Origin of the sequence: Acrocarpospora corrugata (genome assembly GCF_009687845.1) — a bacterium.
GTDB lineage: Bacteria > Actinomycetota > Actinomycetes > Streptosporangiales > Streptosporangiaceae > Acrocarpospora > Acrocarpospora corrugata.
Genome location: NZ_BLAD01000043.1, coordinates 89,047 through 204,389 on the forward strand (window position 1 = coordinate 89,047; position 115,343 = coordinate 204,389).

Consider the following 115,343-nt stretch of genomic DNA (forward strand, 5'->3'; position numbering starts at 1 on the left):
GCGGTGGCCGTCCCGGTGGCGCCGGTGGCGGCGGCGGTCGTCCCGGTGGCGGCGGCGGTTTCGCCGGTCGTCCCGGCGGCGGCGGCGGTGGCGGCGCTGGTCGTCCCGGTGGCGCCGGTGGCGGCCCCGGTGGCGGTGGCGGCGGTTTCGCCGGTCGTCCCGGTGGCGGCGGCCGTGGCCGCGGTGGCGGCACGGCGGGCGCGTTCGGCCGTCCGGGTGGACGTCCGACCCGTGGCCGCAAGTCCAAGCGCCAGCGGCGCCAGGAGTTCGACAACATGTCGGCTCCGGCGATCGGCGGCGTGCAGGCTCCCCGTGGCGGCGGTCAGACGATCCGCCTCCCGCGTGGCGCCTCGCTGTCGGACTTCGCCGACCGGATCGGCGCCAACCCGGCCGCGCTGGTGCAGATCATGCTGCACCTCGGCGAGATGGTGACCGCGACCCAGTCGGTCAACGAGGAGACGCTGCAGCTGCTCGGCGCTGAGCTGGACTACGTGGTCCAGGTCGTCAGCCCCGAGGAGGAGGACCGCGAGCTGCTGGAGTCCTTCAAGATCGAGTTCGGTGAGGACGAGGGCGACGACGCCGACTTGGTGCCGAGGCCGCCGGTGGTGACCGTCATGGGTCACGTCGACCACGGTAAGACCAAGACGCTGGACGCCATCCGCAACACCAACGTGGTGGCCCGCGAGGCCGGTGGCATCACCCAGCACATCGGCGCCTACCAGGTCGCCACCACGCACGAGGGCGAAGAGCGGAAGATCACCTTCATCGACACCCCGGGTCACGAGGCGTTCACCGCCATGCGTGCCCGTGGCGCTCAGGCCACCGACATCGCCGTTCTGGTGGTCGCGGCCGACGACGGTGTGAAGCCGCAGACCATCGAGGCGCTCAACCACGCCCAGGCGGCCAACGTGCCGATCGTGGTCGCGGTCAACAAGGTCGACAAGGAGGGCGCGGACCCCACCAAGGTGCGGGCCCAGCTCACCGAGTACGGCCTGGTCGCCGAGGAGTTCGGTGGCTCCACGATGTTCGTCGACATCTCGGCCAAGCAGGGTCTCGGCATCGACAGCCTCCTTGAGGCGATCCTGCTGACCGCCGACGCCGAGCTCGACCTGCGCGCGAACCCCGACATGGACGCGCAGGGCCTGGCCATCGAAGCCCACCTGGACAAGGGCCGCGGCCCCGTGGCGACCGTGCTGGTTCAGCGCGGCACGCTCCGGGTCGGCGACTCGATCGTCTGTGGCGAGGCCTACGGCCGAGTCCGGGCGATGCTGGACGACAACGGCGACACGGTCGAAGAGGCCGACCCGTCGCGTCCGGTGCGGGTGCTCGGTCTCACGGCCGTGCCCCGGGCGGGTGACAACTTCCTGGTCGTCACCGACGACCGGATGGCCCGCCAGATCGCCCAGGAGCGGGCGGCTCGGCAGCGGATCGCGGAGATGGCCAAGGCCGGTCGCCGCCGTACGCTGGAAGAGCTGTTCAGCGACTACGAGAAGGGCAAGATCGACGAGCTCAAGCTCATCATCAAGGGTGACGTGTCCGGTTCGGTGGAAGCACTGGAAGACGCGCTGCTCAAGATCGATGTGGGCGAGGAGGTCAACCTCCGGGTGCTGCACCGCGCGGTCGGCGCGATCACGGAGTACGACGTCAACCTGGCGATCGCGGACGACAACGCCGTGATCATCGGCTTCAACGTGCGGCCCGAGGTCAGGGCCCGCGATCTGGCCGAGCGCGAGGGCGTCGACATCCGTTACTACTCGGTCATCTACCAGGCGATCGAGGAGATCGAGGCGGCCCTCAAGGGCATGCTCAAGCCGGAGTTCGAGGAGGTCAGGACCGGCACCGCCGAGGTCCGCGAGGTCTTCAAGGTTCCGAAGATCGGCAACGTGGCGGGCTCCCTGGTCCGTTCCGGCACGATCATCCGCAACAGCAAGGCCAGGATCATCCGCGACGGCGTGGTCGTCGCGGACAACCTCACGGTCTCCTCGCTGCGCCGTTTCAAGGACGACGCGACCGAGGTCCGCGAGGGCTACGAGTGCGGTATCGGTGTCGGCTACAACGACATCAAGATCGACGACGTCATCGAGACGTTCGAGATGCAGGAGAAGCCTCGCTCCTGAGGTTCTGCCAAACCGGTTCCCGGGCCCTCAGGGCCCGGGAACCGGCCCGTCTTCACGACCCCCCGCGTCAGGGTTGATTGACGCGCACAAATACATGTATGTCGGTGCTCTGACGTTGGACATCCTGCTCGGCGAGGTGCACTCGCTGAAGGAGAAGCGCTCGGTGATCCGCCCCCTCGTGGCCGAGGTGAAACGCCGCTTCCCTGCGGTCGCCGTGGCCGAGACCGGCCACCAGGACCTGCATCGGCGGGCCGAGATCGGCATCGCCGTGGTCTCCGGTTCCGCCGTCAACTGCGGTGAGGTGCTGGAGGCCTGCGAGCGGGTGGTCGCCTTCCATCCGGAGATCGAGCTGCTCTCGGCTCGGCATCGGCTTTTCAACGATGAGGAATAGGCGACGGCATCCCAGCGTCAGCCGTACATTGAAGGAAAGGGGAGCGCGATCATGGACGCCGCGCGAGCCAGGAAGCTCGCGGACCGGATTCAGCAGATCGTCGCCGAGATGCTGGAGCGCCGGATCAAGGATCCTCGGCTCGGTTTCGTGACCATCACCGACACCCGGGTCACCAACGATCTGAGCGACGCCACCGTGTTCTACACGGTGTTCGGGTCCGACGCCGAGCGCAAGGACACCGCCGCCGCGCTGGAGAGCGCCAAGGGCATCATCCGCTCCGAGGTGGGCCGGCAGACCGGGCTGCGGCACACGCCGACGCTGGGCTTCACCCACGACCCGCTGCCGGACAGCGCCCGGCACCTCGACGAGCTGCTCGCCGAGGCCAAGGCGCGGGACGAGGAGATCGCCAAGCGGGCCGAAGGGGCCGAGTACGCGGGCGAAGCCGATCCGTACAAGCGGGAGGAGGACGCCGAGTTCGATGACGAGCTCGACGTCGAAGAGGACGTGCCGGGGCACGCGGGACGCGCCGCCACGTGACGTCGGATCTGAGTGAGGCGCGACCCGGGCTGACGCGGGAGCGGGACTGGGAGCGGACCGTCGCGCTGGTCCGCGGGCACGACTCCATCGCGCTGGCCTGTCACGTCACCCCCGACGGCGACGCGCTGGGTTCGATGCTGGCCTTCGGGCAGGCGCTGCGGCAGCGCGGCAAGCGGGTGGTGGCCTCGTTCGGGGACCACGCCTTCGCGGTGCCCAGGCTGCTGCGCTTCCTGCCGGGCCAGGACCTGCTGGTGCCGCCGGGCGAGTTCCCGGCGGCGCCGGAGCTGATGATCACGTTCGACGCGTCCACCCGGGACCGGCTCGGCCTGCTCATCCCGGCCTCCCGCGCGGCAGGGGAGCTCGTGGTGGTGGACCACCACGCCTCCAACACCGGTTTCGGCACGCTGCACCTGGTGGATCCGGTGGCCGCGGCCACCGCCGTGCTGGTCGAGGAGCTGATCGACCGGCTCGGGCTGACCGTGGACAAGGCCATCGCCACCTGTCTGTACGCGGCGCTGGTGACCGACACGGGCTCGTTCAGGTACGCCTCCACCACCCCCGCCGTGCACGCCATGGCCGGCCGGCTGCTGGCCGCCGGGCTGAACCCCGACGAGATCGCCCGCGAACTGTGGGACCGCTCGCCCTTCGGCTACCTGCGGGTCCTCGGCGCGGCGCTGAGCAGGGCCGTCCAGGAGCCGGGTGCGGCCGGCGGCGCCGGTCTGGTGTGGACCACCGTGACCCGGCAGGACCGCGCGCTCAACGCCCTGCCGTACGACGAGGTGGAGGGCGTGATCGACGTGATCCGCAAGGTCGACGGCGTCGACGTGGCCGTGGTCCTCAAGGAGGACGACACCGGCGCTTGGAACGTTTCGACCCGCTCGAAGGGCGCGGTCGACGTCGGCCGGGCCTGTACGGCACTCGGCGGCGGCGGCCACCCCAGCGCGGCCGGCTTCTCCACCACGCAACCCCCGGACCAGACCATGGCCCGGCTACGGGAGATGCTCTCTTGAACAGCAAAAGAACCCCGCCGCCGAGCGGGCTGGTCATCGTGGACAAGCCCGCCGACTGGACCTCGCACGACGTGGTCGCCAAGATGCGCGGCATCGCGGGCACCCGCAAGGTCGGCCACGCCGGGACGCTGGACCCGATGGCCACCGGCGTGCTGGTGGTCGGCGTGGAGAAGGCGACCCGGCTGCTCGGGCACCTGGCGCTGACCGAGAAGGTGTATGAGGCGACGATCCGGCTCGGGGTCGGCACCAACACCGACGACGCGGAGGGCGAGGTCACCTCGACCGCGCCGGCCGGGCACGTCGAGGACGCCGCCGTGGTCAAGGGCGTGGCCGCGCTGACCGGCCCGATCATGCAGGTGCCGCCGCAGGTCAGCGCCATCAAGGTGAACGGCGAGCGGGCGTACAAGCTGGCCCGCGCCGGCGAAGAGGTGGAGCTCCAGGCTCGGCCGCTGACCGTGTACGCCTTCGACGTGACCGCGATCAGGAACGACGGCCAGGTCGTCGACGTGGACGCCACCATCACCTGCTCCTCCGGCACCTACATCCGGGCGCTCGCCCGCGACCTGGGCGCCGCGCTCGGGGTCGGCGGCCATCTGACGTATCTGCGGCGCACGAGAGTCGGCCCGTACACCGACGGCAAGACGCTCGACGAGCTTCAGAAAGAATGCGTGATCATGCCCATCGAGGCCGCCGTCGCGGCGGCCTTCCCGCGCCGGGACGTGACCGAGCAGGAGGCCAGACTCGTCGCGCACGGCGGGCGGCTGCCCGCGATCGGCCTCGGGGCCGGGCCGATCGGCGTCTTCGGGCCCGACGGCACGCTGCTCTCGCTGGTCGAGGAGCGGCAGGGGGCGGCCAAGCCCCTCGCCGTCTTCGTAGGGTGAGGCGTGTGGCACGCTTGTCTTCTCATCGATGATTGGGGTCGACGTGCGGGGCTGGCACGGACTGGACGACGTGCCCGAGGACTGGGGCAGATCGGTCGTCACCATTGGCGTCTTCGACGGCGTGCACCGGGGCCATCAGCAGATGGTGGCCCAGGCGGTCGCGCTGGCGCGCACCCTCGGCGTGGCCGCGGTGGCGGTGACCTTCGACCCGCATCCGGACGAGGTGATCCGCCCCGGCAGCCACCCGCCGCAGCTCACCCAGCAGCGCCGCCGCACCGAACTCCTCGGCGAACTCGGCGTGGACGCGGTCTGCGTGCTGCCGTTCACGCTGGCCTTCTCCCGGATGAGCCCGGACGAGTTCGTGCAGAACGCCCTGGTGGACCGGCTGCACGCGGCCGGGGTCGTGGTGGGGGAGAACTTCCGGTTCGGCCACAAGGCCGCCGGCGATCTGGAGACGCTCCGCACCCTGGGCGAGAAGTACGACTTCGTGGCCGAGGGCGTGCCGCTGGTCAGCGACAGCGTGGCGATCTCGTCCACCCTGGTCAGGGAGCGGCTGGCGGCCGGCGACGTGGCCGCGGCGGCCGAGGCGCTGGGGCGTCCGCACCGGCTGGAGGGCGTGGTGGTCCGCGGGCACCAGCGCGGGCGGGCGCTCGGGTTCCCCACCGCGAACGTGGAGTCGCCGCAGTACACGGCGGTGCCGGCCGACGGGGTTTACGCGGGGTGGCTGCTGGTGACGCAGTCGCCGTCGCCGTACGAGGGGCAGCGGTGGCCGGCCGCGATCTCGATCGGCACCAATCCCACCTTCTCGGGGGCGGAGCGCACCGTCGAGGCGTACGCGCTGGATCGCGACGATCTCGACCTGTACGGCGCGCACGTGGCCGTGGATTTCGGCCTCCGGCTCCGCGACACCCTAAAATTCTCCTCAATTGAGGAGCTAATCCACCAAATGCATGCCGATGTGGACCAGGCACGTCAGTTTACTGACGCGGAAAGCTCCGCGATGTAGCCGAACGGGCGTAATGTCGCCGTGGACTATCTCTCTGGTGTTGCCTGACTTCCCAGAGTGCCGGAAACCCACCCCCGGGACCGGCGTGCACGGTACGACATCCGACTTCGGTCCCGCTCGCATTCCCGCGGGCGGGACCCCGGCATTCACTGGCGGCAGCACATGGCTGACGATCTTCTTGAGTATTACCGGCACCTGCTCGACAAACACTGGATCCTGCGCGAGAACGCCTGCGTCTGCTGGATCGAAAATGCCACGAGACCCGAAGCGGCCCGACATTTCGGCATCGATCTGGTCGGGCCTTCCCCGCAGACGCTCCTGGAGGCGGCCGAGGAGGCGGACGGCGCCGGGGAGCACGCGCCCGGCATCATCGTCCTGGACGACCTGCCGGACGGATGGGCGCTCGGCGTGGAACCGCGCGGCGCGCAGGGCTTCCGTCCCGAGGTGATGCGCGGCCTGTCCGCGCGGGGGACGGCGTTCGCGGTGCGGTTCGGCGGGCGTCCCGAGTTCGCGCTGTACCGCAGGGGGGCCAGGATCGCCCAGGTCCAGCACCTGACCGGCCGCTGGGGGGCCGCTCCGCACGAGCTGGACGAGCTGATGAAGGGCCTGCCCTGCGCCGAGGGCTCGCCTGAGGACTCCTGGCAGGAGGCGGCGCTGGCGCTCGGGGAGCGGGTCACCGGGGTCCGTCTCGACGTGGACCGCCTGGGCGGCGCGCTGGATCGCTATACGATCCTGCGCCGCAAGCCGGTGGACCCGGTGCCGCTGGCGCTGCGCGAGCATCCGGTCGCCAGGGAGCCCGAGTTCGCCGCCATCCTGGCCGATCCGGCCGGGCGGCGCCGGGCCATCGCCGTCCTGGCGGCCCGGCAGGCCGTCACCGACACCGGCCTCAGCGGCCCCGAGGTGACGGCCGCGCTGCGCAGCCTCGGCTCGATGGGGGTGGCCAGGCCCAGGACCGTCAACGGTGCCGGCCGGCTGGACGCGGCGGCGCTGCGGGCGGGGCTGCGCACCCTGACGCCGGGGCTGGACGGGGATCGGGCGCTCGCGGTGAAGGTGCTGATCGCGGCCCTGGACCCGGACGACGGGGTGGCGGCGGGCGAGGCCACCCGGCTGGGCTGGCGGATCCACTCCGGCGGGCACGACGCCGAAGTCCGCTGGACCATCCTCCGCACCTGCGCCAGGACCCCCTGATCCCGGTCGGGGTGCTGAGCTGCGGTGGTAACCTTGAGCGTCGGCTGAGTATTCGTCGGCCTCGTCACGGCGACTGTAGGCACGCACGGTCGTTCGCGGGCTTGGAAATATGTTTCGCGTGCCTCCCGAAGAAGGAGTTTGAGTGTCGCTCGACACCGCCACCACGAAGGCCATCATCACCGAATACGGCACGGTTGAAGGGGACACCGGTTCCCCCGAGGTCCAGATCGCGCTGCTGAGCCGGCGCATCAGCGACCTGACCGAGCACCTCAAGACGCACAAGCACGACCACCACAGCCGCCGCGGCCTGCTCCTGCTGGTCGGCCGCCGCCGCCGCCTGCTCAAGTACCTGCAGGCCAAGGACATCACGCGGTACCGTACGCTGATCGAGCGGCTGGGCCTGCGCCGATAGCCTCGAAAGGAGCGGCGATCGCATCGCCGCTCCTTTCGCATAAGCCCGCCAGCAGGAAAACTAAATAGCCGAAAGGGAGAGGGAGCCGGAAGGCCGACTCGACCCCGAGAACCAGTGCCCCGCGTCCGCAAGACAAGCACACACGCGCGATCCCGCGGCGTGAGAGGGCCGGTCCTCGGTAGTGGCCCCCGGTCATGGTAACCGGGCGCTTCGATCGAAGACCGGCACTGCACCAACGGGGAGCCGGCGGATAACACACGGACGTGGGGTGACCGACTCAAAAGGAGGTCCCCCGTGGAGGGTGTCCACAGCACGGAAGCCGTTATCGACAACGGCTCCTTCGGCACGCGCACGATCCGGTTCGAGACCGGGCGGCTCGCGCGCCAGGCGGCGGGTTCCGCCGTCGTCTATCTGGATGACGAGACCATGGTCCTTTCCGCGACCACGGCGTCCAAGAATCCCAAAGAGAACCTCGACTTCTTCCCGCTGACGGTGGACGTCGAGGAGCGCATGTACGCGGCGGGCCGCATTCCCGGCTCGTTCTTCCGCCGTGAGGGCCGGCCGTCCGAGGACGCGATCCTCACCTGCCGCCTGATCGACCGGCCGCTCCGCCCGTCCTTCGTGAAGGGCCTGCGCAACGAGATCCAGGTCGTGGCGACGATCATGTCGCTCAACCCCGACCACCTGTACGACGTGGTCGCGATCAACGCCGCCAGCCTGTCCACCCAGCTCGCCGGGCTGCCGTTCTCCGGCCCCATCGGCGGCGTCCGGGTGGCGCTGATCAGCGGCCAGTGGGTGGGCTTCCCGACTCACACCGAGCTGGAGGGCGCGACCTTCGACATGGTCGTGGCCGGCCGGACGCTCCCGGACGGCGACGTCGCGATCATGATGGTCGAGGCCGAGTCCACCAGGGACACGCTGAAGCTGGTCGCCGAGGGCGCGGTCGCGCCCACCGAGGAGACCATCGCCCAGGGCCTGGAGGCGGCCAAGCCGTTCATCAAGGTGCTGTGCGAGGCGCAGGCCAAGATCGCGCAGGTCGCGGCCAAGGCGACCGCCGAGTACCCGATCTTCCTGGACTACCAGGACGACGCGTTCCAGGCGGTCGAGAACGCGGTGCGCAGCGAGCTCGCCGCCGCTCTCACCATCGCCGCCAAGCAGGACCGCGACAGCGAGATCGACCGGGTCAAGGCGCTGGCCGCGGAGAAGCTGCTGGCCGACTTCGAAGGCCGGGAGAAGGAGATCTCCGCCGCCTTCCGCAGCCTCACCAAGAAGCTGATGCGGGAGCGCGTGATCAGCGAGGGCATCCGGATCGACGGGCGTGGCCCGAAGGACATCCGGCAGCTCAACGCCGAGGTCCACGTGGTGCCGCGGGTGCACGGCTCGGCCCTGTTCGAGCGCGGCGAGACCCAGATCCTGGGCATCACCACGCTGAACATGCTCCGGATGGAGCAGATGATCGACACGCTCAATCCCGAGCGGACCAAGCGGTACATGCACAACTACAACTTCCCGCCCTACTCGACCGGGGAGACCGGCCGGGTGGGCTCGCCCAAGCGGCGTGAGATCGGGCACGGCGCGCTCGCCGAGCGGGCGCTCGTCCCGGTGCTGCCGACCAGGGAAGAATTCCCGTACGCGATCCGCCAGGTGTCCGAGGCGCTCGGCTCCAACGGCTCCACCTCGATGGGCTCGGTCTGCGCGTCCACGATGGCGCTGCTGGACGCGGGCGTGCCGCTGAAGGAGATGGTCGCGGGCATCGCGATGGGTCTCATCGGCGAGGGCGACCAGTTCATCACGCTGACCGACATCCTGGGCGCCGAAGACGCCATGGGCGACATGGACTTCAAGGTCGCCGGCACCAAGGACGTCATCACCGCGCTCCAGCTGGACACCAAGCTCGACGGCATCCCGGCCTCGGTGCTGGCCGGCGCGCTCAAGCAGGCCCGCGGGGCCCGGCTGGCCATCCTGGACGTCATGCAGGAGGCCATCGACTCCCCGGCCGAGATGAACCCGACCGCGCCGCGGATCATCACGATCAAGGTTCCGGTCGACAAGATCGGCGAAGTCATCGGCCCCAAGGGCAAGATGATCAACCAGATCCAGGACGACACCGGCGCCGAGATCACCATCGAGGACGACGGCACCATCTACATCGGCGCCACCGACGGCCCGGCCGCAGAAGCGGCGCGCAGCGCGATCAACGCGATCGCCAACCCGCACATGCCGGAGGTCGGCGAGCGCTACCTGGGCACGGTCGTCAAGATCGCCGCCTTCGGCGCGTTCGTCTCGCTGATGCCCGGCAAGGACGGCCTGCTGCACGTCTCCCAGATCCGCAAGCTGCACGGCGGCAAGCGGATCGAGAACGTCGAGGACGTGATGGGCGTCGGCGAGAAGATCCAGGTGGAGATCGCCGAGATCGACGCGCGCGGCAAGCTCTCCCTGGTTCCGGTCGAGGTGGTCGAGAAGGAGGCTCTGGAGAAGGCGGCCAGGGCCGAATCCGGCGAGCCGGAGCCGGAGCCCGAGCCCCGCGAGGACCGGCCGCGTGACGACCGTCCGCGCGACGACCGGCCGCGCCGCAGCCGCACCCGTGGCGGGCGGGACGAGCGCAACTCGTGAGCGTACTGACCGCCACCAGCACGTTGTTCCCCGGGAAGGACGGTGCGGGCGTCATCCGCCGCACCGTCCTGCCCGGCGGGCTCCGGGTGGTGACCGAGACCATGCCGACCGTGCGCAGCGTCGCGGTCGGCGCGTGGGTGGGCATCGGCTCCAGGGACGAGGCCCCCGAGCACATGGGGGCCACCCACTTCCTGGAGCACCTGCTCTTCAAGGGCACTCCGACCCGGGACGCGATGGAGATCTCCGCGTCCGTCGAGGGCATCGGCGGCGAGATCAACGCCTTCACCGCCAAGGAGTACACCTGCTACTACGCCAGGGTCCTGGACGAGGACCTGCCGCTGGCCATCGACGTGCTGGCCGACGTGGTCACCTCGTCGCTGATCAGTGAGGCGGACGTGGCGTCGGAGCGGGGCGTGATCCTGGAGGAGATCGCCATGCACGACGACGATCCCTCCGATGTGGTGCACGAGGCGTTCGCCGAGCAGCTGTACGGCGACACGCCCATCGGCCGCCCGATCCTCGGCAACGAGGACTCCATCAACGCGCTCAGCCGGGACCGGATCCACGAGTACTACCAGCGCTACTACCTGCCCTCGCACACGGTCATCTCGGTGGCCGGGAACGTGTCGCACGAGCGGGTGGTCGAACTGGTGGCCGCCGCCTACGATCGCGCCGGCGCGCTCGGCGGCCCGGGTGAGCCCATCGCGCCCCGCCTGGGCGGGCCTGGGGTGGCCGACCGGTCCGGCGTCCGGGTGGTTGACCGGGCGACCGAGCAGGCCAACCTGGTGCTCGGGACCACCGGCGTGAGCCGTACCGACGAGCGGCGGTTCGCGCTCGGGGTGCTCAACGCGGCGCTCGGCGGCGGGATGTCGTCGCGGCTGTTCCAGGAGATCAGGGAGAAGCGCGGGCTGGCCTACTCGGCCTACAGCTACACCTCGCAGTACGCGGACACCGGGCAGTTCGGCATCTACGTCGGCTGCCTGCCCTCCAAGATCGACGATGTGCTGAAGATCTGCCGGGACGAGGTCGCGCGGCTCGTCGCCGACGGGCTCACCGACGAGGAGATCGCGCGGGGCAAGGGCCAGATGCGCGGTGGCCTGGTGCTGGGCCTGGAGGACACCGGGTCCCGGATGTCCAGGATCGGGAAGAGCGAGCTCGTCTACGACCAGCTGATGTCGGTCGACGAGGTGCTGACCCGGATCGAGGAGGTCACCCCCGAGGACATCGCCTCGGTGGCGAGCACGATTCTGAGCCGTCCCATGACGCTGGCCGTGATCGGTCCGTACGGCGACAAGGACTTCGGTTACGCGATCGCCTGAGGCCGGGGCCCGCGGTGACGCGGGCCTCGGTCCCGATAACCTTGGCCAATGATTCGTGTTGGGGTTCTGGGTGCCCGCGGGCGGGTTGGCGTAGAAGTGTGCAAGGCCGTGCACGCGGCGGCGGACCTGGAGCTGGTGGGGGCCGTCGACAAGGACGATCCGTTGGACCTGCTGGCCGAGGCCGAGGTGGTGGTGGACTTCACCCATCCTGACGTGGTGATGGGCAACCTGGAGTGGTGCGTCTCGCGCGGGATCCACCCGGTCGTCGGGACCACGGGGTTCGACGCAGAACGGCTGGACCGGGTCAGGGAGCTGCTGGCCGCGCACCCGGGGACCAACGCGCTGATCGCCCCCAATTTCGGCATCGCGGCCGTGCTGATGATGCATTTCGCCCAGCAGGCGGCGAAGTACTTCGAGTCCGTCGAGATCGTGGAGCTGCACCACCCCGGCAAGGCCGACGCGCCGTCGGGGACGGCCAGGCGGACGGCCGAGCTGGTGGCGGAGGCGCGCCGCAAGGGCGGCGTGGCGCCCTCACCGGACGCGACCACGCAGGAGATCGCCGGCGCCAGGGGCGCGGACATCGACGGGGTGCGGGTGCACGCCGTCCGGCTGGCGGCGCTGATCGCCCACCAGGAGGTCATCCTGGGCGGCGAGGGCGAGGTCCTCACGATCCGCCACGACACCATGAACCGTTCGTCGTTCACGCCCGGGGTCCTGCTGGGGGTGCGGCGGGTCCGTGACCTGCCCGGCTTGACGGTGGGCCTGGACGCGCTGCTCGACCTTTAGGAGGGCAGCGCCAGGCCGAGGGTGAACAGGGCGCCGAACACCAGCTGGAGGCGCCCTGTCTGCTGGAGCGTGGCGATCAGCCCGCGGCCGGTGGCGCCCCGGCGGACGGCCCGGATCGGCGCGATGGCGAGGAAGCCGGACAGCAGGGTCAGTGCTGTGAAGGGCGCGGCAGGGATCATCCCCGCGACCACGGCGTAGGGGAGCAGCAGGTAGGCGATGTAGAGCGCGCGGGTGCGCCGGTCGCCCAGGACCACGGCCAGCGTGCGTTTGCCCGCGGGGGTGTCGGTGGCGATGTCGCGCAGGTTGTTGACCACCAGCAGGGCGCAGGCCAGCAACCCCACCGGCACCGACGCGACCAGCGCCAGCCACGGCAGGTGCTCCACCTGGACGTAGGTCGTGCCGGTGACCGCGATCACGCCGAAGAACAGGAAGACCGACAGCTCACCGAGGGCGTAGTACCCGTACGGCCGGGAACCCCCCGTGTAGTACCAGGCGGCCAGGATGCAGACCGCGCCGACGGGGATCAGCCACCAGGCCCCGGTGGCGATCACCAGCACGAGCCCGGCCACGGCGGCCACGAAGAAGCAGGCCAGCGCCGCCCTGAGGACCTGCGAGGCGGTCGCCGCCCCGGATCCGACCAGGCGCATCGGGCCGACCCGGTCGGCGTCGGTGCCCTTCACGCCGTCGCTGTAGTCGTTGGCGTAGTTGACGCCGACCTGGAGGGCCAGCGCCACGAGCAGCGCCAGCAGCGCCCGCCACCAGACCCACCCACCGGCCTGGACCGCCACGCCGGTGCCGACGACGACGGGGACGACGGCCGCGGGGAGGGTGCGCGGGCGCGCGCCGGCCAGCCACTGAACGGGGGATGCCACGATAGGAAGCCTCAGCTGATGTCGGTGCCGAGCCGGATCATCCGGATCGGGCGGCCCATGTCGAGCACCCGCTCGGCCATGTCCTCACCCCAGCCGGCCGACTCCAGGAACCCGAGCATCGGATGGTTGTCGGCGAAGACCCAGGTCACGACCGCGCCGTAACCGTCCTCGCGGAGATGGTCGACGGTCGCGTTGAGCAGTCTGCTGCCGTGTCCGCGCCTGATGTGGTTGGGGTCGACGAGTAAGGTGAGCAACTCGGCCGTGGTCGCCGGATGCAGGTCGGGATCTTCGGCCGGCCCGTGCGAGGCCAGCCCGACCACCCGGTCGGAGGCCCGCTCGTGGGATGGCGGAGCCAGGATCCCGCCAGGGCCGAGAGCGCTCCAGTGGTCGGTGTCCATCACCACGCGTTCCACCGCGACCAGCACCCGGTGGCGGGGGCTCGGCGGGGAGAGGATGGCCTCGTCCCACTGGCGCCGCCACATCTTCTCGGCCGCGGCCCCGGTCATCTGCTCCAGCGGGCCAGGCGGCAGGAACTCCCGGTAGCCCTGCTTCCACGCCCGAATCTGGGTGCTCGTCACCGCGTCGACGTCTTCGAGACGGGCAGGTCTAACACCCATTGGGCCGGCTCCTTTCTGTGCCTGTAACACCGTACTGGTCAGGAGGGGCTCGCCGAACCTTCTGCCTGGCGTCGAGCCCGATATGTCCTAGTTTTCGTTCGATTTCCACACACGCGCATTGAGCACCAGGAGCGGGAACGGTTCTTGGACGAGTCAAGGAACGCCCACTGGCAGGTGCCCTCGACGCACACCTTAAGGCGTGGCCAGCTTCCGTCGGCGTGACTGGCCGAGATCAGTGCCGCGATCCGGGCCAGACCGCCCGGCGCGCCGCTCAGGCTCGGCGCCAGGCCGGGCACGCCCTGGACCAGGGTCACATGCAGCGGAAGCGCCGCGAGAGCCGCCGTCAGTCCGGCCGGGGTGGTGGAGAGGTCGCCGTCGTGATGGTGCCGCAGCGTGACTCTCAGCCCTTCCCGCAGGCGTACGGCGACCGCCAGGTCGCGGTCCACGGCCCGGTCCTCCTGGCCGACGAGGCCGCGCTCCCGCAGCCACCCGGTCAGCTCGGCCGGGGAGGCCAGCTCGTCCATCCCTCCCTCGACGTCGTAGGTGTTCACGAAGTCGCGGAGCAGCTCAGCCGGAGCGGACATACCTACGATCACCTCGAAAACCACTGTACGAGAGTCGGGGGTTGCGGAATAATCGACACCGTCATAACGCTTTCACTGGTGTTGAAGCTTCCCGAGGAGGAGCCGTGCACGTCAGTTACCTGGCCTACCTGGCCATCGAGCAGAAGAAGCGGCGCGCCCGGATGGCCCGGCGGCTGAACGAGGACGTTCCCGCGCGCCGGAACCGGATCGCCTGAGCCGTCAGAACGCGGCGGCCAGCCGAATGACGGCCTCGGTGAGCTCGGCGTGGTCCGCGGGGGCCATGTGGGTGAGCCGGATCCGGGGGCCGGGCGGTTCTGCGGGGTAGTAGATCCCGCCGGGACTGACCAGCACCCCGGCCCGGTGGGCGCGCTCCACCAGGGCCGCTTCGTCCGTCTCGTCCGGCAGGCGTACCCACAGGTGCAGGCCGCCGGGCGGGACCAGATGGACTTCGGCGGCGGGCAGGTGGCGGGCCAGCGCCGCGAGCAGCTGCCGCTGCCGTTCGCCGATCTCCCGGTGCACCGCCGTGAGGTGGCGGCGCCAGGCCGGTGAGGTGACGAACTCCAGCGCCGTCTCCTGGAGCGGCCTGGCCACGAAGAACGACTCCACCACCTGGCTGGCCCGCAGGCGCCGCGCGGCCGGTCCGCGCGCGATCAGCCCCGCCACCCGCAGGCTGGGCGCGGAGATCTTGCTCAGCGAGAGCACGTGCACGACCGTGCCGTGCTCGTCCAGGCTCACCAGCGACGGCGGCTGCGGACTGGTCGCCAGATAGCGCGAGAAGTCGTCCTCGACGATGAACGCGCCGGCCGCCCGCGCCACGTCCAGCACCTGCGCCCGCCGCTCCCGGGTCAGCGTCGCCCCGGTCGGGTTGTGCAGGGTGGGCTGGCAGTAGAACACCCGCGCTCCCGTCACCGCGAACGCCTCGGCCAGCAGTTCCGGCCGCACCCCGTCCCGATCGACCGGCACGGCCACCGCGCGCAAGCCGGCCATCTTCGCCGTGGCCAGCGCCCCCGGGTAGGTCGGCGTCTCCACCAGAATCGGTTCCCCCGGCCCCGCCAGCGACCGGAACGCGTGACTGAGCGCGGCCTGGCCGCCGCTGACCACCAGCACGTCGTTCCTGGAGACCCCCGCCTCCCCGGCGAACCACCGCCGCAGCTCCGGCAGCCCGTTCAGCGGCGGCAGCGCCCACGCCTCCGGCCGGCGCACCGCCCGCGTCGCGGCGGCGGACAGCTCCCGCACCGGCCGCAGCGCCGCGTTCAGGTAGCCGCCGGTCAGCGGGATCACCCCGTCGCCCGGTTCCGCCAGCAGCCCGGCCACCCCGGTGTCGTCCACCACCCGGTCGCCCAGCGCCACCGTCTGCCAGGAGGAGTCGGTCGCCTCGGCCGCCCGCCGCCCCGGCGCCGCGAACGCGCCGCTGCCCGGCCGGGTGATCACCCGGCCTTCGGCGGTCAGCCGCGCGATGGCCCGCGACACGGTCACCGGGCTGACCCCGAGCTCCCGCACCAGCTCCCGGCTGGACCGCAGCTTCGCCCCCGGCCCCAGCCGGTCGGCCTCCGCCCGCAGGACGTCGGCGACTTTGGCGATACTGCTATCCTCATTCATGAGAGTAGAGAATAGCGCTATCGTCAGTGGTGCGGTAGCGTTCCCGGTGTCAGAACGAACCAGGGCCTGGCGGGGGACGATGCTCGCGGCTTTGGGCGTGCTCGCGTTCTCCATGACGTTTCCGGCGACCGTGTTCGCGATGCGCGGGTTCGATCCGTACTTGGTGGCCATCGGGCGCTCGGTGATCGCCGCGGCGGCGGCGACGGTCTGCCTGCTGGTGGCCGGGGTCCCGCTGCTGCCGCCCCGACGGCTACTCCGTTCGTACGCCGTGACGTCGGCGGCCGTGGTCTTCGGATTCCCCGTCTTCAGTGGGCTCGCCTTGTACGGCGGTGCGAGCACCGCGCACTCCGCGGTCGTGATCGGGCTGCTCCCGGCCGCCACGGCGGTGTTCGCGGTGCTGCGCGCGGGGGAGCGGCCGAGACCGATGTTCTGGGTGGCCTGCGCGCTGGGCGGCGCGTCGATCACCGTGTTCACCCTCAGCCAGGGCGGCGGTCACGTCACCGCCGCCGACCTGCTGCTGGTGCTCGCCCTGCTGTCGGCCGGTATCGGCTACACCGAGGGGGCCCGATTGTCCCGGGAAACCCCCGGCTGGCGCGTCATCTCCTACGCGCTGGTGGTGGCCACACCGATCTCGGTGCCGGTGACGCTCGTGCTGCTGTTCACCACCGACCTGCGCCCGTCCGCCGAATCCCTGGCCGGGTTCGCCTGGGTGGGCGTGATCTCGATGTTCCTCGGCTTCGTGCCCTGGTACGCGGGCCTCGCCATGGGCGGGATCGCCAGAGCGGGCCAGACCCAGCTCATGCAGCCCCTGCTCACGCTCCTGTGGGCCTGGCTGCTGCTGTCGGAGTACTTCGGCCCGGCGACGGTGCTGGCCTCGCTGGCCGTCCTGCTGTGCGTGGCCGCCACCCAGCGCGCCCGGGTCACTCCGCCGGCCGGGTCTCCGCCGGCCAGTTCTCCGGCGGTGACGCGAAGGTCCCGCGATACGCCACGGTGAACACCCAGCCCTCGGTCCGTAGCAGCGAGATGGCCTGGCGGATGGTGGCTTTGGCCACGCCGTGCGCCAGCATCAGGGTGCGTTCGCTGGGGATCGGGCGGTTGGCCGCGATCTCGCCGGCCCTGATGGCGGACGCGACCTCGTCGGCGATCTGCCGGTAGAGCGGCGCCAGGTAAGGGGGGCGGGGGGTGCCGGGGGAGCCGACGAACGAGCCCTCGCCGGGCACGGTGTGGATGAGCCGGCGGTCGCGGAGTTCGCGGTGCACCCGGCGGGCCGTCATCTGCGCGACGCCGAAGTCGCGCTTCAGTTCGGTCTCGCTGGGCACCGGTTCGCCGGGGGTGAGTTCCCCGCTGACGATGCGTTCCCCCACGATGTCGGCTATCTGCCGGTAAAGCGGTATGTGGCCGTCCCTATCGAGCATGCTCGTATTATAGACGTATCCATACGAGCGCCGGGGTTATTTCGGCCACTTCTCCGGCTCATTGGGGTACGTCCCGCGATGCGGCACCGTGAAGACCCAGCCCTCCTGGCGTAGCCGCTGGACGGCCTGGCGGGCGGTGACCTTGGAGACACCGTACTGGTCGATCAGGCCTTGTTCGCTGGGGATCGGCCGATTCGGCGGGAGTTCGCCGCGCCGGATGCGCTCCGCCACCTCGGTCGCGATCTCCTGGTAGCGGGGGATCTTGCGCTGGTTGCGCGGTGGGCCGGGTTCGCCGACGAAGGTGCCCTCACCCTGGACGGTGTAGGCCAGGCCCAGATCCCGGAGCTCCCTGGCCACCCGCCGGGCGGTCGTCCTGGCGATCCGGTACTCCTCGACGAGCTGCGCCTCGCTGGGCAGCGGGCTGCCGGGGGGCAGGTCGCCGCTGCGGATGCGCTCGGCGATGACATCCGCGATCTGCTTGTAAAAGGGCGTCGGTCCCTCACGGTTGAGCACTCACGGATCGTACCTAAAACCGGACATGCTTCTACAAACCAGACACATGATCATCTGTATGCAGACAGGTTTAATACGTGTAGAGACATTGCGATGTCATAGAGTGAGTCGCTAACTTGATCCGCAGACGCGTTTGGGCCGCTCTCACCCGTCTGACTTGGGGCCTTGCGCGTCGATGCGCCGCCAGGCGGTGTCGGTGACGACGAGGTGATCGAGCAGGCGGAGGCCGACGGTCTCGGCGGCGTGATGGAGGTGGGCGGTGACGGCGAGGTCGGACGGGCTCGGGTCCAGCGAGCCGCTCGGATGGTTGTGGGCGAGGCCGAAGGCGGCGCCGCCCGAGGTGAGAACGGTGGTGATGATGTCGCGGACCGGGGCCGGCGTGTGGTCGCTGCCGCCTTCGCTCAGCACGGCACGGCGCAGGATGTTCCCCCGCCCGTCGCAGACGACCACGACCAGGCGCTCCCTGGCGTGGCCGTGGAGCAGGGGCCGGACGGCGCCGGCGAGGTCGGCCGAGGAGGTGATCCGGATCCGCTCCGGCGGGGTCTGGGCGCGCCTGACCAGATGGAAGGCGGCCGAGATACGGGCCGCCTTGGCCGGGCCGACCCCCGGCACCGCGAGCAGCCGGTGGGCCTCGGCGCGGCTCAGCTCGCTCAGATCGCCGCAGTGCTCGATCACCCGGGAGGCCAGCTCGACCGCGCTCACCCCGCGGCTCCCCGACCCGAGCAGCAGCGCGAGCAGCTCCCGGTCCGCGAGCGCCACCGCCCCCGACGCCAGCAGCCGCTCTCTGGGCTGGTCGGCTACCGGCATGTCCTTGACGCGCATCTCCACCCCCGGTTCAGTGACCCACCCCGGTTGTACCAGCTCCCACCGACGTTCCCCCCGCCCCGGCGCCGCGCCGCCGCCCTCGGCTCCGCAGCGGGGTCAGGATCGCCGGTTCCGGCCGCCCGCGCCGACCTCGGGCCGGTGGCGGCACGCGATCCCCCGGCTGCTCCGCGGCCGGCGCAGCCTGCGCCCCGCGCCGGCCCGGCTGCGGGTGGTCACCAGGACCCGCGCCCCCAGGGCCAGGGATCGTTCGGTCCGCAGGTCCCGCCGCGCGCACGCCCGCGGCGGCGGCCCCCGGCCGAGCCCGGGGGAACCACGAGCCCACCCAGGCCCGCACGGCTCAGGAGGGCACCGGCAGGTTGTAGACCAGCCGGAACTGGTCGCACGGGATCACGATGTCGCTGGTCTCCACCGGCCGGTCGCCGGACCAGTGGGTGCGCTCGATGTGCAGCACGTGCACGCCGGCGGGCAGGTCAAGCACGTCGCTCTCGGCGGGCTGCGGGACCCGGCTGGAGACGTGCTCGATCACTTCGGTGATCTTCATGCCGAGCGCGGACAGGCGCCCGGTCACATTCCCCACGTCCTCGCCGCCCTCGGTCAGCCCGGCCGGCTCGTACGACGTGGCCAGCTGCACCGGTTTCCCGTCGCCGCGATAGACGAACCGCGTCCTGGTGATCGGCGCGGCCACGTCGAGGCGCAGCCGGGCCGCGATGTCGGGGGTCGCCTCGGCCGGTTCCGTCTGCCAATCCCAGGTGGCCCGCCGCCCCTGCGCCTGCATGTCGGCGGAGAACGGGGCCTGGCCCCGGTGCAGGGGGAGCAGGGTCGGCCGCTGCCGGACCCGATGGCCGGAGCCGACCCGGCCGATGATCAGCCCTTCCTGGGCCAGCACCCGGAGCGCGTGCCTGGCGGCGGTCTCGCCGACGCCGTACTTCCGGGTGATCTGGTGCCGGGACGGGATCGGGGCTCCCGGCGGCAGCGAGCCTTCGGTGATCTGTCGGCGGAGGTCCTCAACGACGCGCAGGTAAACTGGATCGGAGTTGGCCATCCATCCATCCCTCGGATTGTGAAGCGTTTTCCAATCTTGGCGTATCCGATGGACAACCCAGAGTAATGGACCAGATCTGTGATTCCAACTTTAAGCACTACTGACAATCGATCTCAGGAGGTCGAACCGTGGCTCTATGGGCGGATCACTGGACTCTCGAACTGCCTGGCACGCCGCCGATGGCGGCTGTCGCCCGAATCTTCGTCCGGCAGTTCTTCGCAGGTCACAGCCGGGTCGACGACGCCGAGCTGGTGGTTTCCGAGCTTTTCACGAATGCGGTGCGTTACAGCCGCTCGAAAGATGAGGGAAATGTCATTGTTCGCGCCGTACGGCAGGAATGTTCTATCCGGCTGGAAGTCACCGACCAGGGATCCGAGTTGGTGCCCCAGGTAAAGCACGCCGCCGCCGACGAGGACTGCGGGCGGGGTCTGTTCATCGTCAGGGCCCTCGCCGGCACCTGGGGCCATGAAGGGGTGACCGGCGAGTTCGCCACCGCGTGGGCCGTGCTCGACCCCTTCGACGGCCTGCTGGGCGACGCGGACGGCGACCGGCCGCAGGTCCCTCCCGACCTCGGGGACCGGCCCGATCCATGTCCGCCCCCCTGGCAGGAACAGCGCGAAGGATCCACGACCCCCGATGGAACGCGAGCCGCATGACAATCCCCCGGAAGACCCAGGCAACGGGTTCGAGGTGCACGGCCCGCACGTGGCGCCGGCCCAGCCGAACTGCGAGCCGCTGCTCTGGCTGGTCCCGGTGCCCAGGGCCGACAGGACCCGGGTCAGGCAGCACACCTGCGAGTGCCGCGCGACGATCTACGAGCTCTGCCAGGCGGGCGGTCTGCGCTTCGTCCGGCGCACCGTCCGGGGGCCCGACGGGACCCGGGTGCACGAGACCGAGCGGCTGCTCAGCGCGCGCGCCGACCGGCTGTGGCTGAGGCTGCTGCTGGGACAGGCCCGCTGACCTGCGGCTTACTCCCGTCCCAGAAGACCGAAAAATTCTCTCCAGGAGTCTGTAACGCGCGTGTAAGAAACGCCGATTCTTCGGGTAGAGGCCGCTGATGTGTGTACCCCCGAGCACATATCGGCGGCCTCTTTCGTGTTCGCGGCACCCGTGACATGGGGATAGCGGGGTGGCGAGGTCCATCGTTTCGGCGGATCCGGGTACCGTTCGGTCTATGGCCCCGCCAACTGGAACCTCCGACGCCCCCTTCGGCCGCATGCTCACCGCCATGGTGACCCCGTTCAACGCGGACGGCGCAGTCGATTACCCGGGTGTCCAGCGGCTCGCCTCCTACCTCGTGGACGAGCAGCGCAACGACGGCTTGGTCGTGAGTGGCACCACGGGGGAATCCCCGACCACCACGGACGCGGAGAAAGAGCGCATCCTGCGGGCGGTTCTGGAGGCGGTGGGGGACCGGGCGATGGTCATCGCCGGGGTCGGCACCAACGACACCCTGCACACGGTCGAACTGGCGCGCCAGGCCCAGCGGGCGGGGGCGCACGGCCTGCTGGTGGTCACGCCGTACTACAGCAAGCCGCCGCAGGAGGGTCTCTACCAGCATTTCGCCACGGTCGCCGACGCGACCGCGCTGCCGGTGATGCTGTATGACATTCCCGGCAGGTCCGGCGTGCCCATCGCGCTGGAGACGCTGCTCCGGCTGGCGCATCATCCGGCCATCCGCGCGGTCAAGGACGCCAAGGCCGACCTGTTCACCAGTTCCCAGGTCCTGGCCTACACCGAGCTGGCCTTCTACTCGGGCGACGACACGCTCAACCTGCCGTGGCTGTCGGTCGGCGCGGCCGGATTCGTCAGCGTGATCGGCCATGTGGCCGGCGCGGACCTGGCGGCGATGATCGGGCACTACCGGGCCGGGGAGGTCGCGGCCGCGCTGGAGATCCACCAGCGCCTGCTCCCCGTGGTATCCGGGATCATGAATCGCGCCGGAGGCGCGATCATGGTCAAGGCCGCGTTGAAACTTATCGGCCAGGACGCCGGCGTGGTCCGGCTCCCGCTGGTCGAGGCAACAACCGAACAAATCGCGCTGCTCCGCGCGGATCTCGTCGCGGGCGGCCTCAAAATCACAGGAGACTGAGTGCGTTCCGGAGAACATAGCGTGGTCCGTAAGGAGGGCCGCGGATGAGCCATCCTCACCCCGAACTCGGCCCCCCTCCGCCGCTGCCCGAGCACGGCCTGCGCATCGTCGCGCTCGGCGGGCTCGGGGAGATCGGGCGCAACATGGCGGTTTTCGAGTTCGACGGGCGGCTGCTGATCGTCGACTGCGGGGTGCTGTTCCCCGAGCCCGACCAGCCGGGTGTCGACCTGATCCTGCCGGACTTCGAGTACATCCGCGGGCGCCTGGACGACATCGAGGCGGTCGTGCTGACCCACGCGCACGAGGACCACATCGGCGCGGTGCCGTACCTGCTCAGGGAGCGGCGCGACATTCCGCTGGTCGGCGCGAAGCTGACGCTGGCGCTGATCGAGGCCAAGCTCACCGAGCACCGCATCCAGCCGGTCAAGAAGGAGGTGGTGGAGGGGCAGCGGCACCGGTTCGGCCCGTTCGAGTGCGAGTTCTTCGCGGTCAACCACTCCATCCCCGACGCGCTGGCGGTGGCCGTGCGGACCACGGCCGGGATCGTGCTGCACACCGGCGACTTCAAGATGGACCAGCTGCCGATGGACGGCCGGCTGACCGACCTGGGCGGCTTCGCCAGGCTCGGCGCCGAGGGCGTGGACCTGCTGATGTCGGACTCCACCAACTCGGAGGTGCCCGGCTTCGTCACCAGTGAGCGGGACATCGCGCCGATCATCGACGACGTGATCAGGACCGCCGAGAAACGCATCATCGTGGCCTGCTTCGCCTCGCACATCCACCGGGTGCAGCAGGCGATCGACTCGGCCGACAAGTACGGCCGCAAGGTCGCCCTGATCGGCCGCTCGATGGTCCGCAACATGGGCGTGGCCCGCGACCTGGGCTACCTGAAGGTGCCGCCGGGCCTGCTGGTGGACTCCAGGGAGATCGAGGAGTGGCCGCCGGAGGACGTGGTGCTGATCTGCACCGGTTCCCAGGGCGAGCCGATGGCCGCGCTGTCCCGGATGGCCAACCGGGACCACCCGATCCGGGTGGCCGAGGGCGACACCGTGCTGCTGGCCTCCTCGCTGGTGCCCGGGAACGAGACCGCGGTCAACAAGGTCATCAACGGGCTGACCCGGTGGGGGGCCCGCGTCGTGCACAAGGGCAACGCGCTGGTGCACGTGTCCGGCCACGCGGCGGCCGGTGAGCTGCTGTACGTGCTGAACGCCACCAAGCCGTCCAACTTCATGCCGGTGCACGGCGAGTGGCGGCACCTGCGGGCGCACGCCAAGCTGGCCCGGCTGACCGGCGTCCCGGACGAGAACATCGTGATCGCCGAGGACGGCGTGGTGGTCGACCTGCTCGACGGCCAGGCCAGGGTGGTCGGCGCGGTCCCGGCCGGTTACGTGTTCGTGGACGGCACCTCGGTCGGCGACATCACCGAGGTGGCGCTGAAGGACCGCCGCATACTGGGCGACGAGGGCTTCATCTCGGTCGTGGTCGTGGTGGACACCACCACCGGCAAGCTGAGCGGCGGCCCGGAGATCACGGCGCGCGGCTCCGGCATAGACCCGGACTCGCTGGACGCGGTCATCCCGGCGATCGAGCGCGCGCTGCAGGACGCGGCGGCCGACGGGGTGGCGGATGTGCAGCAGATCCGCCGGGTGCTGCGCCGGACGGTCGGCCGGTGGGTGAGCGACACCTACCGCCGCCGCCCGATGATCATTCCGGTGGTCGTGGAGATCTAGCGGACCGACGAACGGCGCGTGACCTCGACGGTCACGCGCCGTTGGCGTGTTCAGGGGACAGGGACGGTCTCCTGGGCCCGGCCCTCGTCGTCCAGGACGATCTCGGGGATCACCTTGGGCACGCCGCGCAGCGCGTACAGGACGGCGAAGGCGAGCACGGCGAGCAGGGCGGCGCCGGTGAGCATGCTCACGTGCATGGCGTCGACGTAGGTCCGCCTGGCCGCGTCCACCAGGGCGGGGCCGACCTCGTCGGAGAGCACGGTGGCGGCGTGCACGGCCCCGCCGAGCGATTCCCTGGCCGCGTCCGCGACCGTGGCGGGCAGGCCGGCCGGGAGGGTCAGGTTCTGGCTGTACAGGCCGCCGATCACGCTGCCCAGTACGGCGATGCCGAGCGAGCCGCCGATCTCGGTGGCGGTCTCGGCCAGGGCCGAGGCCGCGCCGGCCCGCTCCCTGGGCACCGAGGCGAGGATGGTGTCGTTGGTGACGGCGAAGGTGAAGCCCATGCCGACGCCGGAGATCATCATCGCGGGCAGGATGAACAGGTAGGAGGTGTCCAGGCCGATCCGGCTGTACAGGAACATGCCCACGGCGGTGAGCAGCAGGCCGAGGGTGACGACCCTGGCCCGGCCGATCGCGCCCACCAGGAGTCCGGCCAGCCCGCCGCCGATCGCGGCGGCCACCCCGCCGGGGGTGCCCGCGAGCCCGGACAGCAGCGGGGACCAGCCGAGGACCAGCTGGAAGTACTGCGCGAAGGCCACCGACATGGCCAGGGTGGCGAAGATGATGACCACGTTCGCGCCGATCGCGCCGGTGAAGGCGCGGTGCCGGAACAGCCGGACGTCGATCAGCGGTTCGGCCAGCCGGGTCTGCCGCCGGACGAACAGCACCAGGGCCGCCAGGCCGATCGCGGCGGAGATCCACACCGAACGCTGGCCGAGGCCGTGGTGGGCGGCTTCCTTGATCGCGTAGACCAGGCCGATCACGCCGGCGAACGAGAGCGGCACGCTGACCAGGTCGATCGGGCGGGACTTCGGGTTGCTCGACTCCGGCAGCAGCAGCCAGCCGCCGACCAGCAGGGCGATCGTGATCGGCACGTTCACCAGGAAGACCGAGCCCCACCAGAAATTGTTCAGCAGCAGGCCGCCGACGACCGGCCCGATGGCGAAGCCGAGCGCCGAGATGCTGCTCCAGATGCCGACGGCGGCGGTGCGTTCCTTCTGGTCGGTGAACACGTTCCTGATGATCGACAAGGTGGACGGCATGATGGTGGCCCCGGCCACGCCCAGCAGGGCGCGGGCCGCGATCAGCAGTTCCGGCGTCGGCGCGTACGCGGTGAGCGCCGAGGCGGCACCGAACGCGGCGGTGCCGATCAAGAGCAGCCGGCGGCGGCCGATCCGGTCGCCCAGGTTGCCCATGGTGATCAGCAGACCGGCCAGCGCGAAGCCGTAGATGTCCAGGATCCACAGCAGCTGGGTGGCCGACGGGCCCATGTCCTCCACCAGCTTGGGTATGGCCAGGTGCAGCACGGTGAGGTCGAGCGCGAGCAGCAGCATGGCCAGACAGGAGATGACCAGAGTGCCCCACTTGCGGGCATTGGTTACCGAAGAAGTCATGGCAGCAGCGTGAGGGAGGCCGCTGACCAGCTGCCCACCGGCCGCTGACGGCCGCTGACGAGCCCGCGCTGGTGCGCCCGCTCGAAGTCGGCCGGGCCCAGCGCGGCCCGGCACCGCTCCGCCACCCAGGTCCGCTCCGGGTCATCCGGGTCGTGGCCGTTGCGCAGGGCCATGCCGACGCCGAGCAGGGTGGCGGCGCGCTCCTGGTCGCCGCGCAGGAGCTCGACCCCGGCCAGCCCCTCGGCCACCCGGGCGGCGATGAGCAGGTTGCGGTGCGCGAAACCGGAGACGAGGGCGGCCCGGTGCCAGCTCTCGGCCTGGTCGGGGTCGCCTTCGGCGACGCAGGTCCAGCCCAGCGAGATGTGCGCGAGCAGGCGGATCTCGTCGGCGCTGAACCAGTCGCCGGAGTCGGCCAGCGCGGTCTCGCAGAGCCGCCGGGCGGCGGGCAGGTCGCCCTGGCGGCGGGCCAGCTCGCCCAGGCCGACGCGGGCCCTGGCCAGCATCTCCGGAGCCCCGGCCCGGCGGGCGAGTTCGGTGGCGCGCTCGTAGTCGGCGCGGGCGGCGGCCTGCTGGTCGGCCACGATGGCCCGGTGCCCGGCCCGGCGGCAGAGCAGCTCGGCCAGGTCGGCGGTGGCGTCCAGCCGCTCGACCAGCGCCATGGCCTGGTCGATGAAGGCGAGCGCGTGGGCCCGCTCGCCCCGCCACTCGGCCACATCGGACAGGCCGATCAGCGCCATCGCCATGCCCCAGCGCTCGCCCATCCCATGGAAGGCGTCGTAGGAGGGCCGCAGCGTGTGCTCGGCGTCCTCGGTCCTGCCTTCGAAGAGGGCGAGCAGGCCCCAGCCGAAGTCGGCGAGCGCCCGGGTCCACGGGTCCATCGCCATCTGCCGCTGCCGGGCCAGCAGGGACTCCGACATCTCGGCGGAGGGCGGCCCGACCACCATGGCCCAGAGCACGTTCAGGTACGGCTGGCCGGGCACCCAGTTGATCTGCCGCATGATGCGGTCGGCCCGCTCCAGATGCGGCCGCAGGTCCCAGGTTTGGCCGCCGCCGGCGGCGAGGGTGAGCACGCACAGCGCGTACTCCTCGCGTTCCGGTGGTTCTGGGCCGAGCCGGCTCAGGAGTTCGGCCGCGAACGCGGCGCTCTCGCTGCGCCGGCCGCGCAGCCACCAGTAGGAGGTGAGCCCGGAGAACAGCCGCAGGGCGCTGTCCTCGTCGGCGCGGTGCAGCGCGGAGGTCAGGTTGCCGTGCTCGGCGTCGAGCAGGCGGAGCCACTCCAGCTGGTCGGCGGTGCGCAGCAGCGGGTCCGCCGTCTCCGCCAGTTCCAGGAAATATCCGACATAGGCGGTGCGGAGGGGTTCGGCCTCGCCGGCTTCGGCCAGTTTCTCCGCGCAGAACGCCCGGATCGTGTCGAGCATGCGATACCGGTCGCCCGCCACCTCGACCAGGGACTTGTCCGCCAGGCCGGTCAGCAGGTCGACCACGTCGTCGGCGGGCAGGCCGCACACCCGCTCGGCCGCCGCCAGCGTGGCCCCGCCCGCGAACACGGTCAGCCGCCGGGCCAGCGTCCGCTCGGCCTCGTCGAGCAGGTCCCAGCTCCACTCGATCACCGCGCGCAGGGTGCGGTGCCGGGGTTCGGCCACCCGGCTGCCCCGGGAGAGCAGCCGGAAGGTGTCGGTGCGTTCCAGCCGGGCCGCGATCTCGGCCGCCGTCAGCGAGCGCAGCCGGGCGGCGGCCAGCTCGATCGCCAGCGGCAGCCCGTCCATGGCCCGGCAGATCCGCGACACCGGGCCCAGGTCGTCGGCCGTCAGGGTGAAGTCGGGGCGGACCGCGGCGGCGCGGTCGGCGAACAGCCGGATCGCCGGGTAGGCGAGCGCCTCCGGCAGGCTCGCGTCCACCGGCGGCAGCGCCAGCGGCGGGACCGGGCAGAGGCGTTCGCCGGTGATGCCCAGCGCCTCCCGGCTGGTGGCCAGCACCCGCAGCCGGGGGCACGCGCCGAGCAGCCGCCCGGCCAGCGCGGCGGCGGCGTCGACCACGTGCTCGCAGTTGTCCAGCACGAGCAGCAGCGCTCGGTCCGCCAGGGCGGCGGCCAGCCGTTCTGCCGGGTCGGCGGCGGGGCCGGCGGTGGCGCGCAGCAGTTTGGTCTCCCGCAGGCCGACCGCGGCCAGCACGGCGTGCGCCACCTCGGCACCGTCCACCAGCGGGGACAGCGCCACGAAGCACACCTCGGCGCCCCGGTCGGCACTCCCGTCCGCGCCTCGGTTGGTGCCCCGGTCGGCACTCCGGTCCGCGTCTCCGTTGGTGCCCCAGTTGGTGCCCCGGTCCGCGCCTCCGTTGGTGCCTCGCCTCGCCTGCTCGGCCGCCTCGATGGCCAGCCGGGTCTTGCCCGTGCCGCCCGGCCCGGTCAGGGTGACCAGCCGGGCCTCGGCGAGCAGCCCGCCGATCACGGCCAGCTCGTCGGCCCGGCCGATCAGCGGGGTCAGCTGGGCCGGCAGGTCCGGCCGGGCGGCGGGCGCGGCCTCGGCCCGCAGGATCGCCAGATGGATCTCGGCCAGCTCCGGCGCGGGATCAGCGCCGAGTTCCTCGGCCAGCAGCCGCCGGGCGTCCTCGTAGGTGGCCAGCGCCTCGGCTGGCCGGCCGGCGGCGACCAGGGCGCGCATGAACAGGCCGCGCAGCCGCTCCCGCAGTGGATGCGCGGCCACCAGGTCGCCGAGTTCGCCGGCGAGCGCGCCGGTTTCCCTGGTTTCGCCGGTTTCGTGGCCCGAACCGAGGACGGCCTCCGCGTGGTCTTCGCGCGCGGCCAGCCGGAGTTCCTCCAGCCGGACGGCGGATCCGAGCAGGTTCTCGCCGAGGTCGGCCAGCGCGGGGCCGCGCCACAGGTCCAGCCCTTCGCGCAGCAGTTCGGCGGCCCCTCGGTGGTTGCCTGCGGCCAGTGCGGTACGGCCCGCCGCCGCCAGCCGCTCGAACCGGTGCGCGTCCACGGCCTCCGGGTCGGCGTCCAGCTGGTATCCGGCCGGGCGGCGCTCGATGGGGGCGTCCAGCAGCTGGCGGAGCCGGGAGACCTGGGCCTGGAGGGCGTTGGCTGCGCCGGCCGGGGGGTCCGCGCCGTACAGGCCGTCGATCAGGTGGTCGGTGGTGACCACCCGGCCCGCGTCCAGGACCAGCATCCCGAGCAGCGCGCGCAGCCGGGGACCGCCGACGGCGACGGTCTCCCCGCTGTCCCGCCGGACCTCGGTCGGGCCCAGGATGCCGAAACGCATAGGTCAATTCTGGCGCACTATCGGTTATTGTCGGCTGGGTGTCCGCCATCGAGGTCGTGTATCGCAAGTACGGTGGCCTGCTGCACTGGAACCACCCGGCCCGCCGCCTCGGCGAGGACGAGCACGGGGTGTGGGTCGGCTGCCCCGCCGGCACGGTCGGCCGCCGGGGGGATGACCCGCCGGTGGTGTGGGCGCTGCCGTTCGTGCTGCTGTTCCCCGCGAGAACGTGGTGGACGGCGACGTTCAACCCGGCCGGCCACAAGATGTCGGTCTACTGCGACATCACCACCGTGCCGGAGTGGCGGGACGGCGGAGTCACCATGGTCGACCTGGACCTGGACGTGATCAAGCGGGCCGACGGCACGGTCTACCTGGACGATCAGGACGAGTTCGCCGACCACCAGGTCTGGCTCGGGTACCCGCCCGAAGTGATCGAGAACGCGGAGAGCGCCGCGACCTGGCTGCTGTCCGCCGTCGCGGCGGGAGACGGTCCTTTCGGGGGCGCGCACCACCGCTGGCTCGACCAGGTCAGCTGACCCCCGCCTGCGTAGTACGGGCCACCATCCCAATAAAGTGGCACATATTACTTAAAGGTGGTTGAAATGATCATTTCGTTGGATCCGCGTACTGGCCAGGCGGTTGGCGAGCCGATCCCGGAGAGCACCGGAGAGCAGGTCGCCGCCGTCGTCGAGGCGGCGGCCACGGCCGGTCTGGCCTGGCGGGCCACGCCCGCCGCCGACCGGGCCGCCGTGCTGGAGGCGGTCGCGGACGCGCTGCCGGCGAACGCGGAAGGACTGTGGCGCGCCGCCGACGCCGAGACGGCACTCGGCGAGGTACGGCTGCGCGGGGAGATCGCCCGCTCGGCCGGGCAGTTCCGCCTCTTCGCCGAGGTCCTGCGGGACGGCGGCTACCTGGACGCGATCATCGACCACGCCGATCCGGCGCTGACGCCGCCGCGTCCGGACCTGCGCCGGATGAACCGGCCGCTGCCCGGCGTGGTCGGGGTGTTCGCGGCGAGCAACTTCCCGTTCGCGTTCTCGGTCGCCGGTGGCGACGTCGCGTCGGCGCTGGCCGCCGGCTGCCCGGTCGTGGTGAAGGCGCATCCCGGGCATCCTGTCCTGTCCGGTCTGGTCGCCGCCGTCATCCGGGGCGCGCTGCCGGACGCCGGCCTGCTCGGGCTGGTGCAGGGGACGGAGGCCGGGCGGTACCTCGTCCAGCATCCGGCGGTGGCGGCGGTCGGGTTCACCGGCTCGATTCCCGGCGGGAAGGCGATCCAGGGGCTGATCAACGAGCGTCCCGACCCGATTCCGTTCTACGGGGAGCTGGGGAGCGTCAATCCCGTCGTGGTGCTGCCGTCCGCGCTGAACGGGGATGTGGCGGCGCTGGCGGCCGGGTTCGCGGGGTCGCTGACGCTCGGGGTCGGCCAGTTCTGCACCAATCCGGGGCTGCTCTTCGTGCCGGACGACGACACCCTGGTCAAGGCCATCGGGGACGCGGTCGCCGGGACGACCGGGGGCCCGATGCTCACGCCGAAGATCCGCGAAGGGTACGACGAAGGGGTCGCGCGGCTGGCGCGGTCGGCGCCGGAACTGGCCGCCGGGTCCGCCGGGGGCAACGTCGTTCCCCGGGTTTTCGCCGTCGACCTGGACGCCTTCGCGGACGGTCTGCCAGACCTGGCGGAGGAGTGCTTCGGCCCCGCCGCCCTGGTCGTGAAATATCGGGATATTTCGTCTGTCGGAGAGGTGCTGGAGCGGCTGCCGGGGTCGTTGACGGCCACCGTCCACGCCACCGACCCCGCCGAAGCCGAGCCGATCGCCGACGTGCTGACCCGCGTGGCCGGACGGGTGATCTGGAACGGCTGGCCCACCGGCGTCGCCGTCTGCTGGGCCATGCACCACGGCGGCCCCTGGCCCGCGTCGACCTCGGCCGCGCACACCTCGGTCGGCTCCACCGCGATCGCCCGCTGGCTGGCCCCGGTGGCGTACCAGAGCTGGCCGGAAGCGCTGCTCCCGGCGGAGCTGCGCGACGCCAACCCGCTCGCCGTGCCCCGGCGGGTGGACGGCAGCCTGAGCTAGGACACAGTTCCGCGCGCGGCCTTGGGAGCCAGGCCGCGCGCGGAAGACCAGTGCCGGGTTAGGAGATCTCACCCGCCCCGGCGTGCCGCGACACCGACCGCCGCACGTCCTCGGCCGGTTCGATCGCGGTGTGCAGGGTCGGCGTCCACCCCGCGTCCGGCAGGAAGTCCGGATCGTTCTTCGCGTTGTAGACCGCCACCAGGTCGATCGGCGTCACCTGGCCGCCGACCCTGAGCACGTCGCCGCGCGTGGTCAGCGCCGTGCCGCCCCAGTTGAACAGCAGCGCCGCCGGGTCGACCGCCCGCCCGAGCCGGAAGAAGTTGTTCTCCGCGAAGATCTGCGACTGGACGCCCACCCCGAGCGCGTAGACGAAGTCCTCCGCGTCCGGGATCTCGTAGTAGTTGTTGTAGACGTGCACCTGCCCGAACCGCACCCGCGGCAGCCGCTGCAGCGTGGTGTCGAAGGTGTTGTGGTGCACGGTGACCTTGAGCTTGCCCAGGTCCTGCGTCGGGGTGTTGGTGGACCCGATCAGCATGGTCTTGTCGTGGCCCCGGAACACGTTCCAGGACACGGTCACGAAGTTGGCGCCGTTGGTGATGTCGAGCTGCCCGTCGTGCACCTGGTAGGGCCGCCCGAAGTACACCGGCTGCGCCGAGTCCGGGTTGGTCCCGTCGGTGAAGGTGTTGTGGTCGGCCCACACGTGGGTGGACCCGGTCACCGAGATGTTGTCGTAGAGCGAGTTCCAGTTCCCGGTCGCGCCGTCGGTCGGGTCCCACTGCGGGAAGCAGTCGTGGGAGTCCTCGAAGGTGATGTTCCTGATGATGACGTTGTCGACCTTGTCCACGTGCAGGTTGAAGCCGCGCAGGGTGGAGCCGCCGAGCCCGACGATGGTGGTGTTCGCGCCGACCTTGCGCTTGATCTGCGCGCTCTGCCGGGCGGCGGAGGCGGCGCGGGCCTCCTCCATCGGGCCGGACGGGTCCGCGGTGCCCCAGGTGGCGGGGTCGTAGGCGGCCAGGTAGCCGGCCAGGGTGTAGCCGCCGGTCGCGTACGACGCGCAGGTCAGCTTGCGTCCTGCGTCGTCGGTGTTGCCGTCGATGACGCCCTTCACGTAGATGATCTTCGGTCCGGCCGCGGCCAGCGCGGCCACGAACTGGGCCCTGGTGGCGACCCGGTAGACGGCCGAGGCGGCCGAGCCGCCGGTCGTGCCGGCGCCCTCGGACCCCCAGCCGTCGCCGGCCGGGAGCGTCTGGCGGCCGAGTTCGCCCGCGGTCGCGGGCGCCGATAAGAGTGCGGAGACGGCCACCAGGGCCGCCGCCATCGCGGTTTTGCGCATGGTTCAGGGACTCCTCACGGAAAAGGGGGGTCCGCGCGGCTCCCGCCAGGTCAGGGGGCGGGAGACGCGCGGGGGTCGGCGGTGGTGCTCACCCGCCGTTGCGCTGCTTCCACCCGGCCTGGGCTTCGGTCAGCGCGGCGGCGATCTGGTCCAGCAGCTTGCTCGCGGGCGCCTCGCCGAGGAGCACCTGCTGGAAGACCGGCTCCGCGTCGGTCTTGGTGATCGCGTTGAACTCCGGCAGGTAGTACGGCATCTGCACGATCTTGGTCGCCGGGTCGTTGAGCACCTCGACGGCGGAGGCGATGTGCTGGCGCTCGCTGATCCACGCCTCACCGTTGACCTCGGTGTTGGCGGGCAGCACGCCGGTCTTGTCGGCCCAGTAGCTGTCCATCGCCTTGGAGGCGGCGAACTCGGCGAACTTGAACGCGAGGTCCTTGTTCTTGCCACTGGCGAAGACGCCGATCCCGGCGACCGGGTTGGACAGCACCACCCGGCCGGCTCCTTCGGCCGGGCGCGGCACCGGCAGGGCGGCCACCTTGTCCGCGCCGAGGGTGTTCACGTGGTCGTTGTAGGAGCCCAGGTTGTGCTGCATGATCCCGATGCTGCCGCCGTCGAACTGGGCGACCATCTTGGGGTAGTCGTTGGTCACGTCGGCCGTGGGGGTGTGCGCCTTGTAGAGCTTGACCAGGCGTTCCAGGGCGGCCACGTTCTTGGGGTCGTTCACGGTGGACTTGCCGGCGGCGTCGAAGATCTCGGTGATGCCGGACTGGCCGTACACGACTTCGAGCATCTGGGCGATCGAGCCGGCCGCGCCGCGGATGGTGAAGCCGTTGCGGTTGGCGTCCTTGTCGGTGAGCTTCTCCACCGTGGTGAAGAAGGCGTCCCAGGTCTGCGGGGGTTCGAGCCCGGCTTCCTTGAGCCAGTCGGTGCGGTACCAGAACACGCCCATATTTGTTGACATCGGCACCATGTAGGTCTTGCCGTCGGGCACGGTTCCCTTCACCGTGTTGACGACCTGCTCGTTGAGCTTGCCGTCCAGGCCGCCGGCCGCGATCCGGTCGTCGACCGGTTCGAGCGCCTTGCGTACCACCATGTTGCCGAGCATCGCGGTGGAGACGCCGCCCACGTCGGGCAGGCCGCCGCCGGCGATGGCGGTGTCGTACTTCTGCTGGGCCTGCGCGATCGGGATGCCGACGTACTGCACGTCGATGGCAGGGTTGGCCTTCTCGAACTCGGCGATGATGTGCTCCCACACCGGGGTGCGGGCCGGGCCGCCGTTGTCGTCCCAGAAGGTGATCTTCGTTTTGGCGTCGCCGGACGGAGCCGCCGCCTCGCCGCCGCACCCGGAGAGTGCGCTGATAACGACGATCGCGGAGATGAACAGGCGTTTAGCCATGATCCTCTGCCTCTCTTTTCGGTTGTCCCCCCGACATCTGCGTGCCGCGCGCGAACGCGTCGGCCTGGGTACGGCTCAGCCGTCCGTCCGCCACCACGGTGACGATCCGCCGGGTGAGCGCGTGCTCTACCACCAGGGGCCGATCCCAGGCCAGGGCCGGCCCCGCGCCCGGGTACTCCTCGACCCGCACGAACCAGGGATCGGCGTCCTGGACGAAGACCAGCGTCCAGTCGCCCTCCGGCGCGCTGCCGGACATGGCCAGCCAGGGCGCGCGGCTGCCGTGCGGCTCGCCGCCGTCCGGCGTGAACGCCTCGCGGCCGGTCGAGGAGCCGGGGGCGCGCCAGAAGAAGCCGCCGTATCCCGCCCCGGCCCGGCCTTTGGTGGCCGAGCTCCGCACCAGCAGCCGGGAGCCGGTCAGGTTGGTCAGCCTGAACCGGAAGTCCAGCGCCCAGGCCCCGGCCAGCGGGACCGCCGTCACGGTCCGCTCCTCGTCCAGGATCTCCACCCCGTCGGGACCGGCCCAGCGCAGCGTCTCGGTGAACCCGTGGTCGTCCCGGCGGGTGAAGGTCACGTGCCGCTGCACGCCGTGGTCGTCCAGCCAGGTCGGCCCGACGTCCCGCACGTAGGTCCTGCCGCCCCAGAAGTTCCGCCCGCCCACGTCGGCGACGGCGACGGACACTCCCAGGTGGTGCACGTGGTCGGCCGGGTTCAGCTCGGTCACCGTGACCCCGCCGAGCGTGCGCACCGGATGCAGGTAGGGCCGCGGCGACAGGGTGGTGGCCAGGTCCGGCCGCCAGCTGTACTCGGCGACCGGCAGGTCCCGCACCCGCAGCACCGCGCGCGGCGCGGCCCACGGCACGTCCAGCTCGGAGTAGAGCGCCAGATGCTCGGCGCTGCGCGCGGTCAGGTTGGCCGCGCCGGGCAGCACCCGCCGCACGGCCGTCCCGTGCTCGTCCCGGTCGATCTCCTGGTGCTCGTCCGGGATCGGCAGCGGATCGGGCGCCAGCCTGATCGACTCCAGCACCCGCATGAACGCGCCCGTCCCTGCCAGCGGCACCAGCAGCGGCTCACCGTCCCTGACGTGCGCGACCAGGTTCTCCAGCAGGTCGGTACGGGGATGCGCGACCGTGGTCACCTCCCGGCAGACCCGCTCCACCCGCACCCGGTCCAGCGTGTAGGTGAGCGTGATCCGCCCCTCGGCGCCGTGCACGATCACGTACGGCTCGTGCCGCCGCGACGCCGTCAGCGTCACCGCCACCGTGATCGGCGGCCCGTCCCCGAGCCGGATCCGCAGGCACGAGGTGTCGTCCGCCTCGATCTCGTTGGCGTGGTACAGCTCCACGTCCACCCCGGACACCTCGTCGGCGGTGCCGCGCCCGGCGACGGCCAGCGCGGTCGCCACGGCGTGCGCGAACGGGTTGGTCAGCGCCCCGTCCACCACCTCGACCCCGCCTGCCCGCCGCCGCCCGGCCCAGGCGGAGCGGGTGAAGTACGCGGTGTCGCGCTCCCACGCACCTGCCACCCCGATACCCTTCACCCGCCCCACGACCCCATCGGCGATCAGCTGCCGGATGGCCGGAATCGCCGCCGACCCCAGGCTCTGGAATCCGACCTGGCAGCCGAGCCCGGTCCGCGCCGCCACCGCCGAGATCCGCTGGAACCCGGCGAAGGTCGACGCGGGCGGCTTCTCCAGCAGCAGGTGCGAGCCCGCCTCCAGCGCCTGGACGGCCAGGTCGGCGTGGGTCTGGATGGGCGTCACCAGAATCGTGATCTTCGCCCCGGTGCGTTCGATCAGCCGCCCGAGGTCGCCGGACTGCTCGGGCCGGCCGAGGCCGTGCAGCCGCTCGGGTTCGACCGGCCGCACGTCGCAGACTCCGGCCAGCCGGACGATCCCGGCTTCGGTGAGCCTGCGCAGGTTGTCCAGATGCCACCAGCCGTGCCCGTACGCGCCGACCAGCACGACCGGCACCGGCGCGCGGGTCTGGCGGGACACGGGTGGCTTCTCACGTCGAGCCGTGCCGTTCATCTGCGGCCTCCCATCGGTTGGAAGCGGATCCCATGGCCCAGGTGGTCCCGTACTTTCAGCCCGCCGGGCCCGAGCTCGACGGGGGCGGCGGCCAGCAGCCCGAGCGCGGTGAAGGAGGCGTCCTCGACCTCCTCGACCAGGCACGGCAGCGGTAGCGCCAGCGCGAGCTGCCCCGACAGCTCGGGCAGCAGATGGGGGTAGGTCGGGACGCTGTAGGTCCTGGCGAGTTCGGCGATCCGGAGTAGCGGGGTGATGCCGCCGACCCTGACCACGTTGGGCTGCACGATGTCGCAGGCGCCCGCCGCGAGCAGGTCGCGGAACTCGTAGATCGTGTAGTTGCTCTCGCCGACCGCGATCGGGACGCCGGTGAGGGCCCGCAGCCGGGCCAGTCCTTCCAGGTCGTCGGCGGGCAGCGGCTCCTCGACCCAGTGCAGGCCGTAGGGTTCCAGCGCCGCGATGGCCCGGCGCGCCTGGGGGAGGTTCCAGCGCTGGTTGGCGTCGATCATCAGGAGGGTGCCGGGGCCGATCGCCTCGCGGACGGCGGCCACCCGTTCGACGTCGTCGTCGCGGCCGACCTTGACCTTCACGGCGGGGTAGCCGGACCAGCGCCTGGCCTGGGCCACGAGTTCTGGGAGGGTGTAGTGGCGGTTGACGCCGCTGCCGTACACGGGGACGGTGTCGCGCCGCCGCCCGAGCAGGTCGGCCAGGCCGAGCCCGGCCCGCAGCGCCCGCAGGTCCCACAGCGCGATGTCCACCGCGGCCAGCGCGATCGTGGTCAGCCCGCCGCCGCCGGCTTCGCGCAGCGCCGGCCACAGGTGGTCCCAGACGAGCTCGGGGTGCGCGGGCAGTCCGGCGGCCAGTTCGGCGATCTCCCCGTCCAGCAGCGCCCGGACGGCCGTGGCGCCGATCTTCGGGGTCCACGAGAAGCCGGTGCCCACGCTCCCGTCGGCCAGCGTGAGCTCGCAGGAGATCACGTGGTTGGCGGGGACGTCGGGGCCCCACGGGCGGGGTAACTCGGCCCGATGCAGCTGGGTGCGCAGTCCGGTGATGGTCATAACAGGCCGAGCCCGGTCTTGATGAGGCCGTCCAGTTCGTCCAGATGCTCGGGGGACAGGTCGGTCAGGGGCGGGCGGACCGGGCCGACGTCCAGGCCGCGGAGGCGGACCCCGGCCTTGACCAGGGAGACGGCGTAGCCGGGGACGCGGCTGCGCAGCCGTACCAGCGGGGCGTAGAACTCGGCGAGCAGGCGGTCGTGGCCCCGCAGGAAGGCCAGGGCGATCTCGGGGGCGAAGGCGAAGACGGCGGAGGAGTAGAGGGTGACGCCGATGGCCCGGTAGGCGGGGGTGGTGAGTTCGGCGGTCGGGAGGCCGTTGAAGAAGGTGAAGTCCGGCTGGCCGGCCAGGGCGAGCACGATCCGCTGGATCCGGTCGATGTCGCCGACACCGTCCTTGAGGCCGACCACGCCGGGGATCTCGGCCAGCTCCTGGACCTCCTCGGGTTCCAGGACGACCGAGTCGCGGGCGTACACGATGATCGGCAGGCCGATCGCGGCGACCGCGCGCACATACTCGCGGTAGCCGCCGCGCGGGCCCTTGGCCAGGTAGGGCGGCATCAGCAGCAGGCCGTCCGCGCCCGCGTCGCGGGCCGCGCGGGCCTGGCCGAGCGCGGCCCCGAGCGGGCCGCCGGCCCCGGCCACCACCGGCGCGCGACCGGCCACGGTCGCGATCGCCACCCGGACGGCCGAAGCGTGCTCGGCCTCCGACAGCGCCGAGAACTCACCGGTGCCGCAGGCCACGAACACCCCGCCGGGGCCGTGCGCCAGACCGGCCGCGATGTGCTGGGCCAGCACGTCCCCGGCCAGCCGGCCGGCGGAGTCGAACGGGGTCACGGGGAAGAACAGGACGCCGGTGAGGTTCACGAGAGGTCTCCCAGTTCGGTACGCCAGCTGCGCTTGGCCTGCCAGCCGAGCAGGCGCTCTGCCTTGGCCGAGGAGAACGCCGGCGCGGTGCCGGTCAGCCCGGCCGCGAACCCGGCCGTGGCCGGGATGACCTGGGGCAGCAGCTCGGCCAGCGGAGCCAGGGCCAGCGCGTCGGCGGCCCCGGCGAAGAACACCTCGCCGCTGGGCAGCTCGGGCAGCCGCTCGATCAGGGCCAGCAGCAGGTCGGAGGCGTCCCTGGCGTCCACGTAGTTGAACAGCGACACCCCGGCGATGTCCGGCCGCTCCAGCCGCTCCCTGATGGTGTGCCCGGACTGGGTGGGCATGCCCTCCCACTCCTCCGGCGCGACCACGAAGCACGGCCGGATCGCGGCCAGCCGCAGCTGCGGGTGGGACCGCGCGAAGGTGGCCATCACCTGCTCGGCGACCAGCTTGGAGACGCTGTAGGCGTTCCACGGCGCGGCCGGGTGCGCCTCGTCGATGGGCAGGTAGGCGGGCGTCCAGCCGCCGGGCGCGCCGTAGCCGATCACGGTCGGGCTGCTGGCCACCACGATCCTGGACACGCCGACGGCGGTCGCGGCCTCGCAGATGTTGAACGCCAGCTGGCTGTTGACCCGGAACGTCAGCCCGTCGGTACGGCTGAACGGCGTCGCCACCGCGGCCAGGTGCACGACCGCCTCCGGCCGGAACCGGTTCATCACGCCGAACGCCTCACCCAGGTCGGTCAGGTCGGCGGGCAGCGTGACCGCCGCCTCCGCCGGGGTGCCCGGCGCGCTGTCGATGCCGATCACTTCGTGCCCGGCCTGGGCCAGCGCGACGACCACGCTGCGGCCGAACCGCCCGGCGCTGCCGGTGACCAGGACCCGCATCAGCCCTTCACCGCCCCGGCCGACATGCCCTGCACCAGGTACCGCTGGATGACCGCGAACACCAGCACCACCGGCACCGCGGCGACCACGCCGCCGGCCGCCAGCGCGCCGAAGTCCACGCTGAACTCGCCGATGGTGAAGGCCAGCCCGACCGGCAGGGTGAACTTCTCCTGCTCGCTGACGAACATCAGCGCGAACAGGAAGTTGTTCCAGCTGTGAATGAACGCGAACGAGCCGACCGCGACCAGCGCGGGGCGCAGCATCGGCAGCACGATCGCGAAAAAGGCCCGCAACCGGCTGCAGCCGTCCACCCAGGCCGCCTGCTCCAGCTCGATCGGGATGTTGCGGATGAAGCCACTGATCAGGATGAGCGACAGCGGCAGCTGGAACACCGTCTCGGCGATCACCAGCGCCCACAGCGAGTTGACCAGGCCGAGGGTGCGGAAGATCTCGAACAGCGGGATCAGCATCATCGCGCCGGGGATGAACTGGGTGCACAGCATCGCGACCAGGAACAGCTGCCGGCCCTTGAAGGCGTAGCGGGCCAGCGCGTAGCCGCCGGACAGCGCGATCACCGTGGTCGAGATCAGCGAGGCGACGCCGACCAGCAGGCTGTTCTGGAAGAACATGCCGAAGCCCATGCCGGTCCACACGGTGGCGAAGTTGTCGAACGTGATCGGCCACGGCAGCAGCGAGTCCGAGCCGCGCGGCCGGAACGCGAAGACCAGCATCCAGTAGAAGGGGACCAGGGTGAACAGCAGGTAGAGGCCGAGCGGCAGGTAGATCTGCCAGCGGCTGACCCGGTGCGGGCCGCCGCGCCCTTTCTGCGGTGGGGTGCGCACCGGCAGCGGCAGCTGGGCGCGGGGGAGGGTGGTGGTCACGTGCGCGCTCCGAACTTGCTCAGCCTCAGATAGGCGATCGAGAAGAAGGTCAGGATCAGGAACGCGGCCGTCGTCAGCGCCGAGCCGTACCCGAAGTCGTGGGACTGCACGGCCTTGGCCGCCACGTACAGCGGCAGCGTGGTGGTCTGGTGGGCGGGGCCGCCGCCGGTGAGGGTGTAGAGCAGGTCGACGTTGTTGAACTCCCACACCGCTCGGAGCAGGGTGGACAGGATGATCGCGTCCTTGAGGTGCGGCAGGGTGATGTGCAGGAACCGGCGGATCCGGCTCGCGCCGTCGACGGCGGCGGCCTCGTACAGGTCGTTGTTGATGGTCTGCAGGTCGGCGAGGAGCAGGATGGCGAAGAACGGCACCCCGCGCCACAGCTCGGCCACCACGGCCGCGGTGAAGACCGTGTTCGGGTCGGCCAGCGGCGCGATGTCGTACGAGCCGACGCCCAGGTCCGCCAGGTAGCGGAAGACGCCCGTGGTCGGGTTGTAGAGCAGAATCCAGATGCCCGTGGTGAGCACCCCGGAGACCGCCCAGGGCGAGAAGACCAGCGCCCGGGAGACCGCGCGGCCGATGAACGTCTCGTTGACGATCAGGGCCAGCGCGAGGCCGAACAGCAGCTGCAAGGTGACCTCGACCAGCACCCACTTGCCGCTGAAGCCCAGGCTCTGCCAGAACAGCGGATCGTTCAGCAGAGTCTGGAAGTTGGCGAGTCCGGCGAAGCCGTCCTCCCACGGTTTGCTCACGTTGTATTGCTGCAGGCTGTAGTAGAGCACGCTGGCCATCGGGTACACGAGGAACCCGAGCATCGCCACGACAGCCGGCGCGATCAGAACGTAGGGGGTTCTTGACTTTCCTGGCCGCCGGGGGCGCCGGCGTCTTCCTTCCACGGCGACCGCCATGGCCGGTAACTCCTTCAGTTCGGAGGGGAAGTTCTGCAACCGGTTGCACGAAACATGGCATTCACCCCCAGGAAACGTCAAGAGGTAAGTTTGGATCGCTTGACACTTATGCAACCGATTGCAGTAATCTGCGCTCAAGGCGGTGGAAAGGGGTTCTGTGGCAGCGACGATCCGCGATGTGGCCCAAGCCTCCGGGGTGCACGTTTCAACCGTCTCCCGGACGTTCTCGGCGCCGCATCTGGTCAATCCCGAGACCCGGAACCGGGTCCTGGCCGTCGCGGAGGACCTCGGCTACCGCCCCAACCGGGCGGCCCGTGCCCTCACCACCGGGCGGACCCACAACCTCGGGCTGATCGTCGCCGACATCTCCAACCCGTTCTTCCCGCCGCTGATCAAGGCCGCCCAGGCGCACGCCCGGCTCCGCGACTACCACGTCTTCGTCGCCGACACCGACGAGGATCCGCAGGTCGAGGAGGAGCTGATCCAGACCCTGACCAAGCAGGTGGACGGGGTGCTGCTGTGCAGCCCGCGACTGTCCAACCGGGCCATCGAGAAACTCAGCGAGGACGTGCCGTTCGTCGTGGTCAACCGGCGGCTGAAGGGCATGTCCACGGTGCTGATGGACGTCGGGCTCGGGGCCCGGCTGGCGATCGAGCACCTGACGGCGCTCGGCCACCGCAGGATCGCGCTGCTGGCGGGCCCGGCCGGGTCCTGGACCAGCAGGGAGATGTCCGACGCGGCCCGCGCCGTGGCCGGCATCGACCTGGCCATCCTCGGGCCCAACTCACCGACCGAGCACGGCGGTCTGGCCGCCGCCGAGGCGGTGCTGGCGGCGGACGTGACCGCGGTGCTCGCCTACAACGACCTGATGGCGATCGGCCTGGTCGAGGGCCTGGACGAACGCGGGATCGAGGTGCCGGGGCGGATCAGCGTGGTCGGCGTCGACGACATCGTGTCCGGCCGGCTGACCCGGCCCAAACTCACCACGGTGGCCATGCCGACCGAGGCCGCCGGCCGGACCGCCGTGGACCTGCTGCTCCAGCTCGTCGGCGCGGGCCAGACGGCCACCCCCGCGCTCGCCACCCTGGCCACCCATCTGATCATCCGCGATTCGACGGGACCGGTGCCCCCATGAAGTCTGAACATTTCGGCGTCACGCCCGAGGGCGAGAGCGTCGAGCGGTACACGCTCATCGCCGGCGATCTCACCGCCCGGGTGCTCACCTACGGCTGCGTGATCCAGTCGCTGGAGGTGGCCGGGCGGGACGTCGTCCTCGGCTGCGAGACCCTGGCCGGCTACCGGACCAGGAGCCGGTATTTCGGGGCCGTCGTCGGCCGGTACGGCAATCGCGTCGCGAACGGGCGGTTCGAGCTGGACGGCAAGCCGTACGAGCTGGCCCAGAACAACGGGACCGCGCATCTGCACGGTGGCCTCAAGGGCTTCGACAAGCGGGTCTGGACAGCCGACCCGGACGGTGACTCGCACCTGCGGCTCAGTTACCTGAGCCCGGACGGCGAGGAGGGCTACCCCGGGACGCTGCGCGCCGCGGTCACCTACACGCTGTCCGGCGGCGGCCTGCGGATCTACTACTCGGCCTTCACCGACGCCCCTACCGTGCTCAACCTGACCAACCACTCCTATTTCAACCTGGCCGGCGCGGGCGACGTGCTCGGCCACGTCGTCACGATCGACGCCGACCACTACACCCCGGTGGACGAGCACAAGATCCCCACCGGCCTCGCCCCGGTCGAGGGCACGCCGTACGACTTCCGGGCCCCGCGCCGGGTGGGCGACCGGATCGACGGCGCCTACGACCACAACTACGTCCTCAACCCGGGCGACGGGGTGAAGATCCGGGTCGAGCACGACGACCTCACGCTGGAGGTCGCCACCACCCAGCCGGGCGTGCAGTTCTACGCCGGGGGCATGCTCAGCCCCGAGCTCACCCCGTACGGCCCGCACGCCGGGCTCTGCCTGGAGACCCAGCACTTCCCCGACTCGCCGAACCAGCCCGGCTTCCCGTCCACCGTGCTCCGTCCGGGCGAGGAGTTCACCGCGCGCACGGACTACCGCTTCCACAGCCGGTGAGCTTTCTTTTATGCTCTGATGTGTTCCATGTAGCAATCAAATGTTCTGCGTAATGGAATTCGGAGCCGCTATGGACATCAGGCACGCCACCGCGCCCGACCAGATCCCCGGCCTGGGCACCGACCGGCTGCGGGCCCGGTTCCTGGCCGAGGATCTGTTCGCCGCGGGCGAGGTACGGCTGCTCTACTCGCACGAGGACCGCCTCGTCCTCGGCGGGGCCGTGCCCGGCGCGGAGCCGCTGCCGCTGCCCTGCCCGGAACCGCTCGGCGCGGAGTACTTCCTGGAACGCAGGGAACTCGGCGTGGTCAACATCGGCGAGCCCGGCGTGGTGACCGTGGACGGCGTTACTTCGATCTCGACGGTCGGGCTCGCCCGCGCCGGCGCCGACCTGGTCCTGCACGGCCACCGCGACGACCTGGACGACGTCGAGGCCGACGTGGTGGCGCTCGGCCGCAAGGCCGACCGCTGGGTGCTCGACCTGGCCCGGCCCGCCGCCATCGCGCCCGCCGCCGCCGACTGCTCCGGTTCCGGCAGGTGGACGTGCTGGTCAACAACGCCGGCATCATCCGCAGGGCGCCGGCCGCCGGGCACAGTTACCGGGACTGGCGGGACGTGCTGGACGTCAACCTGGACGCGGTCTTCCTGCTCAGTCAGGCGTTCGGGGCGCCGATGGTGTCCAGGGGCGCCGGAAAGGTCATCATGCTGGCTTCGATGCTGTCCTTCCAGGGCGGGGTCACCGTGCCCGGCTACACCGCCGCCAAGCACGCCGTGGCCGGGCTGACCCGGGCGCTGGCCTGCGAGTGGGCCGGCACCGGCGTCCAGGTCAACGCGATCGCGCCCGGCTACGTGGCCACCGGCAACACGGCCGCGCTGCGGGCCGACACCGAGCGGGAGGCCGCGATCCGGGCCAGGATCCCGGCCGGGCGGTGGGGGAGCCCGGCCGATCTGGAAGGCGCGGCGGTCTTCCTGGCGGCGCGCGCGTCGGACTACGTCAACGGCCACGTGCTGGCCGTGGACGGCGGCTGGCTGGCCCGCTAGTAGGCTCGGGGCGTGGTCAGGGAAGGCAGTTCCATCGACAAGGCGCTCGCGGTTCTCGAGGCGATCGCCGAACATCACCGGATCACCGACATCGCGGCCGCGACCGGGGTGTCCAAGTCGACCGTGCACCGCATCCTGCAGTCGCTGGTGGAGTGGGGCTTCGCCCGTACCGACGGGAACGGCGGCTACGAGCCGGGCCCGCGCATCCTCACCCTCGCCGGGCGGGTGATGAGCCGCTTCGACCCTGCCAGGCAGGCCGCGGGGGCGCTGCGGGCGCTGCACGAGCGGACGGGCTTCACCACGCACTTCGCCATCCGCAGCGGCGACGAGGCGGTCTACGTGGAGAAGCTGGAGGGGCGGCGGCCCTACCAGATGCCGTCCCGGGTGGGCATGAGCCTGCGGCTCTACTGCACCGCGATCGGCAAGGCCGTGCTGGCCCAGCTGGACGACGACGAGGTCCGCGCCATCTGCGCCAGGACCGAGCTGGTCCGGCTCACGCCGAACACCATCACCGGCGAGGAGGACCTGCTCGCGCACCTGAGCCGGGTTCGGGCGCTCGGTTACGCGGTGGACGACGAGGAGAACGTGCCCGGCATCCGCTGCGTGGGCGCGGCCGTCTTCGACCACACCGGGCAGGTGCTCGGGGGCATCTCGATCTCCACGCTCGCCATGGATCTGGACCGCGAAGCCTTGAGCGAGCTGGCCCCGGAGATCGTCTCGGCCGCCCGCGAGGTCTCGCTCGCCCTGGGCGCGCCCACCACGCTCACCCTCCGCTGACGGGCTCCGCGAGCAGGCTCTCGATCTCCCGCGCGTCCGCCACCCGGCCGGTGCCGCCCTGGCCGGCGAGTGAGATCGACGCGGCCGCCGTACCGGCCCTGACCGCGTCCAGCAGCGGCGCGCCCCGGGCCAGCCAGGCGGCCAGCGCGCCGGTGAAGTTGTCGCCGGCTCCGGTCTGGTCGACGATCACGGGCGCGGGCACGGCGGGCACCACGTCCGCGAAGTCCCCGGTGTCGAGCAGCACTCCGTCCGCGCCCAGGGTCACCGCCACGGCGGGCGCGCCGAGCTGCCGCACCCGGCGGGCGGTCTCGGCCGGGTCGGCGGTGCCCAGCAGGGCCAGGCTGTCGCCGGGGGCGGAGATCTTCAGCAGCGCGGTGTGCGGGGCGACCGCCGCCAGGGTGGCCGTCGCGGCCTCGGGACCGGTCAGCCGGGAGCGGTAGTTGGGGTCGTACACGACCAGGCCGGTGGCCGCCCGCGCGGCCGTGCGCACCGCGCTGTCGCAGCTGTCGGAGAGCGCGGCGGTGATGCCGCTGAGCACCAGGACCCGGGCGGTGGCGACGGGGGAGCCGGTGAGGTCGGCGGCGGACAGGCGGGAGGCGGCGCTGCCGTGCCGCATGTAGGCGAAGGCGCGGGTGCCGCTGGGGTCGGCGCCGACCGCGTACGCGCCGGTGGAGCCGGGCCCCGAGGTCATCCAGCGGGTGTCCACCCCGCGCGACCCGGCGAACCGGATCAGCCGCGCGCCGAACTCGTCCTCGCCGAGCAGGGTGACCAGCGCGGTCCGCGCGCCGGCGGAGGCGGCCGCCACCGCCACGTTGAGCGCGTCGCCGGAGAACGACAGTCGGAAGGTCTCGGCCTCGGTCAGTGCCCGGTCCGCCGAGAACTCGACCAGCGGTTCGCCCATCACGACGACGTCCATGCTCACCTTGTTTCATGTAGCGGAATATGGTGTTATGTTACGCAACGTCTGAGGAGGATTCTATGCCGAACATCACCGTGGAGCTCCTGTCCGGCCGGACGATGGATCAGCGCAGGGACTTCGTGGCGGCCGTCACGGAAGCCGCCGTGGACATTCTCAAGGCCCGCCAGGAGGCGGTCCGCATCGTGTTCTGGGAGATCGAGAAATCCGACGTGGCCAACGGTGGCGCCTTGGAGTCCGACAAGTAGCTCCATCCCCTCTGCTCTAACACGAAAGACCCCTAAAACGCGAAAGACCCCGCCGTAGCGGGGTCTTTCTCATGCGCGGGATGGTTGCTCCGCGGCATCGGATTCGAGTGACTCGATTGATTCGTCCCGATCCCGGGTGTTCTCCGGCCGGAGCAGGCCCACCGCGACGTACAGCACCAGCGAGGTGACCAGCGGCACGCCCACCACCATCGCCTGGTCGGTGGACTCCAGGATCCACTTGATGTAGGCCCAGACGCTCAGCCCCGCCGCCCAGGACACGATCGCGGCCGTCGGCCCGCTGCGCCGGAACCAGGGCAGCATGCCCAGCATCAGCGGGATGGAGATCGGCCCCATCGTCGCCGCGACCAGATCGACGACGATCTTGAGCACCACCCCCTGCCCTTCGGTGGAGATCGCGATCAGCATGCTGATCAGCACGAACGAGAAGGTGGTGACCCGGGCGAAGGTCAGCTGCGCGCGGTCGGTCAGCTGCCGGACCCGGCGCACCAGCACCGGCGCGATGTCCCGGGTGATCACCGAGGAGATCACGTTGGCGTCCGAGGACACCATCGCCATCGTGTGCGAGAAAGAACCCCGCCAGCACCAGCCCGATCACGCCAGGCGGCAGCAGTGTCTGCGCCAGCTGCACGTAGGCCTCCTCCGGGTTGGCCAGGCCGGGCACGATCAGCGGCGCCGCGAACATCGGGATGAACAGGGTCAGCGGCCAGACCAGCCACAGCCCGCTGGACTGCAGCGCCGACCGCTTGGCCGCGCTCCCCGACGGCGCCGCCATGTACCGCTGCGCCAGGTTCCACATCCCGGCGTTGTACTCGAAGGTCTTGATGAACAGCGGCGCCAGGAAGAACGTCCCGGTGTACGGCCCCGCGAACGGATCCCCGTGCCCGGCCGGCAGCCGCTCCCACATCGTCCAGAGCGCCGACACCCCGCCCGGCTGCGCCAGCACCGCGACGAACATCGCGATCCCGGCCACGCCCTGGATGACGAACTGCCCGAAGTCGGTGAGCACGTCGGCCCAGAGCCCGCCCGCCGTGATTTACACCATGGTCACCACGCCGGTGATCAGGATGCCCCAGCCGATCGGGATCCCGGCGAAGCCGCGCAGCAGGATCGAGATGGCCACCCACTTGGCCGCGATGTCGACCACCTTCAGCAGCACGCCGCTGTAGGCGAGCACCTGCTGGGCCGGCGGATTGTAGCGCCGGGCCAGGTATTCCAGCGGCGAGGCGACCCCGTGCTTGGCGCGCAGCCGGTTCCACCTGGCCGCCCAGACGAAGGCGCCGATCCCGACGCCGATGCCGATGGTGAGCGCCCACCAGGCGTACATCGCCAGGCCGTAGGTGTACGCCACCGCCGCGAACGCGACGAACATGATCGCGCTGTAGCCGGACATGTGATGCGAGATTCCGGCCAGCCACCAGGGGATCTCCCCCCGCGCGGTGAAGAAGTCGATGACGGTGGCGACGCGGCCCTTGGACCACACGCCGATGCCGATCATCACGATGAAGTACGCGGCCAGGACGGACCATCGAGAGCGGACATGTCTCCTCCTTGCGCAAGGGAGATTCCACTACACAGAATGACGTGCCAATACATAGAACGCTCCCGGTTGAAACTTTCAGGGAGATCGCGATGTTCGCGCATTTCGGCGAGATCTCTTTGCCCGCACTGTTCCGCTACATGGAACGGCCTGCTTATGTTGTGACTGCCTACTAAAGGAGAAGGAGGTTCGTTCGCGTCCACTCAGACGCACGCCTGTCCCGGCCACCTGACCTGTCCGGGGCGTTGCTTTTGAAGATCAACTCTCCGAAAGGGAATCGATCGTGTTACGCAGAACTCTCTCCATCGCGCTCGGCGTGATGCTCGCGGCGGCGGTCGCCGTCGTCGCCCAGGGCACCGCCTCGGCCGCGCCAGCGCCAGGCACGTACACGCTGGTCAACGCCAACAGCGGCCAGTGCCTCGACGTGCCGGGCTCCAGCACCGCCGACGGCGTCCAGCTGGTCCAGTTCACCTGCAACAACGGCGCCAACCAGCGGTTCGGGCTGACCGCCCAGGGCAGCGGCCACCGGCTCACCGCCGCGATCAGCGGCCGGTGCCTCGGCGTCCTGGACGCCTCCGCCTCGGCGGGCAAGGCCGTGGTGCAGCAGTCCTGCACCGGCGCCACCTCGCAGACCTGGACGCTCACCCAGGTCGGCAGCACCTACCGGGTGATCAACGTCAACAGCGCCAAGTGCCTGAACGTCATCGACAGCTCCACCGCGACCAGCGCCAAGGTCCAGCAGAACTCCTGCGACTCGGTGACCAGCAAGCACTGGACCTTCAACCTGGTCGGTTCCACGCCGCCCAGCCAGACCCCGAGCAACCCGCCCACCAGCCCGAGCCCGACCCCGAGCAACCCGCCGACCCAGCCGCAGACCGGCCTGGTCGGCTGGGCCACCCAGGGCGGCGGCACCACCGGCGGCGGCACTTCGGCCGCCACCACGGTCAACAGCTCGGCGACCCTGACCAGCGCCGTCTCCGGCACCACCGCCCGGGTGGTACGGATCTCCGGGACGATCTCCTGCTCCGGCATGATCACCGTGGGCTCCAACAAGACGATCCTCGGCAACTCCGGCGCCACCATCGCCGGCTGCGGCCTGAACGTCTCCAACGCCTCCAACGTGATCATCCGTAACATCAACTTCCGGGACTGGAACGACGACGCGATCAACGTCCAGTACTCCACCCGGGTGTGGATCGACCACAACTCGCTCAGCAACGGCTACGACGGCGCCATCGACATCAAGCGGGCCAGCGACTACGTGACCGTGTCGTGGAACCGGATCTTCAACCACGACAAGTCCATGCTGCTCGGCCACGACGACGGCAACGGCGGCGAGGACATCGGCCACCTGCGCGTGACCTACCACCACAACTGGTTCGACGGCACCAACCAGCGCCACCCCCGGGTCCGCTTCGGCAACCCGGTGCACGTGTACAACAACTTCTACGGCAGCGTCGGCTCCTACGGCGTGGCCTCCACCGAGGGCGCCGGCGTCCTGGTCGAGGGCAACTACTTCGAGAACACCGACGACCCGTACCACCTGGGCGAGGGCGACTCCGGTCCCGGCACTCTGGTGGCGCGGAACAACCACTTCGTCGGATCAGGGACCGGGCAGGCCGGCGGCAGCGTCGCGTCCATCCCGTACCCCTACTCGCTCGACACCGCCAGCAACGTCAAGTCGATCGTGACCGGCGGCGCGGGCGCCGGGCGGATCACCGTCTGAGGCCCTGGGCACGGAGCGCCGGTCCCCTTCCGAGGGGGCCGGCGCTTCCGCTTCCTCCCGGTTGACGGCGAGCCTCCATGACGGACGAGGGTGCTGCGCTCTACGTTGGGCATCATGGCCACCCGTGCGTCCGGAAGTGGATCCGGAAAGCGCCCTGCTCCGCGCGCCGGCTCTCGCCCGGCTGCCGCGAAGCGGACGCCACCGCCCAAACGCCGCCCGCCGGCCCGTCCGGCTCGGCAGGCCAAGGCCGCGCCGCAGCCGAGACGGCCGGTCGGCACCGGACAGGATCCGGTCAGCTGGGTCTTCATGATGATCGGCAAGCTGGTCATCGGGCTCTGGCTGCTGGTCGCCAACGCCATGGGCGGTGCCGTGAGGGCACTGGGACAGGGGGCGAAGGAGTTGGACCCCGCACACCGGCGCGACGGCGCCGGGCTGGCCGTGCTGGCCGGATCGATCACCCTGGCCGCCATGACCTGGCGCGAGAACAAGGGTGACGTGGCCACCTTCGTCGACGTGATCGTGCACGGCGCGGTCGGGTCGCTGGCCTGGTCGGTGCCGGTGCTGCTGGCGCTGTTGGCCTGGCGGTTCCTGCGGCATCCCGACCAGAACGCCGAGACCGGGCGGATGATGATCGGGTGGGCCGCGCTGCTGGCGGGCGTGCTCGGGATCGTGCACGTGGCGCATGACACGCCGTACCCGTCCGGCGGGCCAGGCGACGGGATGGACAAGGTGTCCCAGGCGGGCGGCATGCTCGGGTTCGTGGTGTCCGCGCCGCCGGCCAGCATCCTGCCCTCGTTCGTGACGATTCCGCTGCTGCTGATGCTGTCCGGGTTCGGCGTGCTGGTGATCACGGCGACGCCGGTGCACCGGGTGCCGGAGCGGCTGGGGGAGATCCGGCACCTGCTCTTCCAGCGGCCCGAGGGCGGCACGCCGCCGGCCGGGCCGTCGCGCAAGCGCAAGCGGTCCAAGCCGGAGGCCGAGGTGGGCGACCGGGTCAAGCCGTACGACACCCCGGTGCTGAAGGAGAACTCGCCGGAGATCATGCCGGGGCTTGAGCCGGAGCCGGTGGTCCCGGCCGAGGAGAGCCCGGTGCTGACGCCGCCGGAGCCGACGCCCGCGCCGCGCAAGGTCGAGCAGCTGGTGCTGTCGCCGCAGGCGGGGCCGTACACGCTGCCGGACACGATGACGCTGCGCCCCGGCAGCGCGCCGAAGGCGGAGACCAAGGCCAACAAGATCGTGGTGAACGCGCTGACCAGCGTGCTGGAGCAGTTCGCCATCGACGCACAGGTGATCGGCTTCACCCGGGGGCCGACGGTCACCCGCTACGAGATCGAGCTGGGCCCTTCGGTGAAGGTGGAGAAGGTCACCGCCCTCGCGAAGAACATCGCCTATGCCGTTAAATCCGCTGACGTCCGGATTTTGTCGCCGATTCCCGGGAAATCCGCCATCGGGGTGGAGATTCCGAACACCGACAAGGACCTGGTGTCGCTGGGTGACGTGCTGCGCTCGCAGGTCGCCCAGGCCGACCAGCACCCGATGATCGTCGGGCTGGGCAAGGACGTCGAAGGCCGGACGATCGTCGCCAACCTCGCCAAGATGCCGCACATCCTGATCGCGGGCGCGACCGGCGCGGGCAAGTCCACCTGCATCAACGGCCTGATCACCTCGATCCTGATGCGCTCCACCCCGGACGAGGTCCGGATGGTCCTGGTCGACCCCAAACGGGTCGAACTCAACATGTACGAGGGCATCCCCCACCTGATCACCCCCATCATCACCAACCCCAAGAAGGCCGCGGAGGCCCTCGAATGGGTGGTGGGCGAGATGGACCGCCGCTACGACGACCTGGCCGCCAGCGGCTTCCGGCACGTGGACGACTTCAACAAGGCGGTCCGGGCGGGCAAGCTGGTGCCCCCGCCGGGGAGTGAGCGGGTCTACCAGCCGTACCCGTACCTGCTGGTGATCGTGGACGAGCTGGCCGACCTGATGATGGTCGCCCCCCGCGACGTGGAGGATTCCATCGTCCGGATCACCCAGTTGGCCCGCGCCGCCGGGATCCACCTGGTGATCGCCACCCAGCGCCCGTCGGTGGACGTGGTGACCGGCCTGATCAAGGCCAACGTGCCGTCCCGGCTGGCGTTCGCCACCTCCTCGCTGGCCGACTCCCGGGTCATCCTGGACCAGCCGGGCGCGGAGAAGCTGGTCGGCCAGGGCGACGCACTGTTCCTGCCGATGGGCGCGAGCAAGCCGATGCGGCTGCAGAACGCGTTCGTGTCGGAGAAGGAGATCGCCGAGATAGTCGCGCACTGCAAGACGCAGATGCAGGTCGAGTACCGGGAGGACGTGGCCGCCTCGGCGGTGGCCAAGCGGGAGATCGACGAGGAGATCGGCGACGACCTGGACCTGCTGGTGCAGGCCGCCGAGCTGATCGTGACCACCCAGTTCGGCTCCACCTCGATGCTCCAGCGCAAGCTCAGGGTCGGCTTCGCGAAGGCGGGCCGGCTGATGGACCTGCTGGAGAGCCGGAACGTGGTCGGGCCCAGTGAGGGCTCCAAGGCCCGCGAGGTCATGGTGCAACCCGACGGCCTGCCCGGCCTGCTGGCCGACCTACGCGGCGGGGGATCATCCGGGACGAATAGCGACGCCTAGCCCTTTCAGTGGACAAAGGGGACCCCGCCGTCCAGGCCCCCGGAGGTTACTGATTGAATGTGGACAACTACGCAGCGTCGGGTGCGGGGGAGGCGTTGACCTATGTCCATCGGAGCGGTACTGGCGGGGGCACGGCAGCAGGCGGGGCTGACGGTGGCCGAACTGAGCGAGCGGACCAAGATCCGCGAGCCGGTGATCACCGCCGTCGAACGGGATGACTTCTCGATCTGCGGCGGCGACTTCTACGCCCGCGGCCACCTGAGGTCGCTGGCCAGGGCGCTCGCCCTGGATCCTGACTCACTCGTCAACGAATACGAAGAGGCGTACGGCGGGGTGCGGGTGCCGATGCGGGCGGCCGCGATGTTCAAGGCCGACACTCCAATCAAGCTACACGAGCACCGCACGCCCAACTGGACCATGGCGATGGGGGTCGCGCTGGCCATCGTGATGGTGTTCGGGCTGGCCAGGATCATGGGCGGCCCGCCGGCGGCGGTGCAGACCTCGGCCAAGGCGGGGCCCGCGATCCCGAAGGCGCCGGCCCGGCCGGCCGCGGCGGTGCCGGTCACCCGGCCGGCCACGGCGGTCCGCGACCTGGTCACCGTCAAGATCTCGGCCAAGCGCTCGGCCTGGGTGAACGTGCGGGACGTGAAGAACAAGATTCTTTACCAGGGCACGATCGTGAAGGGCGACTCGGAGACCTTCAAGGCCCGTAAGAAGATCAAGCTGATTTTGGAGAACGCCGGGGCGGTGAGCCTCAACGTCAACGGCATCGACCTTGGAGCTCCAGGAAGATCGGGACAGACGGTGCGTCGCGCCTTCGGGCCGGGGGTCCCGCGTCCCCGGTAGGTTCCGACTCCCGATACCGTAGTTTCATCATGTCTTCTCGCCGAACCGTATCGATGGTCACCCTGGGTTGCGCCCGTAACGAGGTCGACTCGGAAGAGCTCGCCGCGCGCCTGGAATCCGCGGGCTGGCAGCTGGGGGACGACGACCCCGACGTCATCGTGGTGAACACCTGCGGCTTCATCGAGTCGGCGAAGAAGGACTCGATCGACACGCTGCTGGCGGCCGCGGACTCCGGTGCCAAGGTGGTCGCGGCCGGCTGCATGGCGGAGCGCTACGGTGCCGAACTGGCCGACGCGCTCCCCGAGGCGGCCGCCGTCATCTCCTTCGACGACTACACCGACATCGGGGGCCGGCTGGACGACGTGCTGGCCGGCCGCCCGCTGACGCCGCACTCGCCCCGCGACCGCCGCACCCTGCTGCCGATCAGCCCCGTCGAACGGGTGAACGGCAGCGTGCACGTGCCCGGCCATGGCGCCCCCGGCGCCCTACCGATCGGCCTGGCCCCTGCCAGTGGCCCCAGAACGCTGCGCAAGCGGCTCACCGGCGGCCCCGTGGCCTCACTCAAGCTCGCCTCCGGCTGCGACCGCCGCTGCACCTTCTGCGCCATCCCGGCCTTCCGCGGGGCGTATGTGTCGCGGCAGCCCGACGACCTGGTGGCCGAGACGCTCTGGCTGGCCGAGCAGGGCGTCCGCGAACTCGTCCTGGTCAGCGAGAACTCCACGTCGTACGGGAAGGATCTGGGCGACCTGCGGGCGCTGGAGAAACTGCTGCCCCGGCTGGCCGGGGTGGACGGCATCGACCGGGTCCGGGTCAGCTACCTGCAGCCCGCCGAGCTCCGGCCCGGCCTGCTGGACGTGATCGCCGCCACCGAGGGCGTCGCGCCCTACTTCGACCTGTCCTTCCAGCACGCCAGCGGCCCGGTGCTGCGCCGGATGCGCCGCTTCGGCGACCCGCGCCGGTTCCTGGACCTGCTGGCCCAGGTCCGCGAGCGAGCCCCCGAGGCGGGTGTGCGCTCCAACTTTATCGTCGGCTTCCCGGGCGAGACCGAGGAGCAGTTCGGCGAGCTGGTCGACTTCCTCACCGAGGCCCGGCTGGACGTCATCGGCGTCTTCGGCTACTCCGACGAGGACGGCACCGAGGCCGCCTCGTTCACCGACCAGCTCGACCCCGAGCTGGTCGAGCAGCGGGTGGCCGCGCTGACCGAGCTGGCCGAGGAGCTGACCAGCCAGCGCGCCGAGGAGCGGATCGGCACCGAACTCGAAGTGCTGATCGAGGAGGACCTGGGCGACGGCGGCTACGAGGGCCGCGCCGCCCACCAGGGCCCCGAGGTGGACGGGGCGGTCACCGTCCAGGGCATCGGCCTGCTGCCCGGCCAGATCGTCCGCGCCGTCGCGGTGGACTCGGAAGGGGTTGACCTGATCGCCCGTATCAAGGCTGGTTCGTGAGCGAGAGCAGCGAGCAGACCGCGCAGAAGTCCGACGCCGAGGCCCCCCTGGTCGCGGCGGAGCTTCCGGACGCGGTCGGCGGCCTTGAACCGGTCCGGATCGTCAGCACCTGGAACATCGCCAACGCGCTCACCGTGGCCCGGCTGGCGATCGTCCCGGTCTTCATCGTCTTCCTGTTCGTGGACGGCGAGGGCTGGCGGATCGCCGCCTTCGCGGTCTTCCTGGTGGCCTCGATCACCGACCAGCTGGACGGGTGGCTGGCCCGGCGCTACGGGCTGATCACCGACTTCGGCAAGATCGCCGACCCGATCGCGGACAAGGCTCTGATCGGCTCGGCGCTGGTCTGCCTGTCGCTGCTGGGCGAGATCGCCTGGTGGGTGACCGTGGTGATCATCGCCAGGGAGCTGGGGGTGACCCTGCTGCGGTTCGCGGTGATTCGGCACGGCGTGATCCCGGCCAGCTACGGCGGCAAGGTCAAGACCGTGCTGCAGATCCTGGCCATCGCGCTGTACATGTGGCCGGGTGTGCCGGATCTGGTTTGCTGGGCGGCCATGGCGCTGGCCCTGCTGGTAACTGTGGCCACCGGGCTGGACTACGTGTTCCGGGCGATCCGGCTGCGGCAGGTGGCGCGAAGGTCGCGGGCCGCGTGACGGCGTCGGAGGTTCTGCCGGCGCTGGTCCTTTCCGCGCTGGTCCGGCGCGAGGCCACGGTGGCCGTGGCGGAGTCGCTCACCGGTGGGCTCATCGGCGCCGCCCTGACCACGCCCAGCGGCGCCTCCGCGGCTTTCGCGGGGGGTGTCATCGCGTACGCGACCGAGCTCAAGGCCCGGCTGCTGGGCGTGCCCGCGGACCTGCTGGCCAGGGAGGGGGCCGTGCACCCCGAGGTGGCCGCCGCGATGGCGGTCGGCGTGCGGGCGCTGGCGCGGGCCGACTACGGCCTGGCGGTCACCGGCGTGGCCGGCCCCGACCCCCAGGACGGCCGCCCGGTCGGCACCGTGCACGTGGCCGTCGCGGGCCCCGGAGACCGGGTCTGGCACCGCGACCTGCTGCTCGACGGCTCCCGCGAGAACATCCGCACCGACACCTGTCAGGAGGCGTTAGATCTACTTCTAGGTGTGCTGCAGGTCAATTCGGGGGAACATTCCGGGTGATTACCACGTTACGTCCCCAGCGAACATGCTCACCTCGGTCTGCCGCGGTGTCGCTCGATACAGGTACGGTGGAGCTGTGAGTGAGGTTCGAGAGCCATCGGCGAGGAGTAAGACAAGGACGCGCCCGGCGAAGGGGCCGAGCGATCCCCTGATGACAGCGAGGAATATGTACGAAGGGCGTGGAAAGCGATACGAACCGACAACGCGGAATGTCGTCCCGACGACGCCCGCGCCGGGGAGGGAGCGACAGATGGTCCTGCTGCGTCAGCTGCTCGGTGACGTCCTGCGGCGGCTGAGAGTGCGCCAGAGCCGCACGCTGCGCGAGGTCTCCACGCTGGCCCGTGTCTCCCTCGGCTACCTGTCCGAGGTGGAACGCGGCCAGAAGGAGGCGTCCTCTGAACTGCTTGCCTCGATCTGCGGCGCGCTAGGCGTTCCGCTGTCGCAAGTGCTTCGTGAAGTGTCCGACCAGTTCGCGCTCGCCGAGCTGCAGCACGCCCCGGTTCTGGCAGATGCGCCGGAGCACGAGCGGCTGCCGATCTCGGAGACCGTGCCGTCCGGCCCTGAGTTCGGGGGATTCCCCGAGGTCAAGGACATGGTGGCGGCCTGACCAGCCCTAACTTGGCTGACAGGTCCGGCACCAGTACACCAGCCGTTCGGCTGGTGCTGAGCCGATCTCCCGACAACCAACTGGATTTCCGCAGACACGGCAGGGGCGGCGTGCCCTGCCATAGACGAACATCGCACGCCCCGGCCTAGGATCACCGGTCGTCACCGGTGATGGCCCTTCTTTGCACGATTCCATCAGGCGGTGCGCGAGCTCGACCAGCTCCGCCAGGTCCGCCATCGATCCCACCGAGCCCACTGGACGCCACGGCGACAGACGCGCGATGAACAGCGTCTCGGCCCGCCAGATCGTGCCGATCCCCGCCAGATTGCGCTGATCCAGCAGCGCCTCGCCGATGCTGCGCCCGGGCTCCCCGGCCAGGTTGGCGGCGGCCCGGCCCGCGTCCCAGTCCGATCCCAGCAGGTCGGGGCCGAGATGGCCGACGACCCGGTCTTCGCGCGCGGTCGGCAGCAGGTCGACCATGCCGAGTTTCACGCCGACGGCCTGCCATTCGGCGTTGGCCAGGATCAGCCGGATCACGTCGCCGCCGCGGACCGGCCGTCCGGCGGGGTGGATCTGCCAGCTGCCGTCCATCCGCAGGTGGGTGTGGACGGTGAGGTCGCCGTCGATCCGGGTGAGCAGGTGCTTGCCGCGCGACTCGGTGCCGAGCACCCGGCGTCCGCGCAGGTCGGCGGTGGCGTGCCGGGGCACCCTGAAGTCGGATCTGGTCAGCGCGCGGCCGTCCAGGGCCGCGCGCAGCCGCTTCGCCGTGCGGTAGACGGCGTCTCCCTCGGGCATCAGACCGGGGTGTGGGAGTCCCAGGCCGAGGGGTCGTTGGACAGGTCGGTGACCCGCTTGGGCAGCTCGCCGCTGGCGATCTGGTCCAGGGTGACCTCCTCCAGGATGGCCCGCTCACTGGCTCGCAACGCGATCCACACCTGCTGCAGCGACTGCGCCGCCCCGGTGTAGCCGACATGCTCGGGCCGTTCGCCGCGCACGTTGGCCAGCGGGCCGTCCACCGCGCGGATCACGTCGGCCAGTGAGATCTGGGCGGCCGGGCGGGCCAGCACGTAGCCGCCCTCAGGGCCGCGCTGCCCGCGCACCAGACCGGCCCTGCGCATCTGCAGCAGGATGTTCTCCAGGTACTTGGGCGGCATCTCCTGCCCCTTGGCGAGCTCGCCCACAGTGGTGGGGCCCTCCCCTGCCGCGGCTAGTTCGGCGGCGGCGCGGAGGGCGTAGTCGACACGGGCAGAAAGTCGCATGTTGTCGATTATCCCGCTCGGTTGGCAATGGTTGGACGGCAGGCCCGCAAATTGCGCGCCCGGCTCAGCTCAGCCGAAGCCGGACGACCACCGGCAGGTGGTCAGAGAACGGTACCCGGGGCACGGACGCCTCGACCACCTCCAGACCGGGCGTCAGCAGCACATGGTCGATCCGCTTGACCGGATTCTCGGCCGGGGAGGTGGGCGGATCGCCCCGCGCGATCAGCGGGTCGGTGAGCCCGGCCGCCGTGAGCACCCGCATCTCCGGGTCGTCCTTGGTCAGGTTGAGGTCGCCCGCGAGGATCACCGGCCGGGTCGCGGCCAGGCTTTTCGCCAGCGCCGCCACTTCGGGCGCCTGGCCGGCGGGGGCCTGCAGGTGGGTGTTGACGATGCCGATCTCGCGCCCGCCCACGGTCAGCGCCGCCGTCTGGGCCTGGGCGCCGGTCGGGTAGTCGTGCTTGCCGAGCCGGTGCGAGACGACCTCCCTGACCGGCAGGTTGGTGAGCAGCGCGTCGCCCCAGAGTCGGTCGGCGGCGGGCGCGAAGTAGTAGCGCAGGCCGAGGCCGTGCGCGATCCGGTCCAGGTCGTCGTGGCCGCCGTTGAGCAGCCAGCCACGGTCGACCTCGCTGAGCAGGACCACGTCGGGGCGTACCGACGCGGCCCAGGCGGCGATCCGGTCCAGGTCGAGGGTGCCGGTCAGGCCGTAACCCATCCTGATGTTGTACGCGACGAGGGTGAACTCGCCGCCGTCCACGTTCTGGGTGGCCGGGATCGTCCGCCAGGTGAGACCGGCGACCAGCAGCGGCGGCAGGAGCAGGGCGGCCAGCGTGCCCGAGAGCAGGGACGGGAGCCCGATCCGGGGGGTCGGGATGAGATCGCGGCCGAGTCCGCGGCCGACGCCGGTCAGGGCGACCAGCACGCCGACGACCATCGGCACGACGGTGTTGGGGAAGCCCAGATCGGCGTCGTAGGAGGCGTAGAAGGCGAACGTGGCCACCAGGAACAGCAGGGCGCCGCCGAGCAGAGCCGCCCCGGGCCTGCGGCGGCCGGGGCTCAGGGTGGCCAGGCCCAGGCAGCCGCCGAGTCCGGCCGCCAGCAGGGTGGCCTGCGCGACCCCCGCGACCGGCGAGAAGATGCCGATCAGCAGGCCGGCCGGGAAGAGCACCCGGTAGACGCGGACCGGCGCGTTCGCCAGCAGCGGGGCGATCGCGAACGGGATCAGGCTGAGGCTGGCCACGCCGAGGGCCGCCACCGAGGCCGCCGCCGCGAGTTCGGTGGCGCCGGTGGACCAGGTGTCGGTGCCGGCCGCGCCCGGTCCCAGGTACTGGCCGGTCAGGAACAGGGCCGGGCCGAGCAGGAACCAGGCGGCCGTGGGAGCGACGAACTCGTCGGGCCGGGTTTTGAGGGTGGACCAGAGGAAGCCGGCCGAGACCAGGACGGTGGGGAACCAGGGGAACAGGCCGTCCTGCCAGATCAGGTCCATGTGGTCGATGGTGAGGTGGAGCAGGCCGCTCAGGGCGAGTCCCAGGGTGATCCCGATCGGGGCCGCGGTACGGGGGAGGGTGCGGGCGCAGCCGTACAGGAAGAAGAGACCGGCGCAGACGCCGGCTGAAGCCAGGTAGAGCTGCGGGTCGCCGCCGTCGGTGGCCTGGAGGGCGATCCGGGTGGCGGCGAGGACGGCGGCGCCGCCGATCAGGACCGCGCGCGGGCCGAGGAAGCGGGCGATGACGATCGCGGTGAACGGGATCACGAACCAGAGCGCGGCGAACAATCCGAGTTGTTCCGGCGGGGTGTCGCCGGCCCGGCCGTACAAGGTGATGAGGGAGGGCAGGAAGACCCGCAGCGCGTCGAGAAGGAGCAGGAGGCCCAGGGTTAGGGTGGCGATCGGCCATCTGGACATGAGCACTCCTCCGCGTCGGACAGGAGTGATCCTCGTAGTCCCCGGGAGCGGTATCAAGAGCCAATTTCCGGACCGCCGCCGAGTCGCTAAGCTGGCAGGAAACTTTGTTGATATTTTCGCAAGCTGCGTTAACCCGGGGGCGATCATAGAAAGCAGGAGCATGGAGCGACGTCCTGGCGTGCCCAGGCTGCTCCGGGAGATCAACGACCGGGCCGCACTGGAATTGTTGCTCGCCTCAGGACCGCTGACCAGGGGGCAGATCGGCGACCTGACGGGCCTGTCCAAGGTGACCGCGTCCCAGACGCTGTCCCGTCTGGAGGAGCGCGGCCTGGTCGAGGTCGTCGGCGAGCAGGCGGGCAACCGCGGCCCGAACGCCGCGCTGTACGGCGTGATCGCCTCGTGCGCCTACGTCGCGGGGCTGGACGTGGGCCCGGAGTTCGTCACCGCCGCCATCGCCGACATCAACGGCGACGTGGTGGCCGAGGTGACCGCGCATCCGAACGGCCACGAGGACCCGGTCTCGGTGGTGCACAACGCCGTGGTGAAGGCGTGCAGGTCGGCCAAGGTGGCGCTGTCCCGGCTGCGCGGCGTGGTGATCGGCACGCCCGGCGTGGTCGACCCGCGCACCGGCGACGTGCGCTTCTCCTTCGACCTGCCGGACTGGCACGAGGGCGTGCACGAGGCGCTCGCCCGCGACCTGCGCAGGGACGTCACGATCGAGAACGACGTGAACCTGGTGGCCATCGCGGAACGCGCCAAAGGCGCCGCGCAGCAGGTGGACGACTTCGTGCTGCTCTGGGTCGGCCGGGGCATCGGCCTCGCCGTCGTCCTGGGCGGCCGGCTGCACCGCGGCCGGTCCGGCAGCGCGGGCGAGATCGGCTACCTCCCGGTGCCCGGCGTCCCGCTGGCCGAGGATGTGCGGGCCACGCCCGGGCGGCTGCCGTCGCTCGCGGGCGGCCTCCAGTCCCTGGTCAGCTCCGAGGCGGTGATCGAACTCGCCGCCGAGTACGGCTTCGCCGCCGAAACCGCCGCCGAGGCCGTGACCGCCGCGGTGGCCGCCGGCGAGGAGGGCGACCGGCTGCTCGACGAGATCGCCTCCCGGCTGGCGCTGGGCGTCGCCTCGGTCTGCGTCGTCCTGGACCCCGGCCTGGTGGTGCTGGCCGGGGAGGTCGGCCAGGCCGGCGGGGCGTCGCTGACCGGCCGGGTGGAGACGGCCGTGGCCCGGATCTGCCCGATCCGCCCCCAGGTCGTCACCAGCGAGGTGACCGGCAGCCCGGTTCTGCGCGGCGCCGTGATCGCCGCTCTGGAGCAGGCCCGCGAGGAGATCTTCGCGTCCTGACCGGTGTGATGGATTCGTTACCCATAGCGGGTATTTGACGCGGATGACCGCCCTCTCTTCTGTGCGGAGAAGAGATGGAGGTCCCCATGTGGACGATCGACTATCAGGAGATCCCGGAGCCGGGCTCACCGGACACCGCGGGCGCTCTGGTCTTTCCGCGCGAACTCCTTGAGGAGCACGGCGCGCGGGTGCTCGACCCGGCCGCGGTCTCCCTCGGGCCCGGCGAGCCGGTGCCCGGTTCGACCGTGTACCACGCGGACATGCTGCTGGTCCCGACCCAGTTCCTCGCCGAACCCGCCCTGCGGGACTGGTTCGCCAGGGCCCTGGACGAGCTCGGCCTCACCGCCACCCCGCCCCGCGACGTGGGGGATTCCAACGAGGAGTTCACCGACTGGCGCGCGGTCGTCCTGAAGGTCGCCCGCGGCGTGGTGGAGGTGGACGCCTGGCCGGTCCTCCAGCACCTGCGCACCCGCCTGCCCCAGCCCACCGACGAGCAGGCGTCGGCCGAGGAACGCATCCTCAGGTACGGCCGCCAGATCACCCTCAACCACGTCATGCTCGGCTCGGCCTTCACCGGCATGGCCCAGCTCGGCGGCGAACCGGTCACCGACGGCCACGGCCTGCCCGGCGACCACCAGGCCACCACCGGTTTCGGGTACGCCACCCGCGCCCCGGTCCAGGTCGTCCGGCCGAAGCCGGAGCCGGACCCGAACTACCAGGGCCGCCGGCCCGTGGTGGCGCTCATCGACACCGGCAGCGCGCACCACGACTGGTTCCCGTGGACCGAGAAGTGGACCGCGAACGACCAGTTCCTGGTCAGCACCGCCGCCCAGGAGAAGATCCTCGCGGGCACGCCGGTCAACGACGCGCGCCGCCGCCCCGTGCCGGTGATCCGCGACCACGTGGACGGGCCGGTCTCTGGACGTCCACTGCTCGGGCTGGTCAACGCGCAGGCCGGGCACGCCACCTTCGAGGCCGGGCTGATCCACCAGCTGGCGCCGGACGCCCGGATCCTCAACCTGCGCGCGATGTTCCCCAGCGGCCTGGCCTCCGAGCACGCGGTGCGGATCGCCCTGCAGTACGTGCTCGACCTGGTGAAGGCCGCCCAGCGCGACCCGAACCAGGGCCTGTTCGTCGACGTGGTCTCGCTGTCCTGCGGCTACTTCAGCGAGAACGACGAGGACCGCAGGTACACCCAGGCGATGGAGAACCTGGTCGACGAGCTGCGCCGGCGGGGAGTGATGGTGGTCGCGGCGGCGGGAAACTTCGCCGCGTCCCGCGCCTTCTACCCATCCGGACTGGCGGGCGCCCCGGACGAGGAGTTCCGGGCGTACGAACGGGCACCGATCTTCGGCGTCGGCGCCAGCAACCCGAACGGCTCGATCGCCATCTTCAGCAACGCCGGCAAGGCGATCAAGTACCACGCCCCCGGGGCCATGCTGATCAGCACCTTCCCCGACACCATCCGGGGCTCGACAGGACCCCGAGTAGAACTCACGTTCAAAGCCGGCACCCGCGAATGGACCCGCGCCTCCTTCGACGCCGACGACTTCAACAGCGGCTTCGCCCTATGGAGCGGCACCTCATTCGCGGCCCCGGTCCTCGCCGGACGGGTGCTCGCCCACCTGATCCGAGACCACCAAGCCACCCTGGCCGACGTCGGCCTCACCGAAACACTGAAACGAGGTAAGGCAGTCGTGCGGAAGCTCCAAACATGACCGGCCTACCCGACCGCGCGGAAGTCCCCGCCACGACCGAGCTATCCGTGCGTGCGGAAGTTCCGGTCGTGACCGGGCTATCCGGCCAGGCGGAAGCTCCAGACAGGACCGGGCTACGCGACCGCGCGGAAGTTCCGGTCGTGAACGGGTTACCCAGCCGTGCGGAAGCTTCGGACCTAAGCGGGTTACCCGGGCGTGCGTCTTCTTTCGGTACGGCCGATCGCGGTCATGAGCGCCGCGATCGGCTGGCCGGACTGCTGGCGCGGGCCCAGGTGGGGGAGCGGGCCGCCTGGGACGCGTTGGTCGCCGAACTCACCCCGATGCTCTGGCACACCGCGCGCGGCCAGGGCCTCGGGTACGAATCGGCCCAGGACGTGGTGCAGACCACCTGGCTCGTCCTGGTCCGTCGCCAGCACTCGATCAACACTCCGGGGGCGTTGATCGAGTGGCTGGTGACGACGGCTCGCCGGGAGGCGTGGCGGGCCAGGGCCCGGGAGCGCTCCGCCGACCTGCTCGGCGAGGACGCCCTGGACGAGGTCCGGGATCCCGTCCCGCTCCCGGAGGAGCTGCTGCTGGCGGACGAGCGCCAGCGCGCGCTGTGGCGGGCGGTGGGCTCGCTGTCCCGGCGCTGCCAGGTCCTGCTGCGCGTCATCGCGTTCGCGCCGCAGCCGCACTACGACGCGGTCGCCCGGGCGCTGGACATGCCCAAGGGCAGCATCGGCCCGACCCGGGGCAGGTGCCTGGCCAAACTACGCCAGACGCTGACCACCGATCCGGCCTGGAACCCCGACTGGAGGGCCCCATGAGCGAGGGCGAGCCCGACAGACAGGACGTCTTCGTCGTCGAGGAGCTGGAACGGCTCTACGCGCAGGTGGATCCGGTGCCCCCCGGACTGGTGGCGCGGATCGCCTTCGCGCTGGAACTGGCGTCCGGCGACTGCGAGATCCTGCGCCCCCGGGAGGAGGCCGCCGCAGGCGTACGCGGCGGCGAGACACGAACGATCACATTCGACAGCCCGGCCCTGACCGTCATGATCGACATCTCCGAGCGCCCAGACGGCCCCGTCCGGGTGGACGGCTGGCTCGCCCCTCCTGCCGGGCACCTGGTCGAACTGCGCGGCCCACACGGCCTGACCACGGTGACAGCCGACCAGGACGGCCGTTTCGTCCTGGACGGGGTCCCCCGCGGCCTGGTCCAGATCGTGGTCCGGGCAGTAGCGGGTAGCGAAGCACTCGCCCTGACCCCGTCGTTCGTCCTCTGATCCCTTGAGGGGTGAAGGGGTCGCAGGTTCAAATCCTGTCGTCCCGACCAAGTAAACCTGGTTGGTCAGGGCGTCCCGTGTTTTCCGTGACACCTGGTTTCTTTGGGTGACCAACTGAGTGGCTAGGTTGCCCAAGATCTTGGTTTCTCGCTGTCGCTCCGCTCAGCGCGACAGGCCGAATCTGTTCCGGTAAGCGGGGCCCCGGGGTCACGTTCAGCGGAGTGGTGTAATAGGTGGCCGTGGATCTGTGGATCACACAGTCTGAGATGGGGTTACGCGAGGTGTTCTGAGAACCGTCCGATCGCGGATGCGAGCGCGTCGTCCACTAGTTGCTGGATTTCTGGCCATCGTGCGTCGAGATCGTCTGTGTAGACCAGGGTGGCGCTGTCCGGGGTGTTCGAATGCTCGAACACTCGGAAAAGGAGTTCTTGGCGGTCGCTGTCTGTGGGGGCGGCGTTGAGGACCTCGGCGTACACGGTGACCGCCAGAACGCCGGTCTCTCCTTGGCCGACCTTCTGCACTGCGGTGATGAATCTCAGCAGGCTGCCGCGCAGGCGCAGGTGCAGGCGGGCCCACCAGGAGCCGGCTGAGAGATTGGTGTAAAAGTCCGCGAGATTGGCGGCGTGGACAAGCTGGCCATGCCAATATCCGGCCTTCTCGTCTGGAGGCACCGCGCTGTCGAGGGATACCATCGCCCGCCGGTCGAGTTCCCGGAACACCTCCTCAAGCTGCGTGGAGAGCGCCCGCAGGAAATCGACCAGTCGGGTGTGGGCCGCCGTCGCCAACTGGGCGCTGCGCTCGGCTTTGAGGTTGCGATCGGTCACCTCCCTGGCGCGAAGCCTGGTGGCGTATGCCCGTGCCACGGCGACCGCGCCGCTCGCCTGCGGGGATGGTGACAGCGGCGCCTGCAGTTCAGCTCGAAGGGCCCGCTCTTCCAGGAGTGCGAAGAAGCGGACGAGCGGCCGGAGGTCCCCCGAATTGGCTTCGTCAAGGGCGGCGATGTACTCGGCGCGCTGAAGGCGGTCCACCGCGATTGGAGCGAAGTGCCCTTTTTGTAGTGCGAGCAGCGTGAGGGCTCGGGCGACTCTGCCGTTCCCGTCGGAGAACGGATGGATCAGAATGAATCGGTGATGCAGCCACGCGGCCCGTACGAGGGGATGCCGGTCGGCTGTGTCCCGGTAGAGCTCGACGAGGCGCTCCATCTCCTCGTCCACGAACAAGGGCGGCGTGCACTCCAGCTTTGTTCCGTCGGCCCTGGTGATCTCGTTTTTCAGGTCCTTCCACACGCCAGGCTTGAGTGGCACCCTCACGAGATTGCCGAACTGGTCTCTGGCGTCATAGTGCGTCTGGTGGCGGACAATGATCGAGTGAAGCGTCTTGATGAAATGGAGTGAAAGGTCCTGGTCGTCTCGTGACCAGTCGACCAGGTAGGCGAGCGCTTCGAACTGATCGCGAATGATGTCGAGCGTGGATTCGGTGACGTCGCCCTCGGAAAGCGCGACTTCGGTGGTCAACCCCTCGGCGACGAGAGCTTCGGTCACACCCCAGCTCACATCGTAAAGACGTTCAATGATGCCGGTCTCAATGGCGTGCTTCCGAAGGCGGCGCTTCAGGGATGCCTCAACCTCGGCGGGGGAGGCCGCGGCTTGCACTTCCTTCCAGGCGGTCTGAAGCGCGTCAACGCCGGCGAGCCTTGTGGCTATCTCGCCGTTGAGGCTGCCGAGCGGCTCGATTCGCTGCCAAGGGATCACCCGATCATCCACGTTGCCAAGTGTATGACCGAGGGCGACGGTCAGCGGCGGTGGTTTGGGACGATGACCAGGCACGACCTGCCCGACTCCATCGGAAAGTGCCCCTCAGGCTATGGGGCTCCTCGCTCGACTTCGTCCGACCTGTCCAGGCCGTGGTGGGCGGGCAGGGCGAATCCCAGGCGATTGTGTACGCCTAGGACATTCCCGCCCGGTCGCCGGATGATCCACCCGAGAACTCTTCCTGCTACGGGCCCGACAGGGTGCGGGCTGAAATTGGACGGCGTGGGTGTGCGGTGTGAGCATCGTCGTTGTGACACCGCACGATCTCGTGGGACGAGACGCCGAACTGCGCGACCTGACGGCACTGCTGGAGGGCGTGAAGGAGGGCGGTGGCGCGCTGGTGTTGAGCGGTGCGGCGGGTGTCGGCAAGTCGGCGCTGCTCGGGGCCGCCATGGCCGATGCTGCGGCCAGGGGCGCGCGGGTGCTGACCGTGACGGGTGTGTTCGCCGAAGGCCAGGTCCCGTACGAGGGTCTGCGCAGACTGCTCGCGGGGACCGGGCTCGCGCCCGACGACCTCGATGGCGGGCCGCTGCGTGCCGCGATGGCCGTGTTGCATCGGCTGTCGGCGCTGGCGGGCGAGCTGCCCGTGGTGCTCGCCGTCGAGGACGCGCACTGGCTGGACGAGCCGAGCTGGGAGGCGCTCGCGTTCGTCGGACGACGGCTGCGCTCGGACGCCGTGGTGCTGCTGGCGACCCTGCGCGACGACGCCGACGCGCAGGCCAGGCTCGCCGCGTCAGGGCTGCCCATGCTGACGGTGCCGCCGGTGACCGACCAGGCGGCGGCGGAGCTGGTGGCCAGGGTCGCGCCCGGCCTGGGCATCGCGCTGCGCGCCCGCGTGCTGGTGGAGGCGGCGGGCAATCCGCTCGCCCTGATGGAGTTCGCCGCGCTGGCGTCCCGGCAGGATCAGGGGGTGCTGGCGTCGAGCAGGCTGCCGTTGACGCGCGGCTGGAACGCGCGTACGCGCAGGCGCTCGCCACGCTGGCCGCCGACACCAGGCTGTTGGCGCTCGTCGCCGCCGTCAACGAGGACGACGCGATCGAGGAGAACACGCGGGCCGCGTCCCTGCTGGCGGGCGCGCCGATCGAGGCCGCCGCGCTGGCCCCCGCGGTTCGGGCGGGGCTGGTCGTCGCCGACGCCGTACGGGTCAGGTTCCGGCACCCGCTGATCAGGTCGGCGATCGTCCAGGCGGCCGGGGCCGACCTGCTGCGCGACGCGCATGCCGCGCTCGCCGCCGCCCTGCCCGATGACCAGGATCGCAGGATCTGGCACCGGGCGGCCGCCGCGCGGTCCTACGACGAGGAGGTGGCGGCCGGGCTCGCCGCCCTCGCGCTGCGCGCCGACGCCAGGGGCGCCTCGGGGCGTGCGCTGGAGGCGCTGGAGCGGGCCGCCTACCTCAGCGCCGACCCGGCCCAGCGGGGCGCGCGGCTGATCGACGCCGCCCTGATGGCCTTCGACCTCGGCGACCGCGCCACCCTGGAACGCCTGGTCGGCCGCGCCGAGGACGCCGACCTCGCCCCGATCGACCAATCCCGGCTCGCCTACTTCCGCGACATCAGCCTGCATTTCGCGTGGACCGGCTGTCGGACCTGGCCGGGTTTCTCGATGAGATGCGGGTCCGTGACGGCTCGGCTTTCGCGCTGCGCTGGCTGGCCTGGGTCAGCATGCGCTGGTTCTTCGCCAACCCCACACCGCAGGCCCGCGCGCCCGTCCTCGCCGCGATCGAACGGCTGGACGTGCCGCCCGAGCATGCGCGGATCATCGCGTCGCTGGCGGCGCTCGCCCCGGTGGAGCGCGGCAGGCAGCTGCTGGCCCGGCTGGAGGCGCTGAGCAAGGCGAGCTGGGTCAGCCCGCGCGACCTGCACCTGCTGGGAGCCGCGGCGACCGCGGTCGGCGCCTTCCCGCTAGGGCGCGGCTGCGGTATGCGTGGGGCGCGTGGCTGCGCCCCAGCGCCGCGCCGCCGAGGCCCGGGCGCCGCTGCGCGCGGCGGCCGAGGCCTTCGACGCGCTCGGCGCGGTGCCCTGGTCGGAACGCGCGCTACGGGAACTACGCGCCAGCGGCGAGCGGATCCGCCGCAAGCACGACGCCCGCGACCGGCTCACCGCCCAGGAACTCCAGATTCCCCAGCTCGTCACGGACGGCCTGACCAACCGCGACATCGGCGAGCGGCTGTTCGTCTCGCCCCGCACGGTCAGCACGCACCTGTCGCGCATCTTCCCCAAACTCGGCATCACCACCCGAGGCGAGCTGAGCCGTCTCATGGCCGCGCGAGAGGGCGACTACATCATTTGACGTACGCGAGGACAGCCGCCCGGTTCCTACCGTGGGAGGAATTCCACTCCTTCTCTCGCAGAGGTGCGCCATGATCCGCAACATCGTGCACGTCCACGGCGGCTTCGTCGACGGCTCCGGCTGGCAGGCCGTCCACGACCTGCTCGTCACCGACGGCTTCCGCGTGGCGGTCGTGCAGAACCCGACCCTGTCCCTGGCCGGGGACGTCGCCACCACGCACCAGGTCATCGACGGCCTGGACGGCCCGTGCGTGCTGGTCGGCCACTCTTATGGCGGCGTCGTCATCAGCGAGGCCGGAACGCACCCGAACGTCGCGGCGCTCGTGTACATCGCCGCGTTCGCCCCCGACAAGGGCGAGTCGGTCAACACACTCATCGCCGACCCGCCGCCCGGCGCGCCCGTCCCGCCGATCCTGCCCCCGGTGAACGGGTTCCTCTTTCTCGACCGGGACAAGTTCGCCGCGTCCTTCGCCGGGGACCTGCCCGCCGACCAGGCGGCCTTCATGGCCGACTCGCAGGTCCCGTGGGGCCTGGACGCACTCGGGGGTACGGTCACCGAACCCGCGTGGCGCGCCAAGCCGTCCTGGTACCTGGTGGCGACCGACGACCGCGTGATCCCGCCGCCCGCCCAGCACGCCATGGCGCAGCGCGCCGGGGCAACCATCGCGGAGACGCCGGGCAGCCACTCGGTCTACCTGTCGCAGCCCGCCGCGGTCGCCGACCTCATCCGCCAGGCCGCCTCCTGACGACCGCTCGCTGACGCCGACCGCCAGGTCGCCGCGGGCTGACTCTGTCGTTCGTGCTCTGATCCTCCGGTCTCTTGGCAGCGGGCCGGAAAACCCGGACTCTGGCCATGTGTCCGAACGCCGGGAGCAAGCCGAGCGCCTGTACGCCCAAGGCACCGCCGCGACCTCGGCCGGTCAACCCGCGCTGGCGGCCCGGCGGCTGCGGCGTGGCCTCAACCTGCTCGCGGATGACGACCCGCTGGTGGGCAGGATGCTGATCAGCCTGGCCCACGCCGAAGCCGAGCAGGGCCACACCACGCTCGGCCTGAAGCTCCTGCTGGCGGCGGAGAACCGGGCCGCGCCCGTGGACCGGCCGGTGGCCCAGGCCCAGCGCGGCCTGATGCTGCTCCGCCTGGGCCGGACCGTCGAGGCCCTGCGCGAACTGGACGCCGCCGTCCCCGAACTGGCCCGCCACGACGCCGTGGAGCTGGCCCGGATCCTGCTGAACCGCGCTGTCATCCACATCGACATGGGCAGGATCACGCTGGCCCGCGACGATTTGCGCCGCAGCGCTCAACTCGCCCGCATCCGCCAGCACGAGATCCTGGCGGTCAAAGCCCTCCACAACGACGGCTACTGCGACCTGCTGGTCGGAGACATCCCCAGCTCCCTGGCGGTCTTCGCCGAGGTTGAGACAACCTACCGCCGCCTGCTCCCCGGCCTGCTCCCCCTACTGGTCTTGGACCAGGCCCGCGCCCTGCTCTCCGCCGGCCTGGCAGGCGAGGCTGGCCGCCGCCTGGACGACATCTTCTCCCAATTCCGCCGCCAGCGCCTGCTCCAGGACTACGCCGAAGCCGAACTGGCCCGCGCCAGAGCAGCCCTGGACGCGGGCGACACGAAAGCCTCAATCTCCTGGGCCCGCCGCGCCGAGGCCCGCTTCCGCCGCCGCGGCAGCATGCCCTGGGCCCTCCGCGCTGCCCTGATGCGCCTCCGCGCCGAATTCACCGAAACAACCACCCAGCCCGCCGGGTCCATTCCGCCTGCCAAGCCCGTCCGGCCTGCTCAGGCTGTCCAACTCGCCGGGTCCGCCAGGTCCGCCGCGCCCGTTTGGCCTGCTCAGCCGCTCCGACTCGCTCAGCCAGCCCGGGTCACCCAGCCGCTCTGGACCGGACGCGCCGCGCTGCCTGGGCTCGCCGCCAGAGCCGGACGCTTGGCGGGTCAGCTTGGTGAGCTTGGTCTTGCTGATGAGGCGGAGTTTGCGCGGTTGCTCGCGATTCGCGCCCTGCTGGCCGCCGGACGCATGGGGGAGGCCCGGCAAGCGGACCGGTCCCGCAGGAGTGGGAACGCCTCGCTCGAAGTTCAGCTGATGCGTCGGCTCACGGCGGCCGAGTTGGCGTGGGCCGAAGGGCGCGGTGGGCAGGCGCTGGCCGATCTGCGGGCGGGGCTGTCGCTGGTGCACTCCCGGCGGGCGAGGTTGGGCAGCCAGGACATGCGCACCGGAGCGGCCGGGCTCGGTCTGGATCTGGCCCGCGCCGGTCTGGGCGCCGCGCTCGAACGCGGTTCGCCCCGGATGGTGTTCGCGTGGTCGGAACGTTGCCGGGCGCAGGCGTTCCGGCACCGCCCAGTCCGTCCGCCGTACGACGCGGCCAGCGCCGACGCCGTAGCCGAGTTGCGTCGGCTCAGCCAGTGGATCAGGACCAATCCGGCGCAGGCCAGGCGGGAGCCGAGGCTGCGGGAGCGCTGCCTGGAATTGGAGCGGTCCCTGCGCGAGAAGGACTGGCAGTCGCCGGGGGAGGCGGCCAGCACGTTCTCCTCGGTGGGCGCGGTGACCGAGGAACTGGCCGCCGCCGGCATGGCCATGGTCAGTTTGCTGAACGTGGGCGGCCGGTTGCTCGGCTTGGTCGTCCGGGACCACCAGATCAGCCTGCATCCGCTCGGCGACTACGCGCCCATGGCGGAGGCGGCCAGAAGGCTGACCGCGGACCTGAGCGCGCTGGCCGGCCGGAACCGTCCCGCCAGGATCCGCGAGGTGATCGCCGCCTCGGCCCGCCGCCAGCGAGCCGTACTGGGGAGCACACTTCTCGCGCCTCTCCTGCCCACGCTGCTCGGCGCCAACAGTGGTGTTGGCGGGATTGTGATTGTGCCCACTGGTGCGCTTTCGGGGGTGCCCTGGTCGTTGTGTGATGAGTTGGTCGGGCTGCCGGTGGTGGTGGCGCCCTCCGCGCTTGCTTGGACGGTGGCGCAGCGTAGTCGGCGTGGTGCGGCTCCCGGTGGGCCGCCTGTTCTAATCGCCGGTCCTGACCTGGAGCATGCTGAGGCCGAGGTTCGGGGGATTGCCGCGATTTATCGGGGTAGCCGGGCTTTGGTTGGGGGTGAGGCCACGGTGGAGGCTACTTTGGCCGCGCTTGGTGGTGCCGAGATCGCTCACTTGGCCGCGCATGGGCATCATGAGCGGGAGAATGTGTTGTTCTCGCGGTTGGATCTGCGGGATGGGCCGTTGATGGCTTACGATCTGCAGCGTTTGGAGAGAGCTCCTCGGCATGTGGTGCTGTCCGCCTGTGACTTGGGTCAGGCGGTGGTTCGTTCCGGGGATGAGATCCTCGGCTTCACGGCCGCACTGCTGTACCTGGGTACTCCGACGGTGATCTCCAGCATTGCGCCGGTCCCGGACGATGTCGCCGCGCAGGTGATGACCGGTTACCACTGCGAGATCGCTCGCGGTGCCGAACCCGCCGCCGCGCTGGCCGTCTCCGCGCAGGGTCAGGACTCGGCCAGTTTCCTCTGCTTCGGCTCCGGCTGACGGCTGCTCCGGCGCTGACTGACGGCCTGAAACTTTAGTGAGATCTTTGAAACTTTCGAGCCGAACCAGTCAACAGCCCAGGTCGGCGCAGTTCGGGTGGGCGGTCGATTGCTTGGGTCGGGGGCGACTGGTTACGTTTCGGGCCTCCTGTCGAAAGGCTCGTGATGGCCAGACGCTTTCCGATTTTTCCGGTCTTGTTATCGTTGACGGCTCTGTTGGGGGCCATCGGGGTCTCCGTGGCCATGCCCGCCAGCGCGGCGGTCATCGGCGGTTTCGATTTCGATCGGGCCCAGGTGTCCGTCACCGGACTCCAGGTGCCGTGGGGGATGGCCTTCCTCCCGGACGGAAGCGCGCTCGTCTCGGAACGCAACACCGGGCGGATCATGCAGGTCCGCCCCGGCCAGACCCCCACCGCGGTGGCCACCATCAGCGGCGTCTCGGCGTCGGGCGAGAGCGGCCTGCTCGGCATCGCGGTCTCCCCGAACTACGCCACCGACCAGTGGGTCTACGCCTACTTCACCACCAGCACCGACAACCGGCTGGTACGGCTCCGCCTCAACGCCCCCACCACCCAGAACGTGCTCTTCTCCGGCGTCCCCCGCAACACCATCCACGACGGCGGCCGGATCGCCTTCGGCCCGGACGGCATGCTCTACGTGGCCACCGGCGACGCCGGCACCACCGCCAACGCCCAGAACCTCAACTCCCCGGGCGGCAAGATCCTCCGGATGACCCCGGACGGCGGCATCCCCGCCAGCGGCCAGCCCTTCGCGAACTCCCGCGTCTGGAGCTACGGCCACCGCAACGTCCAGGGCCTGGCCTGGGACAACCAGGGCCGGATGTACGCCTCCGAGTTCGGCCAGAACAACCTGGACGAGGTCAACCAGATCGTGGCCGGCGGCAACTACGGCTGGCCGACCTGCGAGGGCTCCTGCACCAACCCCTCGTTCCGTAACCCGATCATCTCGTGGACCACCGCAGAGGCGTCCCCGAGCGGCCTGGCGTACGCCAACAACACGCTGTTCGTGGCCGCGCTGCGCGGCACCCGGCTCTGGACGGTCACCCTGAACGCCTCCGGCGGCGCGGCCTCCGCGCTCGCCCAGTTCCAGGGCGCCTACGGCCGGCTCCGCGCGGTCTCCGTCGGACCCGACGGCTGGCTCTGGGTGGCCACCAGCAACCGGGACGGCCGGGGCACCCCGATCGCGGCCGACGACCGGATCATCCGGGTTCCCCCGGCGGGCGTCTCGCCGTCGCCTTCGCCCAGTGTGAGCCCGCCGGTGGACACCGTTCCGCCCACCACCCCGGGCGCGCCGACCGCGTTCAACGTCACCAGCTCGGCGGCCACGCTGAACTGGCCGGTCTCCACCGACAGCGGCGGCAGCGGCCTGGCGGGCTACAACGTCTACCGTGAGCAGGGCGCCACCGATCCGCTGCTGGCCCAGCCCGCCAGCAACTCGGCCACCCTGACCGGCCTGACCGCCAACACCCAGTACCAGGTGTACGTGCGGGCCAGGGACAACGCGGGCAACCTGTCCGGCAACTCCACCCTGGTGACCTTCACCACCACGGGCGGCACGACCACCGGCGGCTGCTCGGCCACCGGGACCGTGCAGACCCAGTGGGGCAACGGCTACGTCATCCAGCCGCTGACCGTCACCAACACCGGGACCACCGGGATCAACGGCTGGACGGTGGCGTTCACGCTCCCGGCCGGGCACACGATCACCGGGTCCTGGAACACCACGATCACTGTCAGCGGCCAGAACGTGACCGCCCGGAACGTCGGCCACAACGGCACCATCGCGGCCGGCGGCAACGTGCAGTTCGGCTTCCAGGTGAGCCGTCCCAACGGCAACACCGCGACGCCGTCCGGTTACACCTGTACCTCTCCCTGATCGGGGCCCTGTCCGGTACGGCTCCCCCCTTGAGGGAGGGTGCGGGAGCCGTACCGGCCGGGGTTAGGCGGTGAGGAGTTCGATCGCGGCCTGCGCGTTGGCGCGGGCCGCGCCGTAGGTGGCGATGTAGGCGGCGGCTTCTGGCCGCCAGATGGGCAGGCCCATCTCGACCACGATGGTGTCGGGGCGGGCGGCCAGCAGCCCGCTGATCAGCGCCCGGCTCTCCGGGTGGCGGTGGGCGTCCTTGACCACCACGATGAGGGACCTTCCTGCGGCGGCGGCGAGCAGCGCGGCCGGGCTGGCCTCCTGCGGCTTGACCCGGACGATCTCGGCGTCGGGCAGCCAGGGCGCGACCCCCCACGGCACGTCGCCGACGGCGATGGTGGGCGGCGTGTCCACCTCCACCACGTAGGGGTCGACCAGCGGCGCGGCCGAGCCGGTCAGCCGGACGGCGCGCCTGGCCGCGTGCAGGCCGACCACATTGTCGTCGGCGGAGTCCTGAGATTCCTGGACCAGCGCCGACCAGGCCCGCAGCCGGTCCACCCGGGCGGCGGCCTCCTCCAGCCTGGCCACCGGCAGCAGCCCTTCGTGAACCGCTTCGACGATCGCCGCGAGCACCCCGCGGATGTCGTCGTAGGTCGGCACCGGGCCCAGGCAGAGCAGGTCGGAGCCGGCCATCAGGGACTGCACCGCGCCGCCGCCGAGCCCGACGCTCTTGGTGATCGCGTGCATGTCCAGCGCGTCGGTGATCACCACCCCGTCGTAGCCGAGCTCGCCGCGGAGCAGCCCGGTCAGCGCGGCCCGGCTGAGGGTGGCCGGCGTGGTCCCGGTCAGGTACGGCACCGACACGTGCGCCGTCATGATCGACCGGGCGCCCGCCTCGATGGCGGCCCGGAACGGCAGCAGCTCGCGCTCCCAGAGCAGCTCGGGCGAGGCGTCCACCAGCGGGATCTCCAGATGCGAGTCCTCCCGGGTGGCGCCGTGGCCGGGGAAGTGCTTCACGCACGCGGCCACCCCGAGCGACTGCAGCCCGCGCACGGCCGCGACCGTGTGCCGGGCCACCAGCTCGGCTCCGGCCCCGAAGGACCGGGTGCCGATCACCGGGTTGTCGTCGGCGGTGTTCACGTCGGCGACCGGGCCCATGTCCAGGTTGACGCCGCACCTGGCCAGGTCGGCCGCGATCGACCGGTAGACCCGCTCGGTCAGCTCGACGTCGTCCACGGCGCCCAGCGCCGCGTTGCCCGGGTACGGGCTGCCGGTGTGGTAGGCCAGCCGGGTGACGTCGCCGCCTTCCTCGTCCAGCGACACGACCGGCCGTCCCGCGCTGCCGAGCTGGCGGGTCAGCGCGGCCAGCTGACCGGCGTCCGCCACGTTGAACCCGAACAGGGTGACGCCGCCCAGCCCGTCCGCCAGGTCCTGCAGGACCCAGTCGGGGGCGACGTGGCCGGGGAACGAGACGAGCAGCGACGCGGCCGCGAGACGCCGCAGCCCCCGATCGCCGGTGCTCGCGATGGATTCAGGCATGGCTGTCTCATGCTCCTAGGGTCGGATGAGTTTCAGGGCAGGGCTGGTACGGCCGGCGCCTCGTGAGCGGCGGCCGTACCGGCTCCGGGGATCAGCCCTTGACGGCGCCCGCGACGAGTCCGGAGACCATGCGCCGCTGCACCAGCAGGAAGAAGATGACGACCGGGATGGTCATCAGGGTGGAGCTGGCCATGATGGCGCCCCAGTCCGTGCCGCGCTGCCCGAAGAAGTACTGCAGGGCGACGGGCATGGTGTAGCCCGACGAGTCGGACATCAGAATCAGCGCGAAGATCAGTTCGTTCCACGCGGTGATGAAGGAGAAGATGCTGGTCGCCACCAGCCCGGGGGCCACCAGCGGGAAGAGCACCTTCCAGAACGTGGTCATCCGGGAGGCGCCGTCGATCCAGGCCGCCTCCTCCAGCGACTTGGGCACGGCGGCCACGAAGGTGCGCAGCATCCAGATGCCGAACGGCAGGGTCAGGCCGACGTTGACCACGATCAGGCCGAGCAGCTGGTCGTACAGGCCGAGCCGCTTCACGCTGAGGAACAGCGGGATGAGCAGCGCCTCGGCGGGGATCATCTGGGCCATCAGCAGCGCGATCAGGAAGCCGGTGCGGCCCTTGAACTTGAACCTGGCCACGGCGGTGGCGGCCAGCAGCGCGAACATCGAGCCGACCAGCACGGTGCCGAGCGCCACGATGGCGCTGTTGCGCAGGTAGAGCCAGATCGAGTTGCCCGCCACGCCCTCGGTGAGCACCCGGTCCAGGTGATCGAAGGTGAAATGGGTGGGGAACGGGATGAACTCGGTGGTGAAGATCTGGTCGTTGTCCTTGAACGAGGTCGCGATCATCCAGTACACGGGGAACACCGCGAAAAGGAACACCAGCGTCGCGGTGGTGTTGAGCGCGATCTTGCCAAGGCGTTTGCGGGCGAGCGGGCTCACTGGACCTCCTCCGACTTCACCATCTGGCGGATGTAGAAGGCCGTGACGATCAGCAGGATCACCGTCAGCACCACCGCGATGGCCGCGCCGGTGCCCATCTTGGGCGGGCTGCGGAACGCCTCGGCGAAGGAGTACATGGACAGGTTGAAGGCCTCCCGGTTGGTCGGGCCGCCGATCAGCACGTACAGCTGGCTGAAGACCTTGAAGTCCCAGATGATCGACAGGATCGTGAGGACCGCGAAGACCGGCTTGAGCAGCGGGAAGGTGATCTTCCAGAAGGTTCGCCAGGGACCGGATCCGTCGACCGTGGCGGCCTCGTAGAGCTCGGTCGGGATGCCCTTGAGGCCGGCCAGCACGGAGACCGCTATGAACGGGAAGGACGCCCACAGCACGGTCAGGATGAGCACCAGGTAGACGGTGACCGCGTCGTTCAGCCACGGCTCGCCGGTCCAGTCGGCCCGGCCGAACGCGAGGGTGGAGAGCCAGTCGGGCAGCAGGTTCAGCGCCCAGTTGATGATGCCGGCCTCGGAGTCGAACAGCCAGCGCCAGATGACGCCCTGGGCGACCGGGGGCACGGCCCACGCCGACATGATGCCGATGATGACGAAGGTGGACATCCGCTTGCTGAGCTTGTTCAGCAGCACGCCCACGGCGGTGCCGAGAATCAGCGTGAGGGACACGGTGATCACGGCGAAAGCGATGGTGTTTCGGAGCGACGACCAGAAGATGTCGTTTTCGAGGATCTTGGTGTAGTTCTCCCAGCCCAGCCATTCGGCCGGACGCTTTCCGCTGATCTGCGGCAGCCCGACCTTCTGGAAGGACATCACCACGACTTGGATCATCGGGTAGAGCAGCAGGCCGGCGATCACCAGGATGCCGGGGATCAGCAGCACGTAGGGGATGGCCTTGGGCGGGAGCCCACTCGCCTTGTTGGGGCGATGAGAACTTCTGCGACGCCGCTCCGGGGCGGAGGAGTTGCCTCCGCCCCGGGCGATCGTTGACGCGTTCGTCATGTCGCTACTGGTTCAGGATCTCTTCGAGTTCCTTGTTGGCCGCGGCGAGCGCCTCGTCGGCCGTGGCCTTGCCCTCGATGACCGAGCGGGCGGCGTTCTGCAGGACCGCCTTGGTCTCGTTGGCCTCGGTCCAGTTCGGGTCGGCAGGGAACGCCTTGGCCTTGGCGAAGGCGGCCGCGAACGGCGCCTGAACCGGGTCGCTGGAGAGCGTGGCCAGAGTGTCCGGGTAGACCGGGAGCAGGCCGCCGTCCTTGGCGTAGCGGTCCGCCCACTGCTTGCTGGTGGCGAGCTTCACGAACTCGGTCGCGAGTTCCTTGTTCTTGGCGTTGCCCCAGACGGCGATGTCGTTGCCGCCGAAGAACGCCGGGGCCTCGCCGCCGGCCTTGGCGGGCAGCGGGAAGAAGGCCAGCTGGTCGGCTTTCACCTTGCCCTTGCTGTCGGTCTCGATGCCGGGGATGTCCCACGACGCGGTCAGGTACATGCCGACCTTGTTGTTGGCGAACCTGGTCCGGATGTCGACCGTGTTCTGGGTCAGCCGGGCCTTGCCGGACAGGCCCTCGGTGACCAGGCCGGTGTAGGTGGCGAAGCCGGCCTTGAAGGTCGGGTCGGCCAGCTTGCCGACCCACTTGTCGCCTTCCTTGATCGCGTACTCGCCGCCCTCGGACCAGGCCAGCGCGCCGAGCAGGTGGTTGGCATCGGCGCCGCCGTTGAAGGCGAAGCCGTCGACGTCCTTGCCCTTCTCGGTCTGGATCTTCTTGGCCGCCGCGACCAGCTCGTCCCAGGTCTTCGGCACCTCGATCTTGAGGTCCTCGAACCAGTCCTTGCGGTAGAGCACGGCGCGGGTGCCCGCGCCCCAGGGCAGCGCGTAGACCTCGCCGTCGATGGTCTCCAGGCCGAGCAGGTTCTTCGGAATCTGGGCCTGCTCACCGGCGCCGACGACCGCGGTCACCGGCTCCAGGGCCTCCTGGCTCTGCCACAGCGGCACCTGGTCGTTACCGATCTCGGTCACGTCCGGGCCGGCGCCGCCCGCCGCCGCGGCGGTGAACTTGTCGTTCACCTGCGGCCACGGGATCCACTCCAGCTTGACCTCGGCGCCCGTCTGCGTCTTGAACTCCGCGATGAGGTCGTCCATGTACGCCTGCGACGGGGGGTTGGTGTCGCCGAGGCGCCACATCGTCAGGGTCTGTCCGGCGAACTTCGGCCCGGTGGCGGACGGAGCGGCGGCCGCCGCCGTGGGCTCGGTGCTGGCGGGGTCAGTGCCACCACAAGCGGCGACACCCAGTGCTAGAGCGGCGGTAAGGCCCGCGATCTTCACGATCTTCACGTTGGGTTCTCCCTTCCCGGCTTCACGTCGAGGTGTTAGGGGTGGTCGGCGAACCGCGCACCTCGGGGTTCCTGACGGTCGGCGTCTGTGGCATCCCGGGGCTTGATCGCTTGCCTACGGGATGACTGCCGCTAAACTAACAAGAAACTTTCTTAAAAGAAACCAGTGTTAGCGGATCGTGACGAGTGGGGGTTATTCAAGAGGGGCCCGGCGCCGTTGAGTCACCTGCTTGGGGTGACCCGATCGACGGGCGAGCTCTTGAACAACCCCCAGAAAGGGAGGCGGCCAGTGTCCCAACGACCGGGAACGCCCCGGCTGCTACGCCAGATCAATGACCGTGCGGCCCTGGAGCTCCTCCTCAGCCAAGGCCCGCTCACCCGGGCTGAACTGGGGGAACTCACCGGGCTTTCCAAGGTCACCTCCGGCCAGCTGCTGTCCAGGCTGGAGGATCGCGGGCTGGTGCGCACCGCCGGGGAACGGGCCGGCGGGCGTGGTCCCAACGCCGCTCTGTACACGGTCAATCCGGCCAGCGCGTACGTCGCCGGACTGGAGGTACTCCCCGACCGGGTCACCGCCGGGGTGGCCGACATCACCGGCCAGACCGTGGCCGAGGTGACCGTCGACCCGACCGAGGCCGCCGATCCCGTCAAGATCGTGCACAGCGCGGTGCAGCGGGCCTGCGCGACCGCGGACGTGTCGCTCTCGCAGCTGCGCTCGTTCGTGATCGGCACCCGGGGCGTGGTGGATCCGCGCAGCGGCGACGTCCGCTACTCCTTCGACCTGCCCGCCTGGCACATCGGGGTGCTGGCCGCGCTGCGCACCAGCCTCGGGCAGCCGGTCCGGATAGAGAACGACGTCAACCTGGCGGCCCTGGCCGAGCAGGCCTACGGCGCGGCGGCCGGGCAGGACGACTTCGTGATCCTGTGGGCCGGGGTCGGGCAGGGGCTCGGGGTCATGCTCGGCGGGCGGCTGCACCGGGGGATCACCGGCGGCGCGGGCGAGATCGGCTGGCTGCCGGTGCCGGGGGAGCCGCTCCCCGCGAACGTGACCGAGCCGCAGTCGGGCTCCTTCCAGCGGCTGGTCGGCGGGAAGGCGCTGTCCGGGCTGGCCGTCACGCACGGCATCGACGGCCCGGCGATCCTGCCGTCGGCCGCGCCGCCCGGCTTCGACGTCGCCCACCTGGTCCGTACGGCTGTCGCCACCGGCCAGGACGGCTTCCTGGCCGACCTGGCCGGGCGGCTGGCGGTCGGGGTGGCGGCGGTGGCCGTGGTGCTGGATCCCGGGCTGATCGTGCTGAGCGGCGACGTCGGGCGGGCGGGTGGCCCGGCGCTGGCGGCGCTGGTGGAGGAGGCGGTGGCGCGGGTGTGTCCCAGCCGGCCGCGGGTGGCGGTGACGGAGGTGGCGGGCAACCCGGTGCTCAGGGGGGCGTTGCTGGCGGCCCTGGACCAGGCGAGGGAGCAGGTCTTCTCCGATACCGTCTGACGCTATGGATGGCGTTGTGCTGATTTCCGATCCGCTGGTGGCCGCGGTGCCGGTCGAGGAGTGCGGGGAGGGGTTGAGCGACGTCCGGGGGCGGCTGCGGGTGGATGACCGGCTGGCCGATCCCGACGGGGCGTACGCGTTGTTGCGGGAGGGTCTGGTGGCCCGGCTGGAGGCGGCGGAGCGGTCGCTTCCGGCGGGGTACCACCTGGTGGTGGTGGAGGGTTACCGTCCGGCGGCGCTGCAACGGGCGTACTTCACCGCCTACCTCAACGACCTTGAGACGAAATTTCCGGAAATGTCGGCAGATGAGTTATTTGTGGCGGCCAGTCGGTATGTGTCGCCGATCGAGGTGGCGCCGCACACCGCGGGAGCCGCCGTCGATCTGACGCTTTGTGATGATTCAGGTGTCGAGTACGACATGGGGACGCAGGTCAACGCCAACCCGGAGGAGAGCGCCGGCGCGTGCTACACCGCCGCGCCGGGCATCTCCGCCGACGCGCGGCAGAACCGCAAGATCCTGAGCGCCGCGCTGGAGGCGGCCGGGCTGGTGAACTACCCGACCGAGTGGTGGCACTGGTCCTACGGGGACCGGTACTGGGCGATGACGCGGCGGGCTCCGGCCGCCCTCTACGGGCCGGTCGAGTCGCCCCGGCCCGCCTGACGCCAGCGCAGGTGCCCGGTCGGGTCGGCGGTGATCAGGAGGCCGGCGTGGGCGGTGAGGGTGAGCGCGCCCGGGGCGTGGCCGAACGGGGACCAATCGGTCTCGCGGTCGGTGAAGGGCAGCCGGGTGTGGATGCGTCCTTCGCCGTCCAGGGCGTACAGGCGGCCGTTCATGCCGCTGATCGAGATCGCGCCCGCCGCCGGGCCGAGGTCGCGCCAGGCGGCTGAGGCGGCTTCGGCGAACGGGAGCGCCCAGAGCCGGTCGGCGGCGACGGCGAAGAAGGCGCCGTCGGAGACGGCCATGGCGACGGTCCCCGCCGGGGCCTGGGCCACGTCGGTCCAGCGGTCGGTGCGGGTGCGCAGGACGCCGTCGGGGGTGACGCCGTACAGGTTGGTGCCGAGCCCGCCGACGGCTTCGCGCGGGGAGTCCAGGCAGGTCACGTCGCCCGCCCAGCCGACCGGCTGCCACGGCAGGTTCTGGCCGCACAGCTCGCGCTGGACCAGGACGCCGTCGGCGGTCACGCCGTACAGCAGCGAGCCGGTGGCGGCCAGCGCGCGGATGTCGGCGGCGGGCCCGATCACCTCCCAGTCCGGTACGGCCGGCCCAGACAGCCGATCGAGCACGTTGCGGGTGATCCGCTCCACCATCGGATCGTGGATCGTGTTCCCCCAGTTCACCGAGGCCGCGTTGAACACGGTCCCGAGCCCGCTGGTGAACACCCCCATGGTGGCCCAGCCGCCCTGCCCGCCCACGCTCCAGTGGCGCAGGTCCGCGGTGGCCAGCACCACGAACGACGGCGGCGTGCCGTCCCGGCAGGTCGCCCTCGGCACCCCCCGCACCTCGGTGAACTCGGCCGCGTCCGTCTCGTAGCCGAGCGACCCGAGACCGAACTTGTCCCCGTCGGTCAGCCCGGTCCCCGCGAACACCCAATGGTCGGCGAACCGCGCCGTGTAGGACTCCTCCCGCATCAGCGTCATGTACGGCCCCCAGGTGCCCGCCCCGGCCCGGAAACTGGTCCCGGTCAGCGCGTTCTCCGGCCGCAGCACCGGCGCGTTCGACCATTCGACGGTGGTCAGCCGGGGGTCCCCGACCGGGTCGGTGGCCGCGTCCCGGTAGCAGACCATCTCGCGGCCCTCCAGCCTGATCTGCCACCAGCAGGTGTTGCCGGACAGGAACGCGATGTTGCCGCCCCGCCGGACGTACTCCTCGCAGGCGTCCCGCATGTCGGCGGTCCAGTACTCGTCGTGGCCGTTGACGACCAGCATCCGGTAGCGGGACAGCAGGTCGAGGGTGAGGTCGAAACCGGCGCAGTACTCGACCCGGTAGCCGGCGGGGGCGAGCCAGCGCAGCAGCCCGTCCTCCCAGCGCTCCGGCGGCGGCCCGCCGCCCGGCCGGTCGAAGGTGACCCGGGCGGCGCGGTCGGGCTGCTCGGTCCAGTAGATGCTCTCGCCGGGGATTCCGCCCCGGTTGTACGCCTGCCAGGTCGCGAACGGGATCGACACCAGGATGGGCGCGACCGGTTCGGCCTGCCGTACCACGAAATAGACCTCGTCGTCCTGCTCCCGGGCGGCGCCCGGGAGTTCCCCGGTGGCGCGCGGGACCAGCACGTCCGGCTCCGGTTCGCCCTCGGTGAAGCGGGCCCGGTAGAGGGAGCTCGGCCAGTCCGCCGGAATGTCCAGGGTCCAGGACGGCCCCCGCACCCGGGCGGTCAGCATCAGCCGGTCGTCGGTCGCGTCGTGCACGGCCACCCCGGCCGGGCCCTCGAACCGGAACTCCAGGGACTCGCCCTGGGCACGGGACAGCGCCGTCGCGTACGCGGCGATCACCGCAGCGCCGCCTCGACCAGCAGGTCCTCCAGGCCGCGCAGGAACCCTTCCATCTCCGCACGGGACAGCCAGCGGGTGTCGGCCGTCACCGACACATCCATCGTCCCGCTCAGATGCACACAGAACCGGCAGTTCAGCTGATCCTGACTCATCGGCCAGGTCAGCGAGGTCTCCCCGAGCGCTCGCCGGATCAGCGCGTCGTCCCGGTACACCGCGTGGTCCGCGAAACGCATGTCGTTGAAGCAGCAGTACGGGTGCACCGGCTCGCCGCGATCCTCGCTCACCTCCGCCAGCACCCGGGCCCGGTCCGCCGGATCGTGGTAGGCGCTCCGATACGCCCGCAGCGCGGCCGGCCTGGCCAGCGCCAGCAGCTCGTCGAACCTGACCTTCTCCACATCCAGCACGAACAGCCCTTCCTGCGACATCGTGCTGACCGCCCCCCGGGTGTCGGCCCGGAAGCGGTTGCTCACGATCGGCAACATCGCCACCGTCTCATGCCCGGTCGTCCGCGCCACCAGCGCCGTCACCGCCGTCAGCAACACATTGGAGGTGCTCGTCCCATGCTTGACCGCGATCCGCTGCGCCGCCAGGTCGATGGCCGGCGAACGCAGCGAGGCCCGCCAGATCGGCGGCTGTGCCGCCGCCCCCGACGGCAGGTGGAACATGGTCGGCGGGATCCTGCGGTGCTCACGCTCCCAGTGCCCGGCGGCTTCCTCGGCCACCCGGCGGCCGTCCGGCGACTGCTGCCAGCGGGCGATGTCCAGCGGCTGCGGCGGCCGGGATCCGCGCGGCTCCCCCCTGAGCAGGAGCAGGCGCAGATCCCTGACGGCCTCTTCGGCGCCGAGGCCGTCCGCCGCGAGATGGCAGAACACCATCACGATGTGAGTGACCTCAGGTCCGGCGGTCACCAGGCCGGCGCGCAGCGGCCATTCGCGCGCGTAGTCGAAGCGCGGCGCGACCAGCTCGGCCAGCAGTTCGTCCGGGTCGGTCCCGAAGGCGACCGGCAGCTCGCCGGAGTTGCGCAGCCGCTGGCCGCCGTCCACGACCAGGGTGCGCAGCGACTCGTGCCGCTCCACCAGCCGGGCCAGCGCCCAGCGGGCGCCGTCCACCGACGCGGGCCGGGCGCCCAGCCGGACCACCCGCCCGAAGTTGAAGTAGTGGTCGTCGGGGACGGTGCGCTCGATCGCCTCCCAGATCGCCCGCTGCCCCCAGGTCAGCGGCGCGTCTCCGGCCCGTTCGCCCGTGACGGGCACGCCCGTCATCGGGCGGCCAGCCAGTCCGCCAGACCCCCCACGCTGTCCAGGAACGACACGTCTCCGCCCAGATCGATCTCGACCTCGTACTCCCGCTCGACCGCGTCGATCAGCCGCATCTGGGCGAGCGAGGTCACCCCCAGGTAGGACAGCGGCACCGACGCGGCGAGCACCTCGGCCGGGGTGAGCTGGCCGTCACACGACTCCGACACGAGTTCCGCCAGTCTTTCCTTCATCGCGCACCTTCCGTTCCAGTCCCACGAGATCGTCAGGGGTGGCGTCGGGCACCTCGTCGTCGAACCGCGCGAGCGTGCGGGTGACCAGCGCGCCCGCCGCCACGATCGCGATGAACCCGCCGAAGACCAGGTACATGACCCCGATGTCGCCCAGCAGCCGGGTGCCGAGCGGGGCGATCACGCCGACCCCGATCGGGATCGTCGACCACGCCACCATCTGGTTGAGCGCGAACACCCGGCCGTGGAACCGCTGCGGGACCTTGGTCTGGATGATCGTCGCGTACACGCCGTTGACCAGGGCCAGCCCGAAGGACACCCCGAACGCGCCGACGCCGATCACCGGCAGCGTCTCGGTCAGCCCGACCACCAGGCAGGAGGCGGCGATGACCAGGGTGAGCAGCAGCATGCCCCGCATCTTCCGCCGGGACGGGCCGCCCCACAGGCCCATGGTCAGGCCGCCGGCCACCGCGCCCGCGCCGGCCGACAGGGCGACGGCGCCCGCGTCGGCGAGGGTGCCGAACGAGAGCACCAGCGGGGAGTACATCAGGAACACCGGCGACAGGCCCAGCGAGAGCAGCGCGAAGAAGACGACCATCGCGCGGAAGCTGCGGTTCCCGATCGAGATCCGGAAGCCTTCGGCGATCTCCCGGCCGACCGGTTCGCGGCGGCGGTGCGCCATGGTGGCGGGGAACGCGACCAGGGCGAGCACGATCAGGGTGCAGACGTGCCCGGCGAGGTCGAGGATCAGGATGCCCTGGAGGCCGGTCACCGACATCAGCCCGACCGCGGCCAGCGGGGCGATGAACTGGGCGACGCCCAAGGTCATCTGGGCGACGCCGTTGGCGTGGCCGAGGTATCGCTTGGGGACGAGCTGCGGGATGGCGGAGGTGAAGGCCAGGCGCTGGCAGGTCAGGGCGACGGAGAGGGCGGGGAGCAGGACGTACAGGTGCCAGACCTGGAAGACCGAGGTCCAGATGAGCGCGGCGGTGACGGCCTGGACGGCGAGCGCGGCGGCGTTTCCGGCGATCATCACGGTACGGCGGCTGGAGCGGTCGACGATCGCGCCGGCGAGGGGGGCGACGAGGATGCCGGGGATGACGGCGAGGACTTGGAGGATGGCGAGCTGGGTGATGTCGCGGTTCTGCAGGTAGACCCAGAGGGGGAGGGCGAACTCGGTGAGCGTGGAGCCGACCAGGCAGATCATCTGACCGAGGGCGACGATGAGAAACCGGCGAATCGTCGGCTCGGGCGCCCGGGAGGCTCTGCGTGCGGCGGCCGTTTCGCCGTGCGTCCGGCTGGCCTCTTCGGTCCCGGCGGCGACGGTCCCGGCCGCATCGGTCTCGGGCGGGATGAGCCCGGTCACGATCGCGGCCAGTTCTTCGGGGCGATATTTCAGGAAATAGTGGCCGCCTTCGTCCAGGACGACGAGGGCTGTTCTATCGGTGATGAAGCCCCACTCGCGGTAGCGCTCCTGGTAGTAGTCGGTGGCGGGGTCGTACTCGCCGACCACGGAGATGATCGGGGCGCTGAGCTTGCTCGCGCCCGCGTCGATGAGGCCGGTGAAGTAGTCCTCGGCCGCGCGGGCGTCGTGGCGCATGTTGCGGATGACGAACGTCTTCTGCTCGTCGTCCAGGCCGGACAGGTCCGCGCCGAGTGCGGTCAGCCAGTTGAGCTGGCCGCGGTCGCTGCGCAGGCGTTCCAGGCGGGTGAGCTTGGCCCAGCGGCCCATCAGGCCCTGGGTCGGGCGGGCGAACGGGAAGATTCCGCCCAGGTAGATGGCGTCGATCTCGCATCCCCTGGCTTCCAGGCAGCGGGCGATCTCGATGGTGAGGGCGCCGCCGACGCCGCAGTGGCCGTACAGGGAGAGGGGGCCTGTGACGGTCGAGAGGATCTCCTCCGCGCAGCGCGCGGCGACCTCGGTGAGCGGCCTCGGCTCCTCGGCCAGTCCCAGATCGTGTCCGGGCACGGCTACCGAGTACAGCGCCCAACCTGCGGGGAGCGCGTCGGCGAGCGGCTGGTAGACGACCGCGCTGCCGCCGCCGTAGGGCACGCAGACGAGCGTGCGCGTGCCGATTTGCGTCAGTCCGTCTTTCGTCAGCTGGTCGTTCGCTGGCTGGTCTTTCGTCGGCCGGTCTTTCGTCAACCGGTCCTTTGTCAGCCGGTACAGCAGGCCGCGTTCGGCAGTCGTCGATCTCGCGACTGTGGCCAGTTCGCGGACGGTCGGATGCTGGAACAGGTCCATCAGCCCGACCGGGCTGCTGCCTTCCGGCAGTTCCCGGCGTAGCCGCGCGATGATCCTGGCGGCCAGCAGGGAATGGCCGCCCAGGTCGAAGAAGTCGTCCAGCACGCCCACCCGCTGGAGGCCGAGCGCCTCACACCAGGCGGCGGCGATGACCGCTTCGGTCTCGTCGGCGGGGGGCTCAAATGGGACGTCCTGGTCGGGGCGGGAGTCCTCGGGGGCCGGGAGGGCGGCGCGGTCCACCTTGCCGTGGCCCTTGAGCGGCAGTTCGGGGAGCCAGACGTAGCGGGTCGGGACCATGTACTCCGGCAGGCGGGCGCCCAGTTCGCGGCGCAGTTCGCCGACGCTCGGCCGGTCCTCGGTCTCCGCGACCAGATAGGCGACCAGCTCGCCGCCGCGGGCGTCGACTACTCCGTGGGCGACTGCGGGGATGCGGCGGAGGTTCTCGTCGATCTCGCCGAGTTCCACCCGGTAGCCACGGATCTTCACCTGAAGATCGCTGCGGCCGAGGAACTCCAGGTCACCGGTGGGCAGCCAGCGGGCGAGGTCACCAGTCCGATATATCCGGCCATAGGGGGAGTCGATGAACTTCTCGGTGGTCAGATCCGGGCGGCCGAGATACTCCCGTGCCAGCCGGTCACCCCCGATGCAGAGCTCACCCGCGACACCGATCGGCACCGGTTCACCGTGCCGGTCCAGCACCAGCAGCTTCGCGTGCCCGAGCGGCCGCCCGATCGGGGTGATCGGTCCGCTCGGCTCAACCTCCGCCGAGATCCGGTACGTGGCGACACCCACCGTCGCCTCGGTCGGCCCGTAGTGGTTGACCACTTCCCCGTGCCTGGCGAGTTCGCGCGTCCACTCCCAACTCGACCCCTCGCCACCGAGGATCAACAACCGCCGGGGGAGCAGACTCCGCACATCCGCCACATCCGCGGCAAGCGCCGCAAGATGGGACGGCGTCATCTTCAGATAGTCGACATCACCCATCTGCTCGGCCAACTCAGGACCGGAAATCCTGGACGGAAGCAGCCTTAGCGTTCCCCCGGTCATCAGCGACAGATAGAACACGGTCATACCGAAGTCGAACGTAAGCGACTGAAGCAGCGCGAAGTTCGCCCTGTCCCGCACCTCGAACCGCTCCCGCACATCGGCCAGATAGTTCACGATCTGCCGATGCTGAACCGCGACGCCCTTCGGCCTGCCCGTCGATCCCGAGGTGTAGATCACATATGCGAGATCGTCCGGGCGGCTGTCGCCGGCGCCCTTCGCGGGATCGTCCAAGCTGCCGCTGATCGGCTCGGGCAGCATGGTTGGGCCGGTGTCGGTGATCAGGACTCGGGCGCCTGAGTCCGTCAGCATGAAGGCGCGGCGGTCCGCTGGGAGGCCGGGGTCGAGGGGGACGTACGCGCCGCCCGCCTTCAGGATCGCGACGATTGACACGGCGATGTCGATCGAGGGGTCCTGGCAGATGGCCACGCGCACGTCGGGGCCGACGCCGAGGGTGCGCAGTTTTCCGGCCAGGGTGTTCGCTTTGGTGTTCAGGTCGGCGTAGGTGAGGGATGCCTTGCCGTACCGGATGGCGGGGGTTTTCGGGGAGCGGCGTGCGGTCGTTTCGACGAGTTCGGCCAGGGTTGTGGGGCTGGTTGGGGGAGTGGACGGTGCTGTGCTCCAGCTGGTCAGGAGGTCGGATTCGTCCTGGGCGACGAGGTTGAGGCGCGAGATGGGGATGTCGGGGTCGGTGACGATTGAGCTGAGCAGGGTCTCGAAGTTGGTGGCGAAGCGTTCGATGGTGGTGCGGTCGAAGAGGTCGGTGCTGTAGACGAAGAACGCGTCGCCTGCGGGGGTGATCTCCAGGGAGAGGTCGAACTTCGCCTGGTGGAAGCCGGGGTCGTAGGGTTCTGCGGTGATTCCGGGGAGGGCGAGTCCGGCGTTGTGCTCGTTGCGGAAGCTGAACTGGGTCTGGAAGACGGGGGTCCGGCTGAGGTCGCGGGTGACGCCGAGTTCGGTGACCAGGCGGTCGAATGGGGTGTCGGCGTGCACGAACGCGTCGATGGCGGTGCGGCGGGTGCGTCTGAGCAGGTCGCGGAAGGTCGGGTCGCCGGCGAGGTCGGCGCGGAGCACGACCGTGTTGAGGAAGAAGCCGATCAGCTTCTCGACGTCCTCGGTGCCGCGGGCGGAGACCGGCGTGCCGACGCAGAAGTCCTCGGCGCCGGTGTAGCGGGACAGCTGCGTCTGGAAGGCGGTCAGCAGCAGCATGAACAGAGTGGCGCGTTCCCGTCTGGCCAGCTTGGCGACCTCGGCGACCAGCGGCGCGGGCAGGCGGTGGGCGACGCAGTCCCCGTTCGCGGTACGGATTCTCGGGCGCTGGCGATCCGCGGGCAGGTCGAGGGTGGGGGCGCCCGCCAGTCGCGTACGCCAGTAAGCCGTGTCGATGGGGGTTTCGTGCTGGCGTCTGGCGTGGTCGGCGTATTGGAGGGGGAGGGCGGGGGGTTCGTCCCCCGCGTACAGGATGGAGAGCTCTTCGAAGAGCAGGCCCAGCGACCACCCGTCCCCGGCGATGTGATGCAACACGAGAACAAGAACATGGTCGTCCGGATTTATCGCGATAAGAGCGGCGCGCAGCACCGGGCCGGTGGCCAGGTCGAACGGCTGGTTGGTCAGCCCGCTCACGATCGCGCGCGCGTGCTCCGGCGTCGTCGCGGTCAGCCGCTCGATGGCCGGTTCCGCGTCGCCGACGACCTGGACCGGCCTGCCGTCGACGGTGGGATAGCTGGTGCGCAGAATGTCGTGACGTCGGACCACCTGGCGGAGGGCGCTCTCCAGCGTGTCCGGATCGAGCGGGCCGCGCAGGCGCTCGGTCACGCAGATGTTGTATGACGCGTCGTCGGGGTTCAGCTCGTGCAGGAACCAGAGTCGCTCCTGGCCAAGCGAGAGCGGGATCGCCGTGACGGCAAACATCTTTCCTCAAGTGATCGGACGAATGCAGCACAAAGTGCCGAGCTTGGCGGGCTCGGAAGGTTAACTGGAAAGATTCTTTGCAATTAGCCCTCGGCGTCAGTCTGGCATGCTGCCGCGCTGGCCACAACCCCAACAATCTCTTTGCCGGTAGGGCTTGGTGGGCTTGTGGGTGAGATATTCCACATGCCACACTGACCGCGTCGCTAACTGGAAAGATTGTTTTCAATAAGGGTGCTGACGGAAGCGCCCTGCCTTAGTCTTGAAGACATTCATCCGATCATTAAGGATCTTTGATGACGCTTCCGGAGCTGCTGGCGGCGCGCGCCGTCGCCGATCCCGACGGCGTTGCCATGATCGTGGACGGGGTCGGGGAACTGGCCTACCGGGATTGGGACGCGCGGGCGAACGCGGTCGCGAACCTGCTGATCGGCCAGGGGATCACCGCCGGGGACCGGGTCGGGCTGGTCTTTCCGGCCTCGGGGTGGATCGAGTACGCGGTGGCCTTCATGGGCGTGCTGCGGGCGGGCGCGGTCGCGGTGCCGCTGTCGGATCGGCTCCCGGCGGCAGAGATCGGACAACTGTCGGCGCACTGCTCGATGGCGGTGATCCTGCGGGAGGCCGGGGGGTCGGATCCGACTCCGCCGGAGATCGTTCTGCGGGCTTCCGATCCGGCGCAGATCCTCTACACGTCGGGGACGACCGGGGCCGCCAAGGGGGTCGCGGCCACGCACGCGAACCTCGCGTACGGGGTGCGGGTCGAGCCGCGTTACCGGCCGTTCCGGCACTCCGGGCATCTGGCGCACGCGTTTCCGATCGGGACGAACGCCGGGCAGATGATGCTGGTGAACGCGCTGGCGGCGCACCCCGCGGTGGTGACGTTGCCCCGGTTCACGCCCGGTCGGTTCGCCGGATTGATCCGGAAATATCGGGCGGGGACGGTGTTCCTGGTGCCGGCCATGGCGATCGAGTTGCTCAATGCGGGGGTCGAGTCGCTGGAGAGCGTGCTGCTGCTGGGGTCGGCCGCCGCGCCGCTGCCGTCGGCGGTCGCCTCGGAGCTGACCGGGCTGTTCCCGAAGGCGGTGATCACGAACTACTACACCTCGACGGAAGCCGCTCCGGCTCAGACGATCATGGTGTTCGATCCGGAACGGCCGGGCTCGGTGGGGCAGCCAGCCGCCGGGGGCGCGGTCCGGATCCTCGCCCCGGACGGGCTGGCGGCCGGGACCGGCGAGACGGGCGAGGTGTGGATGCGGTCTCCCGCCGCGCCCCGCGCGTATTTCGGTGAGCCCGGGTCGGGGGTGTTCCGGGATGGGTGGGTACGGATGGGGGATCTCGGCTATCTCGACGAGGAGGGGTTTCTCTTCCTGGTCGATCGGGAGAGCGACGTGGTCAAGTCGGGGGCGTACAAGATCTCGACTCTGAAGATCGAGGAGGCGCTGCACGCGCATCCGCTGGTGAAGGAGGCGGCCGCGTTCGGGGTGCCGCATCCGGTGCTGGGGACGGCCGTGGTCGCGGCGCTGGTGGTACGGGACGAAGTCGCTCCGGAGGAGATGCGGGCGTTTCTGGGGGAGCGGCTGGCCGGGCACGAGGTTCCGGCGCGGCTGGTCACGCTGGCCGCATTGCCGCGCAATCGGGGCGGCAAAGTGGACAAGCGGGCGCTGCGGGCGCTGGCATGAGCGGGGATGAGGCGTCCTTCGCGCAGGTGGGGATGTGGATCACCGAGCGGATGGGGCGGGCCGGGTCGGCCTATCACATGCCCCTGCTGATCAGGCTGGATGGGGCGCTGGACGCGTGCGCGCTGATCCAGGCGTGTGAGGCGGTCATCCGGCGGCATCCCGTGCTGTCGAGCGCGGTCGTCGAGGACGACGGGCTGCCGGTGGAGGTGCGCGGGGAGCGGCCGGAGGTCCGGGTCACCACGACGGGTGATCTGGAGGCGTTGGTCCGGGATGAGACGTTACGGCCGTTCGATGTGGAGCGGGGGCCGCTGGCGCGGTTCACGCTGGTACGGGTGGCGGCGGAGCGGCATGTGCTGGTGTTCGTGGCGCATCATCTGGTTTTCGACGGCGAGTCGAAGGATGTGCTGGTACGGGACCTGGCGGCGTTCTACAACGGGCGTACGTTGCCGCGGTTGACGATGAGTTATGCGGGGTTCGCGGCGGATGAGCGGGCTCGGGTGGCGGGGGAGCTCGCGGCGGCGCGGGCTTTCTGGGGGGCGCGGTGGCGGGAGCCGGTGGCGGTGCGGGTTCCGGGGCTTCCGGAGCAGGAACGTTCCGGTGGGCAGCGGCGGGGTGCGGCGGTGGGGCGCGCGTACACGTTCCGTGCCGAGCTTCCCGAGGTTTCGGATATTTCGAGATTTGAGTTGTTTCTGGCTTCTGTTCAGGCGTTGCTCTACTCGTATGGGAATGTTGAGCCGGTTTGCGCGATTGATGTGTCCACGCGGACTCCGGCGGTTCGCGACAACATCGGGTTGTTCGTGAACGAGTTGCCGGTTGCTTCACGGCCTTCTCCGGATATGTCGGTTGTTGAGCTGGCAAGGTGGCTTCGGGGGGAGTTGCGGGAGATTTATCGGTTTCGGGTGGTGCCGGTGGCTCGGGCCGTACGGGGGCTGAGGCCGCGGACGGCGCTGGCCGGAGTATCGGTGAGTTACCGGAAACGGCGCGAGGAACCCGGCTTCGCCGACCTCCGGACTGGCGTGGAGTGGGCTGCTTTCAATTATTCCGTCCGTAGCCTGCTGCACTTTCAGGCCGTCGACACCGCTGACGGCCTTTTCGTGACTATGCAATACGGCTCAGATTCCGGGTCGCCCGATGAGGCCCCGGAAGTCGTTCGAATAGCGGAGGACCTTCTTACCATCATGAAAAATCCGGATAGCTCCGTCTCCCTTGACCACCGGAGCGCCGCCTCCGACCCCGCACCCGACCTCACCGGCGCGATCCGCGAAATCTGGCAGGAAGTCCTCGGCATCGACGAGATCGGCGACGACGAGGACCTGTTCGACCTGGGCGGCCACTCACTGACGATCACCCAGATCATCGCCCGGATGCGCAAGCGCCTCGGCATCGAGGTCGCTCTCGACGTCTTCTTCGACACACCCACCATCGCGGGGGTGGTCGACGCCATCCGCGACTCCGAACCCGCGGTCAGCACAACGTGACAGCAACCGACCTGCACACCGACGTCCCCACGGTCGATGCCGCGCGGACCGATCTGCACAGCGATGCGCCCGCAGCCGATGCCGCGCGGGCGGAACTGCATGCTCCCACGACCGAGGTTGCGCGGGCCGACTTGGATCTGTTGCTCCTGATCCGTCACTTCGAACTGGCGCTCCTGGATCTGTTCGGGCGCGGTGAACTGAACGGGACGACGCACACCTGTCTCGGCCAGGAGTACGTGCCGGTGGCGCTCACACCGCTGCTCGGGCCGGACGATTACGTCTTCAGCAACCATCGCGGTCACGGGCACTACCTCGCCCGATTCGAGGACCCGGAAGGGCTGCTCGCCGAGATCATGGGCCGGGAGGGCGCGGTCTGCTCCGGTGTCGGCGGCAGCCAGCACATCCTGCGCGACCGCTACCTGTCCACCGGCGTCCAGGGCGAGAGCCTGCCCGTCGGCGCCGGCGCCGCACTGCATCTACGCGGTTCCGGCGCGCTGGCCTGCGTATACATCGGGGACGGCACCTGGGGCGAGGGTTCCGTCTACGAGGCGCTCAACCTCGCCTCGCTGTGGCGGCTGCCGCTGCTCGTGATCGTCGAGAACAACGGCATCGCGCAGTCCACCCCGACCACCCGCCAGCTCGCGGGCACGATCCGCGACCGCGCGCACGCTTTCGGCATCCGCCACCACGGAGTGACCTCGACCGACATCTCCGAGATCCGCTCCCAGCTCGCCCCACTGATCGAGTCGGTGCGCACCGACTCGCGCCCGCTCGTGATCGAATTCGAGACGCACCGGCTCGGCCCGCACAGCAAGGGCGACGACACCCGCCCACCCGACCAGGTCAGGAACCTGCCCGACTGGTACCGCCAAAGCGGCTGGAACCCGATCGAATTCGCCCAAGCCGACCAAGCCGCACGCACCCGAGTCGACCAGGTCGTCCGTGATGTCGCCGCCCGCCCGCTCTCCCGGTGGCCCGCGTGCGAGTAGCCGAGAACCTCAACTCCGCCCTAGGCGACCTCCTCGAACAGGACCCGAAGGCGTACCTGCTCGGCGAGGACATCCTCGACCCCTACGGCGGCGCCTTCAAAATCACCCGCGGCCTGTCGACCCGCTTCCCCGACCGCGTCCTCGGCACCCCCATCAGCGAATCCGGCCTGACCGGCGTAGCCGCCGGCCTCGCCCTCTGCGGCGACACCGCCATCGTCGAGATCATGTTCGGCGACTTCGTCACCCTCGCCTTCGACCAGATCGTGAACTTCGCCGCCAAATCCGTCTCCATGTACGGCTCCCGCGTGCCGATGCGGCTCGTCGTACGCTGCCCGACCGGCGGCGGACGCGGGTACGGCCCCACCCACAGCCAGAGCCTGCAGAAACATTTCATCGGCGTACCCGGCCTGGCCGTCTACGAGATGTCCGCGCTGCACGACAATCGCACGGTTCTGTCGGCGATGGTGAAAGCCGCCCAGCCGTGCGTGTTCTTCGAGGACAAGGTCCTGTACACGCGCCGCATGCACGATCTCGACGGCCTCTTCCAGCGGGACACCATCGGCGACGTCGCCCACGTCTTCATCGACGACCCCGCCACCGCCGACTGCGTCATCATCGCCCCCGGCGGCGTCGCCGACCGCGCCCTGGGCGCGATGCGCCAAATCTTCCTCGACCGCGAAATCACCTGCTGCCTGCTGGTCCCCTCCCGCCTCTACCCCTTCGACGTCGAACCCCTGCTCCCCACCCTCAGCGCCGCGAAAGCCATCGTCATCGCCGAAGAAAGCACCGCGGGCGGCACCTGGGGTGCCGAAATCGCCCACCAAATCCACCAGCACCTCTGGCAGACATTGCGCCGCCCAGTGACCCTGGCCCACTCCACCGACAGCGTCATCCCCACCGCAGCCCACCTGGAACAGCGCGTCCTCCTCCAGGAGTCCACCATTCACACCGCAATCCTGGCGGCCCTGTCATGACCGAAATCAGAGTCCCCAAACTCAACAACAACGACACGACTTACATCGTGGTCGAATGGCTCACCGAAAACGGCCAGCACGCCAAAGCCGGAGACCCCATCGCCGTCCTGGAAACCTCAAAAACCGCCGAAGAAATAACCACAGAATCCGACGGATACATCTGGCACTCAATCCCCCTAAATGCCGACTGCACGCCCGGCCAACTCCTAGCCCACCAGACAACCACCCCCGAAGCGCCATCGGGCCCGGCGATTAACTCTCAGACGCCGACCTCCGCGTCAGGATCCTCTACCAATTCCGTCTCGATGGCCGATTTGCACGCAACAAACTCCCTATCGGGGATTTCCCCCGGCACCGTCTCGGATGATTCACAAACGACGGATTTCGTGTCGGGGACATCCATCGGCTCCGCCTCTTCGGTTGGTTCTCGGCCGACGACTTCCGGAGCGCAGTCCGCACCATCTTTCGGTTCCGCCTTTGATTCGCGTAACTCCGGAGGGCCATCAGGAGTCTCTAGCGCTTCTGTGTCAGCGGCTGATTCGGCGAATGTAGCGGGGACCTCTGTCTCGTCGGTTGGTCAGTCGACGGCTTCCGGGTCGGGAGCTTCGCCTGGGTTCACCTTGGCTACTGGTCCTTCAGCGTCCTACGGCGCTTCGGGAGCTCGTGGCGAGGCCGTCGCCCAGCGGCCGTTGATCACCGCTCCGGCGCAGGCGCTCCTCGATGAGCTGGGGATTCCCGTGGAGCGGGTCTATTCGCTCGGCCTCAATGTGATCAGACGCGCTGATGTCGAGGGCTTGGTCGCGGAGAACGCGCCCACCGCCACGTATGAGCTGCCGAAGGTGCAGCGGGCGGTGGCGAGGGCCGTGCAGACGTCACATGCGACGATTCCGGCCGCGTACACCGTGGTGGCCATGGAAATGGACGACACACTCGAACTCGCCGCCCAGCTGACGCGCGAGGTACGGCGTCCAGTCGGCCTGGCCGAACTGTTCGTCACCGCCGTGGCCCGCCTGCACGCCGAATTCCCGATGTTCTTCGCCACACTCACCGACGACCGGCACGCCCGCCTGTCCGACACCCCCAACGTCGGCGTCACCGTCGACACCGGCGAGGGCCTCTACGTCCCGGTCATCCACAACGCCGCCGAACGCCCGCTGAAAGAGATCGCGACCCGCCTGATGGAATTCCGCCTGGCCTCCACAACCGGCGACTTCCGCGAAGCCGACCTGGCCAACGCCAACATCGCCGTCACCCTCCACCACGACGGAGACGTCACCCTCGCGATCCCCTTCATCTTCCCCGGCCACGCCTGCGCCCTCGCCATCACGGCCCCTCACCCCGTCCTCTCCCTGAACGCCGGAACCCTGACCACCAAAAAGATCGCCAACATCGGCCTCGCCTACGACCACCGCCTAATCAACGGCCGCGAAGCCGCCCTCTTCCTCCGCGCCCTCAAGGACACCATCCGCCAACCCCCACCAGCCTGATTCCATTCGCGCATCTGCCACCCGGAAGAAAGGCACCCGCCCGCCAGTCTGAATGCGGCTCACCCGTGATTCCGAGACCGCCGAGGCGTGGATGGAGCCCGGCCGACCTCCGACGCCACGGCCAGTGGGGATGACGTGGGTCGGCAAGCTCGTCGTCATCCCGGCGGCCGGCTCACCCGCGAATTCGCAGCCCGCGAGGCGTGGGATGGAATCCGGCCGCTTCCAGTGCCGCTGCCAGAGGTGATGATGTGATCGCTGTTCCGTCGGCTCGTTCGACGGTCAGTTTGCCCAGGGCGCCCTCGCGTACTGCTGTCGCCAGGGCGGTCACGGCTGGACGGAGGTCCTCCTCCTCGCCGAATGAGAGCAGAGTTTTGCCCCCACGTTCCACGTAGAGACTGAGTCGGCCATTGACCATGACCACAAGCGCCCCTGCCTTTCGGCCCGGGCGGTGAGTGACGTCCTCGGCGCGGTCCGGCCAGGGCAAAGCCGCTCCGTAAGGGTTGGCTGGGTCGGCGGCGGCCAGGACCACGGTTCGGCGTGGTGCTCGGGTGGTGTGCGCGGTGACCCCCGCCTCCCACAACGCGTTGAGGGGCGAGCCGCCTCGTGTCAGGCTTGATGCCCCCGCTTCTGTCTCGGCTTCTGCGGTGGGAGCCATGGCGCGCATGCGATCTACGGCTCCGGGGCTGGCGAACTGCGCTCCGCCCAGACCCTCGACGAAGTAGCCGCGTCGGCAGCGGCCGCTTTCCTCGAATGCCCGGAGCACCTGGTAGACGGCGGAGAATCCGCCCGGTAGTCGTTCTGAGGTGACGCCGCCTCTGGTCAGGACGCCATGACGGGTGAGGAGCACTTCGGCCTGGGCGTGGGCGCGCTGGGTTCCGTCCCCGGAAGGGTCCGGGAGCGTCCACCAGCGTCCACCGACCGTCGGCGGGCCGGTGCGGGTCGGGAGGACGGCGCGTCGTCGCCGTGTCGTCGCCGGGCGATGGGCGGGGCGCCCGGTGCCCAGGGTGGCCCGCAACGGTGCGAGCGTGTCGCCGGTGACCCTGCCTGACCAGACGAGGTCCCACAGCGCCGCCGCCAGGGTCTGGTCGTCGGGCACCGCACCCGCCCCGGGCGTCACCCGATTTGAGAGATCACGGAAGAAGAGCGCTCCGCCGCCGCCGAGGACCTCCAGGACGAGGTCATGCAGCGGCGTCATGCTGATCTCCGCCGGCTCCGGCATCAGCAGCGGCGCGGTGTCCGCGAAATACAGCGACACCCACCCGTCCCCACCCGGCAACGACCCCTGACCGGCCCAGATGACCTCACCCGAGGCGGTCAGTTCGTCCAGCAGAGCGGGCGAATAGCCCGGAACGCGCCCCGGCAACACCAATGTCTCCAGCGCGGAACCGGGAACCGCGGCCCCTTGCAGGCGCTCGATCGCATTGACCAGGGCATCCATGGCTCGCATCGGGTTGGCCGAAAGAACATGCGCCGGAGTCCGGTCGGCCCGACTCTCCGAGCCGTACCCTCGCGCCGGAGTCCGGTCGCCCGGGTTCTCCGAGCCGTATGCCCGTGCCGGAGTCCGGTCGCCCGGGTTCTCCGAGCCGTATGCCCGCGCTGGGCTCCCGGATCTGGAGCTGCCCTGGCCGTCGGAAGCGTTGAACAGGTGGGTGGTCACGCCATGCCACTCCGGCAGGAACGCCGCCAGCACCTCGGGCGGGACCGGCTCCACCTCTTTCCGGAGCCGGGCCAGCGACCTGCGCCGGAGCAGGCGGAGCACGCCGGCGTCGCACCACTCCGGGCCACGTCCGCCGGGGCGGAACTCCCCGGTCACCACCCTTCCGGACGCGGCCAGCCGCCCGAGCGCGTCGTTCAACACGGCGATGCCGACACCGAAGCGGGCGGCGGCCGTACCGGCGTCGAATGGGCCGCGGGTGCGGGCGTGCCGGGCGACGAGGTCGCCCATCGGGTCGGGGCGGGCGGATCGTTCGCCGCGAATCGTCGCGTCCGGCGGATCCAGGAACTCCAGCGGCACGCCGACCGGGAGCGGCGCCCCCAGCGCGTCGCGCAGCCGCCAAGCGTCCTCGATCGCGGCCCACTGCTCCTGGCCCGCCACCCGGACCCGGATCGCCCGCCGGGCCCGCTCCAGATCGACCAGCCAGTCCGGATCGCCCTCCCGGATCGACACGTCCTCGGTCAGCAGCGGGCCATGGGACCTGAGTAGATCGGCCAGATCCTCCGCGTCCCGCAACGGCCGGTCGAGCCGCGCCAGTTCGCGCTCCGACTCCGCGATCACATCCGGATCCAGCAGTTCCCGCAGATCCGCCTGACCGAGCAGCTCCGCCAGCAGCGAGGTGTCCAGCGCGAGCGCCTGCGCCCTCCGTTCGGCCAGCGGCGCGTCCCCTTCGTACATGAACGCGCCGATGTAGTTGAACAGCAGCGACGCCGCGAACGGCGACGCCTGGCTGGTCTCCACCTCGACCACCCGGATCCGCCGCGCCGAGACGTCCCGCATCAGCTGGACCAGCCCGGGCACGTCGAACACGTCCTGCAGGCATTCCCGCATGGTCTCCAGCACGATGGGGAAACTCGCGTACTTGCTGGCCGCGCCCAGCAGCTGCGCCGCCCGCTGCCGCTGCTGCCACAGCGGGCTCCGCTTCCCCGGCATACGGCGCGGCAGCAGCAGCGCCCGCCCCGCGCACTCCCGGAACCGGGCCGCGAACAGCGCGGAACCGCCCAGTTCCTCCACGACGATCTGCTCGATCTCCTCCGCGTCGAATGCGGCCAGATCGGTCGGCGCGTCGTCCATCGTGTCCGGCACCCGCAGCACGATGCCGTCGTCGGAGTGCACGGCCTGCACGTCCATCCCGTACCGCTCCCGCAGCCGCCGCCCGATCGCCAGCGCCCACGGCGCGTGCACCCGCGCCCCGTACGGCGAGTGGATCACCACCCGCCAGTCGCCCAGCTCGTCGTGGAACCGCTCCACCAGCAGCGTCCGATCGTCCGGCACATAGCCGGTGGCCTCGCGCTGCTCCTTCAGATACGCGAGCAGGTTCGCGGTGGCGAACGCGTCCAGCCCCGCCGCCCGCACCCGCTCCTCGGCCGCGCCGTCCGCCGACAGCTCCCGGACGAACGCCCCGATCGCCCGCCCCAGCTCGGCGGGCCGCCCCAGCGTGTCCCCGTGCCAGAACGGCAGCTTCCCCGGCTGCCCCGGCGCGGGCGACACCAGCACCCGATCCGCCGTGATCTCCTCGATCCGCCAGGAGGTGGCCCCCAGCACGAAGACGTCCCCCGCCCGGGACTCGTACACCATCTCCTCGTCCAGCTCCCCGACCCGGCTGGACTTCTCGCCGACCAGGAACACCCCGAACAGGCCACGATCGGGAATCGTCCCGCCATTCGTGACCGCCAGCCGCTGCGCCCCCGGCCGCCCCTGCAAGCTGCCCGTCACCCGATCCCACACCACCCGGGGCCGCAACTCGGCGAACTCCTCGCTCGGATACCGCCCCGCCAGCATGTCCAGCGTCGCCTCCAACGCCGACCGCGGCAACGTCGCGTACGGCGCGGCCCGCTTCACCAGCTCCTCAAGCTCGTCGACCGTCCACTCGTCCACGGACGTCATGGCCACGATCTGCTGCGCGAGCACATCCAGCGGATTACGCGGATACCGCATCTCCTCGATCTGCCCGCTCTTCATCCGCTCGGCCACCACCGCCGTCTGCACCAGATCCCCCCGATACTTCGGAAAGATCACCCCCCGCGACACGGCCCCCACCTGATGCCCCGCCCGCCCGATCCGCTGCAACCCACTGGCCACACTCGGCGGCGCCGCCACACAGGCCACCAGATCGACCGCCCCCATGTCGATCCCCAACTCCAGACTCGACGTCGCCACCACCGCCGGCAACCGCCCCGACTTCAACGCCTCCTCAATCTGCGACCGCTCCTCCTTCGAAACCGACCCATGATGCGCCCGCACCACCTCAGGCACGACCCCCTTCGAAGCCCCCGCCTGCGCCATCATCTCCGCAGGCATAGCCAAGGCCCCACCCCGAAAAGCCCCCACTCCACCCACCGGCGCGGCCTCTTCAGCGTGCCCTGCCGAACTTCGGCTTCGGACGGCCCCCTCCTGCTCCGCCCGCGCGGCCATCTCTGGAGGCGTGGTCGACGTCTGATCATCGAGGGTCCCTGCGTGCTCCCGCTGGGCAGATGTCTTCGTCGGCTCGGCTGAGGGCCCGCCGTCGGAAGCTCCTGCTCCGTCTCTTCTGCGGCCCAGGAGTTGCTCAAATCCGGCCGACCAATGCACTGGGTCGGCGGTCGCGGTGGTTTCGGCGACGGGGTCCGGTTCGGCGTCGGAGGCGGCGGTGGCGGTGGCGGTGGCGGCCCAGGTCGGTTCGGGTGGGGGGGCCAGGGTTCGGGCGGTTTGGCGTTGCCAGGCGAGTTCGTTGAGGCGGGTGCAGAGGCGTTCGGAGAGGCGGCGGGAGTTGGCGAAGATGATCGTGGAGTTGTGGGATTCGATGAGGTCGAGGAGGTGTTCCTCGACGTGGGGCCAGATGCTGCGCTGGGCGGGTTCGCCGTTGGTTTCCGAGGGGACTTCGGTCATGTCCTCGATGGGGACGATGACCTCGACTTCGATGACCTTGTCGGAGGGGGGTTGCACGATCGTGGCCGGGCGGGAGCCACCGAGGAAGGCGGCGACCTCGCTGACCGGGCGCACTGTCGCGGAGAGGCCGATGCGCTGGGCGGGCTGGGGGAGCAGGGCGTCCAGGCGTTCCAGGCTGAGGGCCAGGTGAGCGCCGCGCTTGGTGGCCGCCACGGCGTGGACCTCGTCGATGATCACTGTTTCGACGCCGCGGAGGGCTTCGCGGGCCTGGGAGGTCAGGATCAGGAACAGTGACTCTGGCGTGGTGATGAGGATGTCGGACGGATTCGCGGCGAACCGGCGGCGATCTTCGGCGGAGGTGTCTCCGGATCGGATGGCGACCGAAATATCCGGCACGGGAAGGCCCAGCCGCCGAGCCGTCTGCTTGATGCCGGTCAGCGGGGCGCGCAGGTTCCGCTCGACGTCCACCGCCAGCGCCTTCAACGGCGACACGTAGAGGACCCGGCAGTGCCGTTTGGGGCCGGCCGCGCGCTTGGTCCGCTTCTTGGGGACTTCGTCGAGGTTCTGGAGGGAGATTTGGTTCTTGGGGGACATTTGCTCGGCGGCGAGTCGGTCGAGGGACCAGAGGAAGGCCGCGAGGGTCTTGCCGGAGCCGGTTGGAGCCACCACAAGGGTGTTGTCGCCACGGGCGATCGAGGTCCACGCGCCTTCCTGCGCGGCCGTGGGCGCGGCGAACGCTCCCGTGAACCATTCCCTGGTCACCGGGTCGAAGCGCGCCAACGCACTGCCGCTCATCCCGTCCCCCTGACTTCTCGGTCCGGCCTTGGTCCGCCCCCATCATGCATCCCCGCACCGACACAATCCCGCGAGAACCTATCTGTGCCTATCCATAACGGTATTGCCGATAAATCCCATTCATCCATATATGAGGAGGTAGACGCCCTGGGAAGCAGCTGGAACCGGGCGGGAGCTGCTGGTGGCCGCGTCGGCGGCGCCCCTGCCCAGGAGGAGGCGGATGTCCTGGAAAGCGGCGGATGCCCCGGGAAGCGGCGGGGAGCCCTGACCTACCCGCCGGTCGGCCCTGGACGCCCCGGCCTACCCGCCGGTCGGCCCTGGACGTCCTGACTATCGCCCGTCGGCCCTGGACGCTCCGGCCTATCCGCCCGTCGGCCCCGGACGCCCCGGACGCCCCGGCCTACCCGCCCGTCGGCCCTGGACGTCCTTACCTATCGCCGGTCGGTCCCTGGACGTCCTTACCTATCGCCGGTCGGTCCTTGGACGCACTGACCCAACCGCCCGCCCGCCACGGGACGCCCTGACCCACCCGTCCGCTGGCTCTGGGACTTCGGGCGGAGGAGATTGTGGCCATCGTGACGGATTGATCGCCCTATCCGGGGGACAATCACCTGAACTATGGACATTGACTACGCGGCCATCGAATCGACACGTGACGGCATCCGCGACCGCTACCTTCAGGAGCGGCGGCCGCCGAGCAGCGCGCGAGGGCTGCACCACTTCGCCCTGCTCTCCTCCGACGTCGAACGGACCATCCAGTTCTACCAAGAGCTACTGGAGTTCCCGCTAACCGAGATCTTCGAGAACCGGGACTACAAGGGCTCCAACCACTTCTTCTTCGACATCGGCAACGGCAACCTGCTCGCCTTCTTCGACTTCCCCGGCCTGGACCTCGGGCCGTACCAGGAGGTGCTCGGCGGGCTGCACCACATCGCGATCTCCATCCACCCCGTCAACTGGGAACGCCTCCGCGGCAAACTGGAAGCGGCAGGCGTGCCCTACGTCCTGGAAAGCGGCGCTTCGATCTACTTCCGCGACCCGGACGGAGCCCGGCTGGAACTCCTCGCCGACCCACTCGGCGAAATGTACGGCTCCCGCGTTCTCTGAGCCCGCGTCCTCTGAGTGGAGTTTTCTAGGCCCGCGTCCTCTGGGCCCGCGTTCTCTGTGCGTGAGTCTTCTGGACCCGCGTCCTCTAGGCCCGCGTCCTCTGAGCGCGAGTCTTCTGAATGGGAGTCTTCTGAGCGCGCTGCCCTCTGAGCCGGCGTTCTTTGAGTCAGCGGCGGGAGGCCCGGCGGGTCCTGGGTGCCCCGTCGCGGGGGACCGGAGCGTCGGTGGCGTGTCGTTCGGCGCGTTCGGCCTTCTGCTCGTTGATCGCCTGACGGAGCTGGTTGCGCAGGCGCTTCTTCCTGGCCTTGCGCGCCTGCCGTACCGCGGGGGTGAGCTTGGGCATGGGGGGCCTCCCATAGCTTGCGCCTCGGCGTGTCCCCCGGTCGCGCCCGATCCGTCGTGGATTCTTCCTATCCCAGTCACGGCCATACTTGAAGGCATGCGCCTCACTGAATTCTGGGATCGGATGAACACCCACTTCGGCGCGGGGTATGCGGATTCATGGGCGCGGGACTACGTCGTCGCCGAGCTGGGCGGCCGGACGGTCGAGCAGGCCCTGGCCGACGGCGTGGGCGCCAAACAGGTCTGGCGGGCCGTCTGCCAGACCGTGGACGTGGACGCGCGCCTGCGCTGAGGCCGCTGAGGTCGCGCCGAGGACTGCGGAGACTGCGCGGAGATCGCGGAGACTGCGCTGAGATCGTGGCGCGGGCCGGGTCAGGACTCGGCCAGCAGCTTCTTGATCGAGTCGGCGGTGAGGTCGAGGTCCTCGGCGCTCTCCTGGCCGTCGGGGGACCAGAGGAAGAGCCAGCCGTCTTTCGCGGGCGTGGCGAAGACGATCGTCTGCCTCCCGGTGTGCGGATGCCAGGCCCAGAGGACAGGATCTTCGCCCCCGAGCATGCGGCTCACGAGCCCGCGCTCCGGTAACTGCTCGGCCAGCGCCTCCAGATGGGTACGGCGTTGCCGGGCGTACGCGCTGGTGCTCGCCACGTCGCCACCTAGGGGTTCGCAGATCCTCGGCCGCGCGAACGGCCCGTTTCCTCAAGGATCGCTGCAGGTCAGTGGCATGGCAACAGCTCAGAGAGAATGCCCGGGAATGTGACTTTGAGGTTGGGGTGGCGGGTGGCATTCGTGGGTGTATGCGCGGGCTCCAGGAGAGTAACCTGCGTTCCGGGTGAGATCGAACAGTCGTTCGGCTATATTTGACCCGCCGCCTTGGTTACGTCGCCTCCAGCGTGAGGCTCCGGAAAATGTCGGCGGCACCCCGTAGCTTTCCGGTGACCGAGAAAACCACGACCCTCACAGGGGGCACCCCAATGGCAATCAACGACCGCGAGAAGGCCCTTGAGACCGCCCTCGCCCAGATCGAGCGGCAGTTCGGCAAGGGCTCCGTCATGCGCCTCGGCGATGATGTCCGCGCCCCCATAGAAGTGATCCCGACCGGCGCGATCGCGCTGGACGTCGCGCTCGGCATCGGCGGCTTCCCCCGCGGCCGGATCGTGGAGGTCTACGGCCCGGAATCCTCCGGCAAGACCACGGTCGCGCTGCACGCGGTGGCCAACGCCCAGCGCCAGGGCGGCATCGCCGCCTTCATCGACGCGGAACACGCGCTCGACCCCGAATACGCCAAGAAGCTCGGCGTCGACGTGGACGCGCTCCTGGTCTCCCAGCCGGACACCGGCGAGCAGGCCCTGGAGATCGCCGACATGCTGATCCGCTCCGGCGCGGTCGACGTCATCGTCATCGACTCGGTGGCCGCCCTGGTGCCGAAGGCCGAAATCGAGGGCGAGATGGGCGACAGCCACGTCGGCCTCCAGGCCCGCCTGATGTCCCAGGCCCTGCGCAAGGTGGCCGGCGCCCTGAACAACACCGGCACCACCGCGATCTTCATCAACCAGCTCCGCGAGAAGATCGGCGTGATGTTCGGCTCGCCCGAGACGACCACGGGAGGTAAGGCGCTGAAGTTCTACGCCTCGATCCGTCTCGACGTCCGCCGGATCGAAACCCTCAAGGACGGCACTGAGCCGGTCGGTAACCGCACCCGCGTGAAGGTCGTCAAGAACAAGATGGCGCCGCCCTTCCGCGTCGCCGACTTCGACATTCTCTACGGGTTCGGCATCTCCCGTGAGGGCGGCCTGATCGACATGGGCGTCGAGCACGGCTTCGTCCGCAAGGCCGGCGCCTGGTACACCTACGAGGGCGACCAGCTCGGCCAGGGCAAGGAGAACGCCCGCAACTACCTCAAGAACAACCCCGACGTCGCCAACGAGATCGAGAAGAAGATCAAGGAGAAGCTTGGCGTCGGCCCCCGCCTCGACGCCGCGCCCGCTGCCGCCGCCCCCGCGACCCCCGCCCCCGCCGCTGCCACGAGTCGCACCAAGTCCACCACCCCCAAGCCCGGCGACGTCTAGACCCCGGTTGCCCTCCGGCCGCACCCAGGCCGGAGGGCCATCCAGGAGCATCGCGGGGCCACCACGGCCAATGGCGCGATCGGTTGACCACGCTGCTCGGCGCGCGTGCATCCAGCGGCGCGATCGGTCGGCCACGCTGCTTGGCGAGGATGCACTCATAGATCGCCATCGGCACTTGGTCCCGCCATCACAGGCCACTCCAGGGGCTCGGCCGTGGTTCTCCCGCTCTGGAGCATGCGCTCGGATCTGACCTGGAACTTGGCGTCGGAGGCGCTGTGCAGGCAAATCGAACACTGAAGACATTGGGCGGAAGTCAGGTTGGGGGCGGTGCCGTGCGTGGGCCCGGTGCTCAGGGGATGGGGTCAGGTGGGTCCGGTATCCACGTTGCTCCTGGCGTTGAAGGTGTTGTTCCGTCACTGGGCAGCCGACGATGATGGGACCTGAGGCGGGCTGGGAGATGGGATCCGAGGCAGGCCGGCTGGGACCTGAAGCGGGTGCCGGTCGCCGGAAATCCAGGAGCGGAGACGACGAAGGCAGCCCGGAGGCCAAGGCGCGGGCCGTCTGCCTGAGGTTGCTGACCCTTGCGCCCAGGACTCGGGCGCAACTGGCTGAGGCGCTGCGCAAGCGCGAAGTTCCCGAAGACGTGGCCGAGGCCGTCCTGGAACGTTTCTCCGAAGTCGGGCTGATCGACGATGAGGCTTTCGCCGCCGCCTGGGTGAGCTCACGGCACGCGGGCCGCGGCCTGGCCCGCCGAGCCTTGGCCCAGGAGCTCCGGCATCGCGGCGTACCCGAGGACACCGTCAAGGACGCCGTCGAACAACTCGATCCGGACGAGGAAGTGGAAACCGCCCGCCGCCTGGTCGCCCGCAAACTCCCCGGCACCCGAAACGCCGACCCTCAGGCGCGAACCCGGAGGCTGGTCGGCATGCTGGCCCGCAAGGGCTACTCACCGTCCGTGGCCTTCCGCATCGTCCGCGAGGCCCTCGAACAAGAAGGCGTCGCCGACCTCGACGAGGCTGACGGTCACGCCGTCATCCAATCTGAGGATTGAGCACGGTCGGTTCGAACGCGTAGGCGTCGCCGACTTTGATGACACTGGCGGTCTCGCTGTCATCCGGTCTGAGGGTTGAGCGCGGTCGGTTCGAACGTGTAGGCGTCGCCGACTTTGATGACACTGGCGGTTGGGCCGTTGTCCGATCTGAGGGTTGAGCGCGATCGGCTTGCCCGCGTTGGCCAGGAGGACGTCTTGCTGGGCACGAGGCTCAGGTTCAGGCTGTTCACGGGGAGATCTGAGTCTGGCCCCCTGCGTGGCCGCTCGATCCTCACAGCGGGCCGTGGCGACCTGGGAAGAGTCCTGGGGGCGTTGAAGCTGACATCCATGATCCCGGTGATTGCCTCGTCTTCGGCGATCCTGATGAGGGCGACCGTGGCGGGTTCGAGGTCCGGAGTCTGGATCTTCGGCTTGGTTCGCGCGACATCGTCTTGCCCGCGTCGGCCGGGGCGTCCGTCTCATGGGCACAGCGCTCACTCATGGGCGCAGCACTCAGGGTTCAGGCACCTCTGTGGTGATCAGCCAGGAGATCTCGGCTGCTGCATGATACGGGCGCATCTCGTAGCTCAAGCTGTGTTTTCCCAAGTCTGGCGTTCGGGGCATTGGCCGAGTGCGGGGGTTGGGGATGGGGCGGTTGGGGGAGGTTTGTTATGAGGCGTGAGGGGTTGGAGTGGTTGGGGGTTTCGGGGTAGGGCTGTGGGTTGGGGGCTGGGGCTCCAGGGGTTGTGGGTTGTTGAGATGATCGAGGAAAAGTCGCTTGACAGAGCGTCTTTGCTTGCTCGTTACCTCTCTGACGCTTAATCTCGACCGCAGTGAGGAGTTACTCCGCGCAGCGCGGATTGCCATAACGGTGAACTACGGACCCTGACCGCTCTTGGGTGCGATATTTGCCCTGGTGACGCCATTGCGACGCCACCAGGCGTAGCCGTGCTGTGCGTGTGACCCCTTTGCCGGCTGACGCTAGGAGGGGTGGGCGCGCAATGGATATGACGATCGTGATCGTGCTGGCAGTGGCGGTGCTGCTGGCGGCGTTCGTAGCGATTGGCGCCCTCCTGGTCCTGTTGCTGCGCCGTACCGCTCCCAAGGAGACCGGGCCGACGGCCGAGCAGATCGCTCAGCTCAAGGCGGAGCTGACCGAGAAGGAGCTGGAGCAGGCGCGCAAGGACGCCGATGAGATCCGGGTGAAGGCCGAGGGTGAGGCCGGGGAGATCGTCCGCAAGTCTGAGGCGCTGGTGGAGAGTGCGGCGCTGATGCGGCGGGAGGTCGAGGAGGAGTCGCGGATCCTCAAGAACGAGCTGAAGGAGCTGCGCGCCGACCTGGAGCGCCGGGAGAACCGGCTGGGGGAGCGGGAGCAGCGGCTTGATGAGGAGGCGCGCCGGCAGTCCGAGCGGGCCAGGAAGCTGGCGGAGACCGAGACGGAGCTGGCGGACCGGCGGGTCGAGCTGGACCAGGTGGCGGAGAAGCGGCGGCAGATACTGGAGCGAGTCGCGGGGTTGACGGCCGAGCAGGCCAAGACCGAACTGGTCAAGGAGATCGAGAACCAGGCCAAGCGGGAGGCCGCGCTGATCGTCCGGGAGATCGAGGGTGACGCCCGGAAGGAAGGCGAGAAGCGGGCCTGCAAGATCGTGACGCTGGCGGTTCAGCGGGTGGCGACCGAGCAGACGGCCGAGTCCGTGGTGAGCGTGCTGCATCTGCCCGGGGACGAGATGAAGGGCCGGATCATCGGGCGGGAGGGCCGGAACATCCGGGCGTTCGAGTCGACCACCGGGGTCAACCTGATCATCGACGACACTCCCGAGGCGGTGCTTTTGTCATGTTTTGATCCGGTTCGCAGGGAGACCGCCAGGTTGACCCTGGAGAAGCTGGTGCTCGACGGCCGCATCCATCCGCAGCGCATCGAGGAGGCCTACGAGCGCAGCAAGGCCGAAGTGCAGGACCTGTGTGTCCGCGCCGGTGAGGACGCTCTGGTCGAGTTGGGTATCACCGACATGCATCCCGAACTGGTCACGCTGTTGGGGCAGCTGCGGTACCGCACGTCGTATGGGCAGAACGTGCTGAAGCACCTCATCGAGTCCGCGCACATCGCGGGGATCATGGCTTCGGAGCTGCGCCTCGATCGTAATCTGGTCAAGCGCTGCGCGCTGCTGCACGACATCGGCAAGGCGCTCACCCACGAGGTGGAGGGCAGCCACGCCCTGATCGGCGCCGAGATCGCCCGCCGGTACGGCGAGCACGAGGACGTCGTGCACGCCATCGAGGCCCACCACAACGAGGTCGAGGTCCGCACCGTCGAAGCCGTCCTCACCCAGGCCGCCGACGCGATCAGCGGCAGCCGCCCCGGCGCCCGCCGCGAATCCCTGGAGGCGTACGTCAAGCGGCTGGAGCGCCTGGAGGAGATCGCGCAGTCCTTCGAGGGCGTGGACAAGGTATTCGCCATGCAGGCCGGTCGGGAGATTCGGGTCATGGTCCGTCCCGACAACGTGGACGACATCCAAGCGCAGGTGATCGCCCGCGACGTGGCCAAGCAGGTCGAGGAGGAGCTCACCTACCCGGGCCAGATCCGCATTACGGTGGTCCGCGAATCCCGGGCCACGGAGTTCGCCCGCTAAGAACTCCCAACGGAATGAGCGAGCCGCCAGGCTGATGGCCGATATCCGGCGCCGTTCACGCAGGTGACGGTCCTCACCGCACCGGCGCCAAAGAGGCACGGCTCAATCTGTTAGTGGCTCCAGGCGCCCAGCGGTCCGCCCGCTAAGCGTGAGTGCTTCGGGTAGCAAATCGGCCCCAGCGGTTCCGCCAGTGCTTACGGCCGCTAAAGGGCAAGCCGCTGGCGGTCTGGTCAGTGTTCGGGGCGGAACAGTTGCTCGTAGAAGGCCAGTTCGGCGGCGAGGGCGGCGGTCTTGCTCTCCAGGCGGCGGAAGCCGTGGCTTTCGCCCTCGAACGATAGGTATGTGCAGGGGATGCCGCGTTCGGTCAGGGCGGCGGCGAAGGCCTCGGCCTGGGTGGGCGGGACGACGGGGTCGGCCAGGCCCTGCATCAGCAGCATGGGGCAGGAGACCTCGCCGGCCCGGGAGAGAGGCTCGCGGGAGGCGTACAGGGATTCTGAGCCGACGAGCCATTCGATGTAGCGGGATTCGAAGTCGTGGGTGGCCGCCACCAGGGGGGCCAGCGCGCTGACGCCCGCGATGGAGACGCCGCCGCAGAAGACGGTGGCGGCGGCGCAGGCGGCCATCACGGTCCAGCCGCCGGCGCTGGACCCGCGCACGGTGATCCGCGCCGGGTCGGCGTGGCCGGCGGCGGCCAGCCACTGGGCGGCCGCGACGGTGTCCTCCACGTCGACGATGCCCCACTGGCCGCGCAGGCGCTCGCGGTAGGCGCGCCCGTAGCCGGTCGAACCGCCGTAGTTGACCTCAAGCACGCCGATGCCCCGGGTGGTGAAAAACGCCTTCTCCAGGCTGAGTTCGGTGGTGGCGTGACCGGTCGGGCCGCCGTGGACGAAGACCACATAAGGCGCGGGTTCCGGGGTGTTCGGCGGATAACGGTAGGCGTGGATCCGGCGCCCGAAACTGCCCTCGATCTCGACGGCGTGCGGAACCGGCAGGTAGGCGATGTCGGGCAGTTCGGCGATGTCACGGCGCAGACCCTCGACCCGGCCGGTGACGACGTCCACCCGCACCACCGAGCGGGGCACGTCGGAGCCGTAGCCGATGCCCACCAGGGTGGTGCCGTCGGCGCTCAGCGCGGGCGCCCAGCCGGTGTAGGGCACGTCCAGGTCGATCAGCGTGCTCGTCTCCGGGTCCAGGATGCCCAGGCGCAGGTCCCCCTGCCCGTGCAGGACCGCCAGGCGGCCGTCTCCGAGCATCAGGTACGGCAACCCGCCCAACTCCCACAGCGGCCCGGCGAACTCCTCCTCGGCGGGATACAGCGCCTGCGAGGACGTCCCGAAGATCCCGATCTGATAGAGGTTCCACCAGCCGGACCAGTCCGACACGAGGTAGAGGTTCCGGTTGTCCCGCCACTGCGGCGAGAGGACGGATTCGCTCATCCCGCCCTTGACCGTCCACGAACTCCGGTCCTCCAGCCGGGTGATCCGCAGCTCGGTCCCCGTCCACGGCATCCGCGGGTGGTTCCAGCAGATGTACGCCAGATGCTCCCCATCCGGCGACAGGGCCGGGGAGGCGTAGAAGTCGCTGCCGGAGATCACCTCGATGACTTCGCCGTCCAGCGTCACCGAGACGAGGCCGCGGGACACCTTCCCGTCGTCGTGGTGGCGTTCGCGCACGCACCAGAGGACGCCGTCGCCCCACAGCAGGTCGCCGTACCGGTCTTCGGAGGCGGCGGTCACCGGCCGGGGCGGGCCGCCGTCGGTCAGGTAGAGCCGCTGGTCGGCATGGTTGGCGAAGATGACGCCGACGCCGGGGACGACCACGTAGGACCGGCCGCCGTACTCGTGCACCCGGGTACGGGCGTCCCAGGGCGCGTCGAGGAGTTCGCGGCGGCTGCCGTCGGCGGCGCGGTGGACGATCGTCCGGCGGCCCGCCTCGGCCGGGCGGTCCTCCTCCCACCAGACCTCGTCGCCGCGCACGGTGGGGAAGCCGAGGCGCAGAGCCGACCTGGCCACGTCGGCGGTGGAGATCGGCGGTCGCTCGGGGGGCATGACGGCATCCTGCCGGAAAAGCGGTCGGCCGGTTATCCCTTTTCGAGGATGGGCGGCGACAGGTACCGGGTGGCCAGGAGCCCCAGGTAGTCGATCAAGGCCCGATGCCAGGACCCGTCCTCGTACATCTGCCGGAGCGCCTCCTCCACGTCGTCCCGCAGCCCGATCGCGTTCGGCGCGACGCGAATGCCGTACCGCACCTCGGCCAGTTCGCGGCCGAGGAGGCGGAAGCGGCCGGGGTACTGCGCGGAGAGGCCGGCCAGCACCGGGGCGTCGGCGATGATCGCGTCGATCCGCCGGTCGGCCAGCAGCGGTGCGCAGGCGGCGGGCACGTTCGCCTCGGCGGCGAAGACGTTCCGCCAGGCCGTGCCGAAGCGTTCGACCAGCGGGGCGATGTCGGCGCGGGTGCCGCAGACCCGGGCCGACTTGAGGTTCCGGATGGTGCGCAGTTCCGGCGCCCGGACCAGCAGGTCCTTGGTGGTGACCAGGTACGGCCCGGCGTAGCGGCCGGCCACCGCGCCGAGGGAGAGGTCGGCTTCGCCCGCGTCGAAGGTGTACCGGATCTGGTCGTCCCGGTACCCGAGTTCGCGCGCGACATAGTGCGCCACGGCGATGTCGAAGCCGGCCCAGCCGCCGCCGGGCAGTTTGTCCACCAGCCCCGGCTGTCCCGCACGCACCCCGATCACAAGGCTGCCGCCACCACATCCCGTGAGGAAAACAGCCGCCATACCCAGCATCACGACGCGCCACACCCGATCAGGATCAGATCAGGCGCGCCTCAAGCGCCGCAATGACACGTCAAACCTTGTCCTGCGCCGCCGTCACGGAGCCGCCGCGACCGTCATCGAGTCGGGCGGCGCGACCGGTTTCGCGGTGGTCTTGCGGCTCCGCCGGCTGCGCTTCTCCAGCCAGCCGGCGACCAGGCCGACCGCCACGTTGATCAGGATGTAGATGATCGCCATCACGATCACCGACGGGATCAGGTTGCGGAAGTTGGCGGGCAGGATCCGCGCCCCGGCGTTCAGCAGGTCCTCGTACGCGACGATGAAGCCGAGCGCGGTGTCCTTGAGCAGCACCACCAGCTGGCTGACGATGGCCGGCATCATCACGGTGACCGCCTGCGGCAGCAGGATGAGCCGCATCGCCTGGCTCTTGCGCAGGCCGATGGCGAGCGCGGCCTCGGTCTGCCCGCGCGGCAGCGACGAGATGCCCGCCCTGACGATCTCGGCCAGCACCGAGCCGTTGTACATGACCAGGCCGAAGACCACGGCGCTGAAGGAGGTGACGGTCAGGCCGAAGACGGCGCTGCCGCCGTACTGGGCGAAGAAGATCATGATGAGCAGCGGGATGGCCCGGAAGAACTCGACCACGGCCGCGGCCGGGAGGCGGATCCAGGCCTGCTCGGACAGCCGGGCGATGCCGAACACGAACCCGAACGGCACCGCGATCAGCGCGGCTGTCGCGGCGGCGCTGAGGGTGTTCCACAGTCCGGGCAGGATCAGGTTGATCCAGACGTCCGCCCGGAGGAACGGCTCCCACAACGCCGCATCAAACTGGCCTTTTTCGTCAAATTTCCGAAACGCCAGGTATGCGAGGACGACCAGGACGACCGCGAACACCACGGTGAGCACCAGGTTGCGCCGCCGCCCGCGTGGCCCCGGCGCGTCGTAGAGCACGCTGGCCCTCATCGTGCCACCGCCAGCCGCTTGGCCAGCCAGCCGAACAGCAGCCCGACCGGCAGGGTGAGCACCAGGAAGCCGAGCGCGAACCCGAGGAAGATCGGGACCACCGCCTCCTGATGCTGCTCGAACAGGGATTTCATGGTGAGCGAGGCCTCCGCGACGCCGATCGCGGCGGCGATCGTGGTGTTCTTGATCAGCGCGATCAGCACGCTGCCCAGCGGCGCGATCACCGCCCGGAAGGCCTGCGGGAGCACGATGTGCCGCAGGTTCTGGAGGAAGGTCAGCCCGAGCGCGCGGGCGGCCTCCGCCTGCCCGATCGGGACCGTGTTGATCCCCGACCGGATGGCCTCGCAGACGAAGGCCGCCGTGTACAGCGACAGGCCGATGATGGACAGCCAGAGGTAGTTGGTGGACAGGCTGTCGGAGAACGAGACGTCCAGGACCAGCCCGAGCCCCAGCCCGCAGAACACGATCACCAGCGTGAGCGGCGTGTTCCGCAGCGCGTTGACGTACGCGGCGGCCACGGTGCGGAGCACGGCCAGCGGGCTCACCCGCATGGCGGCCAGCACCGTGCCCAGCACCAGGGCGGCCACGGCGGTGGCCAGCGTGAGCCGTACGGTCAGCCAGAACGCGCCCAGGATGACCGGCAGCTCTTCGAGGAGAGCGGACACCGCCTACCTACCTCCGCCAGAGACGATCGATCAGTACCGCTCCAGCGCCGGCGGCGTGGCGAAGAACTGGCCGAACTCACCGAAGTTGGCGTCCACGTACTTCTTCCACGAGCCGTCCTGGAACATCTTCTCGATCGCGGTGTTGATCTTGTCGCGGGTTTCCTTGTCGTCCTTCTTCAGGCCGATGCCGTACTTCTCCTCGGAGAAGGGCTGGCCGACCAGGCGGAACTTGCCGGGGGACTGGGCGGCGAAGCCGGCCAGGATGGTGGCGTCGGTGGAGATCGCGTCGACCTGGCTCTGCTCCAGCAGCGGCAGGCAGGCGCCGTAGCCCTGCTGCTCGGTCAGGTACTGGCCCTTCCACGGCTCGCCGAACTTCTCCACCAGCCGCGCGGGCGACGAGGAACCCTGCGCGCCGCAGACCTTCTTGGTGGCGAGCGAGTCCACGTTGGCGATCGCGCTGTCGCCGGCCCGGGTGAGGATGTCCTGCCCGGTGATCAGGTAAGGACCGGCGAAGGAGATGACTTCCTTCCGGGCGTCGGTGATCGAGTAGGTGGCGACCACCATGTCGACCTGGCCCTGCTGGATGAACGGCTCCCGGTTCGCGGAGACGGTCTCCTTGAACTCGATCTGGTCGTCGCTGTAGCCGAGCTCCTTCGCGACATACTTGGCCACATCCACGTCGAAGCCCTTGACCGAGCCGTCGGTCTGCTTCAAGCCGAGGCCGGGCTGGTCGAACTTGACGCCGATGACAAATTTGTCGTCACCGCCACAGGCGGCAAGGCTTGTGGCCAGGGCCGCCGCGGCCAGCAGAACGGCTCCGATTCGGCGTACGCGCATAACTGCCACCTTTTCTTCCAATTCGCTGAGCCGGGTCTCGGCTCGGGGAGATTGTGCGATTAGTGCGTAAGGATCTTGCTGAGGAAGTCCCGGGCGCGGTCGGTGCTCGGGTTCGTGAAGAACTCGTCGGGGGCGGCCTGCTCGATGATCTGGCCGTCGGACATGAACACGACGCGGTTGGCGGCCCGGCGGGCGAAGCCCATCTCGTGGGTGACCACCAGCATGGTCATCCCGTCCCGGGCCAGGGAGATCATGACGTCCAGCACCTCCTGGACCATTTCCGGGTCCAGGGCGGAGGTGGGCTCGTCGAACAGGATCATCTTGGGGTCCATGGCCAGCGCGCGGGCGATCGCCACCCGCTGCTGCTGGCCGCCGGAGAGCTGGGCGGGGTACTTGGCCGCCTGGGAGGCGATTCCGACGCGTTCGAGGAGTTCCATCCCGCGCTGCTCGGCCTGACCGCGGGCGATCTTGCGCACCTTGGTCGGGCCGAGGGTGACGTTCTCCAGGATGGTCTTGTGGGCGAACAGGTTGAACTGCTGGAACACCATGCCGACCTCGGAGCGGAGCCGGGCCAGCGCCCGCCCCTCCACCGCGAGGGAGTGCCCGTCGAAGGTGATGGCGCCGGAATCGATCGTCTCCAGCCGGTTGATGACGCGGCAGAGCGTCGACTTCCCGCCGCCGGACGGCCCGATGACCACGACGACCTCACCGCGGGTCACATCGAGGTCGATGTCTCTCAGCACGTGCAGCGCGCCGAAGTGCTTGTTTACCTTCTCCAAGTTGACAAGTGAAGTCGATCTGTCGGCCTCCGTCATGGTCAACCAAAGTAAGGGGGTCTCACAACCAAGTCACTAACCAGCCGGTACCGATCCCATCACGGCTTTTCCCGGGATAGTCCTGGTCGGTGGCCCATGACCGCTGGGACAAGCCTCCGATTCAGTGGCGGCATGACTGATTCCTTCCGGCGATTCGTCGCCGCCGGGTCGCTGCTGGCCTGGCCCGTGCTGCTCCTGCTCGCCTTCCTGACCTCCCCGCCGGGGACCGACCACGACCCGGCCCTCTACCTGGCCAATCAGACCAAGGTGCAGGTCAGCGCCGTCTTCTTCCACTGGGCCACGATCGCCATGATCCCGGGCATGCTGGCGCTGGCCGGGCTGCTGCGGGAGCGCGCGCCCCGGCTGGCCAACCTGGGCGCGGCGGTCGGGATGATCGGCTCCGCCAGCGCGGTGAACCTGTTCATGACCGACTTCTACGACCTGGCGCTGGCCCGCACCCTGCCCGCCGATCAGGCCGTGGCCGTCACCGCCGCCGCGAGCGACATGCCGGGCTTCGTGTACGCGATCCTGTTCCCCGCGTTCCTGTCCCATCTGGGGGCGCTGATCCTGACCATCTCGCTGGCCGCGACCCGGGTCGGGCCGTGGTGGCTGCCGGTGCTGGTGATCGTCGGCATCCTCATCCCGTTCCTCACCGCCGACCAGCCGCCCGCCGTCCAGTCCACCGGCGCCCTCTGCCAGCTCATCGGGTACGGCTGGGCCGCGTTGCGCACCCTCAGAACCCCGATTCGCGCGCGCGACTGACCGCGCTCGACCGATCCGCCACATGCAGCTTGGCGAAGATGTTGGAGACGTGGTTGCGCACCGTCTTGTGGCTCAGCGCCAGCCGCTCCGCGATCTGCGGGTTGGTCAGGTGGGAGGTCATCATCCCGAGGATCTCCCGCTCCCGCGGCGTGAGCTGCGGCAGACTGTGCTCCCGCTTCGCCAGGCCGGAGAAGTAGGCGATCAGCCGGTTCGCGATGGCCGGGCCGAACACGGCGTCACCCGCGGCCACCGCCCGGATGGCCCGGGACAGTTCGACCCGGCGGGCGCCCTTGACCACGAAGCCGCGCGCCCCCGCCCGCAGCGCCGCGAACACCGACTCGTCGTCGTCGGACATGCTCAGCACCAGCACCCGGACGTGCGGGTGGTCCCGCAGGATGCGCTCGGTGGCCGCCACGCCCCCCATGCCCGGCATGCTCAGATCCATCAGCACGACATCCGGCTGGAGCTGGGTGATCATCGCCAGCGCCTGCTCGCCGGTGGCGACCTGATCGGCCACGGTCATGCCGTCCAGCGGCGAGAGCAGCGCGACGAGCCCCGCCCGGAACGACGGATGGTCGTCAACGATCAAGATCTTGATGGGTTCCATGGTTTTCCCCTTTGGGCCGGGAGTATCGCGAGCACACGTGTGCCGCCCTCCCGGCATGGTTCGATCGTGCACCATCCACCGAGTTCGGCGGCACGGTCTCGCATCGAAACGGTGCCGACTCCGGCTTTCCCGTCGGGTCCGCGGCCATTGTCGGTCACTTCCACGGTGAGCGCGCCGCCGTCCGCCGCCAGGCGCAGCCGGGCCTCGGACGCCCGAGCGTGCCTGCGGACGTTGGTCAGCGCCTCGATCGCGATGTGATAGGCGGCGACTTCGGTCGCGGCGGGCAGTTCGGGCAGCTCCGCCGGGATTTCCAGCCGGATGGCCGGTTCGCCCGGCAGGCCGGCGACGTGCGACGACAGCGCCCGCAGCAGCCCGAGCGAGTCCAGCGCCGGCGGCCGCAGCCCGTCGATCAGCGCCCGCACGTCGGCCATCGCCGCCGCCGCGTCCCCGATGATCTCCTCCAGCATCTCCCGGGCCGGGCCGGCCCCCACCAGGTCCTGTACGGCTTCCGCCCGCATCGTCAACGCCGCGAGCGTCGGGCCGAGCCCGTCGTGGAGATCGTTGCGGATCCGGCGCCTTTCCTCCTCGCGGGCCAGCACCAGGCGTTCCCGGGAACGTCGCAGATCCGCCGACAGGCGAACCGCGTGGACGGCGATTCCCATCCGCCTGGCCAGGTCGGCGAGGACCCGGCGGTCCTTCTCGCCCAGGTCGCGTTCCCCCGGGCGGGGCGCCAGCACGAGCCTGCCGACCTGCTCGTTCTGGTAGGTCAGCGGGACTGCGATGCGGCCGGGGGCGGGGTCGCCGTCTTCGTCGAGTTCGATCGCCGCGTACGGGAGTTTGAGCGCCTCCGCCACCGAGCCGGCGGCCGTGGCCAGGACGGCGCCCGGTTCCGCGCTCTCCTCCAGGCGGCGGCCGAGCAGGGCCAGGGCGGCGTAGGGGTCGTCGCGCCTGCCGTACATGAGGAGGTTGACGGCGCGCTGGACGCGGGCCCGCAGTGGCGCGAAGACGACGGCGACCAGGCCGGCGGCGGCGATCGACAGCGGGAGACCGTCGACGGCGTGGAAGACCGCGCCCAGGTAGCCCACCACGAGCACGTAGCCGCCGGTGACGAAACCGGACAGGACGCCGTAGACGAGGGTGCGGTTGATCACCAGGTCGATGTCGAACAGGCCGTACCTGAGCACGGCCACGCTGATGGCGGCCAGCACGAGGGTCATCGCGGCGGCGCCGGCGAGTTCCCAGAACGGGCTCCGCACCGGCCAGGGGATGTCCGGGATGTCGTCGCGCAGGCCCGCGACCAGGCGTGCGATCACGATCAGGCCGGCCAGGCTGACGGCGTAGACCAGCCGCTGGACCTGGGCGCGTTCCGGGCCGCGGGCGTGGCGGGCGCGCAGGGCCAGGCTGATGGAGCCGGCG

Annotated in this window: 96 protein-coding genes and 2 pseudogenes (1 of these 98 running past the window's edge); 53 read left to right on the forward strand and 45 right to left on the reverse strand. The window is 70.3% G+C overall.

Annotated elements, in window-relative coordinates; genetic code table 11:
- The 11 genes from infB to dapB all read left to right on the forward strand — a co-directional run.
- The coding region (gene infB, locus Acor_RS11040) for a translation initiation factor IF-2 (protein ID WP_155336591.1) at positions 1-2,117 on the forward strand (2,117 nt) is incomplete at its 5' end.
- A 94-nt stretch (positions 2,118-2,211) separates the two neighbouring features.
- Positions 2,212-2,508, forward strand: coding sequence for a DUF503 domain-containing protein (locus Acor_RS11045; RefSeq protein ID WP_155336495.1), 297 nt, complete (start codon positions 2,212-2,214; stop codon positions 2,506-2,508).
- Between the two features lie 48 nt (positions 2,509-2,556).
- Positions 2,557-3,045: a 30S ribosome-binding factor RbfA gene (gene rbfA / locus Acor_RS11050; protein WP_155336496.1), complete on the forward strand. Its 489-nt coding sequence runs from the start codon at positions 2,557-2,559 to the stop codon at positions 3,043-3,045.
- On the forward strand, positions 3,042-4,055 hold the full coding sequence (locus Acor_RS11055; protein WP_246238575.1) for a DHH family phosphoesterase: 1,014 nt from the start codon (positions 3,042-3,044) through the stop codon (positions 4,053-4,055). Before rbfA ends, Acor_RS11055 begins: the two co-directional genes overlap by 4 nt.
- Positions 4,052-4,936, forward strand: coding sequence for a tRNA pseudouridine(55) synthase TruB (truB, locus tag Acor_RS11060; RefSeq protein WP_155336497.1), 885 nt, complete (start codon positions 4,052-4,054; stop codon positions 4,934-4,936). The genes Acor_RS11055 and truB overlap by 4 nt, the downstream gene beginning before the upstream one ends.
- Positions 4,937-4,979: 43 nt before the next feature.
- Positions 4,980-5,942, forward strand: a complete 963-nt coding sequence (locus Acor_RS11065) for a bifunctional riboflavin kinase/FAD synthetase (RefSeq protein WP_155336593.1) — start codon at positions 4,980-4,982, stop codon at positions 5,940-5,942.
- Between the two features lie 162 nt (positions 5,943-6,104).
- Positions 6,105-7,130 carry a DUF6461 domain-containing protein gene (locus tag Acor_RS11070; RefSeq protein WP_155336498.1) on the forward strand — a complete coding sequence of 342 codons (1,026 nt, stop codon included), beginning with the start codon at positions 6,105-6,107 and terminating at the stop codon, positions 7,128-7,130.
- 142 nt (positions 7,131-7,272) lie between these two features.
- Positions 7,273-7,542, forward strand: a complete 270-nt coding sequence (gene rpsO / locus Acor_RS11075; protein WP_155336499.1) for a 30S ribosomal protein S15 — start codon at positions 7,273-7,275, stop codon at positions 7,540-7,542.
- Positions 7,543-7,836: 294 nt separating this feature from the next.
- Entirely contained in the window at positions 7,837-10,155 is a 2,319-nt protein-coding gene (locus Acor_RS11080; RefSeq protein WP_155336500.1) for a polyribonucleotide nucleotidyltransferase, read from the forward strand.
- On the forward strand, positions 10,152-11,474 hold the full coding sequence (locus Acor_RS11085) for a M16 family metallopeptidase (RefSeq protein WP_246238576.1): 1,323 nt from the start codon (positions 10,152-10,154) through the stop codon (positions 11,472-11,474). The genes Acor_RS11080 and Acor_RS11085 overlap by 4 nt, the downstream gene beginning before the upstream one ends.
- A 48-nt stretch (positions 11,475-11,522) precedes the next feature.
- Positions 11,523-12,260 (forward strand): 4-hydroxy-tetrahydrodipicolinate reductase, encoded by a 738-nt coding sequence (dapB, locus tag Acor_RS11090; protein ID WP_155336501.1) that lies wholly within the window; start codon positions 11,523-11,525, stop codon positions 12,258-12,260.
- On the opposite strand, the gene Acor_RS11095 is transcribed toward dapB, so the two are convergent.
- The 4 genes from Acor_RS11095 to Acor_RS11110 all read right to left on the reverse strand — a co-directional run bounded on the left by Acor_RS11095 (position 12,257) and on the right by Acor_RS11110 (position 15,932).
- Positions 12,257-13,132, reverse strand: a complete 876-nt coding sequence (locus Acor_RS11095; RefSeq protein ID WP_155336502.1) for a 1,4-dihydroxy-2-naphthoate polyprenyltransferase — start codon at positions 13,130-13,132, stop codon at positions 12,257-12,259. The two genes, dapB and Acor_RS11095, sit on opposite strands and share 4 nt — an antisense overlap.
- Before the next feature lie 11 nt (positions 13,133-13,143).
- Positions 13,144-13,749, reverse strand: coding sequence for a GNAT family N-acetyltransferase (locus Acor_RS11100; RefSeq protein ID WP_155336503.1), 606 nt, complete (start codon positions 13,747-13,749; stop codon positions 13,144-13,146).
- A gap of 38 nt (positions 13,750-13,787) precedes the next feature.
- A complete protein-coding gene (locus Acor_RS11105) occupies positions 13,788-14,333 on the reverse strand; it encodes a CGNR zinc finger domain-containing protein (protein WP_155336504.1) in 546 nt (181 codons plus the stop codon).
- Between the two features lie 219 nt (positions 14,334-14,552).
- A complete protein-coding gene (locus Acor_RS11110; protein WP_155336505.1) occupies positions 14,553-15,932 on the reverse strand; it encodes an aminotransferase-like domain-containing protein in 1,380 nt (459 codons plus the stop codon).
- A gap of 46 nt (positions 15,933-15,978) precedes the next feature.
- On the opposite strand from Acor_RS11110, the gene Acor_RS11115 reads away from it, so the two are divergent.
- The gene (locus Acor_RS11115; RefSeq protein WP_246238577.1) at positions 15,979-16,926 is read left to right on the forward strand and encodes a DMT family transporter; all 948 of its coding nucleotides are present in this window, start codon (positions 15,979-15,981) and stop codon (positions 16,924-16,926) included.
- On the opposite strand, the gene Acor_RS11120 is transcribed toward Acor_RS11115, so the two are convergent.
- From Acor_RS11120 to Acor_RS11135, 4 genes are all read right to left on the reverse strand, one after another.
- The gene (locus tag Acor_RS11120; RefSeq protein ID WP_155336507.1) at positions 16,853-17,347 is read right to left on the reverse strand and encodes a winged helix-turn-helix domain-containing protein; all 495 of its coding nucleotides are present in this window, start codon (positions 17,345-17,347) and stop codon (positions 16,853-16,855) included. The two genes, Acor_RS11115 and Acor_RS11120, sit on opposite strands and share 74 nt — an antisense overlap.
- 36 nt (positions 17,348-17,383) lie before the next feature.
- On the reverse strand, positions 17,384-17,860 hold the full coding sequence (locus tag Acor_RS11125; protein WP_155336508.1) for a GntR family transcriptional regulator: 477 nt from the start codon (positions 17,858-17,860) through the stop codon (positions 17,384-17,386).
- Between the two features lie 144 nt (positions 17,861-18,004).
- Entirely contained in the window at positions 18,005-18,682 is a 678-nt protein-coding gene (locus Acor_RS11130; RefSeq protein ID WP_155336509.1) for a JAB domain-containing protein, read from the reverse strand.
- A 340-nt stretch (positions 18,683-19,022) separates the two neighbouring features.
- Positions 19,023-19,727, reverse strand: a complete 705-nt coding sequence (locus Acor_RS11135; protein WP_155336510.1) for a GntR family transcriptional regulator — start codon at positions 19,725-19,727, stop codon at positions 19,023-19,025.
- Positions 19,728-19,855: 128 nt separating this feature from the next.
- Here Acor_RS11135 and Acor_RS11140 point away from each other — a divergent pair, with 128 nt between their 5' ends.
- The 4 genes from Acor_RS11140 to Acor_RS11155 all read left to right on the forward strand — a co-directional run bounded on the left by Acor_RS11140 (position 19,856) and on the right by Acor_RS11155 (position 23,549).
- Positions 19,856-20,383 carry an ATP-binding protein gene (locus Acor_RS11140; RefSeq protein WP_155336511.1) on the forward strand — a complete coding sequence of 176 codons (528 nt, stop codon included), beginning with the start codon at positions 19,856-19,858 and terminating at the stop codon, positions 20,381-20,383.
- Positions 20,364-20,687, forward strand: a complete 324-nt coding sequence (locus Acor_RS11145) for a hypothetical protein (protein WP_155336512.1) — start codon at positions 20,364-20,366, stop codon at positions 20,685-20,687. Before Acor_RS11140 ends, Acor_RS11145 begins: the two co-directional genes overlap by 20 nt.
- A gap of 214 nt (positions 20,688-20,901) precedes the next feature.
- A complete protein-coding gene (gene dapA / locus Acor_RS11150) occupies positions 20,902-21,819 on the forward strand; it encodes a 4-hydroxy-tetrahydrodipicolinate synthase (RefSeq protein ID WP_155336513.1) in 918 nt (305 codons plus the stop codon).
- A gap of 44 nt (positions 21,820-21,863) precedes the next feature.
- On the forward strand, positions 21,864-23,549 hold the full coding sequence (locus tag Acor_RS11155; protein ID WP_155336514.1) for a ribonuclease J: 1,686 nt from the start codon (positions 21,864-21,866) through the stop codon (positions 23,547-23,549).
- Positions 23,550-23,599: 50 nt separating this feature from the next.
- Here Acor_RS11155 and Acor_RS11160 read toward each other — a convergent pair whose 3' ends face one another.
- Complete coding sequence (locus Acor_RS11160) at positions 23,600-25,162, reverse strand: DHA2 family efflux MFS transporter permease subunit (protein WP_155336515.1); 1,563 nt, start codon at positions 25,160-25,162, stop codon at positions 23,600-23,602.
- Positions 25,159-28,422: an AfsR/SARP family transcriptional regulator gene (locus Acor_RS11165; protein WP_155336516.1), complete on the reverse strand. Its 3,264-nt coding sequence runs from the start codon at positions 28,420-28,422 to the stop codon at positions 25,159-25,161. Before Acor_RS11165 ends, Acor_RS11160 begins: the two co-directional genes overlap by 4 nt.
- A gap of 38 nt (positions 28,423-28,460) precedes the next feature.
- Between Acor_RS11165 and Acor_RS11170 the strand changes: the two genes are divergently transcribed.
- Positions 28,461-28,958, forward strand: a complete 498-nt coding sequence (locus tag Acor_RS11170) for a DUF402 domain-containing protein (protein ID WP_155336517.1) — start codon at positions 28,461-28,463, stop codon at positions 28,956-28,958.
- Between the two features lie 66 nt (positions 28,959-29,024).
- On the forward strand, positions 29,025-30,497 hold the full coding sequence (locus Acor_RS11175) for an aldehyde dehydrogenase (NADP(+)) (RefSeq protein WP_155336518.1): 1,473 nt from the start codon (positions 29,025-29,027) through the stop codon (positions 30,495-30,497).
- A gap of 58 nt (positions 30,498-30,555) precedes the next feature.
- Here Acor_RS11175 and Acor_RS11180 read toward each other — a convergent pair whose 3' ends face one another.
- The 8 genes from Acor_RS11180 to Acor_RS11215 form a co-directional block, all read right to left on the reverse strand.
- The gene (locus Acor_RS11180) at positions 30,556-31,830 is read right to left on the reverse strand and encodes a pectate lyase family protein (protein ID WP_155336519.1); all 1,275 of its coding nucleotides are present in this window, start codon (positions 31,828-31,830) and stop codon (positions 30,556-30,558) included.
- Positions 31,831-31,918: 88 nt separating this feature from the next.
- Positions 31,919-33,226, reverse strand: coding sequence for an ABC transporter substrate-binding protein (locus tag Acor_RS11185; protein ID WP_155336520.1), 1,308 nt, complete (start codon positions 33,224-33,226; stop codon positions 31,919-31,921).
- Positions 33,219-35,219, reverse strand: a complete 2,001-nt coding sequence (locus Acor_RS45885; RefSeq protein WP_308805645.1) for a DUF6807 family protein — start codon at positions 35,217-35,219, stop codon at positions 33,219-33,221. The genes Acor_RS11185 and Acor_RS45885 overlap by 8 nt, the downstream gene beginning before the upstream one ends.
- Before the next feature lie 29 nt (positions 35,220-35,248).
- On the reverse strand, positions 35,249-36,307 hold the full coding sequence (locus tag Acor_RS11195) for a mandelate racemase/muconate lactonizing enzyme family protein (RefSeq protein ID WP_155336522.1): 1,059 nt from the start codon (positions 36,305-36,307) through the stop codon (positions 35,249-35,251).
- Complete coding sequence (locus tag Acor_RS11200) at positions 36,304-37,170, reverse strand: 5-dehydro-4-deoxyglucarate dehydratase (protein WP_155336523.1); 867 nt, start codon at positions 37,168-37,170, stop codon at positions 36,304-36,306. The genes Acor_RS11195 and Acor_RS11200 overlap by 4 nt, the downstream gene beginning before the upstream one ends.
- The gene (locus Acor_RS11205) at positions 37,167-38,057 is read right to left on the reverse strand and encodes an NAD-dependent epimerase/dehydratase family protein (protein ID WP_155336524.1); all 891 of its coding nucleotides are present in this window, start codon (positions 38,055-38,057) and stop codon (positions 37,167-37,169) included. The genes Acor_RS11200 and Acor_RS11205 overlap by 4 nt, the downstream gene beginning before the upstream one ends.
- Complete coding sequence (locus Acor_RS11210) at positions 38,057-38,938, reverse strand: carbohydrate ABC transporter permease (protein WP_155336525.1); 882 nt, start codon at positions 38,936-38,938, stop codon at positions 38,057-38,059. Before Acor_RS11210 ends, Acor_RS11205 begins: the two co-directional genes overlap by 1 nt.
- Positions 38,935-39,753: a carbohydrate ABC transporter permease gene (locus Acor_RS11215; RefSeq protein ID WP_422664797.1), complete on the reverse strand. Its 819-nt coding sequence runs from the start codon at positions 39,751-39,753 to the stop codon at positions 38,935-38,937. Before Acor_RS11215 ends, Acor_RS11210 begins: the two co-directional genes overlap by 4 nt.
- Before the next feature lie 250 nt (positions 39,754-40,003).
- Here Acor_RS11215 and Acor_RS11220 point away from each other — a divergent pair, with 250 nt between their 5' ends.
- On the forward strand, positions 40,004-40,981 hold the full coding sequence (locus tag Acor_RS11220; RefSeq protein WP_155336527.1) for a LacI family DNA-binding transcriptional regulator: 978 nt from the start codon (positions 40,004-40,006) through the stop codon (positions 40,979-40,981).
- A complete protein-coding gene (locus Acor_RS11225) occupies positions 40,978-41,934 on the forward strand; it encodes an aldose epimerase family protein (RefSeq protein WP_155336528.1) in 957 nt (318 codons plus the stop codon). The genes Acor_RS11220 and Acor_RS11225 overlap by 4 nt, the downstream gene beginning before the upstream one ends.
- Here the strand turns inward: Acor_RS11225 and Acor_RS45390 are convergent.
- Positions 41,897-42,340 carry a hypothetical protein gene (locus tag Acor_RS45390; RefSeq protein ID WP_155336529.1) on the reverse strand — a complete coding sequence of 148 codons (444 nt, stop codon included), beginning with the start codon at positions 42,338-42,340 and terminating at the stop codon, positions 41,897-41,899. The two genes, Acor_RS11225 and Acor_RS45390, sit on opposite strands and share 38 nt — an antisense overlap.
- Before the next feature lie 134 nt (positions 42,341-42,474).
- Between Acor_RS45390 and Acor_RS11235 the strand changes: the two genes are divergently transcribed.
- The gene (locus Acor_RS11235; RefSeq protein WP_281353204.1) at positions 42,475-42,972 is read left to right on the forward strand and encodes an SDR family oxidoreductase; all 498 of its coding nucleotides are present in this window, start codon (positions 42,475-42,477) and stop codon (positions 42,970-42,972) included.
- A gap of 12 nt (positions 42,973-42,984) precedes the next feature.
- On the forward strand, positions 42,985-43,749 hold the full coding sequence (locus Acor_RS11240; RefSeq protein WP_155336531.1) for an IclR family transcriptional regulator: 765 nt from the start codon (positions 42,985-42,987) through the stop codon (positions 43,747-43,749).
- Here the strand turns inward: Acor_RS11240 and Acor_RS11245 are convergent.
- Positions 43,736-44,665 (reverse strand): sugar kinase, encoded by a 930-nt coding sequence (locus Acor_RS11245; RefSeq protein WP_155336532.1) that lies wholly within the window; start codon positions 44,663-44,665, stop codon positions 43,736-43,738. The two genes, Acor_RS11240 and Acor_RS11245, sit on opposite strands and share 14 nt — an antisense overlap.
- Before the next feature lie 62 nt (positions 44,666-44,727).
- Here Acor_RS11245 and Acor_RS11250 point away from each other — a divergent pair, with 62 nt between their 5' ends.
- The gene (locus Acor_RS11250) at positions 44,728-44,913 is read left to right on the forward strand and encodes a tautomerase family protein (protein ID WP_155336533.1); all 186 of its coding nucleotides are present in this window, start codon (positions 44,728-44,730) and stop codon (positions 44,911-44,913) included.
- Positions 44,914-44,982: 69 nt separating this feature from the next.
- On the opposite strand, the gene Acor_RS44240 is transcribed toward Acor_RS11250, so the two are convergent.
- Complete coding sequence (locus Acor_RS44240; protein WP_246238587.1) at positions 44,983-45,483, reverse strand: SLC5/6 family protein; 501 nt, start codon at positions 45,481-45,483, stop codon at positions 44,983-44,985.
- Between the two features lie 34 nt (positions 45,484-45,517).
- Positions 45,518-46,429, reverse strand: a pseudogene (locus Acor_RS44245) (sodium:solute symporter family transporter); the annotation flags it as partial.
- 325 nt (positions 46,430-46,754) lie between these two features.
- On the opposite strand from Acor_RS44245, the gene Acor_RS11260 reads away from it, so the two are divergent.
- The 7 genes from Acor_RS11260 (at position 46,755) to Acor_RS11290 (ending at position 54,894) form a co-directional block, all read left to right on the forward strand.
- Complete coding sequence (locus Acor_RS11260; protein ID WP_246238578.1) at positions 46,755-48,197, forward strand: pectate lyase family protein; 1,443 nt, start codon at positions 46,755-46,757, stop codon at positions 48,195-48,197.
- A 114-nt stretch (positions 48,198-48,311) separates the two neighbouring features.
- Positions 48,312-50,846, forward strand: coding sequence for an FtsK/SpoIIIE family DNA translocase (locus Acor_RS11265; RefSeq protein ID WP_155336534.1), 2,535 nt, complete (start codon positions 48,312-48,314; stop codon positions 50,844-50,846).
- A gap of 102 nt (positions 50,847-50,948) precedes the next feature.
- Positions 50,949-51,692, forward strand: coding sequence for a helix-turn-helix domain-containing protein (locus Acor_RS11270; RefSeq protein ID WP_155336535.1), 744 nt, complete (start codon positions 50,949-50,951; stop codon positions 51,690-51,692).
- A 29-nt stretch (positions 51,693-51,721) separates the two neighbouring features.
- Positions 51,722-53,137 carry a 30S ribosomal protein S12 methylthiotransferase RimO gene (gene rimO / locus Acor_RS11275; protein WP_155336536.1) on the forward strand — a complete coding sequence of 472 codons (1,416 nt, stop codon included), beginning with the start codon at positions 51,722-51,724 and terminating at the stop codon, positions 53,135-53,137.
- A 98-nt stretch (positions 53,138-53,235) separates the two neighbouring features.
- Positions 53,236-53,787 carry a CDP-diacylglycerol--glycerol-3-phosphate 3-phosphatidyltransferase gene (pgsA, locus tag Acor_RS11280; protein ID WP_246238586.1) on the forward strand — a complete coding sequence of 184 codons (552 nt, stop codon included), beginning with the start codon at positions 53,236-53,238 and terminating at the stop codon, positions 53,785-53,787.
- Positions 53,784-54,287 carry a CinA family protein gene (locus Acor_RS11285; protein WP_155336537.1) on the forward strand — a complete coding sequence of 168 codons (504 nt, stop codon included), beginning with the start codon at positions 53,784-53,786 and terminating at the stop codon, positions 54,285-54,287. Before pgsA ends, Acor_RS11285 begins: the two co-directional genes overlap by 4 nt.
- Before the next feature lie 250 nt (positions 54,288-54,537).
- Entirely contained in the window at positions 54,538-54,894 is a 357-nt protein-coding gene (locus tag Acor_RS11290) for a helix-turn-helix domain-containing protein (protein ID WP_155336538.1), read from the forward strand.
- 6 nt (positions 54,895-54,900) lie between these two features.
- On the opposite strand, the gene Acor_RS11295 is transcribed toward Acor_RS11290, so the two are convergent.
- The 3 genes from Acor_RS11295 to Acor_RS11305 form a co-directional block, all read right to left on the reverse strand.
- Positions 54,901-55,689, reverse strand: a complete 789-nt coding sequence (locus Acor_RS11295; protein ID WP_155336539.1) for a DNA-formamidopyrimidine glycosylase family protein — start codon at positions 55,687-55,689, stop codon at positions 54,901-54,903.
- Positions 55,689-56,153, reverse strand: a complete 465-nt coding sequence (locus Acor_RS11300) for an RrF2 family transcriptional regulator (RefSeq protein ID WP_155336540.1) — start codon at positions 56,151-56,153, stop codon at positions 55,689-55,691. Before Acor_RS11300 ends, Acor_RS11295 begins: the two co-directional genes overlap by 1 nt.
- Before the next feature lie 64 nt (positions 56,154-56,217).
- Positions 56,218-58,053 carry an endonuclease/exonuclease/phosphatase family protein gene (locus Acor_RS11305; protein WP_155336541.1) on the reverse strand — a complete coding sequence of 612 codons (1,836 nt, stop codon included), beginning with the start codon at positions 58,051-58,053 and terminating at the stop codon, positions 56,218-56,220.
- A gap of 160 nt (positions 58,054-58,213) precedes the next feature.
- On the opposite strand from Acor_RS11305, the gene Acor_RS11310 reads away from it, so the two are divergent.
- The 4 genes from Acor_RS11310 (at position 58,214) to Acor_RS11325 (ending at position 62,371) form a co-directional block, all read left to right on the forward strand.
- The gene (locus tag Acor_RS11310; RefSeq protein ID WP_155336542.1) at positions 58,214-59,392 is read left to right on the forward strand and encodes an ROK family transcriptional regulator; all 1,179 of its coding nucleotides are present in this window, start codon (positions 58,214-58,216) and stop codon (positions 59,390-59,392) included.
- A 74-nt stretch (positions 59,393-59,466) separates the two neighbouring features.
- Positions 59,467-61,110 (forward strand): S8 family peptidase, encoded by a 1,644-nt coding sequence (locus tag Acor_RS11315; RefSeq protein ID WP_155336543.1) that lies wholly within the window; start codon positions 59,467-59,469, stop codon positions 61,108-61,110.
- Complete coding sequence (locus Acor_RS11320) at positions 61,107-61,916, forward strand: RNA polymerase sigma factor (RefSeq protein WP_155336544.1); 810 nt, start codon at positions 61,107-61,109, stop codon at positions 61,914-61,916. The genes Acor_RS11315 and Acor_RS11320 overlap by 4 nt, the downstream gene beginning before the upstream one ends.
- The gene (locus Acor_RS11325; RefSeq protein WP_155336545.1) at positions 61,913-62,371 is read left to right on the forward strand and encodes a hypothetical protein; all 459 of its coding nucleotides are present in this window, start codon (positions 61,913-61,915) and stop codon (positions 62,369-62,371) included. Before Acor_RS11320 ends, Acor_RS11325 begins: the two co-directional genes overlap by 4 nt.
- 272 nt (positions 62,372-62,643) lie before the next feature.
- On the opposite strand, the gene Acor_RS11330 is transcribed toward Acor_RS11325, so the two are convergent.
- Positions 62,644-64,134 (reverse strand): Fic family protein, encoded by a 1,491-nt coding sequence (locus tag Acor_RS11330; protein WP_170316873.1) that lies wholly within the window; start codon positions 64,132-64,134, stop codon positions 62,644-62,646.
- A 283-nt stretch (positions 64,135-64,417) separates the two neighbouring features.
- Here Acor_RS11330 and Acor_RS11335 point away from each other — a divergent pair, with 283 nt between their 5' ends.
- The 5 genes from Acor_RS11335 (at position 64,418) to Acor_RS44250 (ending at position 71,890) form a co-directional block, all read left to right on the forward strand.
- Entirely contained in the window at positions 64,418-65,347 is a 930-nt protein-coding gene (locus Acor_RS11335) for an AAA family ATPase (protein WP_170316874.1), read from the forward strand.
- A gap of 767 nt (positions 65,348-66,114) precedes the next feature.
- Positions 66,115-66,471: a helix-turn-helix domain-containing protein gene (locus Acor_RS43140; protein WP_218034221.1), complete on the forward strand. Its 357-nt coding sequence runs from the start codon at positions 66,115-66,117 to the stop codon at positions 66,469-66,471.
- Positions 66,472-66,541: 70 nt separating this feature from the next.
- Positions 66,542-67,216: an alpha/beta hydrolase gene (locus Acor_RS11345; protein WP_155336548.1), complete on the forward strand. Its 675-nt coding sequence runs from the start codon at positions 66,542-66,544 to the stop codon at positions 67,214-67,216.
- Positions 67,217-67,325: 109 nt separating this feature from the next.
- Positions 67,326-69,995: a CHAT domain-containing protein gene (locus Acor_RS11350; RefSeq protein WP_155336549.1), complete on the forward strand. Its 2,670-nt coding sequence runs from the start codon at positions 67,326-67,328 to the stop codon at positions 69,993-69,995.
- Between the two features lie 203 nt (positions 69,996-70,198).
- Positions 70,199-71,890, forward strand: a complete 1,692-nt coding sequence (locus Acor_RS44250) for a PQQ-dependent sugar dehydrogenase (protein ID WP_246238579.1) — start codon at positions 70,199-70,201, stop codon at positions 71,888-71,890.
- A 63-nt stretch (positions 71,891-71,953) separates the two neighbouring features.
- Here the strand turns inward: Acor_RS44250 and Acor_RS11360 are convergent, their stop codons facing one another.
- The 4 genes from Acor_RS11360 to Acor_RS11375 form a co-directional block, all read right to left on the reverse strand.
- On the reverse strand, positions 71,954-73,414 hold the full coding sequence (locus Acor_RS11360) for a glycoside hydrolase family 3 protein (RefSeq protein WP_155336551.1): 1,461 nt from the start codon (positions 73,412-73,414) through the stop codon (positions 71,954-71,956).
- 91 nt (positions 73,415-73,505) lie between these two features.
- A complete protein-coding gene (locus Acor_RS11365) occupies positions 73,506-74,357 on the reverse strand; it encodes a carbohydrate ABC transporter permease (protein WP_155336552.1) in 852 nt (283 codons plus the stop codon).
- Entirely contained in the window at positions 74,354-75,370 is a 1,017-nt protein-coding gene (locus Acor_RS11370) for a carbohydrate ABC transporter permease (RefSeq protein ID WP_155336553.1), read from the reverse strand. Before Acor_RS11370 ends, Acor_RS11365 begins: the two co-directional genes overlap by 4 nt.
- 4 nt (positions 75,371-75,374) lie before the next feature.
- Entirely contained in the window at positions 75,375-76,694 is a 1,320-nt protein-coding gene (locus tag Acor_RS11375; protein ID WP_155336554.1) for an extracellular solute-binding protein, read from the reverse strand.
- 288 nt (positions 76,695-76,982) lie between these two features.
- On the opposite strand from Acor_RS11375, the gene Acor_RS11380 reads away from it, so the two are divergent.
- Both Acor_RS11380 and Acor_RS11385 read left to right on the forward strand, forming a co-directional pair.
- Positions 76,983-78,176: an ROK family transcriptional regulator gene (locus Acor_RS11380; protein WP_155336555.1), complete on the forward strand. Its 1,194-nt coding sequence runs from the start codon at positions 76,983-76,985 to the stop codon at positions 78,174-78,176.
- 16 nt (positions 78,177-78,192) lie between these two features.
- Complete coding sequence (locus Acor_RS11385; RefSeq protein ID WP_246238580.1) at positions 78,193-78,837, forward strand: M15 family metallopeptidase; 645 nt, start codon at positions 78,193-78,195, stop codon at positions 78,835-78,837.
- On the opposite strand, the gene Acor_RS11390 is transcribed toward Acor_RS11385, so the two are convergent.
- Genes Acor_RS11390 through Acor_RS11405 form a run of 4 tightly spaced genes read right to left on the reverse strand, consistent with a single transcriptional unit; the run spans position 78,804 to position 87,349 of the window.
- On the reverse strand, positions 78,804-80,663 hold the full coding sequence (locus tag Acor_RS11390) for a N,N-dimethylformamidase beta subunit family domain-containing protein (RefSeq protein ID WP_155336557.1): 1,860 nt from the start codon (positions 80,661-80,663) through the stop codon (positions 78,804-78,806). The two genes, Acor_RS11385 and Acor_RS11390, sit on opposite strands and share 34 nt — an antisense overlap.
- Positions 80,660-81,916: a condensation domain-containing protein gene (locus Acor_RS11395; protein ID WP_170316875.1), complete on the reverse strand. Its 1,257-nt coding sequence runs from the start codon at positions 81,914-81,916 to the stop codon at positions 80,660-80,662. The genes Acor_RS11390 and Acor_RS11395 overlap by 4 nt, the downstream gene beginning before the upstream one ends.
- Before the next feature lie 5 nt (positions 81,917-81,921).
- On the reverse strand, positions 81,922-82,152 hold the full coding sequence (locus Acor_RS11400) for an acyl carrier protein (protein WP_155336559.1): 231 nt from the start codon (positions 82,150-82,152) through the stop codon (positions 81,922-81,924).
- Entirely contained in the window at positions 82,112-87,349 is a 5,238-nt protein-coding gene (locus Acor_RS11405; RefSeq protein ID WP_155336560.1) for a non-ribosomal peptide synthetase/MFS transporter, read from the reverse strand. The genes Acor_RS11400 and Acor_RS11405 overlap by 41 nt, the downstream gene beginning before the upstream one ends.
- A 293-nt stretch (positions 87,350-87,642) precedes the next feature.
- Between Acor_RS11405 and Acor_RS11410 the strand changes: the two genes are divergently transcribed.
- From Acor_RS11410 to Acor_RS44255, 6 genes and pseudogenes are all read left to right on the forward strand, one after another.
- A complete protein-coding gene (locus tag Acor_RS11410) occupies positions 87,643-89,025 on the forward strand; it encodes a class I adenylate-forming enzyme family protein (protein ID WP_155336561.1) in 1,383 nt (460 codons plus the stop codon).
- Complete coding sequence (locus tag Acor_RS11415; RefSeq protein WP_155336562.1) at positions 89,022-90,503, forward strand: condensation domain-containing protein; 1,482 nt, start codon at positions 89,022-89,024, stop codon at positions 90,501-90,503. Before Acor_RS11410 ends, Acor_RS11415 begins: the two co-directional genes overlap by 4 nt.
- Positions 90,500-91,492, forward strand: coding sequence for a thiamine pyrophosphate-dependent dehydrogenase E1 component subunit alpha (locus Acor_RS11420; protein ID WP_246238581.1), 993 nt, complete (start codon positions 90,500-90,502; stop codon positions 91,490-91,492). The genes Acor_RS11415 and Acor_RS11420 overlap by 4 nt, the downstream gene beginning before the upstream one ends.
- Positions 91,483-92,466, forward strand: a complete 984-nt coding sequence (locus Acor_RS11425; RefSeq protein WP_155336563.1) for an alpha-ketoacid dehydrogenase subunit beta — start codon at positions 91,483-91,485, stop codon at positions 92,464-92,466. The genes Acor_RS11420 and Acor_RS11425 overlap by 10 nt, the downstream gene beginning before the upstream one ends.
- Positions 92,463-92,615 (forward strand): annotated as a pseudogene (locus Acor_RS46225) (lipoyl domain-containing protein); the annotation flags it as partial. The gene Acor_RS11425 and the pseudogene Acor_RS46225, both read left to right, overlap by 4 nt.
- A 540-nt stretch (positions 92,616-93,155) precedes the next feature.
- Positions 93,156-93,953 (forward strand): 2-oxo acid dehydrogenase subunit E2, encoded by a 798-nt coding sequence (locus Acor_RS44255; protein ID WP_246238582.1) that lies wholly within the window; start codon positions 93,156-93,158, stop codon positions 93,951-93,953.
- Positions 93,954-94,125: 172 nt separating this feature from the next.
- Here Acor_RS44255 and Acor_RS11435 read toward each other — a convergent pair whose 3' ends face one another.
- A complete protein-coding gene (locus tag Acor_RS11435; protein ID WP_155336565.1) occupies positions 94,126-99,330 on the reverse strand; it encodes an Lhr family helicase in 5,205 nt (1,734 codons plus the stop codon).
- A 618-nt stretch (positions 99,331-99,948) separates the two neighbouring features.
- On the opposite strand from Acor_RS11435, the gene Acor_RS11440 reads away from it, so the two are divergent.
- Positions 99,949-100,437, forward strand: a complete 489-nt coding sequence (locus tag Acor_RS11440; protein ID WP_155336566.1) for a VOC family protein — start codon at positions 99,949-99,951, stop codon at positions 100,435-100,437.
- Between the two features lie 166 nt (positions 100,438-100,603).
- Here Acor_RS11440 and Acor_RS11445 read toward each other — a convergent pair whose 3' ends face one another.
- The gene (locus Acor_RS11445) at positions 100,604-100,780 is read right to left on the reverse strand and encodes a hypothetical protein (protein WP_155336567.1); all 177 of its coding nucleotides are present in this window, start codon (positions 100,778-100,780) and stop codon (positions 100,604-100,606) included.
- A 96-nt stretch (positions 100,781-100,876) separates the two neighbouring features.
- Here Acor_RS11445 and Acor_RS11450 point away from each other — a divergent pair, with 96 nt between their 5' ends.
- Positions 100,877-101,071: a DUF3046 domain-containing protein gene (locus Acor_RS11450; protein ID WP_155336568.1), complete on the forward strand. Its 195-nt coding sequence runs from the start codon at positions 100,877-100,879 to the stop codon at positions 101,069-101,071.
- A gap of 80 nt (positions 101,072-101,151) precedes the next feature.
- Here Acor_RS11450 and Acor_RS11455 read toward each other — a convergent pair whose 3' ends face one another.
- Complete coding sequence (locus Acor_RS11455) at positions 101,152-101,424, reverse strand: hypothetical protein (protein ID WP_155336569.1); 273 nt, start codon at positions 101,422-101,424, stop codon at positions 101,152-101,154.
- Between the two features lie 326 nt (positions 101,425-101,750).
- Here Acor_RS11455 and recA point away from each other — a divergent pair, with 326 nt between their 5' ends.
- The 3 genes from recA to rny all read left to right on the forward strand — a co-directional run bounded on the left by recA (position 101,751) and on the right by rny (position 106,505).
- Entirely contained in the window at positions 101,751-102,845 is a 1,095-nt protein-coding gene (gene recA / locus Acor_RS11460) for a recombinase RecA (RefSeq protein ID WP_155336570.1), read from the forward strand.
- Positions 102,846-103,275: 430 nt separating this feature from the next.
- Positions 103,276-103,896, forward strand: a complete 621-nt coding sequence (locus tag Acor_RS11465; protein WP_155336571.1) for a regulatory protein RecX — start codon at positions 103,276-103,278, stop codon at positions 103,894-103,896.
- A gap of 980 nt (positions 103,897-104,876) precedes the next feature.
- A complete protein-coding gene (gene rny / locus Acor_RS11470; RefSeq protein WP_422664798.1) occupies positions 104,877-106,505 on the forward strand; it encodes a ribonuclease Y in 1,629 nt (542 codons plus the stop codon).
- A 230-nt stretch (positions 106,506-106,735) separates the two neighbouring features.
- Here the strand turns inward: rny and Acor_RS11475 are convergent, their stop codons facing one another.
- The 6 genes from Acor_RS11475 to Acor_RS11500 all read right to left on the reverse strand — a co-directional run bounded on the left by Acor_RS11475 (position 106,736) and on the right by Acor_RS11500 (position 112,558).
- Entirely contained in the window at positions 106,736-108,553 is a 1,818-nt protein-coding gene (locus Acor_RS11475) for a S9 family peptidase (protein WP_155336573.1), read from the reverse strand.
- A gap of 32 nt (positions 108,554-108,585) precedes the next feature.
- Positions 108,586-109,305: a type 2 periplasmic-binding domain-containing protein gene (locus Acor_RS11480; RefSeq protein WP_155336574.1), complete on the reverse strand. Its 720-nt coding sequence runs from the start codon at positions 109,303-109,305 to the stop codon at positions 108,586-108,588.
- A gap of 69 nt (positions 109,306-109,374) precedes the next feature.
- A complete protein-coding gene (locus tag Acor_RS11485; RefSeq protein ID WP_155336575.1) occupies positions 109,375-110,241 on the reverse strand; it encodes an amino acid ABC transporter permease in 867 nt (288 codons plus the stop codon).
- On the reverse strand, positions 110,238-110,906 hold the full coding sequence (locus Acor_RS11490; RefSeq protein ID WP_155336576.1) for an amino acid ABC transporter permease: 669 nt from the start codon (positions 110,904-110,906) through the stop codon (positions 110,238-110,240). The genes Acor_RS11485 and Acor_RS11490 overlap by 4 nt, the downstream gene beginning before the upstream one ends.
- A 30-nt stretch (positions 110,907-110,936) precedes the next feature.
- Positions 110,937-111,743: a glutamate ABC transporter substrate-binding protein gene (locus tag Acor_RS11495; RefSeq protein ID WP_155336577.1), complete on the reverse strand. Its 807-nt coding sequence runs from the start codon at positions 111,741-111,743 to the stop codon at positions 110,937-110,939.
- A 59-nt stretch (positions 111,744-111,802) separates the two neighbouring features.
- Positions 111,803-112,558, reverse strand: coding sequence for an amino acid ABC transporter ATP-binding protein (locus Acor_RS11500; RefSeq protein ID WP_155336578.1), 756 nt, complete (start codon positions 112,556-112,558; stop codon positions 111,803-111,805).
- A gap of 132 nt (positions 112,559-112,690) precedes the next feature.
- Between Acor_RS11500 and Acor_RS11505 the strand changes: the two genes are divergently transcribed.
- Entirely contained in the window at positions 112,691-113,320 is a 630-nt protein-coding gene (locus Acor_RS11505; RefSeq protein WP_155336579.1) for a hypothetical protein, read from the forward strand.
- Here the strand turns inward: Acor_RS11505 and Acor_RS11510 are convergent.
- Together Acor_RS11510 and Acor_RS11515 are read right to left on the reverse strand one after the other, a co-directional pair.
- Complete coding sequence (locus Acor_RS11510; RefSeq protein ID WP_174876132.1) at positions 113,292-113,927, reverse strand: response regulator transcription factor; 636 nt, start codon at positions 113,925-113,927, stop codon at positions 113,292-113,294. The two genes, Acor_RS11505 and Acor_RS11510, sit on opposite strands and share 29 nt — an antisense overlap.
- Positions 113,906-115,343, reverse strand: the 3' portion of a protein-coding gene (locus Acor_RS11515) for a sensor histidine kinase (RefSeq protein ID WP_155336580.1). 548 nt of this gene lie beyond the right edge of the window; the window shows 1,438 of its 1,986 coding nt (coding positions 549-1,986); the start codon falls outside the window, past its right edge; the stop codon is at positions 113,906-113,908. Before Acor_RS11515 ends, Acor_RS11510 begins: the two co-directional genes overlap by 22 nt.

What these genes read in the sequence shown, in the direction of transcription:
- Acor_RS11100 (WP_155336503.1), bottom strand. Translation starts at nt 13,749, where the DNA reads ATGGGTGTTAGACCTGCCCGTCTCGAAGACGTCGACGCGGTGACGAGC.
- Acor_RS11175 (WP_155336518.1), top strand. Translation starts at nt 29,025, where the DNA reads ATGATCATTTCGTTGGATCCGCGTACTGGCCAGGCGGTTGGCGAGCCG.
- Acor_RS11105 (WP_155336504.1), bottom strand. Translation starts at nt 14,333, where the DNA reads ATGTCCGCTCCGGCTGAGCTGCTCCGCGACTTCGTGAACACCTACGAC.
- Acor_RS44240 (WP_246238587.1), bottom strand. Translation starts at nt 45,483, where the DNA reads ATGGTGTCCTCGGACGCCAACGTGATCTCCTCGGTGATCACCCGGGAC.
- Acor_RS11360 (WP_155336551.1), bottom strand. Translation starts at nt 73,414, where the DNA reads ATGCCTGAATCCATCGCGAGCACCGGCGATCGGGGGCTGCGGCGTCTC.
- Acor_RS11250 (WP_155336533.1), top strand. Translation starts at nt 44,728, where the DNA reads ATGCCGAACATCACCGTGGAGCTCCTGTCCGGCCGGACGATGGATCAG.
- Acor_RS11510 (WP_174876132.1), bottom strand. Translation starts at nt 113,927, where the DNA reads ATGGAACCCATCAAGATCTTGATCGTTGACGACCATCCGTCGTTCCGG.
- Acor_RS11445 (WP_155336567.1), bottom strand. Translation starts at nt 100,780, where the DNA reads ATGCCCAAGCTCACCCCCGCGGTACGGCAGGCGCGCAAGGCCAGGAAG.
- Acor_RS11345 (WP_155336548.1), top strand. Translation starts at nt 66,542, where the DNA reads ATGATCCGCAACATCGTGCACGTCCACGGCGGCTTCGTCGACGGCTCC.
- Acor_RS11450 (WP_155336568.1), top strand. Translation starts at nt 100,877, where the DNA reads ATGCGCCTCACTGAATTCTGGGATCGGATGAACACCCACTTCGGCGCG.
- Acor_RS11225 (WP_155336528.1), top strand. Translation starts at nt 40,978, where the DNA reads ATGAAGTCTGAACATTTCGGCGTCACGCCCGAGGGCGAGAGCGTCGAG.
- Acor_RS11440 (WP_155336566.1), top strand. Translation starts at nt 99,949, where the DNA reads ATGGACATTGACTACGCGGCCATCGAATCGACACGTGACGGCATCCGC.
- Acor_RS11410 (WP_155336561.1), top strand. Translation starts at nt 87,643, where the DNA reads ATGACGCTTCCGGAGCTGCTGGCGGCGCGCGCCGTCGCCGATCCCGAC.
- recA (WP_155336570.1), top strand. Translation starts at nt 101,751, where the DNA reads ATGGCAATCAACGACCGCGAGAAGGCCCTTGAGACCGCCCTCGCCCAG.
- Acor_RS11110 (WP_155336505.1), bottom strand. Translation starts at nt 15,932, where the DNA reads ATGAATGAGGATAGCAGTATCGCCAAAGTCGCCGACGTCCTGCGGGCG.
- Acor_RS11045 (WP_155336495.1), top strand. Translation starts at nt 2,212, where the DNA reads ATGTATGTCGGTGCTCTGACGTTGGACATCCTGCTCGGCGAGGTGCAC.
- Acor_RS11155 (WP_155336514.1), top strand. Translation starts at nt 21,864, where the DNA reads ATGAGCCATCCTCACCCCGAACTCGGCCCCCCTCCGCCGCTGCCCGAG.
- Acor_RS11135 (WP_155336510.1), bottom strand. Translation starts at nt 19,727, where the DNA reads ATGGCCAACTCCGATCCAGTTTACCTGCGCGTCGTTGAGGACCTCCGC.
- rny (WP_422664798.1), top strand. Translation starts at nt 104,877, where the DNA reads ATGGATATGACGATCGTGATCGTGCTGGCAGTGGCGGTGCTGCTGGCG.
- Acor_RS11405 (WP_155336560.1), bottom strand. Translation starts at nt 87,349, where the DNA reads ATGTTTGCCGTCACGGCGATCCCGCTCTCGCTTGGCCAGGAGCGACTC.
- Acor_RS11435 (WP_155336565.1), bottom strand. Translation starts at nt 99,330, where the DNA reads ATGAGCGGCAGTGCGTTGGCGCGCTTCGACCCGGTGACCAGGGAATGG.
- Acor_RS11400 (WP_155336559.1), bottom strand. Translation starts at nt 82,152, where the DNA reads ATGAAGGAAAGACTGGCGGAACTCGTGTCGGAGTCGTGTGACGGCCAG.
- Acor_RS11270 (WP_155336535.1), top strand. Translation starts at nt 50,949, where the DNA reads ATGTCCATCGGAGCGGTACTGGCGGGGGCACGGCAGCAGGCGGGGCTG.
- Acor_RS11185 (WP_155336520.1), bottom strand. Translation starts at nt 33,226, where the DNA reads ATGGCTAAACGCCTGTTCATCTCCGCGATCGTCGTTATCAGCGCACTC.
- Acor_RS11295 (WP_155336539.1), bottom strand. Translation starts at nt 55,689, where the DNA reads ATGCCCGAGGGAGACGCCGTCTACCGCACGGCGAAGCGGCTGCGCGCG.
- Acor_RS11305 (WP_155336541.1), bottom strand. Translation starts at nt 58,053, where the DNA reads ATGTCCAGATGGCCGATCGCCACCCTAACCCTGGGCCTCCTGCTCCTT.
- Acor_RS11290 (WP_155336538.1), top strand. Translation starts at nt 54,538, where the DNA reads ATGGTCCTGCTGCGTCAGCTGCTCGGTGACGTCCTGCGGCGGCTGAGA.
- Acor_RS11145 (WP_155336512.1), top strand. Translation starts at nt 20,364, where the DNA reads ATGGAACGCGAGCCGCATGACAATCCCCCGGAAGACCCAGGCAACGGG.
- Acor_RS11070 (WP_155336498.1), top strand. Translation starts at nt 6,105, where the DNA reads ATGGCTGACGATCTTCTTGAGTATTACCGGCACCTGCTCGACAAACAC.
- Acor_RS11370 (WP_155336553.1), bottom strand. Translation starts at nt 75,370, where the DNA reads ATGACGAACGCGTCAACGATCGCCCGGGGCGGAGGCAACTCCTCCGCC.
- Acor_RS11130 (WP_155336509.1), bottom strand. Translation starts at nt 18,682, where the DNA reads ATGCGCGTCAAGGACATGCCGGTAGCCGACCAGCCCAGAGAGCGGCTG.
- Acor_RS11180 (WP_155336519.1), bottom strand. Translation starts at nt 31,830, where the DNA reads ATGCGCAAAACCGCGATGGCGGCGGCCCTGGTGGCCGTCTCCGCACTC.
- Acor_RS11215 (WP_422664797.1), bottom strand. Translation starts at nt 39,753, where the DNA reads ATGCTCGGGTTCCTCGTGTACCCGATGGCCAGCGTGCTCTACTACAGC.
- Acor_RS11500 (WP_155336578.1), bottom strand. Translation starts at nt 112,558, where the DNA reads ATGACGGAGGCCGACAGATCGACTTCACTTGTCAACTTGGAGAAGGTA.
- Acor_RS11465 (WP_155336571.1), top strand. Translation starts at nt 103,276, where the DNA reads ATGATGGGACCTGAGGCGGGCTGGGAGATGGGATCCGAGGCAGGCCGG.
- Acor_RS11300 (WP_155336540.1), bottom strand. Translation starts at nt 56,153, where the DNA reads ATGCGACTTTCTGCCCGTGTCGACTACGCCCTCCGCGCCGCCGCCGAA.
- Acor_RS11320 (WP_155336544.1), top strand. Translation starts at nt 61,107, where the DNA reads ATGACCGGCCTACCCGACCGCGCGGAAGTCCCCGCCACGACCGAGCTA.
- Acor_RS11505 (WP_155336579.1), top strand. Translation starts at nt 112,691, where the DNA reads ATGACTGATTCCTTCCGGCGATTCGTCGCCGCCGGGTCGCTGCTGGCC.
- dapA (WP_155336513.1), top strand. Translation starts at nt 20,902, where the DNA reads ATGGCCCCGCCAACTGGAACCTCCGACGCCCCCTTCGGCCGCATGCTC.
- Acor_RS11495 (WP_155336577.1), bottom strand. Translation starts at nt 111,743, where the DNA reads ATGCGCGTACGCCGAATCGGAGCCGTTCTGCTGGCCGCGGCGGCCCTG.
- Acor_RS11165 (WP_155336516.1), bottom strand. Translation starts at nt 28,422, where the DNA reads ATGCGTTTCGGCATCCTGGGCCCGACCGAGGTCCGGCGGGACAGCGGG.
- Acor_RS11120 (WP_155336507.1), bottom strand. Translation starts at nt 17,347, where the DNA reads ATGCTCGATAGGGACGGCCACATACCGCTTTACCGGCAGATAGCCGAC.
- Acor_RS11315 (WP_155336543.1), top strand. Translation starts at nt 59,467, where the DNA reads ATGGAGGTCCCCATGTGGACGATCGACTATCAGGAGATCCCGGAGCCG.
- Acor_RS11475 (WP_155336573.1), bottom strand. Translation starts at nt 108,553, where the DNA reads ATGCCCCCCGAGCGACCGCCGATCTCCACCGCCGACGTGGCCAGGTCG.
- Acor_RS11415 (WP_155336562.1), top strand. Translation starts at nt 89,022, where the DNA reads ATGAGCGGGGATGAGGCGTCCTTCGCGCAGGTGGGGATGTGGATCACC.
- Acor_RS11205 (WP_155336524.1), bottom strand. Translation starts at nt 38,057, where the DNA reads ATGCGGGTCCTGGTCACCGGCAGCGCCGGGCGGTTCGGCCGCAGCGTG.
- Acor_RS11245 (WP_155336532.1), bottom strand. Translation starts at nt 44,665, where the DNA reads ATGGACGTCGTCGTGATGGGCGAACCGCTGGTCGAGTTCTCGGCGGAC.
- dapB (WP_155336501.1), top strand. Translation starts at nt 11,523, where the DNA reads ATGATTCGTGTTGGGGTTCTGGGTGCCCGCGGGCGGGTTGGCGTAGAA.
- Acor_RS11160 (WP_155336515.1), bottom strand. Translation starts at nt 25,162, where the DNA reads ATGACTTCTTCGGTAACCAATGCCCGCAAGTGGGGCACTCTGGTCATC.
- Acor_RS11265 (WP_155336534.1), top strand. Translation starts at nt 48,312, where the DNA reads ATGGCCACCCGTGCGTCCGGAAGTGGATCCGGAAAGCGCCCTGCTCCG.
- Acor_RS11195 (WP_155336522.1), bottom strand. Translation starts at nt 36,307, where the DNA reads ATGACCATCACCGGACTGCGCACCCAGCTGCATCGGGCCGAGTTACCC.
- Acor_RS11485 (WP_155336575.1), bottom strand. Translation starts at nt 110,241, where the DNA reads ATGAGGGCCAGCGTGCTCTACGACGCGCCGGGGCCACGCGGGCGGCGG.
- rimO (WP_155336536.1), top strand. Translation starts at nt 51,722, where the DNA reads ATGTCTTCTCGCCGAACCGTATCGATGGTCACCCTGGGTTGCGCCCGT.
- Acor_RS11325 (WP_155336545.1), top strand. Translation starts at nt 61,913, where the DNA reads ATGAGCGAGGGCGAGCCCGACAGACAGGACGTCTTCGTCGTCGAGGAG.
- Acor_RS11310 (WP_155336542.1), top strand. Translation starts at nt 58,214, where the DNA reads ATGGAGCGACGTCCTGGCGTGCCCAGGCTGCTCCGGGAGATCAACGAC.